87 protein-coding genes (2 of these 87 running past the window's edge) are annotated in these 115343 nt (G+C 42.1%); 54 read left to right on the top strand and 33 right to left on the bottom strand.

Annotated elements, in window-relative coordinates:
- Together gntK and gntU are read left to right on the top strand one after the other, a co-directional pair.
- Window positions 1-80, top strand: partial view of a gluconokinase gene (gene gntK, locus M1F14_RS00945; protein ID WP_042848493.1) — the final stretch only. The gene continues 463 nt to the left of window position 1, outside the view; 80 of the gene's 543 nt are visible here — the last part of the coding sequence; the start codon falls outside the window, past its left edge; its stop codon occupies window positions 78-80.
- Window positions 77-1432, top strand: coding sequence for a gluconate transporter (gene gntU, locus M1F14_RS00940; RefSeq protein WP_042848492.1), 1356 nt, complete (start codon window positions 77-79; stop codon window positions 1430-1432). The genes gntK and gntU overlap by 4 nt, the downstream gene beginning before the upstream one ends.
- Before the next feature lie 56 nt (window positions 1433-1488).
- On the opposite strand, the gene M1F14_RS00935 is transcribed toward gntU, so the two are convergent.
- From M1F14_RS00935 to M1F14_RS00900, 8 genes are all read right to left on the bottom strand, one after another.
- Entirely contained in the window at window positions 1489-2715 is a 1227-nt protein-coding gene (locus M1F14_RS00935) for an SGNH/GDSL hydrolase family protein (RefSeq protein WP_181469040.1), read from the bottom strand.
- Window positions 2687-3856 carry an SGNH family hydrolase gene (locus M1F14_RS00930; protein WP_071547652.1) on the bottom strand — a complete coding sequence of 390 codons (1170 nt, stop codon included), beginning with the start codon at window positions 3854-3856 and terminating at the stop codon, window positions 2687-2689. Before M1F14_RS00930 ends, M1F14_RS00935 begins: the two co-directional genes overlap by 29 nt.
- Complete coding sequence (locus M1F14_RS00925) at window positions 3843-5261, bottom strand: MBOAT family protein (protein ID WP_181469042.1); 1419 nt, start codon at window positions 5259-5261, stop codon at window positions 3843-3845. The genes M1F14_RS00930 and M1F14_RS00925 overlap by 14 nt, the downstream gene beginning before the upstream one ends.
- A gap of 229 nt (window positions 5262-5490) precedes the next feature.
- Window positions 5491-6297, bottom strand: coding sequence for a protein bax (locus M1F14_RS00920; RefSeq protein WP_042848487.1), 807 nt, complete (start codon window positions 6295-6297; stop codon window positions 5491-5493).
- Between the two features lie 481 nt (window positions 6298-6778).
- Entirely contained in the window at window positions 6779-7924 is a 1146-nt protein-coding gene (locus tag M1F14_RS00915; RefSeq protein WP_181469044.1) for a DUF4056 domain-containing protein, read from the bottom strand.
- Window positions 7924-9069 (bottom strand): BamA/TamA family outer membrane protein, encoded by a 1146-nt coding sequence (locus tag M1F14_RS00910; RefSeq protein WP_042848485.1) that lies wholly within the window; start codon window positions 9067-9069, stop codon window positions 7924-7926. The genes M1F14_RS00915 and M1F14_RS00910 overlap by 1 nt, the downstream gene beginning before the upstream one ends.
- Window positions 9069-10070: a hypothetical protein gene (locus M1F14_RS00905; protein WP_042848483.1), complete on the bottom strand. Its 1002-nt coding sequence runs from the start codon at window positions 10068-10070 to the stop codon at window positions 9069-9071. Before M1F14_RS00905 ends, M1F14_RS00910 begins: the two co-directional genes overlap by 1 nt.
- Before the next feature lie 236 nt (window positions 10071-10306).
- On the bottom strand, window positions 10307-10489 hold the full coding sequence (locus tag M1F14_RS00900; protein ID WP_042848482.1) for a hypothetical protein: 183 nt from the start codon (window positions 10487-10489) through the stop codon (window positions 10307-10309).
- Between the two features lie 256 nt (window positions 10490-10745).
- Between M1F14_RS00900 and M1F14_RS00895 the strand changes: the two genes are divergently transcribed.
- The 6 genes from M1F14_RS00895 to arnT all read left to right on the top strand — a co-directional run bounded on the left by M1F14_RS00895 (window position 10746) and on the right by arnT (window position 19614).
- Window positions 10746-12203, top strand: coding sequence for a DUF4026 domain-containing protein (locus M1F14_RS00895; protein WP_042848481.1), 1458 nt, complete (start codon window positions 10746-10748; stop codon window positions 12201-12203).
- A gap of 127 nt (window positions 12204-12330) precedes the next feature.
- Window positions 12331-12786, top strand: a complete 456-nt coding sequence (locus M1F14_RS00890) for a regulatory protein RecX (RefSeq protein WP_042848480.1) — start codon at window positions 12331-12333, stop codon at window positions 12784-12786.
- A 319-nt stretch (window positions 12787-13105) separates the two neighbouring features.
- Window positions 13106-14464 carry an anaerobic C4-dicarboxylate transporter DcuC gene (gene dcuC / locus M1F14_RS00885; protein ID WP_042848478.1) on the top strand — a complete coding sequence of 453 codons (1359 nt, stop codon included), beginning with the start codon at window positions 13106-13108 and terminating at the stop codon, window positions 14462-14464.
- A gap of 278 nt (window positions 14465-14742) precedes the next feature.
- On the top strand, window positions 14743-16002 hold the full coding sequence (locus tag M1F14_RS00880) for an aromatic amino acid transport family protein (RefSeq protein WP_042848477.1): 1260 nt from the start codon (window positions 14743-14745) through the stop codon (window positions 16000-16002).
- A gap of 296 nt (window positions 16003-16298) precedes the next feature.
- Window positions 16299-17573: a bifunctional O-acetylhomoserine aminocarboxypropyltransferase/cysteine synthase gene (locus M1F14_RS00875; protein ID WP_042848476.1), complete on the top strand. Its 1275-nt coding sequence runs from the start codon at window positions 16299-16301 to the stop codon at window positions 17571-17573.
- A gap of 397 nt (window positions 17574-17970) precedes the next feature.
- The gene (arnT, locus tag M1F14_RS00870) at window positions 17971-19614 is read left to right on the top strand and encodes a lipid IV(A) 4-amino-4-deoxy-L-arabinosyltransferase (protein WP_181469046.1); all 1644 of its coding nucleotides are present in this window, start codon (window positions 17971-17973) and stop codon (window positions 19612-19614) included.
- Between the two features lie 52 nt (window positions 19615-19666).
- Here arnT and M1F14_RS00865 read toward each other — a convergent pair whose 3' ends face one another.
- Genes M1F14_RS00865 through M1F14_RS00850 form a run of 4 tightly spaced genes read right to left on the bottom strand, consistent with a single transcriptional unit; the run spans window position 19667 to window position 24511 of the window.
- Entirely contained in the window at window positions 19667-19849 is a 183-nt protein-coding gene (locus M1F14_RS00865) for a hypothetical protein (protein ID WP_042848473.1), read from the bottom strand.
- The gene (locus M1F14_RS00860; RefSeq protein WP_042848472.1) at window positions 19846-22950 is read right to left on the bottom strand and encodes a MexW/MexI family multidrug efflux RND transporter permease subunit; all 3105 of its coding nucleotides are present in this window, start codon (window positions 22948-22950) and stop codon (window positions 19846-19848) included. The genes M1F14_RS00865 and M1F14_RS00860 overlap by 4 nt, the downstream gene beginning before the upstream one ends.
- 10 nt (window positions 22951-22960) lie before the next feature.
- The gene (locus tag M1F14_RS00855) at window positions 22961-24070 is read right to left on the bottom strand and encodes an efflux RND transporter periplasmic adaptor subunit (RefSeq protein WP_042848470.1); all 1110 of its coding nucleotides are present in this window, start codon (window positions 24068-24070) and stop codon (window positions 22961-22963) included.
- Window positions 24071-24082: 12 nt separating this feature from the next.
- Window positions 24083-24511 carry a DoxX family protein gene (locus M1F14_RS00850; protein WP_042848469.1) on the bottom strand — a complete coding sequence of 143 codons (429 nt, stop codon included), beginning with the start codon at window positions 24509-24511 and terminating at the stop codon, window positions 24083-24085.
- 99 nt (window positions 24512-24610) lie between these two features.
- On the opposite strand from M1F14_RS00850, the gene soxR reads away from it, so the two are divergent.
- The 7 genes from soxR (at window position 24611) to M1F14_RS00815 (ending at window position 31341) form a co-directional block, all read left to right on the top strand.
- Complete coding sequence (soxR, locus tag M1F14_RS00845) at window positions 24611-25108, top strand: redox-sensitive transcriptional activator SoxR (RefSeq protein WP_048608778.1); 498 nt, start codon at window positions 24611-24613, stop codon at window positions 25106-25108.
- A gap of 233 nt (window positions 25109-25341) precedes the next feature.
- Window positions 25342-26127, top strand: coding sequence for an SDR family oxidoreductase (locus M1F14_RS00840; protein WP_042848466.1), 786 nt, complete (start codon window positions 25342-25344; stop codon window positions 26125-26127).
- 35 nt (window positions 26128-26162) lie between these two features.
- Window positions 26163-27407 (top strand): styrene monooxygenase/indole monooxygenase family protein, encoded by a 1245-nt coding sequence (locus tag M1F14_RS00835; protein WP_048608776.1) that lies wholly within the window; start codon window positions 26163-26165, stop codon window positions 27405-27407.
- Between the two features lie 14 nt (window positions 27408-27421).
- Window positions 27422-27958, top strand: a complete 537-nt coding sequence (locus tag M1F14_RS00830) for a flavin reductase family protein (RefSeq protein WP_225833164.1) — start codon at window positions 27422-27424, stop codon at window positions 27956-27958.
- Between the two features lie 14 nt (window positions 27959-27972).
- A complete protein-coding gene (locus tag M1F14_RS00825; protein ID WP_042848463.1) occupies window positions 27973-28755 on the top strand; it encodes a cyclase family protein in 783 nt (260 codons plus the stop codon).
- Between the two features lie 3 nt (window positions 28756-28758).
- Window positions 28759-30372: an NAD(P)/FAD-dependent oxidoreductase gene (locus tag M1F14_RS00820; protein ID WP_042848461.1), complete on the top strand. Its 1614-nt coding sequence runs from the start codon at window positions 28759-28761 to the stop codon at window positions 30370-30372.
- A 72-nt stretch (window positions 30373-30444) separates the two neighbouring features.
- Window positions 30445-31341, top strand: coding sequence for a transporter (locus M1F14_RS00815; RefSeq protein ID WP_048608771.1), 897 nt, complete (start codon window positions 30445-30447; stop codon window positions 31339-31341).
- Window positions 31342-31409: 68 nt separating this feature from the next.
- Here the strand turns inward: M1F14_RS00815 and M1F14_RS00810 are convergent, their stop codons facing one another.
- Window positions 31410-32417, bottom strand: a complete 1008-nt coding sequence (locus M1F14_RS00810) for an AraC family transcriptional regulator (RefSeq protein ID WP_042848460.1) — start codon at window positions 32415-32417, stop codon at window positions 31410-31412.
- 756 nt (window positions 32418-33173) lie between these two features.
- Here M1F14_RS00810 and M1F14_RS00805 point away from each other — a divergent pair.
- The 12 genes from M1F14_RS00805 to M1F14_RS00750 all read left to right on the top strand — a co-directional run bounded on the left by M1F14_RS00805 (window position 33174) and on the right by M1F14_RS00750 (window position 47529).
- Window positions 33174-35372, top strand: a complete 2199-nt coding sequence (locus M1F14_RS00805) for an indolepyruvate ferredoxin oxidoreductase subunit alpha (protein ID WP_042848459.1) — start codon at window positions 33174-33176, stop codon at window positions 35370-35372.
- 10 nt (window positions 35373-35382) lie between these two features.
- Window positions 35383-36891 carry an indolepyruvate oxidoreductase subunit beta family protein gene (locus M1F14_RS00800; RefSeq protein ID WP_166685584.1) on the top strand — a complete coding sequence of 503 codons (1509 nt, stop codon included), beginning with the start codon at window positions 35383-35385 and terminating at the stop codon, window positions 36889-36891.
- 9 nt (window positions 36892-36900) lie between these two features.
- Window positions 36901-37341 carry a thioesterase family protein gene (locus M1F14_RS00795; protein ID WP_042848455.1) on the top strand — a complete coding sequence of 147 codons (441 nt, stop codon included), beginning with the start codon at window positions 36901-36903 and terminating at the stop codon, window positions 37339-37341.
- On the top strand, window positions 37338-39638 hold the full coding sequence (locus M1F14_RS00790) for a bifunctional salicylyl-CoA 5-hydroxylase/oxidoreductase (RefSeq protein WP_232370512.1): 2301 nt from the start codon (window positions 37338-37340) through the stop codon (window positions 39636-39638). Before M1F14_RS00795 ends, M1F14_RS00790 begins: the two co-directional genes overlap by 4 nt.
- A gap of 29 nt (window positions 39639-39667) precedes the next feature.
- A complete protein-coding gene (locus M1F14_RS00785) occupies window positions 39668-40795 on the top strand; it encodes a cupin domain-containing protein (RefSeq protein ID WP_042848452.1) in 1128 nt (375 codons plus the stop codon).
- Between the two features lie 96 nt (window positions 40796-40891).
- Window positions 40892-41803 carry a fumarylacetoacetate hydrolase family protein gene (locus M1F14_RS00780; protein WP_042848451.1) on the top strand — a complete coding sequence of 304 codons (912 nt, stop codon included), beginning with the start codon at window positions 40892-40894 and terminating at the stop codon, window positions 41801-41803.
- 9 nt (window positions 41804-41812) lie between these two features.
- Window positions 41813-42844, top strand: coding sequence for a carbon-nitrogen hydrolase family protein (locus tag M1F14_RS00775; protein WP_042848449.1), 1032 nt, complete (start codon window positions 41813-41815; stop codon window positions 42842-42844).
- Window positions 42841-43596: an Asp/Glu racemase gene (locus M1F14_RS00770; protein ID WP_042848448.1), complete on the top strand. Its 756-nt coding sequence runs from the start codon at window positions 42841-42843 to the stop codon at window positions 43594-43596. Before M1F14_RS00775 ends, M1F14_RS00770 begins: the two co-directional genes overlap by 4 nt.
- Window positions 43597-43669: 73 nt before the next feature.
- Window positions 43670-44158 carry a MarR family winged helix-turn-helix transcriptional regulator gene (locus M1F14_RS00765; protein WP_048608822.1) on the top strand — a complete coding sequence of 163 codons (489 nt, stop codon included), beginning with the start codon at window positions 43670-43672 and terminating at the stop codon, window positions 44156-44158.
- 295 nt (window positions 44159-44453) lie between these two features.
- A complete protein-coding gene (locus tag M1F14_RS00760) occupies window positions 44454-46100 on the top strand; it encodes a Na+/H+ antiporter (RefSeq protein ID WP_131680239.1) in 1647 nt (548 codons plus the stop codon).
- A 52-nt stretch (window positions 46101-46152) separates the two neighbouring features.
- Entirely contained in the window at window positions 46153-46818 is a 666-nt protein-coding gene (locus tag M1F14_RS00755; RefSeq protein ID WP_181469048.1) for a hypothetical protein, read from the top strand.
- A gap of 198 nt (window positions 46819-47016) precedes the next feature.
- The gene (locus M1F14_RS00750; RefSeq protein ID WP_226693419.1) at window positions 47017-47529 is read left to right on the top strand and encodes an ATP-binding protein; all 513 of its coding nucleotides are present in this window, start codon (window positions 47017-47019) and stop codon (window positions 47527-47529) included.
- Window positions 47530-47588: 59 nt separating this feature from the next.
- On the opposite strand, the gene M1F14_RS00745 is transcribed toward M1F14_RS00750, so the two are convergent.
- Together M1F14_RS00745 and M1F14_RS00740 are read right to left on the bottom strand one after the other, a co-directional pair.
- Window positions 47589-48209, bottom strand: a complete 621-nt coding sequence (locus tag M1F14_RS00745) for a flavin reductase family protein (protein ID WP_042848445.1) — start codon at window positions 48207-48209, stop codon at window positions 47589-47591.
- Window positions 48210-48343: 134 nt separating this feature from the next.
- Window positions 48344-49117, bottom strand: a complete 774-nt coding sequence (locus tag M1F14_RS00740; RefSeq protein ID WP_042848444.1) for a helix-turn-helix domain-containing protein — start codon at window positions 49115-49117, stop codon at window positions 48344-48346.
- Between the two features lie 192 nt (window positions 49118-49309).
- On the opposite strand from M1F14_RS00740, the gene M1F14_RS00735 reads away from it, so the two are divergent.
- The 5 genes from M1F14_RS00735 to M1F14_RS00715 all read left to right on the top strand — a co-directional run bounded on the left by M1F14_RS00735 (window position 49310) and on the right by M1F14_RS00715 (window position 54513).
- Window positions 49310-51730: a DMSO/selenate family reductase complex A subunit gene (locus tag M1F14_RS00735; protein WP_181469050.1), complete on the top strand. Its 2421-nt coding sequence runs from the start codon at window positions 49310-49312 to the stop codon at window positions 51728-51730.
- Window positions 51727-52365 (top strand): DMSO/selenate family reductase complex B subunit, encoded by a 639-nt coding sequence (locus tag M1F14_RS00730; protein ID WP_042848441.1) that lies wholly within the window; start codon window positions 51727-51729, stop codon window positions 52363-52365. Before M1F14_RS00735 ends, M1F14_RS00730 begins: the two co-directional genes overlap by 4 nt.
- Window positions 52362-53261 (top strand): DmsC/YnfH family molybdoenzyme membrane anchor subunit, encoded by a 900-nt coding sequence (locus M1F14_RS00725; RefSeq protein ID WP_181469051.1) that lies wholly within the window; start codon window positions 52362-52364, stop codon window positions 53259-53261. Before M1F14_RS00730 ends, M1F14_RS00725 begins: the two co-directional genes overlap by 4 nt.
- A gap of 37 nt (window positions 53262-53298) precedes the next feature.
- Window positions 53299-53865 carry a molecular chaperone TorD family protein gene (locus M1F14_RS00720; protein WP_042848437.1) on the top strand — a complete coding sequence of 189 codons (567 nt, stop codon included), beginning with the start codon at window positions 53299-53301 and terminating at the stop codon, window positions 53863-53865.
- A gap of 192 nt (window positions 53866-54057) precedes the next feature.
- A complete protein-coding gene (locus M1F14_RS00715; RefSeq protein WP_071547663.1) occupies window positions 54058-54513 on the top strand; it encodes a DoxX family protein in 456 nt (151 codons plus the stop codon).
- 87 nt (window positions 54514-54600) lie between these two features.
- On the opposite strand, the gene M1F14_RS00710 is transcribed toward M1F14_RS00715, so the two are convergent.
- The 3 genes from M1F14_RS00710 to M1F14_RS00700 are packed head-to-tail and all read right to left on the bottom strand — an operon-like array spanning window position 54601 to window position 57754.
- The gene (locus M1F14_RS00710; RefSeq protein WP_042848434.1) at window positions 54601-55395 is read right to left on the bottom strand and encodes a nucleotidyltransferase domain-containing protein; all 795 of its coding nucleotides are present in this window, start codon (window positions 55393-55395) and stop codon (window positions 54601-54603) included.
- Between the two features lie 11 nt (window positions 55396-55406).
- Window positions 55407-56633, bottom strand: a complete 1227-nt coding sequence (locus M1F14_RS00705) for an RtcB family protein (protein ID WP_042848433.1) — start codon at window positions 56631-56633, stop codon at window positions 55407-55409.
- 2 nt (window positions 56634-56635) lie between these two features.
- Window positions 56636-57754 (bottom strand): slipin family protein, encoded by a 1119-nt coding sequence (locus M1F14_RS00700; RefSeq protein ID WP_042848432.1) that lies wholly within the window; start codon window positions 57752-57754, stop codon window positions 56636-56638.
- 486 nt (window positions 57755-58240) lie between these two features.
- Between M1F14_RS00700 and rtcR the strand changes: the two genes are divergently transcribed.
- Entirely contained in the window at window positions 58241-59821 is a 1581-nt protein-coding gene (gene rtcR / locus M1F14_RS00695) for an RNA repair transcriptional activator RtcR (protein WP_181469053.1), read from the top strand.
- A 36-nt stretch (window positions 59822-59857) separates the two neighbouring features.
- On the opposite strand, the gene M1F14_RS00690 is transcribed toward rtcR, so the two are convergent.
- From M1F14_RS00690 to M1F14_RS00675, 4 genes are all read right to left on the bottom strand, one after another.
- Window positions 59858-69526, bottom strand: a complete 9669-nt coding sequence (locus M1F14_RS00690) for a hypothetical protein (protein ID WP_181469055.1) — start codon at window positions 69524-69526, stop codon at window positions 59858-59860.
- Window positions 69438-76619: an invasin domain 3-containing protein gene (locus tag M1F14_RS00685; RefSeq protein WP_181469057.1), complete on the bottom strand. Its 7182-nt coding sequence runs from the start codon at window positions 76617-76619 to the stop codon at window positions 69438-69440. The genes M1F14_RS00690 and M1F14_RS00685 overlap by 89 nt, the downstream gene beginning before the upstream one ends.
- A 447-nt stretch (window positions 76620-77066) precedes the next feature.
- Window positions 77067-79241, bottom strand: coding sequence for an inverse autotransporter beta domain-containing protein (locus M1F14_RS00680; protein WP_181469059.1), 2175 nt, complete (start codon window positions 79239-79241; stop codon window positions 77067-77069).
- Window positions 79242-79427: 186 nt separating this feature from the next.
- The gene (locus M1F14_RS00675) at window positions 79428-81716 is read right to left on the bottom strand and encodes an inverse autotransporter beta domain-containing protein (RefSeq protein WP_181469061.1); all 2289 of its coding nucleotides are present in this window, start codon (window positions 81714-81716) and stop codon (window positions 79428-79430) included.
- A 235-nt stretch (window positions 81717-81951) separates the two neighbouring features.
- Here M1F14_RS00675 and rnz point away from each other — a divergent pair, with 235 nt between their 5' ends.
- Entirely contained in the window at window positions 81952-82866 is a 915-nt protein-coding gene (rnz, locus tag M1F14_RS00670) for a ribonuclease Z (RefSeq protein ID WP_042848875.1), read from the top strand.
- Window positions 82867-82906: 40 nt separating this feature from the next.
- Here rnz and deoR read toward each other — a convergent pair whose 3' ends face one another.
- Together deoR and deoC are read right to left on the bottom strand one after the other, a co-directional pair.
- Window positions 82907-83686, bottom strand: a complete 780-nt coding sequence (gene deoR / locus M1F14_RS00665; RefSeq protein ID WP_042848874.1) for a DNA-binding transcriptional repressor DeoR — start codon at window positions 83684-83686, stop codon at window positions 82907-82909.
- A gap of 55 nt (window positions 83687-83741) precedes the next feature.
- On the bottom strand, window positions 83742-84410 hold the full coding sequence (gene deoC / locus M1F14_RS00660) for a deoxyribose-phosphate aldolase (RefSeq protein WP_042848873.1): 669 nt from the start codon (window positions 84408-84410) through the stop codon (window positions 83742-83744).
- 168 nt (window positions 84411-84578) lie between these two features.
- Here deoC and rbsK point away from each other — a divergent pair, with 168 nt between their 5' ends.
- From rbsK to M1F14_RS00645, 3 genes are all read left to right on the top strand, one after another.
- A complete protein-coding gene (gene rbsK, locus M1F14_RS00655; protein ID WP_042848872.1) occupies window positions 84579-85508 on the top strand; it encodes a ribokinase in 930 nt (309 codons plus the stop codon).
- Between the two features lie 107 nt (window positions 85509-85615).
- Window positions 85616-86923 (top strand): L-fucose:H+ symporter permease, encoded by a 1308-nt coding sequence (gene fucP, locus M1F14_RS00650; protein WP_042848871.1) that lies wholly within the window; start codon window positions 85616-85618, stop codon window positions 86921-86923.
- 69 nt (window positions 86924-86992) lie between these two features.
- Window positions 86993-88009 (top strand): aldose 1-epimerase family protein, encoded by a 1017-nt coding sequence (locus M1F14_RS00645; protein WP_071548814.1) that lies wholly within the window; start codon window positions 86993-86995, stop codon window positions 88007-88009.
- A gap of 51 nt (window positions 88010-88060) precedes the next feature.
- Here the strand turns inward: M1F14_RS00645 and M1F14_RS00640 are convergent, their stop codons facing one another.
- The gene (locus M1F14_RS00640) at window positions 88061-88468 is read right to left on the bottom strand and encodes a DUF2750 domain-containing protein (protein WP_048608818.1); all 408 of its coding nucleotides are present in this window, start codon (window positions 88466-88468) and stop codon (window positions 88061-88063) included.
- Between the two features lie 153 nt (window positions 88469-88621).
- On the opposite strand from M1F14_RS00640, the gene M1F14_RS00635 reads away from it, so the two are divergent.
- The 5 genes from M1F14_RS00635 to M1F14_RS00615 all read left to right on the top strand — a co-directional run bounded on the left by M1F14_RS00635 (window position 88622) and on the right by M1F14_RS00615 (window position 94482).
- A complete protein-coding gene (locus tag M1F14_RS00635; protein WP_042848870.1) occupies window positions 88622-89635 on the top strand; it encodes a mechanosensitive ion channel family protein in 1014 nt (337 codons plus the stop codon).
- 272 nt (window positions 89636-89907) lie between these two features.
- Window positions 89908-92067, top strand: a complete 2160-nt coding sequence (locus M1F14_RS00630; RefSeq protein ID WP_181469062.1) for an ornithine decarboxylase — start codon at window positions 89908-89910, stop codon at window positions 92065-92067.
- Between the two features lie 104 nt (window positions 92068-92171).
- Window positions 92172-93107 carry a nucleoside hydrolase gene (locus M1F14_RS00625; RefSeq protein WP_131680246.1) on the top strand — a complete coding sequence of 312 codons (936 nt, stop codon included), beginning with the start codon at window positions 92172-92174 and terminating at the stop codon, window positions 93105-93107.
- 3 nt (window positions 93108-93110) lie between these two features.
- Window positions 93111-93584 (top strand): DUF6882 domain-containing protein, encoded by a 474-nt coding sequence (locus M1F14_RS00620; protein WP_048608753.1) that lies wholly within the window; start codon window positions 93111-93113, stop codon window positions 93582-93584.
- Between the two features lie 103 nt (window positions 93585-93687).
- A complete protein-coding gene (locus M1F14_RS00615; RefSeq protein WP_042848865.1) occupies window positions 93688-94482 on the top strand; it encodes an inositol monophosphatase family protein in 795 nt (264 codons plus the stop codon).
- Window positions 94483-94528: 46 nt separating this feature from the next.
- On the opposite strand, the gene cbrC is transcribed toward M1F14_RS00615, so the two are convergent.
- The gene (gene cbrC / locus M1F14_RS00610) at window positions 94529-95116 is read right to left on the bottom strand and encodes a PF03691 family colicin E2 tolerance protein CbrC (RefSeq protein ID WP_181469064.1); all 588 of its coding nucleotides are present in this window, start codon (window positions 95114-95116) and stop codon (window positions 94529-94531) included.
- Between the two features lie 245 nt (window positions 95117-95361).
- Here cbrC and M1F14_RS00605 point away from each other — a divergent pair, with 245 nt between their 5' ends.
- Window positions 95362-95571, top strand: a complete 210-nt coding sequence (locus M1F14_RS00605) for a YdgH/BhsA/McbA-like domain containing protein (RefSeq protein WP_042848863.1) — start codon at window positions 95362-95364, stop codon at window positions 95569-95571.
- 266 nt (window positions 95572-95837) lie between these two features.
- Window positions 95838-96839, top strand: coding sequence for a tRNA dihydrouridine(20/20a) synthase DusA (dusA, locus tag M1F14_RS00600; RefSeq protein ID WP_042848861.1), 1002 nt, complete (start codon window positions 95838-95840; stop codon window positions 96837-96839).
- Window positions 96840-96905: 66 nt separating this feature from the next.
- Here the strand turns inward: dusA and M1F14_RS00595 are convergent, their stop codons facing one another.
- A complete protein-coding gene (locus M1F14_RS00595; protein ID WP_042848860.1) occupies window positions 96906-97889 on the bottom strand; it encodes a quinone oxidoreductase in 984 nt (327 codons plus the stop codon).
- Window positions 97890-98102: 213 nt separating this feature from the next.
- Here M1F14_RS00595 and dnaB point away from each other — a divergent pair, with 213 nt between their 5' ends.
- From dnaB to M1F14_RS00580, 3 genes are all read left to right on the top strand, one after another.
- Complete coding sequence (dnaB, locus tag M1F14_RS00590; protein WP_042848859.1) at window positions 98103-99515, top strand: replicative DNA helicase; 1413 nt, start codon at window positions 98103-98105, stop codon at window positions 99513-99515.
- Window positions 99516-100091: 576 nt separating this feature from the next.
- The gene (gene alr / locus M1F14_RS00585) at window positions 100092-101174 is read left to right on the top strand and encodes an alanine racemase (protein WP_042848858.1); all 1083 of its coding nucleotides are present in this window, start codon (window positions 100092-100094) and stop codon (window positions 101172-101174) included.
- Window positions 101175-101239: 65 nt separating this feature from the next.
- A complete protein-coding gene (locus M1F14_RS00580; RefSeq protein ID WP_042848857.1) occupies window positions 101240-102436 on the top strand; it encodes an amino acid aminotransferase in 1197 nt (398 codons plus the stop codon).
- Window positions 102437-102492: 56 nt separating this feature from the next.
- Here M1F14_RS00580 and M1F14_RS00575 read toward each other — a convergent pair whose 3' ends face one another.
- Both M1F14_RS00575 and uvrA read right to left on the bottom strand, forming a co-directional pair.
- On the bottom strand, window positions 102493-102738 hold the full coding sequence (locus M1F14_RS00575; RefSeq protein ID WP_181469065.1) for a hypothetical protein: 246 nt from the start codon (window positions 102736-102738) through the stop codon (window positions 102493-102495).
- 214 nt (window positions 102739-102952) lie between these two features.
- Window positions 102953-105787, bottom strand: a complete 2835-nt coding sequence (uvrA, locus tag M1F14_RS00570; protein WP_042848856.1) for an excinuclease ABC subunit UvrA — start codon at window positions 105785-105787, stop codon at window positions 102953-102955.
- A 460-nt stretch (window positions 105788-106247) separates the two neighbouring features.
- Here uvrA and M1F14_RS00565 point away from each other — a divergent pair, with 460 nt between their 5' ends.
- On the top strand, window positions 106248-106772 hold the full coding sequence (locus tag M1F14_RS00565) for a single-stranded DNA-binding protein (RefSeq protein ID WP_042848855.1): 525 nt from the start codon (window positions 106248-106250) through the stop codon (window positions 106770-106772).
- Between the two features lie 245 nt (window positions 106773-107017).
- Here the strand turns inward: M1F14_RS00565 and M1F14_RS00560 are convergent, their stop codons facing one another.
- Window positions 107018-107425 (bottom strand): helix-turn-helix domain-containing protein, encoded by a 408-nt coding sequence (locus M1F14_RS00560; RefSeq protein WP_042848854.1) that lies wholly within the window; start codon window positions 107423-107425, stop codon window positions 107018-107020.
- 236 nt (window positions 107426-107661) lie between these two features.
- A complete protein-coding gene (locus tag M1F14_RS00555; protein ID WP_042848852.1) occupies window positions 107662-108834 on the bottom strand; it encodes an MFS transporter in 1173 nt (390 codons plus the stop codon).
- 346 nt (window positions 108835-109180) lie between these two features.
- Between M1F14_RS00555 and ivbL the strand changes: the two genes are divergently transcribed.
- From ivbL to M1F14_RS00535, 4 genes are all read left to right on the top strand, one after another.
- On the top strand, window positions 109181-109270 hold the full coding sequence (ivbL, locus tag M1F14_RS00550) for an ilvB operon leader peptide IvbL (RefSeq protein WP_105880933.1): 90 nt from the start codon (window positions 109181-109183) through the stop codon (window positions 109268-109270).
- 103 nt (window positions 109271-109373) lie between these two features.
- Complete coding sequence (gene ilvB, locus M1F14_RS00545; RefSeq protein ID WP_042848851.1) at window positions 109374-111071, top strand: acetolactate synthase large subunit; 1698 nt, start codon at window positions 109374-109376, stop codon at window positions 111069-111071.
- A gap of 2 nt (window positions 111072-111073) precedes the next feature.
- Window positions 111074-111358 carry an acetolactate synthase small subunit gene (gene ilvN, locus M1F14_RS00540; protein ID WP_042848850.1) on the top strand — a complete coding sequence of 95 codons (285 nt, stop codon included), beginning with the start codon at window positions 111074-111076 and terminating at the stop codon, window positions 111356-111358.
- A gap of 199 nt (window positions 111359-111557) precedes the next feature.
- Window positions 111558-112220, top strand: a complete 663-nt coding sequence (locus tag M1F14_RS00535) for an alanyl-tRNA synthetase (protein WP_042848849.1) — start codon at window positions 111558-111560, stop codon at window positions 112218-112220.
- On the opposite strand, the gene M1F14_RS00530 is transcribed toward M1F14_RS00535, so the two are convergent.
- Window positions 112217-112774 (bottom strand): helix-turn-helix transcriptional regulator, encoded by a 558-nt coding sequence (locus M1F14_RS00530; protein ID WP_042848848.1) that lies wholly within the window; start codon window positions 112772-112774, stop codon window positions 112217-112219. The two genes, M1F14_RS00535 and M1F14_RS00530, sit on opposite strands and share 4 nt — an antisense overlap.
- Before the next feature lie 210 nt (window positions 112775-112984).
- Here M1F14_RS00530 and M1F14_RS00525 point away from each other — a divergent pair, with 210 nt between their 5' ends.
- Complete coding sequence (locus M1F14_RS00525; protein ID WP_042848847.1) at window positions 112985-113737, top strand: sulfite exporter TauE/SafE family protein; 753 nt, start codon at window positions 112985-112987, stop codon at window positions 113735-113737.
- A 193-nt stretch (window positions 113738-113930) separates the two neighbouring features.
- The gene (locus M1F14_RS00520) at window positions 113931-115127 is read left to right on the top strand and encodes an MFS transporter (RefSeq protein ID WP_048608645.1); all 1197 of its coding nucleotides are present in this window, start codon (window positions 113931-113933) and stop codon (window positions 115125-115127) included.
- 45 nt (window positions 115128-115172) lie between these two features.
- On the opposite strand, the gene M1F14_RS00515 is transcribed toward M1F14_RS00520, so the two are convergent.
- Window positions 115173-115343, bottom strand: partial view of a glycosyltransferase family 39 protein gene (locus M1F14_RS00515; RefSeq protein ID WP_166685919.1) — the final stretch only. Its footprint extends 1518 nt past the window's final position; 171 of the gene's 1689 nt are visible here — the last part of the coding sequence; its start codon lies beyond the right edge, outside the window; the stop codon is at window positions 115173-115175.

The raw sequence follows: 115343 nt of genomic DNA, 5'->3' as shown, positions 1-115343 counted from the left end.
ATATTCGCCAAACTCTTGAAGATGTCATCGGTAATACCTGCTTAACGATTAAACAAATTGTCGCGGGAGAAAAATCATGAGCACGGTTGAGACGCTTAGCACATTAACATTGGTACTCACAGCGGTTGGCTCGGTAGTTTTATTACTGTTTTTAGTCATGTATGCACGCCTACATGCTTTTGTTGCACTGATGATAGTGTCAATTGGTGCAGGGTTGTTTTCAGGAATGCCAGTTCAACAAATAACCGAGACGATGCAAAAAGGAATGGCTGGGACTCTAGGTTTCCTTGCTATTGTTGTGGCATTAGGGGCAATGTTTGGCAAAATCCTGCATGAAACAGGGGCATTAGATCAGGTTGCGAATAAGTTACTTAACCTTTTCGGTGAGAAACATGCGCACTATGCGGTAGGTATCGCAGGGTTAATTTGTGCACTGCCATTATTTTTTGATGTCGCCATAGTGCTGTTAATCGGTGTGGTATTTGCAGTGGCAAATCGAACTGGGCATAACGTTGTCCGTTTAGCTATCCCATTATTTGCTGGGGTTGCTGCCGCTGCGGCATTCTTGTTGCCTGGGCCGACACCGATGCTGGTTGCTTCACAAATGGGCGCAGATTATGGCTGGATGATTCTCATTGGTCTATGTGCTGCAATTCCTAGTATGATCCTAGCGGGTCCTCTATATGGGCGATTTATTAGCCAGTTTGTACACATTGATATTCCTGCGGATTATAAAGCACCAAATACAGAACATGGCAAAATGCCAAGTTTTGGGTTCAGCTTATGTTTAGTGTTATTTCCATTAGTTTTGGTGGGTTTAAAAACAATTGGGACTCATTTTGTTGAGAAAGGCTCAACTCTGGAACATTGGCTCGAATTTATTGGTCATCCTTTCACTGCTTTATTACTTGCATGCTTGCTTGCCATATATGGTTTAGGTTTCCGTTATGGCATGAATAAAGAAAAATTGATGGAAGTTTGTTCTGCGGCGATCCAGCCTGCGGGGATTATCCTGTTGGTGACTGGGGCTGGTGGTGTTTTCAAACAAATTCTTGTGGATTCAGGTGTTGGTCCAGCGCTAGGGGATTCGCTAATCGGCGCGGGTTTACCTATTGCGGTAGCCTGTTTTGTTTTAGCGGGTGCTGTACGTGTTATCCAAGGTTCTGCAACGGTTGCGTGCTTAACAGCGGTAGGTTTAGTTCTACCCGTTATCAGTGAATTAGGGTATTCAGGTGCGCAGCTTGCTGCTTTATCAATCTGTATTTCCGGTGGTTCATTGATTTTAAGTCATGTTAATGACTCAGGTTTCTGGTTGTTTGGTAAATTTACTGGTGCAACTGAAGCGCAGACTCTAAAAACGTGGACGGTAATGGAAACTATCTTAGGGACGACGGGCGCCATTGTCGGTATGATTTTCTTCGTTTTCTTGTAATTTTTTAGGTATAAAGACAAAGGTCAGCTTTAATCGGCTGACCTTTTTGCTTTTCGTTACTGTAAAAGCTGGCTCAACTGGCTATATAAACCTCGAGCACTCTTTTTGTAACCATCAACAGACAAGTGTACATTGTCTGGTCGTGCTAAGTCTTGTGCTGCCCATGTACGGATTGAACAAGGGCCACCCATAAAGGCTTGCCAGTCCCAAAACAGCGTATGTTCCTGAGCTGAAACAGATTTCTGAATTTGAATAACATTCATTAAGTTTACAGGCATTTGAGCTTGGCAATTCATGGCATCATTAAATTTAATCGAATCATTCGGCCCGACTAATAAAATAACGCTATTTGGCATTTGCTGGCGGATTAAGCGGATTTTAGCGCGTAAATTTTGCTCATAAGCGGCAAGGTCTAACGTATCATTAAAGGCTTCATTAGTACCATAAGCTAAAATCACCATATCAGGTGACAGCTGAGCTAAAGTCTCACTCCATTGTGGTTGCCATTTATCTACCATACTAAGTGTTGCACCATTGATCCCTAGCGCGGAAAGCATAACCCCTGGCTTTTGTGAACGTACGAGCCAGCCACCAATCTTTAACCCAGCACTTTTATTGACCGTAACCTCTGCGGGTAACTGGGTGTTAACCGGGGTTGAAAAATACCACTGATAGCCTGTTGCCGGGAGTGCAATATTAGGTGAAACAGCTGGAGCCACACTCATTTGAGAGTCATTCGCGCTCTGGTATAGCGTTTGAAGCTGATAGGCCCCTAGAGCCGGTTGTAACGGCTTGAGTAGCACTTTACTCTTTGCGGCTTGTGGTTCAGCAATCATTCCCCCTAAGGGGTAATCAAAACGCTCATCTTTACGGCTAGAAGAAAGTGACCATTCTTTTTTCTCGCTCATGCGGTTAATGGTTGCAGTACGTTGCCCCGGAATAGAAATAGGAGGAATAAAGCCAGGACCTGCATCACCATAACGTTGCTGAAATAAACTCCTTAAATTGCCGCTGAAAAAATCAGCCGCAGTGTGGGAATCACCAATTTGAATAATATGAACTTGCTGGTTACCTTGACGTAATTTATTTGCTAATTGCGTTAAATTAGGCTCAGCATTGTTGATTAATTGCCCTTGAGATATAACAGTTTGTCCTTGTTTCGAACTTGGTATGCGCGTTTTGTCTGATGTATTTTGACAAGACAATAAGCCCAACGATAGCAGTGCAATGATGCTACCCGCTAAAATTTTGAGCTTAGCTTGACGCAGATTGTTCAGTTTCATGAGGTTCCTTTTCTTCCTCTGCTTCGAAATGGATCAATGAGAAAACTTTTTCTGCAATAAGTTGTTGCCCTTTACTGCTGAAATGAATCCCATCGCCACTTCTCAATTTAATTGTACTGCTTTCATCGCCGATATAGTCAGAGTAGTTATCGCCTTTATATTTAAAGACATCATTGACAGAAAAATAAATTTCGCCGTTACTTTCAACTTCAGACTGGTAGAGGCTTCTTAAGAATTTCATACCATCGGATAGCGTATTTTTACGCATATTAGGAGGACCAACCCAAATAACATCTACATTGTGCTGGCGTGCGGTCGATATTATATCATTAATACGCTCTCGGTAAACTTTTTCCCAGTCTTCACTTTTAAATTTGACGTATTTATAACCTGTTTTTGGTGGCATATCCCAAGGGTCATTAGGCCCTAAGAAAACAACAAGAACTTTAATATTAGGGTTATCATTCAATGCCTTAGCAATGGTTTGGGGCCAGTTGAAAAAGCGTGGATAGGCAAGGCCAGTGCTTTGTTTGCTTAAATTAATGCTATCGATATTATATTTTTTCAATAGCTTGTTCTTAACATGTGGAGCAATGCCTTGCATCATTGAGTCTCCTGCAAATAGAACTTGCTGGCCTTTTTCAATGTTGGCTATATGCTTCTCTACAATAGGTTGGTTTTGCTTGATAGCTAAGTGACTTAAATTGCCCTTGAGGCTTTTTGCTCTCGCTTGTGGGCGCTTAAGCAACTCAGGGAAAGTTATTGATAAGCTGTCTGCTGGGTAGATATAACCATTCATAAAATGCAGGCCCACTTGAAAACCGTCTGGGAAACTCAGCTTCTTGTTTTTATTTGCTAATGCTAATTCAGCGGCTTGCTGGTCGTCTTGTGCTTTTTGCCCTGAAGCATGATAAGTAAATACACTTCCCGCCTCGAGAGCACCGTCATGTAAATAAGCACCGTAATCCCAAATAGGGTTTCCTGCCATTTTCGCCCATGGTGTATCTTGATGATATTTTTGTTGCCAGAATCGCTCCAAAGAACCTTGGTTTAACCAAATCAACAACAGTCCTGCTAGTAACACAATAACTAAAACTTGGCCGGTTTTAATTAGGTTTTTTTTAAACTCAGAAGTTAGCATAAATAAACCCCGGCATACCTGAAGGTGAAAGCATAAACATAATTGTTAAAACAAGAGCAAGTGGAATAGGGTAGTAATACCAAGGGATATCTTGGTATTTTTTCGCCACATAATGGTAACCTTGTACAAAGTAAGGATAGGTAATGAGTAAGACCCAAAATGCAATAAGCAGACCTAGGCTTGCATTAATTGATGCAATAAAGCCTGGGGCAATAATTTGATTAATCATTAATATCGCATCATCAAAAGAAGCACTACGGAAAAAGATCCAAGCAAAACAGACAAAATGGAAAGTGATAATTCGTGAGACCCAAGTTGATAATGTTTTATTAGGGAGTGCCTTTGTCCAACCCAATTTTTCCATACACAAACTCTTTAAATTGAGTAAAACAATCCCTAAGCCATGTATTGCTCCCCACACCACGAACGTCATTGCGGCACCATGCCAGAGTCCGGAGATCACCATAGCAAGGAATACATTAGCATTCATACGGCTAAAGCCTTTGCGGTTACCTCCTAGTGGGATATAAATATAATCACGAATAAAAGTCGATAGGCTAATATGCCAACGTGCCCAAAATTCTTTTAGGTTTGCGGCTAAATAAGGGGCATTAAAGTTAACGGGTACTCTGAAACCTAATAATAAGGCGATGCCCGTAACAAGGTTGGTGTAACCGGAAAAGTTAAAGTAGATATTCCATGCATAGGCATAAGTGGCTACTAAGATCTCTCCTGCGCTATATCCGATAGGGGCATCAAAAACAGGGTTAACAAAATTTTCGGATAAGTAAGAACTAAATAAAAAGAGCTTAATTAGCGCCAGTGAAATCAACAGGATTGCCTTGCGACTATTGAGAATGGTTCGGCTTTCTGCTTGGATTTGAGGCATGAAATTTTTTGCGCGGTTAATCGGCCCCGCCACAATACTTGGAAAAAATGCAAGGTATAAAGCGACATCGAAAAAATCAGCTTTAGGAATTTCTTTACGGCATACTGAAACTGTATAACTAACAGAGTGGAATGCATAAAAAGAAAGACCGAGTGGAGCCAGTATTTCAAGAATAGGGAGCCCAACACTAAAACCAAATTTATCTAAAGTTTGCTGAATACTTTCTTGAAAGAAAGAATAATATTTAAAGTAGGTGAAGTAACCGATAATAACTGTGGCTAGGATGAGATAGACCCATCGATTTGATAGCCAATTTGTCACCCAGTTTGTGAGAAAATAAATGAATAGGGTATAACCAAATAAAATATAGGCAAAATCAGGGTTAAACGAATAAACAAAAAAATAGCTTGCGGTAATTAGTAGACCATTTTGTAGTTTTGCACTGGGCTGACAAGCCCAATAAATAAGAAAAAATATCAAGAAAGAGCCAAGAAACTCAAAAGAGAAGAAATTCATATTAGACTCAAAGATGTTAATTATTTTGGTAGAAGATGAGCATATGATATTTGATCTCTTCTTCTATGCAATCAGAATATTGCTCGTCATATTTTGAGTAATGATTTTGTTGGCGGCATTCAATTCCCCCGCAGGGTATCTGCCTGCTATAACATGAGCAATTTATAGCGATAAAAAAATCCACTTTGTTAAGTGGATTTTTTATATCTTGTACCTGGTGATACAATAATTAGATGCGAGTGGCTGCTCTTTTTTGAGCTTGTGTAATCAGTTCTTCATTACTCGCGTACATTTCTTGTAAATAACGGTTATAGGATGAACCTAACTCGGAGTACCCTTTCATATCATTGATAAGTTTTGTGGTATCTAACTCATCTTTTGATAGGCGTTGTTTTGCTCGTGAACTACGTAGTGATTCATAAGCATTATGGGTATTCATATTCTTCATATACGCTGTCACGGTATCTTCAACTGAAGAGTATGCTGAATAGCCTTTAACTTTACCTTTGTTAGTTCGGCACCCACTTCCGCAGCGCATACCAAATAAGTTACCGTTCTGTAATGCAAGTTGTGATGTACCCCAACCTGATTCTGTTGCTGCTTGTGTGGCCACTAAATGCGTTGGCATGATATCTACGCGACTTAATAGCTTATCCCAATTGATGCGTTTTGGGTTGCTACATTTCATACCATAGCTATCACAGATTTGGCTAAGACGGCGCAGTTCTTGAGCGCTCCATTTTTTATTTGCGCGAACGGATAATAACCAATTGCGCTCTTCCATAATCTGCTTATTAACTTTTTCAATAACAGGGACAACCGTTTTCAAAAATGCTTTCTTTCGTGGTGTACCAGAAGGGTATTTACGTAAATCAGGGAGTGATGTTTTGGCCTGACTTACATTTTGCACAGTTTTATTAGAGTACTCTTTATTGAGCATTGTGCTGGTACTGGTGGAGCCCATACTGAGGCTCGAAAATAAAAGTAAAAATAAGAAAGCGAAGACGGCGTTTGTCCTCATCGTTCGAGAGGGCATTTGCTTCTCCTAAGTATCTCTGAACAAAATTCGAGCGAATATTAGCAGATTAAATTTTTACGAGCTACTTTTATCCGGCTAATATTAGGTAAATTTCTGTATTGGATTGTAGGTTTTTTTGTTTATTTTTAACTGTATTGATTTTGATGTAAAAATAATATTTTCACATCTAGTTTTTATGGTTATATATTAAAATGTCTTACTTGTTTTTGCTTTGAATGGCTGCACTTAAGTTAAATTCGATTATTTATCACACAGTTCACTTAGTTATTATAAGGCTATTTTGCTCAATAAATAGCCACTTAGTCGCTTATTTTATAATCAAAATGGGAAAGACCTCTTTTTCCTAACGATAAAAGAGGGAACAAAAGTGAAATACAAATAGGCGGTATGAAAGGTAAAAAAAGCGAGTTAAGCTTCATTTTTACTCGTCACCTTGACCGTGATAATTTCGTTTAAGTGAGCAATTTTTAGGGGAAATTTAGGGTTGTAAAATCTGTTGCTGTATATCTTGTTGTTTAGCTTCTTCTGCAAGGGCCGGGAAGTCCGCAACAGTCCAATAATGGTTTGGTACAGGAAGTTGTCTCATATTTTCAGTGGGTTGCAAACGTAACTGAGCAAGTAGTGGTAAATTGTATTGTAGGTAGTTATCTGGCAGCGTTAATCGCAACCCTCCCCGAGGTATGATTTGAGTCGGTATTAAAGGTAGCCTGTCATCGCTGGTATTATAGTCCCTTGTTAATACAAGGAATTTTTCAGGTACTCTCCGGTAGCTATTCCACCATAGGCCATCAATGTTATCGAACATTTTACTTGTTTCGGCTCTATTTGATGCGCCCAATTGGTGCAGGGCTAAAGGTAAGATATTTTCTATGGATTGAGAAAAAACCGGCAAAGAGTTCGCTCGACCCTGCAAAATAACGGTCATTGCAAGGCGTGCTCCGAGCAAATTAGAGTAAAGATCTTCAGGGGAAAAAGCCGAGATCCCTTCTGAAAAGCCTGGAACCGATTGATAACCATACCATTGTGCAATTTCGTGCCATACGGCAAGTTGGAAAGCAAGTTTAGCCGCAAGATAGGCACTGAGCGTATAACGTTGGTGTGCAGATGGCGGTGGCGTAAAGGGGCTGAAATGAATTTGTCTACTGGCCAGTTCTTCACTTAGTGAAAGTGTCCATTCTTGGCCAAGGCGTGGATAAATTTGGCTGAATAAGTAAAAAGTATAATCTGCAGTATCTCTGACATGCGAGATATCAATAAACCCACCTTTATCTGTATATAATAAGCCAATTTTTTCATTACTAAGCCCCATTAAAGCTGCACTTGCCCCTAAAAAGCTATCATTATAATGATGCTCACCAAGGCTATCGGCTTCTACAATATTATCGATAGTATAAAAAGGAACGGGGAGCCCCCATAATTGTGCTTGGAGGTTGTACCCGAAGGCACAGCATGCACGTAAGCCTTGAGGAGGAACTAATGAAGGAATAACGGACCAATCTTGTGTAGCTTCTTCAAAGGTATGCGAAGTTAATACGGGGGAAATAGCGGGCAATTCAAGCTTGCTATGATTTTGGCATGCAGTTAATAGCAAGGCTAAACAAGACGCTTGAACCCACTTAAACATTAAAACGCCTCCCCGACCTGAAAATAGACACCAGTGCTATTACGGCCAATGCCGAAATCCAAACGTACATTCATTCTTGGCTTAAATTCAAAGCGATATCCGACACCAACAGTAGGGAGCCAGTGGCTTTGACCTAGTTCGGACGGTGTATCGCTCATCGTCCCTGTGCCTAACCAACCGACAATACCATGACGCCAATCTAGCTTATGCCTAATTTCTATTTGGCTAGTGAATATATTATTGTCGCGATAGCGACCTTCGTAATAGCCTCGCATTCGATTACCATTACCTAATAACGATAATTGATTCCATGGCACATTACCTGTTGAAAACCGCGCATAATTATCAAGTGCAACCACGGTATCTTCGGCAATCTGATGGTAGTAAGCGTATTGTAATTGCGTGGTTTGAAAACGGGTGTCGCTACCAAGATTTGGCGCAAAATAAGTGTAAGTCACTTCAAAGGTTTGCCCTTGGTATGCGTTAGGCAAAAAATCGCGGGTATCATAACTATAATAGGCGCTGACCCCTGAGTTGATAACAGAACGCCCACCGACGGAATTAGCGAAGTACTTTTTTGCACCATCATCTGGGTCGCTGGCATTAATTGATGAAAAGTTCCAACCGAGTCCAATATAAGTGGCATCCGTTAGTTTATACAATGCTCTTGGCGTTATTTGGAATTCTTGGGAATGGTACTTTTCTTTATTATGGTCGTTTTTACCTGCAGAATAGCCCTTTCCCCAATAATAAGTAGGAATGTTATTGATGGTACCCGAAATAAATAATCGCCACTGGTCGTTATCAATAAAATTATAATTAGTGAAATTCAAACCAAATGCGCCTGTAGATGAAGCGAAGCCACTTAACCCAATTGAAGAAGGTTGCGTTTGTTTATCTTCTTTATCTATCCGGTATAAACCAACCAGCGCAGTACCGATGCCTATCCCCATTTCAGGGGTATAAAAAGGCCCCGGCAAAACGCCCCAATCAATGGGTTTGCTGTCATCAAAGCTGTTTTCCCCCCCGAGGTTGTTTAACCAGCCATCAATTTGTTGGCGGTCGGGGAGAATATCTGCTTTAGCAGGGAAAAGAATAAAAAGGCTGACCAATGCCAGCCTTTGGATAATAGCCGAATACCACATTAAAAACGGAATTCTCCAGAGACAAAGAAAGTATTACGGTTATTAAAACCAAACTCAGTGAGTACATTAAAATTGCGAGTAAACTCGACGCGAGCACCGACAGTATTATTCCATTTATGGGCAAGGTGCTGTTTGACGTCGAATTTCATACCAGGTTCATCCATTGAGTTAATTATATCTTGGAATTTCCCAGGTAAATTGAGCTTATTGATATCACCTTTAAAACGTTGGGTAATATCTTGGTACATTGCACCAGTCCAAACTTGAACTTTGGTATTCCCTTGCCCATCAATCAATGGGTCAAAAGTAAATGTATAGCCAATTCGAGGTGAAATTATTAAAGCTTTAATATCACCATCAAGAATATCAAGGTCAGTTTTTGTATAATTTAAATCTAATGTTGTGAAAAAATCGTTATATCCCCCGGCTAAAGTAAACCCAGCACCATAGGTTTTACCTTTAAAATCTAAATCAAAAGGTTGGCCTTTCAATAAAGGATCTAGTGGTATAACGAATCCCGGAGCTAACTCGAAACTTCCACCTTTTAGTGTGGTATGGGACTTACCCTTAGTGTGACCATATAACCCATAAATATTTAAGAATGGAAATACCCATGAATCTAATTTAAGTGTATGGGTTTCACTTTTTTGCCGTGTATGTCCCGCTTCAATGTGTATCGCATTTGAAAACTCAGGGCTTTCAGGAGAAATAAACCCAATTCTGTCGACTACAATATCTTGGCGCATATTCATATAACCATAGCTTGCACCAAATGGCTCCGGCAAATCATAACCGCGGGCGCGTGCTTCATCACCCCAAATCGGCAGTACTCGTGACTCTGTAGCAGAAGAACGAGTAATACCGCCTTCGTTATTGTTTTGTGGCGCCCCTGACTCACTAACTGATACTGAAAATAATGGACGGTCGCTATCGGCAAAGCTTACGGGAATACATAAAAAAGAAGAAAGGATTAGCACATGACTGAATTGGATGCGTTTCATAACATTGGCTCAATTTTAGGAAGTAAAGGGGGTGTAAAAGCAGATTATTATTCGTCTTACAGCGATAATCGGAATTTTATCATTAATCTTTTTTTTAGGGATAGCGCTTAATGCTTTTTTATTAACTCTTTGGGTAAAATGAGTGTAGGTTGATAGTTTGTTTAAGATTGTGCTTTCCAAAACCGAAAAATAGGTGCCGATAGACAAAAGGTTACCGGCACGAAGAGCGTAAAAGATTATTTTTTATTCTGTTGGTGAAACTTAACACGTTCATGAAAATAGGCTTTTAAGTGATCTTCCATTTGATGGATTTTTTGTTCTAAAGCATGTACGAATACTTCGTCGCTATTCATATTGTAAACACGCTGCATTGCGAGTTCGTCAATGTATTCTTTTTGTGCTTCTGTCAGGTCAATCATATTCTCACACCTATATAGATAGAAATTAGTTCTTTTGCCTCATCAATACGAAGCAAGTCAGAGAAAGGAGGTCATTGTGCCTCAGCCAATAGCGTATGAAAAGTAGAATAAATTATTATCGAATAATGATTATTGGTTTACTTAGTTACAATATAAAGGATCAAATCACAATCTGAATTTGTTAAGAATATTCACAATATTCTTAATGAATATAAGCTGATATCCTCGCTAAAGTCACTTATTAATAGGTCTTAAAATGAACAATAAACAATATTACCTTGATACTGCAGCAGGTGAAGGCGAAAAAGAAGCATCTATGATGGTCGCTATTCCAGGTTCTGAATTGACATCTTCGTTACTTGAGCAGCGTTTAGAAGAACAAACCTATTTTACGGATGGAGAAGTAGACTATATTCCAGATGAAGACGGTTTCTTTTTTAGCTGTAAAAAAGGTGAAGAGGAATTGCGTTTCTATATTTCATTGGTAGATAGCGACCCTGAATATACGATCAACCCATATTTTGCGACAGACCCTATTAGTCCAGAATTATACGCGGAGGCGAGTTCGGCTCCTCAAGCGGTGATTGTGGAATGTTTATTCAAAGAGCAGCCGTTAGTCAGCTACCTTCAACAACTGAAAATCATTCAAATCTTAGTGCCTGATTTACTCTTAGGGCTGGATATTTCGGCAGCAGGGAAAGTGTTTACTCGTGAGTGGCTTAATTTTCAATTAATAGATGATTTAATGCCAAGCATTGATTCTTTATATGTTGTGCACGCTATTTATGACCAAGAAGATAATGAAAATAAACCGGAAGAAGAGCGCGCACCAACCATGTATTGGTTCCATACCCATGGTTTAGCCCGTTGTGGGTTGTCTGAAGCTGAAATTATTATTCCACACCCAATCGCATCTTATTATGGTATCCCAGAATTATTCTGGAGCTTTGTGAACAACAGTATTACACACGGTAAAATCGTCTTTAACGAGCCAATTTTTATTGGGCAAACACAATCAGGTTACGAATACCTGGTGGCATTGCCATTTGAGGAAGGGTTGCTTCATGTCGGTAAATCAACGCCTATTGATAACTTAAAGCCATTAGAAGAAATGAATTTTGAGTTTGGTGATGCAACTTCTGAGCGTTTTATGGGGGATTGGCACGACAGGGATGAGTCTCATCAGCACCCGTCAGTCATGCTGTTCCGTGTTACACAAGAAAACCCAGTATTAGAGAGTTTCTTTGAAGGGTTTGAAGATCAAAATGCGATGATGTTTATGCGCACAGACGAAGAAACGGCGGATATGTCCCGTAAAGCGAAGCTGCGCTGGGAGTATTTCACCCACATGTTAGATAATTATGGTCCAAAACCTGTCACTCAAAAGAAAGGTTTTTTTGCGAAGTTTTTAGGCAAAAACGATGATGAAGCTGATACTGAATGGCGTTTCTTAGTGAAATGTGGCATTGGTTATCATGATGCGGAAGAGGATTATGATGGGCACGAACATATGTGGTTTGAGCCAATTTCTTGGAATGGTGACCAGTTTGAAGGCCGATTAATTAACCATCCTTTTTATGTGAAAGATATGCAAGAAGGGGAAACTTATCCATTAACCCGTGATGATATTACGGATTGGACAATTTATTTCCAAGATGGAAGTTACACGCCGGATACGATATACAAGCTACTGAGTGGCGCGCAAGTTCACTAATTCGTTAGACTGCAAGTCACATGGGCGAAGCTTGTTGCCTATATATGCCTTGGATTATTTAGAGTACAAAGGTTTGTGTTAGACTGGGCGCGTAAAGTGCCCAATTTAATGATGATAGTTTGACACTATGAATGAATCTGACCTGTACCAATATGCCCTGTTTATGCTTTCTCGCCGTGACTACGGTAAAGCTGAGTTATTTAGCCGTATGAAACGACGGATGTATGAGAAAAATGAAGGTATTATTGATGAATCGTTGATTGAAAAAGCCCTTGAACGACTCAGTGAGCAACACTTTCTTGATGATGATCGGGTGGTGGCACTATTAATGCAGGGCTATATTCGCAAAGGTTATGGTCCGTTGCGAATTAAGCAAGAAATGCGTCAAAAAGGCTTTTCTGAAGCTTTAGTTGAAAAACATTTTGCTGATGTTGATGTGGATTGGTTTGAGAAAGCGGCATTGGTACGCAGCAAAAAATTTGGTGATGACCTACCCCAAGATTTTAAAGAAAAGAGTAAACAGATCCGTTATTTACAATATCGAGGTTTTTTTGGCGATATGATTTACGAACTGTTTAGTTGATTGTTTCCTGATTTTAATATCAATGCAGGTTTTCTGTATTTGATTAGCTATCTTGATGACGAACCCATTGGTATCCGCATATACATCAATTTCTTTTTTTTAACCTAATCTAGTCTGTTCTACCTATCTGAAGAGGGTAATTGGTAAAATCCGCTAGAAAATCTCTTCTATAAAAGATTTATTATTTCTTTATCTTGTGTTTTTATTCATATCTATATTAAAAAATATCGTCTGGCATGATCATTGTCAGTGAATTTTGCTTAACTATTAGGCAGAGTGATTTTTTATAATTACAAAATGAGACAGGCAGGAGAAACAAATGATTGAGCTCTTAATCGGCGTTATTGTCGCCATTGGAGTTGGGCGCTATATCATAAAAGGGTATTCGGCAACGGGCGTGCTAATGACAGGGGGGATTTTACTTCTGATCATTACCGCTATTATGGGCAAAAGTATTTTACCAAGTTCTGTTCCTACGACGGGGTGGCGTACAACAGACATTTTGGAATACATAAAATTCCTATTAATGAGCCGAGGTGGTGACCTTGGTATGATGATTATGGTGCTATGTGGGTTTGCATCTTACATGACCCATATTGGTGCCAATGATGTGGTTGTTAAAATTGCATCAAAACCGCTAAAAATGATCAACTCGCCATATTTATTAATGGTAGCGGCTTATATTGTTGCTTGCTTGATGTCGCTGGCGGTTTCCTCTGCGACTGGTCTTGGGGTGTTATTGATGGCAACCTTGTTCCCCGTGATGGTGAATGTCGGGATTAGCCGTGGTGCAGCGGCGGCAATTTGTGCTTCACCAGCGGCAATTATTCTGGCACCGACTTCAGGTGACGTTATTTTAGCGGCGCAAGCTGCTGAAATGCCATTAGTTGATTTTGCATTTAAAGTGACTTTGCCGATTTCTATTGCTGCAATTGTTGCTATGTCTATCGCACATTTCTTCTGGCAGCGTTATCTAGATAGAAAAGAAAACGTCAAAATGGAAATGCTTGACGTCAATGAAATCAAAACTCATGCGCCTTCTTTTTATGCCATTTTACCATTCACTCCGATTATTGGTGTATTAGTATTTGATGGTAAGTGGGCGCCTGAACTGCACATAGTTACAATCATTGTTGGTTGTATTATTTTAGCTGCTGTTATTGAATTCATTCGTAGTTTCAGTGCAAAACACGTCTATGGTGGCTTAGAGGTTTGTTATAAAGGGATGGCTGAAGCCTTTGCTACAGTGGTTATGTTATTAGTTGCGGCGGGTGTATTCGCACAAGGTTTAAGTACTATTGGTTTTATCAAAGGGCTTATTGACCTAGCACAATCATTTGGTTCGGGCGCGATTGTCATGATGATTGCATTGGTAATTATTACAATGCTAGCTGCAATGACGACAGGGTCTGGTAATGCACCGTTTTATGCCTTTGTCGAATTAATTCCACATCTAGCAAAACAGATGGGCGTCAACCCAGCTTATTTGGTGATCCCAATGTTACAAGCTTCTAACTTGGGGCGCACATTATCACCTGTTTCAGGTGTCGTCGTTGCGGTGTCTGGGATGGCTAAAATTTCACCGTTTGAAGTGGTAAAAAGAACGTCAATTCCAGTGCTAGTTGGCTTAATTGTTGTGGTCATTGCAACTGAAATTTTAGTTCCTGTCTATCTATAAACCCAACCTATTTTTTATGTAAATGGCTGAGCTGGTAGTTCAGCCATTTTTTTATCACATTTAAAATTAAATTCTTTAGATGCAAAATTTATTATTTTAATCACAAGCTAAAAAGGATTTTTACAGAGGAATTACATTGAGTTTTTTTATTTGACGTTATTAACGAGATCTACGCCAAAAAGTTGAACAAAATAGGTAAATTAAATTAGGCGGTCTTACTAACTTCATGCAAAATCGGCGCATCTGATTTTAATAACGTTAATGATGAAGAATACAAGATGAGCACAATAGAAAAAACAGTGGTTACAACGGATAAGCCAGTAAGTAAATGGACGTATAAGGATTTTACATGGGTACTTTCTTTATTTGGAACAGCCGTAGGGGCAGGGGTTTTATTCTTACCTATTAAAGCAGGTGCTGGGGGTTTTTGGCCATTAGTTGTGTTGGCATTAATTGCTACCCCAATGATTTGGCTAGCACATAAAGGGTTAGCGCGTTTTGTTTTGTCTGCAAAAAATCCGAATGCGGATATTACTGATACTGTAGAAGAGCACTTTGGTAAAGTTGGGGCAAATATCATTACCTTTGCTTATTTCTTTGCTATTTACCCAATTGTATTAATTTATGGCGTGGGTATCACCAATACCGTTGATTCTTTTATTGTCAATCAGCTTGGCATGGCGCAACCTCCGCGTTGGTTACTGTCAGGTGTGTTGATTTCGGCAATGACAGCAGGGGTGGTGTTTGGTCGTGACCTCATGTTAAAACTCACTTCTTTGATGGTTTACCCATTAGTTTTCATCTTATTAGCATTGTCTTTATATTTAATCCCTGAGTGGAATATGTCGATGCTAGAAGTGTCGCCTGATTGGAGTGCAATGCCAGTTATAGTTTGGATGGCTATCCCACTGATCGTATTTTCATTTAACCATAGCCCGATTATCAGCCAATTTACCAAAGACCAACGTCAACAATTTGGTGACAAGGCAATCGTCAAAACTGATATGATCACAGGTGGTGCAGCCTTAATGTTAACAGGCTTTGTGATGTTCTTTGTTTTTTCTGTGGTGTTATCTTTAAGCCCAGCAGAACTGGAAATTGCCAAGCAAGAGAACATTAGCGTGTTATCGCATATTGCTAATATCAATCCATCACCAATTTTGTCTTACTTAGGGCCGATTGTTGCTTTTGCGGCGATTGTTTCTAGCTATTTTGGTCACTTCTTAGGTGCCCACGAAGGTTTAGTTGGGTTAATTAAATCCCGCTCTTCTTTCTCAGTTAGGAAAATTGAGACAGCATCTATGTTATTTATTGTGATAACAACATGGATCGTCACTATTCGTAACCCAAGCATTTTAGGTATGATTGAAACGATGGGGGCGCCAATGATCGCGGCTATCCTGTTCATTCTACCGGTGGTATCGATGAATATTGTTCCTGCAATGAAAAAATTTAGTACGTCAAAGCCAGCACAAATATTCACTTTTGTCTGCGGATTAGCGTCCATTACTTCTGTTATTTATGGTGCATTTCAATAATCGCGGGTAATTCGATTCGTTTTAAAAAGCCACAATCTCAATGGGTTGTGGCTTTTTTTTATATGAATAAGAAATAGATTATAAGAATAATACCTTATGTGATTAATTATCGGCGTTGAGCGGTGCAAAGCGTTCTAAGGCATGGAGTGTAGACTAATCTATATGAAATAATTTCAAGTTCAAATAGTTGCCTAGTATATAGTCTTAGGTAATATCTATTGATATCACAGCATAGAACCCACTTATAATTATCTCTTCTGGCCGTGTTTTCCAGTGCGTCATAACAAGGATAACAAATGAAATTAGAAACATTATCGATTCACGCGGGCTACTCTCCAGACCCAACAACCAAGTCTGTTGCGGTTCCAATTTACCAAACTACATCGTATGCATTTGATGACACTCAGCACGGCGCTGACCTTTTCGACTTAAAAGTCGGGGGGAATATTTATACACGCATCATGAACCCAACAAATGATGTTTTAGAACAGCGTGTCGCAGCATTAGAAGGCGGTGTAGCTGGGCTGGCTGTTGCTTCCGGTATGGCAGCTATTACTTATGCCATCCAAACTATTGCGCAGGCAGGTGATAACATTGTTTCCGTCGCAAAATTGTACGGTGGCACATATAACTTATTGGCCCACGCGTTACCACGTTTAGGGATTGAAACTCGTTTTGCGGAGCATGATGATTTAGCCGCACTTGAAGCGCTGATTGATGATAAAACCCGCGCAGTTTTTTGTGAGTCAATTTCCAATCCGGCAGGGTTTATTGTTGATATCGCCGCATTAGCCGAAGTTGCTCACCGCCATGGTGTTCCACTGATTGTCGATAACACAGTGGCAACCCCATACTTATGCCGTCCCTTTGAACATGGTGCGGATATTGTGGTTCATTCATTGACTAAATATATTGGTGGTCATGGGACATCACTTGGCGGGATGGTTATCGATTCAGGGAAATTCCCTTGGGCAGAGCATCCAAATCGCTTTTCTTTATTGATAGAGCCTGATGTGGCTTATCATGGTGTAAGCTATACAGAGCACTTTGGTGCTGCCGCCTTTATTGCTCGCTGCCGTGTTGCGCCTTTACGTGGAACTGGGGCGGCGTTGTCGCCATTTAATTCATTTTTAATCTTACAAGGCTTAGAAACACTAGCATTAAGAATGGATAGGCATACAGAAAATGCATTAAAAGTGGCTAATTTCCTTGAAAAGCACCCACAAGTTGAATGGGTGAAATATGCAGGTTTACCAAGCAATCCAGAGCACGGTTTAGCGCAGAAATATATGAACGGAAAGCCGGCAAGTATAATGTCTTTCGGTATTAAAGGTGGCCAAGAAGCAGGAGCACGTTTTATTGATGCACTGCAACTGATTGTACGATTAGTGAACATTGGTGATGCTAAATCATTAGCTTGCCATCCGGCGTCCACAACGCATCGCCAATTAAATGATGCTGAACTCGCACAGGCAGGCGTATCGCGGGATATGATCCGTTTATCTATCGGTATAGAACATATTGATGATATTTTAGCTGACCTTGAACAGGCATTAGTTGCGGCAAGATAATTGGTGTAAAACTTGATAAAAACTGGTTATGGTAAAGTAAAATCATAACCAGTTTTTTCTTTTTTATTATCCAAAAAAGATGACACTCGTTTTGTTTGTTGTATTAGTTCTTATTTTTATATTAATAATTAGTTTTATATAGTATTTTGAAAAACTGAACGGCCCTGTAAGGTTTTAACCTTAATGTTCAATTCTTATCTATTTATTATTGATGAAATATAATTTCTATTTATGGATTGTTTACCAAGAATCAGCCTGATACAAATTAACTTTTGATTTGTTTAAACGGGGTTTAATTGCCATAACGATAATAACTAAATAGTCAGTAAAAAGTGTTTATTTAAAGCGAATAAGCTAAAAGATATTAAATATCAATAACAAGAATGGTTGAGAAAAAATGATTATGGCAAACAATAAAGTTGCCTACCTTAAGTGGTGCTTACTATTTGGGTTTATCTTAGTGACCTATTTTTTACCGTTAAACGGTAGGTTGCTATGGCAGCCTGACGAGTTACGTTATGCCGAAATTAGCCGGGAACTGATTATTAGCTATAACTGGAGTGTGCCTGAACTTCTTGATATTCGTTACTTCGAAAAACCGATTTTTGGCTATTGGGTTGGGGCACTGTTTCAAATGTTATTTGGTGAAAATAATGTGTCCGTGCGCCTTGGCGCTGTCTTTAGCACTTTGGTCAGTGGGTTATTTGTTTATCTCAGCGCTAAAATGTCATGGAAAAATGCACGTATCGCATTTAACGCTGCCTTTATTTACCTTTCGATGCTTATGGTGTTTACGATAGGCACCTACAATATTCTAGACCCGATAGTCACCGCTTTTATTACGATGGTGATTTTCTTTTTCCAATGGGGTCTAACCACACAACGTTTTTCTCATCGATTATGCGCTTTTATTATGATGGGGGTGGCTTGTGGACTAGGGGTTCTGACGAAAGGCTTTTTAGTGCTTGTATTACCTGTTTTAGTTTGTTCTCTTGCCGCGGTGTACTTTAAGCAATTCAAAGAAGTCTTTGTTTTTTCTTTTGTGTCAATCTTTACGGCATTTGTTATCTGTTTACCTTGGGCATTTGTGATTGCTAGCCGTGAGCCTGACTACTGGAATTACTTCTTCTGGGTTGAGCATATTCAACGCTTTATGGCGGACAACGCACAGAACAAATCACCATTTTGGTTTTATATTCCTATATTACTTGCTGCTGTTTTACCATGGTTGGGTTATCTTTTTGGGGCTATACATTATGCTTGGCGGCAAAAAGGGATTTACCTTTACTTTTTATTGTGGTTTATCGCCCCATTTGTATTTTTTAGCATCACAAAAGGCAAGCTACTAACCTATATTTTACCTTGCATTGCACCGGTTGCCATTTTAATGGCGGCTTACATTGAAAAAGTACGGGCTGAGAAAAAAACAACCGCTATCCGCTTAAATGCCATTATTAACCTATTGGTCGGTGGGGCTGCCGCGGCATTAATTATTGCTTCTCCTTATATACCTAAAATTAACATTTATCAGGCAGATGAAAGTAACAAATTATGGTTGGCCGCCGTCGCTTTTATCTGCTGGTTATTAGTGGCATTGGTTTCTTTTAAGCAACGGTTTTGGTACTTCGCTGCGGCTTGCACCGTGGCAATCAGTTTGAGTGTCGGCCATGTGATCCCTTATCGCGTTGAAAGTAATAACACGCCTCAAAATGTAATTGAAAAATACCATAAACAGTTAGAAAACAAATCGATATTACTGACAAATAATGTTGGGTTAGGGACAGCTTTAGCATGGGTACTAAAGCGTAGTGATATTACGATGCTTCACCAAACTGGTGAATTAAGCTATGGGTTAAAATACCCTGATGCTATTAATCGGTTTTATAGCTTAGGGCAGTTACCCGGTTTATTAAAAAATAATCACTATAAGAATGTCGCGGTGGTGGTAGATGGTTCACAAAAAGAGATCATTGATGCTCTTCCTGGTAACCCAATTATAATTCGTGAGGGGAACTTAGTTTTCGCTTTCTACGAGGGTTAATAGAAAAATGGTATTACATGGAATGTAATACCATTTATATTTAATCGCCTGATTAGCGAGTTGGCTTATTCCCGTGAGGGTTGTTGCCTGTCGGGTGGTTTTTCCCTATTACAGGGGGTAGCCCATGGTAAATTAATAACATTGTCATACTATTACTCATTGTATTTGCATCGACTTCCACTGTATCCGCAGTTCGACTATTTCTTTGGTAACGACCAGATAACGTATTGCTCATTGAGAAGCCTCCTCTGTTTCTTTTATCAGGCGGTTAGCTTCAGCAAGCTCATAACGCCTTGGTGTCAGTGCAGTCGCACTATGATTACGGGCAAGTAATGAATATATGGTGGGCAGAACAAATAAAGTAAATAACGTGCCAACTAGCATCCCTGTTACGATCACCAAACCTAATCCAAAGCGGCTATTGGCGCCTGCCCCTGTCGCGAATAACAAAGGTACTAAACCAATGACCATCGCTGCTGTTGTCATTAGGATTGGGCGTAAGCGAATTTGTGCTGCTTTGAGGATAGCATGGCGTTTGTCCAAACCTTCATTGGCCTGTAACTCATTCGCAAATTCCACCATTAATATGCCGTGTTTACTGATTAAACCGATTAATGTCACTAAGCCAATTTGGGTATAAATATTCAACGTTGCATAACCCAGCGCGAGTGGGATCAAGGCTCCACAAATAGATAAAGGAACAGTGATCAAAATAATCAGTGGGTCGACTAAACTTTCATATTGGGCAGCTAAAACTAAATAAATGATGATGAGCGCCGCCATAAAGGCAAAGGCGAGGGTGTTACCTTCTTGTTTATATTGGCGCGAATCGGATTGCCAGTCATGGCTGAAGCCGGCAGGTAGTTCACTTGCAATGCCATCTAAATAAGCAACTGCTTGGCCGAGTGTGACTCCCGGAGCCGGAATTGCTTGGAAAATAGCCGCATTTTGTTGATTAAATTGCGTGAGCTTATTGGGTTCAACTTGCGTATTGATATCTACGACAGTTGACAGTGGGATCATCGTTCCCGCTTCTGATTTTACATAGTGCCGTGACAGTGCGTCAGGGGTTAGTCGTTGGCTGCGAATACTCTGTGGGATCACATCATAGGAGCGCCCATCCATTCCAAAGCGGTTGATATAGTTTTCACCCACTAATAAAGTCAGGGATTCACCAATATCTTGCATCCTGATCCCCAAACTATTTGCTTTTGAACGATTAATGCGGACTTCAACCACTGGGTTGTTATAGTCAAGGTCGCTATCCACCACCATAAATAACCCACTTTCACGCGCTTGCTGTTTGATCTCTTCCATGGTTTTGTAAAGCACGGAATAATCTTGTGAGCTTCGTAGTACCATTTGCACCGGTAGTCCCCCTGTTGAGCCCGGCAATGCAGGTAACTGGAAGACAAAGATACTATTTCCTTCAACATCTCCAACACGTCCTTGTAAGTCAGCTTGGATAGCCGACGCAGGGCGCTCGCGTTGTTCCCATGAGGAGAGGTTTGTTCCCCCAAAACTAGCGGAAGGGCCATCAGTGCCGTTAATAATCCATGTGCTTTCTGTTTCCGGTAACTCCATGAAAACATCATGTAATTTACGTGAGAAACGTTCAACATACTCTAGGTTAGCGTGTTGTGGCGATTTAATAGCGGTTAATACGCTAGATTGGTCTTCAACAGGGGCTAATTCACGCGGGGCAGATTGGTAAAGTAGGGGCAAACTGATAAAGACCGCAACTGCAATAACACCTGTTAACCAACGGTTTTTCAAAGAAAAATTCAATACAATAGTATAGTAATGAGCTAACGTACTGAAGAACGTTTCAGCCATTCGCGCCATGCGCCCTTCGTTTTGTTTTGAATTGAGCATGAAAGAGCTCATCACAGGGGAAAGGGTTAACGCCACAATACCTGAGACAATCACTGCGCCTGCTAGCGTTAGAGCAAACTCTTTAAATAACGCGCCAGTTAAACCTGACATCAAGCCGATTGGGGCGTATACCGCGGCTAAGGTAATGGTCATCGCGATCACAGGGCCTGCAACTTCACGAGCCCCAATTAATGCAGCTAAAACAGGGGATTTCCCTTCCTCAATGTGGCGATGAACGTTTTCGACAACAACGATAGCGTCATCCACAACGAGCCCAATAGCGAGTACCATTGCTAGCAAGGTGAGTAAGTTAACACTAAAGCCGAAAGCCATCATCAGTGCGGCTGCGCCTAACATTGATAACGGAATGGCTAAGATTGGAATGATGACACTGCGAATTGAGCCTAAACACAGGTAAATAACCACAATGACAATAAGCAAGGCTTCAATTAAGGTGCTGATCACTTGGTCAATAGAGGCTTTAATAAAGCGTGAAGTTTCAAATGCCATTTCCACTTTAACACCCGGAGGTAAGGTTTTAGTGATATCAGGCATTAATTGATTCATGCCATCAACAATCACTAACGGGTTCCCCGTTGGTGTCGCAAACAAACCAAGGTAAATAGCCGGCTCCCCATTCATCAAACCACTTGTTTCAGTGGATGAAGCGCCCAGTTCAATGGTTCCTACATCTTTCAGGCGGACTAATCCATTACCATCATTTCGGATCACCAGATCACGGAATTCATCAACATTAGTGAGGTCGCTATTGACATAAACGTTAGAAATAACGAATTCACCTTTAATTTTTCCGGGAGCTGCTTGGTAGTTATTTTGGCGCACAGCTTGCGCGACGTCGGCGGCTGTTAGCCCTCGCCCTGCAAGCTTATCGGCATCAAGCCATAAACGCATAGCAAGTTGTTGCCCACCAAAAACTTGGACTTTGGCGACGCCGTCAATAGAGGAATACATCGGCTCAATAACGCGGGAGATATAATCCGTTAGCGCCGGTATCGATAAATTAGTACTGGAAAAGCCAATATAGGCAACTGCGGTGGATTCCCCAGAAGAAAGCTCAATAACAGGGTCATAAGCTTCTTTCGGTAACTTATAACGAACTTGGTTTACTTTAGCCATTACTTGAGCAAGGGCTTGGGTAGAGTCTCGATTAAGTTCCATTCGTACAGTGACAAGGCTGCTACCTTGTACTGAGGATGAGGATAGATAATCGACCCCCTCGACTGAGGAAACCGCTTGGGCAATAGGTTGCGTCACAAAACCTTGCATCAGCTTTGCTGATGCCCCGGGGTATTGTGTCGTAATGGTAATAGTTGCACTTTCAAGTTGTGGATATTGGCGAATAGGTAGCTTGCTTAGTGCAAATAAGCCAATTAACACGATAAGTGCGCTGACGACCAGAGCTAAGACAGGCCGGCGAACAAAAATATCAGTAAATTTCATTGCGCCTTCCTTAAGAACCTTGAACGGTCGGAGTCATTGGTTCAGACAAGGTGTCTTGTGCGACAGGTGTCACCGCAGAACCATCGTTTAAGCGTAATTGCCCTGAAGTCACGACTTTATCGTCGGCAGTTAACCCTTGCTCTATTTCTATTTTTCCATCCCAACGTTGCCCCGTTTTCACCGAAACGCGTTTAACTGTCATGGCGCTGCCTTCGCCTTGCGTAATGAATACGGTATCGCCATAGGCAGTATAAGTAACCGCAGTTTCTGGGATGGTGAGGACTTGATTGCTGACTTGGCGCACCACATTGACATTGGCGTACATGCCAGCTTTCAGTGTCCCATCGCTATTGTCTAATGTTGCTTGTAAGGCAATAGTGCGAGATTTGCCGATTAATGGGTCAATGGCAGTGATCCGAGCTGGGAATGTTTTATTTGGGTAGGCATCGACAGTAATATCGACAATCTGCCCCAGATGGAGTTCGGGGGATGCCTGCTCATCTAATGAAAAATTGAGCTTTAATGTTTTCGTATTGACAAGGCTAGCGACAGTTTCTCCGGGGCTCAAATATTGCCCTTCGTGTACTTGGCGAATACCTATTGTGCCATCGAAAGGTGCGACGATGGTTTTTTGCGCAATCAGAGCTTGGGTTTGACGGATCAAACCTTGAGCGATATCGCGTTCCGCCCGTGTACTATCAACTTGAGCTTCTGCGACTAAATGCTGTGTTGCGAGGGAACGGGTTCTTTCGTATAAACGAGCAGCATTACGCAACTGTGCTTGATAACGCGATAAATCGGCTTGCTCAACCGCATCATTGAGTTGCACTAATAGCTGGCCTTTTTTGACTTGCTGACCAGATCCAAAAGCAATTTTAGTTATGCGGCCACTGGTTTCAGCTGCCACTAGCACTTGGCTTCCTGCTTCAAGTTCACCTACTCCGTAGAAAGTTCGTGGAGCCGTGTTTAAACTGACTGGGGCTAACGCGACTTTAACGGGAGGGTACTGGTAAGCAGCTTGTTTATTATCTTCATTTTGTGCATAGGTAGAATAGATAGCACTACCGCCCCCTGCAGCAATTAAAATTGAACACAGTATGATTATTGTTTTTTTATTCATTAGATTTTCCTTCTATTTCTGCGTTTTTAACGCGAAATAAAGACCTCGAAAATGCCCTGCAATAGCGACAGCGATTAAGCCACCGATGACTGAAATATGCTCAATCGCCCAAAACATAGCGATTTTGGCTTCTTCCCCTGTATAGCTCCAAAAGGTATGAACAATCACAATAGTGAGAAACAAAAATACGGCTAGAGCACCAGTTCCAAGCCATAAAAGGCGGTTGAAAAGCACCAGAACGGAAGCGGCTAACATGACAAAAGCAGATGCGATATTGAAAAACCAATCCGGGTGCAGACCGGCAGCACGCATTTCGGCAAGGCTATTCTCATAATCAAAAACTTTGGCTAAACCAGATGAAATAAATAAAACCAAGATCAGCAAACGAGCAATAATCCATAAGCTGTTGCTTTCTAACAATTTGGTGATCACCGATGGCATAAACCTATCCCCTTTAAAAAAATAATGTCAATTGACAAACTTGCAGGGTGGTACTATAAAACCTTAAGTTAAGTTGAGGTCAAGCTAAGGGACGCAAAAATGACAGAGAAAGACACGAAAGCGATAAAACCACGCAAAGAAAGTGGAAAAAAAATAGATTTTACAAGGGCATTAACCGTTGGTGAGGTAGCTAAACGTGCTGGTGTGGCGGTGTCGACAGTTCATTTTTACGAGTCAAAAGGGTTGATCCAAAGTACACGCACGCAAGGAAATCAACGACGTTTTCACTCTGTGGTTCTGCGTTATATTGCCATCATTAAAGTTGCGCAAAGTACGGGGATACCACTACATGAAATTCAAGAAGCTTTGGGGCGTTTTCCTGCGAATAGTTCACTCACATCGGAACAATGGAAAGAAATGTCCACCCAGTGGCGCTCTTCTTTAGATAAGCGGATCAGGCAGTTAACTCGTTTGCGCAATGAATTAGATAATTGTATTGGCTGTGGTTGTTTATCACTGAGTGATTGCCCGCTTCGCAACCCTGATGATGTATTGGGAAAAAGAGGCCCCGGCGCACGAATTTTGGAACGCCCATAAGTCATTTCCCCTTACTTGCATCCCATCACATTTCTCACCATTTGGATAGCCACTGCAAAAAGTGGCTATTTGTTTAGGTATATCAACACATTATTATTTAAATTGCCGCACTGAATGGATAATTTTTGCGTCCATCGGCTACAGCTTTTGGCTATTTTTGCGTAATTATTCGTCATGTTAATTTTTTGTGAAATCATTGTAATTAAATGAGAGTAAAAAAGAGGATGCCGAAGATGAGAGGTTTAAATAGTAAAATTGCCATCGTTACCGGAGGTGCGACCAAAATTGGTGCAACCGTGGCGAAAATATTGAGCGATTACGGCGTGACGGTCACTATTTTTGATATTGATGCAGTGAATGGTGAAAAAGTTGTTCAAAATGAGCCGAATATTGATTTTCTTCCAGTAGATATTACCGATGATCAGCAGCTTAAGCAGGGAATTGACCGTGTTGCGCAAAAATATGGTCAACTCGATTTTTTAGTTAATCTGGCCGCCACTTATCTTGATGAAGGCCAGTCATCCACAAGGCAAGATTGGCTAACTGCCTTAAATATTAATGTTGTCAGTGCCGTCATGGCGGCTCAGTTTGCCAAACCTCATTTAGCGAAGTCGGGTAAAGGGGCGATAGTTAATTTCACCAGTATCTCTTCTAGCGTTGCGCAAACTGGTCGTTGGTTATATCCCGCATCTAAAGCCACTATGTTAGAGGTCACTCGTAGCCAAGCGATGGATTATGCGCAGGACGGGGTCCGTGTGAACTCTGTGTCACCGGGTTGGACTTGGTCTCGTGTCATGGATGAAATAACGGGGGGCAACCGGCAAAAAACAGACCGCGTAGCTGCGGATTACCACTTATTAAAACGCGTTGGCGACCCTGAAGAAGTTGCTCAAGTTGTCGCGTTCCTTCTTTCTGACCTAGCGAGCTTTGTCACTGGCGCAGATTACGCCGTTGATGGCGGTTACTCGGCTATGGGACCCGAACAGGCTAAACCCGCAATTCCCCGTCTTGCTGAATAAGACACCATATTAAAGACTTTGCAGAGGAAAATACTATGCGTCGTATTGCTATCGTAGGTGGTGGTCAAGCGGGTATGCCATTAGCTTTAGGCTTGCTCGATAAAGGCTATGAAGTCACAGTTGCAACAAACCGTACGCCAGATGATGTGAAAAAAGGCCGTGTGATGTCGAGCCAGTGCATGTTCGATATTTCACTACAATTTGAGCGTGATTTAGGGCTAAATTTTTGGGAAGAAGATTGCCCACCCGTTGAAGGTATTGGTTTTACGGTTCCACATCCAGAAAAAGCGGGTGAAAAAGCCATCACATGGCGGTCTCGCTTAGATAACTATGCGCAAGCCGTTGATCAGCGTATCAAAATGCCATATTGGATGGAGCTATTTGCGGCTCGTGGCGGTAATTTACGTATTGAAGATGTGGGTATTGCAGAGCTCGAACGCCTAGCGGAAACCCATGATTTAGTAATATTAGCAGGGGGCAAAGGTGAAATAGTCAAGCTCCTTGAGCGTGATGAAACCCGTTCGCCGTATGATAAACCTCAGCGAGCTTTGGCATTGACCTATGTCCACGGCATGTTACCAACCCCTGAATATTCACAAGTTTCATTTAACTTGATCCCTGGAGTTGGTGAATATTTCGTATTCCCTTCTCTGACGAACAGCGGTGATTGCCACATTATGGTCTTTGAAGGGGTCCCCGGTGGGCCAATGGACCAATGGAACGAGGCGCGTACTCCCCAAGAACATTTGGCTTACAGTAAAAAGATCCTTAACACCTATTTACCATGGGAAGGGGAGCGCTGCCATAACATTGAGCTAACAGATGATAACGGTATTCTAGCGGGACGATTTGCGCCGACAGTGCGTAAGCCCGTGTTAACGCTGCCATCAGGTAAAATTGTGTTCGGCTTAGGTGATGCGCTAGTCACCAATGACCCGTTGACAGGGCAAGGTTCAAACAATGCGACGAAAGCCAGCAAAGTTTACTATGACGCTATCTTAGCGCATGGAGATAAACCTTATACCGCCCAGTGGATGAACGACACTTTCGAACAATTCTGGAAATATGGTCGCTATGTTGTTGAGTGGACAAACTCTTTATTGGCTCCTCCTGAACCGCATATTTTACATCTCTTGGATGCCGCTCAACAGTTGCCATCTCTCTCACATACTATCGCTAATGCATTCAACTACCCACCAGTCTTATTTCCTTGGTGGAAAGATGGGGCAGCTTGCGAGGCTTACATCCAATCACAAATGATGGAAGAAGCTCGAGCCTAAAAGGGGAGTCCAATATGTCTATGATTGCAGAGGATACATTCATGTGTGATAGGGAATGGGGCCATACCGAATTTGAACCTAAAGCCTTGCGCAATTTACTCGGTTGTTATCCAACAGGGGTCGCGGTTGTGATCACACGTGCAGCGGATGGCCGTGACGTTGGGTTAACAATTAACTCATTTGCATCGTTATCACTCGACCCACCATTGGTGTTATGGAGCCTAGTTAACCATTCACCAAATTTATCTGTGTTTCGTGATTGCCGTCATTTCACTATCAATATTTTAGGTAAAGAGCACCAAGAACTGGCCATGCGTTTTGCTAACCCACGCATCGAAAATAAATTTGCAGATGTGGCGACCCATGTAACGCCAGAAGGTGTCCCCGCGCTACATGGCGCGATAGCCACCTTAGTTTGCGAAAATCATAAACAAGACCATATCGGTGATCACCTATTAATGGTGGGACATGTTCGGCGGATTAGCAGTGAAACAGGTAAGCCGCTGGTTTTCCATGGTGGCACGTTTACCGCTTTACATGAAGCCCTTTAGGTGTAGGAGAGATTATGAACCAGCCAGCATTGATGACATTCGTAAAAGAATTGCAACAGGGCAATATTCGCGTTGTTGACTTGACGCAGACATTATCCCCATCGTTTCCTGCCTTGCAGTTACCCGAACAATTTGGGCAAGTATGGTCATTTAGTATGGAACAAATTTCCCGCTACGATGATAACGGCCCTGGGTGGTATTGGAATAATTTTAGTTGTGGGGAACATACAGGAACCCATTTTGATGCACCAATTCATTGGATAAGCGGCAAGGACCAAGCCAATAATACCGTAGATACGATCCCTGTCGAAAATTTTGTGGCACCAGCGGTTGTGGTCGATGCCAGCCAAGAAGTGGCTAACAATGCAGATTGGGTACTGACGGTAGAGTTTCTACAACAATGGGAACACAAACACGGCAAAATCCCAAAAGGGGCATGGGTATTATTTCGGACGGATTGGTCAAAAAAGGCCGATAACCCTGTGGAATATGTAAATATGCACGAAGATGGTGCACACACACCCGGACCATCGCAAGAAGCGGTTGAGTGGTTGATTCATGAGCGTGATGTGAAAGGGTTTGGTGTTGAGACTATTAATACTGATGCAGGGCAATCTTATCGCTGGCCAATTGCATATCCCTGTCACACATTGATGCATGGCAGCAATAAATATGGCCTGCAATGTTTAAAAAACCTCGATAAATTACCTGCAACTGGCGTCGTCATTGTTGCCGCTCCTTTAAAAATTGAAGGGGGCTCAGGTAGCCCATTACGTGTACTAGCGCTGGTGGGGTGATTTATGACAACACACTCTCACCCTCAAGTCATTGTTGTTGGCAGCGGGATGAACTCATTAATGTGTGCCGCCTTATTGGCGGTACGCGGTAAATCAGTACTGGTTCTAGAGCGTAATGACCGCTTAGGGGGCTGCATTCGTACTGAAAATTTATTTGAGGGGTATACCCACGACTTACTGTCTTGCTGGTATTCGTTATTCGTAGGCAGTCCCGGTTATCAGGAACTCGAACCTTATTTAAAAAAATATGGTTTAGAGTTTTGCCAATGTGATTATTCGACAGGGTTAGTTCAGCCAGATGGTCAGTCTGTTGCATTAAAGCGCGATATTGCTGAAGCAGCAAAGCAACTTGATAGTTTAGCACCGGGAGACGGTACGGCATTTCGTAAAATGGCAGAGACGCTATTTAACCAAGACGCAGCACTGACATTTGGTTTATTAGGTCAAAACCCATACAGTGCGGGCATGTTGAAATTATTATTTTCGCAATGGCGCAAACGAGGTGTAGATGGGTTATTGGATTTTGCTAAGTCTGGAATAGAAAGCTTTCGCCGTTGGTCTGAGCGTGAGCTACAACATGATTTTAGCCGAGCTTTAATGGCGCCTTGGGTATTACATACAGGGTTAGGGCCTGATGAAGCGAGTTCTGCGCTAATTGGGAAACTCACATTTGCAGCGGTAGTTGCTGGTGGTATGCCTGTTGTAAAAGGTGGGAGCGAGCGCATTGTTGAGGCGTTTTCGAAGGTCATCGAAGCCCATGGTGGGCAGCTCAAAACAGGGATGCACGTTGAAAAAATTATTACTCAAGGCCTCGGGAAGAATAGCCGAGCAACAGGGGTTAGGGCTAATGGGCAGGACATTAGCGCTTCAGAGAGCGTGATATGCAATGTTACCCCGACTCAGTTATATGGCGTATTGCTTGATAATGTTTCCCCACAAATAAAGCAAAGGTCAAACGGTTATCGTTATGGGCGTGCGGGGATGCAAATCCATTTTGCACTGAGTGCTCCTCCTCCTTGGTGTAACCCTGAGCTTCTTCATGTTCCTTTGGTTCATTTTACGGAAAGTATGGAACAGGTTTGTTTGTCTGTGGCCCAAGCGAATAACGGTTACTTACCTGATAAACCGACGTTTGGTATTGGTCAGCCGACAGCGCTTGACCCAAGCAGAGCCCCCGATGGAGGGTGGATTTTATGGGTTCAAATGCAGGAGCTTCCTCGCACCTTAAAAGGTGATAGTGCTGGTGAAATTTCAATTCCAGAAGATGGAAAGTGGAATGAGCAAGTGCGTGAAGCAGTAGCTGATCGGATACAGCAGCGTTTAGAACAAGTTATGCCGGGGTTCTCTTCACTGATTGTCGGCCGTAAAGCGATTTCTCCAGCTGATCTTGAACGCTATAACTGCAATCTCGTCGGCGGTGATCCTTACTCAGGGACTTGCTCACCAGACCAATTCTTTTGGTTACGCCCTTTTGCGGCGACGGGGCAAACAAAAGCACATCAAACAGCAGTAAAAAATCTCTTTCATATTGGCGCATCAACACATCCCGGCCCCGGGCTTGGTGGTGGCTCTGGTTACCTTGTTGCACAAAAATTGGCAGTCAAACGTAGGACATAAATAAATCAGCAATGGATTTGTACTATCGCAGGCAAAGCACACACAGTAAGACAACCCACTATGGCAGGAAATATGATGAAAACAAAAATAATCAGTAGGCTTGTTGCAGGTTCGTGTCTCAGTATTCTTTCATTTGGTGCGGTCGCTACCGAAGGTGGTGGATTAGGTGTTTATCCCGATGGTCTCGAAAACTTTATGTCAGGGGCGCTACCACCACAAGGTGTCCATGTACTGATGTATGGTGGAAATGCGCATTATGACAGTATTCGCGATAACAAAGGGGATAAAATCCCTGTGCCTGGTTTTAGTGTAAATGTGAATGTATTAGCGCCAAGGCTGATTTGGGTGACAGACCAAAAAGTGTTTGGTGGTGACTTAGCTTTCCATACGATTGTGCCATTATTGGATGTTACCGCAAAGGCAGCAGGTCAGAAAGACAACAGCCGTGGCCTTGGCGATGTGACATTTGGACCAGCCTTAGGTTTTCATCCATCGGCAGATTTACACTATGTGGTGGGGTTAGATGCCTACGCCCCAACAGGGAAATACAGTAAAACTGACCCATCAAGTCTGGGGAAAAATTACTGGGCATTACAGCCTGTCTGGGCAATAAGTTATATTCCCCCAATTGGTGTGAATGCCGATTTAAAAATGATGTATGATTTTAACTTCCGTAATAACGATACAAAAACACGTTCAGGCCAAGCATTTCATGCTGATTATGGCTTAGGCTGGGGCTTTGGAAATGGTTGGGTTGCAGGGATTGGCGGGTATGCTTTTATGCAAACAACAAATGATAGTGGGCCAAATTCAGCACAAGGAAAAGCCCGAGCCTATTCGATAGGGCCATCCATTCGTTATGCCAACCCTCAAGGCTGGTTATTTACGGCTAAATGGGAAAAAGATTTTGAAGTGAGAAACCGCCCAGAAGGATCGCAAATTTATTTAAAAGCGGCCATTCCATTCTAACGAGTATAATAAATTAAAGCCCTACACCGTGTTAAAATAGCGATGTAGGGCTTTGTGTAAGACATCATTTAGGCTTTTTTCAGACTTTGGCTCGGCGTTTCACCATATCGTTGTTTATATTCCGCACTAAAACGTCCCATATGAGCAAATCCCCAACGTAATGCGACTCCCGTGACACTGGTCGCTTCCCCAGAAAGCAGTTCGGCTCTTACCCGTTCCATTCGTAAATCGCGTAGATATTGCATTGGGCTAATATCTAAAAACTCTTTAAAGCCGGCATATAAGCTACGTAAACTGACTCCCGCAATGTGGGCTAGTTGCTCAACTGTAATAGGTTCATGGGCATGAGCTTCTAAGTATTCCTGCACACGCCTGACATGGCGAGGACGGATTGTGGCTCTGCGCATTCCAGAATCTTCAGTATAGTTATGGCCTTGGGTGGAGAGAAGAGTGACAGAAACCAATTGCTCAACTTGTGTGGTGATCAACTTATGTTGTAGTAGATCCGGTGTACGTGTAGCACATTCAATTAAGTAATTCATTAAGGTGCGCCATGCAATACAGGATTGCCATGCAAAACCCAACTGAAAAACTAATGGTTTATCTAAAGTGTGTCCTAGCTGGCCAACTAAAGACCGTTCTAGTAAGGAGCGAGAAATACGCAACATAAACTGATCGTTATCGCTATTCCAACGCATGGTTGTTGATTCTTCTGGGCTAAGTAACGATGCCATTTGTGGTGTGGACTCTATACATTTTCCGCCACTTTCAATGGTCGCACTGCCAGACAACGGCATTTGTACTAGGAAAAAGTCCTGCAGTTGCCCTGGAGCAATAGTAACATCAGCGCCATATCGTAGACGGCTCAGCGAAATATCCCCCATGGGAATATAATGCATACGGGCATCAAGGCGTTGATGTGGGTTGAGTAAATGAAACTGATGGGGCTTCATCACCCGACCAACCATGGACTTGATCTCCTCGGGATCTGCGGATGTAAACAATAAGCGCTCGGAAGAACAGAGCTGATTTTCAATCTGAGGTGCAGGTGAATGGGGCCACGAGTTGCTCAACATCGGAGGTACCTCCAAAATTATTTTTCAGCTTTATTTCATATTTGGTCAATCTTTAGCTGCATTGTTATCATTTTTTATATTTTTTATAAATTAATTCAAATGGTTATTGTATACGATTAATGATGTGACACTTCTTTTTAAGAGAAGAGTGATCCACTATTCAGGATAAAAGCAGTTATATTCCGTTTTTAATTAACATCTCATTAATTATTTTTTAACCAAATGTGAATTGAACATAGCATAAACAGTTTTCCTTACCTAGCTAAAAACGTGCAGAAACTATCCAAAAAATGCAAAAAAATAGAAACTATGTGGTTATTGTGATGGTGCTAACAATATAAAATATAACGTTATTTTAATAATTTAATTAGCTAATTATTCATGATTTATCATGTTGTTGTTTCTATTTATCTATCGGTTAGTGAATTTATCAATTTAATTATCTAGTTAGTTTTGTTATGTTGAATTAAATAGCTAATACCTTTATTTTTATAGGGGTTATTTACTGCAATTATATTATTTGTTGCATCATTAATTTATTTTTTGAGGTTAATTCTTTTCAGTTATTTTGCTGAAAAAGAGTATTTTCTAGTTGTTTTCATTGGCGATTTGTCCCCTATCTGCAAGCCTTATCCACTCTCTGCATAAATCTAATATCCATGATTAATCATGGATTGACCTTTCATTAACAAAAAGGATACAAGAAAGAAACACAAAAAAGATAAAAACGTTCTGACGTTTACGGGTGAGGTAAAAATGGCTGAGCGATCGTTTATACAAGAAGTTGAAAAATTACGACAAGGGCAAGGGGAAACGTTTAGTGGTGAAGGCATTCTTGCTGTCACAAAAGCACTATTGGAATCAGGTGTTTCTTATGTTGCTGGCTACCAAGGTGCGCCTATTTCACACTTAATGGATGTACTTGCTGACGCACAAGATATTTTATCTGAGTATGGAATACGTTTTGAAAACAGTGCCAGTGAAGCAACGGCGGCCGCAACCCTCGCGGCTTCCGTGAACTATCCTCTTCGCGGAGCAGTAACTTTTAAAGCAACTGTGGGTACTAACGTCGCTTCTGATGCTCTAGCAAACCTAGCCTCTGGCGGGGTACTGGGTGGGGCACTGATCATTGTTGGGGAAGATTACGGCGAAGGTTCGTCTATTATGCAAGAGCGTAGCCATGCTTTCGCGATGAAGTCTCAAATGTGGCTACTTGACCCTCGTCCTAATTTGCCATCTATTGTTCAAGCGGTAAAAGATGGGTTTGATCTTTCTGAAGCGAGTAATACGCCTGTCATGTTACAGATGCGTATTCGCTCTTGCCATGTTCATGGGCAATTCATTTGCTCTGATAATCAACACCCTAAATTTACCGTAAAAGATGCCCTCGAAAACCCGACAAGAGACGTTAGCCGTATTGTTTTGCCGCCAGCAAGTTTCTTGCACGAAAAAGAAAAAATTGAAGCACGTTGGCCTGCTGCAATTAAATTTATCCAACAGCGTGAGCTGAATGAATTTTTTGCTGAAGACGCAGAAGATGTGGGCATTGCATTACAAGGGGGGTGCTATAACACGTTGATCCGCGCTTTAAACCAAATTGGATTAGCGGATGTTTTTGGTAACAGCCAAATACCGTTATACGTGATGAATGTGGCCTATCCTCTAATTGATGATGAATTTGAGCGTTTTTGCCGCAATAAAAAGGCCATTCTTATTCTAGAGGAAGGGCAACCGAACTTTGTAGAGCAAAACGTAGCAAATATCCTACGCCAACGAAATATTGATATTGAATTACATGGCAAGGATATGTTGCCGATGGCAGGTGAATACAATACAGCGACTGTGCTTGCTGGCTTGCGTTCTTTCCTTGAACATTACGGAAAAATTGAGCCTCAAGTTAAAGCCGCTGCAAAGCAAATCCGTATTCCAACCATTAACATTGCCACTCAACAGCTTGATGACCCTCTACCTGAATATGTGAATGCAGCAGAGCCAACATTAGATAGCTCGGTACATGCACGCCCACCCGGTTTTTGTACTGGCTGCCCAGAAAGGCCTATTTTTACTGCGATGAAACTGGTTGAACGTGAATTGGGTGAACACCATGTCAGTGCAGATATTGGTTGCCATTTATTTTCCATACTGCCTCCTTTTAATTTAGGTAATACCACCATGGGATATGGGCTGGGAGGTGCGGGTGCTGCGGCCTTGAATGCAAAAGCAGGGAAGCGCGCTATTTCAGTTATGGGTGATGGCGGCTTTTGGCATAACGGCTTAACCAGTGGTATTGCGAATAGCGTGTTTAATCGTAGTGATAATTTAACCATTGTTGTTGATAACAGCTATACATCAGCAACGGGTGGACAAGATATTCTTTCATCAACCGCTTTAAACCCAACGCGTAGCACGGGCCATGAAATCGAAAAGGCCGTGAAAGGGGTCGGTGTGAATTGGGTTAAAACCATTAAACACACTTATGACCTGAAAACCATGACTAACACATTACGTGAAGCTTTAACTACTGATGAGAAAGGGCCAAAAGTTCTCATTGCACAAAGCGAATGTATGTTGAATAAACAGCGACGTGAAAAGAAAAAGGTTCGTACTGATGTTGCTGCGGGTAAACGAGTCGTGCGTGAACGTTTCGGTATCGACCCTGATACATGTACGGGAGATCACTCCTGTATTCGTTTATCAGGGTGCCCATCTTTATCCATCAAGCCCAACCAAGACCCATTGAGAACTGACCCAGTTGCAACAGTAATGGATAGCTGTGTGGGCTGCGGCTTATGCGGTGAGGTTTCTCATGCCGCTGTTTTATGCCCTTCATTTTTTAAAGCCCAGATTATCACTAATCCAACTGGCTGGGACAAGCTATGCCACCGTATTCGTGGTTGGTTTATTGGTTATTTACAACGTCGTGATTCGCGTCGTCGTGAACAATTCAGTTTTTAAGGGGGAATAAATGCTTTCATCCTCAATAGCATTGCAGCCCATCAAAATAGCGATTTTAGCGATGGGTGGTGAAGGTGGCGGAGTTCTTGCGGATTGGATAGTCAATCTAGGCGAAGAAAATGGTTATTTTGCGCAAACAACTTCAGTACCTGGTGTTGCCCAGCGTACGGGAGCGACGATTTATTATGTCGAGTTATTTCCTGGCGCAGATAACTTACAAACGCCACGCCCAGTTTTAGCCCTGATGCCTATGCCGGGTGATGTTGATGTAGTACTGGCTTCTGAGTTAATGGAAGCGGGCAGAGCAGTTCAACGGGGTTTTGTTACACCAGAACGGACGACCTTAATCAGCTCGACACACCGTGTTTACTCAATTGCTGAAAAGTCAGCGATGGGAGATGGGCGCGTTGATAGCCAAGCACTTATTCGTCACGCAAGTTCATCTGCCCGCCAGTTTATTCATTTTGATATGTCACAAGCGGCACAGGATACAGGCAGTGTCATCAGCGCGGTTCTATTTGGTGCGTTGTTTGGTTCAGGGGTCTTACCCTTTAGCCGCACGCAATTTGAGGAAACGATTGTTCGTGGTGGCGTCGGTGTAAAACCAAGCTTGCGTGCTTTCGCATTAGGTGCTGAAAAGTCAGTACACCCGGAAGAGCCTTACCAAGCGCCATCAGCACAAAACGTGATGCATACACCTAAAAACAAGCAAGTTTCAGCGTTACTAGCGCGTGTCAAAAATGAATTTTCTCCTCATGTGCATTATCTGGTCATCGAAGGCATCCGTCGGCTTATTGATTACCAAGACCCTGCTTATGCCACGTTGTACTTGAATCGCCTTAATAACCTGTTTGCGCAAAATGGTGGCCAAGATGAGCGGTTACAGCGGGCACTTGCACGCCATTTGGCCCTTTGGATGTCTTATGAGGACACCATCCGTGTGGCTGACCTGAAAATCCGTGATAGCCGATTTGCGCGAGTACGCGATGAAGTACAGGCAAAAGATAACCAATTATTGAATATCAATGAATTTATGCATCCACGCATTGAAGAAATCTGCGAAACGCTTCCCAAAAATTTAGGTCGCTGGTTAATGCGTCCACATTGGTTACACAAAGCGCTTCGCAAAGTGACAGAAAAAGGGCGCACCATCACTACCAGTTCTTTCTTTGGCTTTTTACAGTTGTATCTATTAGCTGCTTGGCGAAAAGGACGGCGTTCGACGTTACGTTATCAACTTGAAACACAACGGATTGAAAAGTGGCTAGAGCTAGTGGCTCAGGCTGCACAAACCAACCCTGCACTAGCTGCAGAAATTACGCAGTGCCAGCGTGTGGTTAAGGGGTATAGCGATACACATGCTCGAGGGTTGCGTAATTTCCAAATATTAATGGATATCGTTGCCCAGCAGGGTAGCAAGTTAGCGCCAATTAATTTGCGGGAACTGCGTGAAGCTGCATTGGCTGATGAACATGGAAAAGAATTAGAAAAATGTCGCCAACGGCTGGCTATAAATTAAGGGTAAATCATGAGCTTACTGAAATTTTCTAGACCACATAAAATTCATTTTTCGCAGTGTGACCCTGCTGGGATCGTTTTTTATCCCCAGTATTTTGTGATGTTTAACAACCTACTTGAACACTGGTTTGATGAACTCATTCCTCAAGGGTTTGCCGGTTATATCCTTGAACAACGGTTTGGGTTGCCGACCGTGCACTTAGACGCTGAGTTTACCGCGATTAGCCGTATGGGGGATGAAGTGATGCTAGAGCTTCATGTCGAACGTATTGGTAGCAAATCTTTGACCTTACGTCAGCGCTGCATAGGGCGAGAGGGGGAATTACGCATGCAAGTGACACAAACTTATGTCACCACCTCGCTAGTGACACATCAAGCTATTCCTATACCCGACATTCTTTATCAGGCGTTAACTGCTCAACAACCCGTAAGCGCAAAAGGGGAAATATGATGAATATTGTATGTATTGGTGGTGGGCCTGCAGGCTTGTACTTTGGGTTACTGATGAAACGGCAAAATCCTCAAAATCGGGTTGTGGTAGTGGAACGCAATCGGCCATATGACACTTTTGGGTGGGGGGTCGTATTTTCAGATGCAACACTGCATAACTTACGCCGTGCAGACCCTGAGTCGGCAGAGACCATTGCTGCGGAATTCAGTCACTGGGATGACATTGATGTGCATTTCAAAGGGACTTGCCACCGCAGTGGGGGGCATGGCTTTATTGGTATAGGGCGTAAAAAATTACTCAATATCTTGCAAGACCGCTGCCTTGAACTAGGTGTCGAGCTAGTATTCGAAACTCAAGTCACGGACGATCAAGACATCGCCCGTCAGTACCAAGCCGATTTAGTCATTGCGTCCGATGGTATTAACAGCGCGGTACGTACGCGTTATGAAGAGGTATTTAAACCAGATATTGACCCGCGTCGTTGCCGTTTTGTTTGGTTAGGTACTAAAAAGATTTTCGATGCATTTACCTTCCTATTCGCCGAAAATGAACACGGTTGGTTCCAAGTTCATGCCTATCAATTTCAAGAGGGGTTATCAACCTTTATCGTTGAAACGACAGAAGAAACTTGGCTAAAAGCAGGTATTGACCAGATGTCGCAAGAAGATGGGATTACCTACTGTGAAAACTTGTTTGCTCCATGGCTTGAAGGGGAAAAATTGATGGCTAATGCTGCGCATTTACGTGGCGCAGCAATTTGGATCCGTTTCCCGCGGGTCATTTGTGATAACTGGGTACACTGGACTCAACCAACATCAGGGAAAGATGTACCTATCGTGTTAATGGGGGATGCGGCTCACACTGCGCACTTTTCTATCGGTTCAGGCACCAAATTAGCCTTAGAAGATGCGATTGAGCTGTGTGAAAGCCTGAAAACTGCAAAAGGTGATTTACGCAATGGGCTAGCACATTATCAGCAAGTACGTAGCGTGGAAGTCCTGAAAATTCAGAATGCGGCGCGTAATTCCACCGAGTGGTTCGAAAATGTTAGCCGCTATGAAAACCTTGCTCCCGAGCAGTTTGCTTATTCTTTGTTAACGCGCTCTCAACGTATTTCCCATGAAAATCTGCGTGTTCGTGATACTCCTTGGCTGGAAAAATACGAACAGTGGTTCGCCGCGCAAGCGGGTGTCACACCGCCAATCAATATACCGCCAATGCTGACACCTTATCAGTTACGTGGGGTTACCTTGAGTAACCGTGTGGTGGCTTCACCGACCTTATTATACAGCGCCAATCAAGGCGTGGTTGAAGACTTCCATTTGGTACACCTAGGGAGCCGTGCGTTAGGAGGAATAGGGTTAGTCATGGCAGAAATGACGGCTATCGCCCCAGATGCACGTGTCACTGAGGGGTGTGCTGGGTTATGGAATGACGAGCAAGTCTCGGCTTGGCTGCGCATAACGACTTTTATACATCAAAATACCAGTGCCAAAATTGGTATTCAATTGGGTCATGCTGGGCGTCGAGGGTCAACTCAGCGTGGTTGGGAAAATGAAAACCACCCGCTGAAAGAAGGGAACTGGTCACTAGTTTCTGCTTCTGCTCTACCGTATTTACCCAATATTTCACAAACACCGGCAGAACTTACTGAAGCACAAATGGCAATAATAACTAACCAATTTGTCGCTGCTGCCAAGCGTGCTGAGGCAGCAGGGTTTGATTGGCTTGAATTACAAGCTGGTCATGGTTATTTACTGTCGAGCTTTATTTCTCCATTAACCAACCAACGTACCGATGCGTATGGCGGGGTGTTAGAAAATCGCCTGCGTTTTCCATTGGTAGTGATCAGCGCAGTACGCCAAGTGTGGTCAAAACCATTGTCAGTACGTCTTTCCAGTACCGACTGGGTAGACGGAGGGACCACTGTAGATGATGCGGTGCAAATTGCTCGTGCGATGAAACAAGTGGGAGTCGACATGGTGGATTGTTCTTCAGGGGAGGTTTCGCCGCAACAGCAGCCGGTGTATGGCCGGATGTACCAGACACCAATGGCTGACCGCATTCGTAACGAAGCCGGGGTCCCGGTGATCGCCGTTGGGGCGATCACCGACGCTGACCAAGTTAACAGCATTATCGCAGCAGGGCGGGCAGATTTATGTGCATTGTCGCGTCCATTGTTATCTGACCCAGTATGGTTATTACATGAATGTGCTCGCTATGGCTGGGAAACACAGTGGCCAGCAGCGTATGAATACGGGCGCCAACAGCTTACCCAATCGTTGAGGTCACGCTAAGAGCGTTGGCAAATGAAGAGGAAAATAGCATGAGAACACAGTCCCATGACCAATATCGTGAAAATGTGGCGGGTCGAGCTGATGTAGCTGACACCCCTGAACTTGTCGCGTATTACCAACAACTGGATGCACTAAAAACTGGCGCTTTATGGACAGTCGCAAACAAAATAGAGCCGTGGCAACCTCAGTCTAGTTCTGTGCCAGTTTTGTGGCGTTACCGTGACCTACGTGAGCATGTGTTGCGTTCGGTGGAATTAGTGACCCCAGAAAAAGCAGGGCGTCGAGTGATTTACCTGAATAACCCCGGTCGTCAAGATGTGGCGGCCGCCGTGGGGTGGTTGTATTCCGGTCTGCAAGTCATGCATCCCGGAGAAGCCGCTTCTGCTCATGCTCATTCCTCTTCGGCGTTGCGTTTTATTATGGAAGGTCGTGGTGCTTATACCATCGTAGAAGGGCAGAAAATGATGCTAGAAGCTAACGACTTTGTACTCACACCTAACGGCACATGGCATGAGCATGGGGTAGCGGAAGATGGTTTACCGTGTATTTGGCAAGATGGCCTTGATATTCCATTGGTTAATGCCATGGAGGCCGGTTTCTATAAAGTTCACCCTGATTTACACCAAGTACAGACACGCCCACTTGATTACCCTGTTGGCATGTGGGGCGGCACTGCGTTAAGGCCACATGATATCGGCTGGGATAAACCGTATTCCCCATTATTTAAATACCAATGGGGGCCAACTTACGATGCATTACGTCGTGCGGCAAAAGTCGCGGATGGCTCGGTATTTGATGACATTTTGATGCACTACACCAACCCATTAACGGGAGGGGCAGTGATGCCGACAATTGGGGCTAGTATGCAATTGCTACGACCGGGGTTTGTGGGCAAAGCCCATCGCCATACGGGGAGCTTTATTTATCAAGTTGCGAAAGGCCAAGGTTATTCAGTGATTAATGGCCAGCGCTTTGATTGGCAAGAGCGTGACATTTTCTGCGTACCGTCGTGGATGTTCCATGAACACGTCAATATTTCACAAACGGATGACGCATGTCTGTTTTGTTTTAATGATTTACCCGTGATGCAGTCTTTAGGCCTGTATTACGAAGAAGCCTTAGTAGATAACGATGGGCACCAAAAGGTGGCCTCTTAACAGGCTGAGTTATTGATAACAATTTTGTCTGGTTTTAATTAACTAATTTTACGTGAAACTGAGTGCAATTCTAAGTGGCACTCAAGGAGAAATCATATGCGCTTAATAACTTACCGTTCTGATGTAACTGCCGCTGCTCGTTTAGGGGCTATTGTTGACCAGCAAGTCGTGGATTTAGCTCGTCTAGCTGAAGAACAGGGGCAATATCTACCAGATAATATGTTGGATTTTATTGATTTAGGCCCTCAAGGCGTACGCGTGGGTACTGAGTTGCTTAATATCTACCAAGGGTTATTTCCTGCGGGTACGGCATGGCCAGTGCAAAATGTGAAAATTTTAGCGCCTATTCCTCGTCCGCGTAAAAATATTTTTGGCATAGGTTTAAATTATGTAGAGCATGTTGCTGAGTCCAGTCGTACTTTAGATACTTCGAAAGAATTGCCTAAACAACCGGTTATTTTTTCTAAACCGCCAACGACCGTAATTGGCCCTGGAGATGCTATCGAACATAACGGGCAGATCACCCAACAATTAGATTGGGAGGTCGAACTTGCTGTGGTCATTGGGACTCGTGCGAAAAGGGTTGCAGCTAAAGATGCCCTCAATTATGTATTTGGTTATAGCTTGATGATAGATATGAGTGCGCGTGATTGCCGCCGTGCTGGGCAATGGATTTACTCTAAAGGGCAAGACACTTATGCACCGTTTGGCCCATGTATTGTAACTGCTGATGAAATCCCTGATCCCCATAATTTAAACCTGAACTTAAAAGTGAATGGTGTGACCAAACAGGATTCAAACACCCGTCATATGTTATTCAATGTGAATACATTGATTGAAGATATCAGCCAAGGTATTACGTTAGAGCCAGGGGATATTATTGCTACTGGGACGCCTGAGGGGGTTGGTGCAGGGCGTTCTCCTCAAGAGTGGGTTTGGCCGGGGGATGTGATAGAGGCCTATGTTGAACACATTGGTGAATTGCGTCATCCGGTTGTGTCAGTGTAAGGGGGAAGCATGTTAGAACTTCAATGTTTTAAAGCAGCAGCAGTACAGGCGGCTCCTGTCTTTTTAGACACTGACGCAACTGTGGATAAAGTGTGTCGGTTAATTGAGGAAGCCGCAGATAACGGTGCAAAATTAGTGGCTTTTCCAGAGGTTTTTATTGCAGGCTATCCGTATTGGAGTTGGGTAATGAACCCAATTGACGGCAGTCCGTGGTTTGAAAAACTGTGTAAATCGGCAATCGAAGTTCCGGGGCCGGAAATTCAAAAAGTCGCGCAAGCTGCGGCACGCCATCACATTAACGTTGTTATTGGGGTCAATGAGCGCAGCCCTACAGGCATCGCGACTTTGTACAATACATTAGTCACCATTTCGGATGAGGGGCAAATTTTAGGCCGTCATCGCAAACTGGTACCGACATGGGCGGAAAAACTGACGTGGGCCAATGGGGATGCCTCTTCATTAAAAGTGCACCAAACGAGTATTGGGCCATTGGGGGCCCTAGCGTGCGGGGAAAATACCAATACCTTAGCGAGGTTTGCTTTATTAGCCCAAGGGGAATTAGTGCATATCGCCAGCTATATTGCTTTACCCGTTGCGCCAAAAGATTACGATATGGCGGATGCTATTCGTCTGCGCGCTTCTGCACACTGTTTTGAAGGCAAAGTATTCACCATTATTGCTTGCTCAACAGTATCAGAGGAAATTATTGAGGCGATGTCTACCTCTCATCCAGAAGCCCGTGACTTACTAGCGCGGCCTAATAGTGCTTTTTCTGGCATTATCGGCCCTGATGGGCGGGTGATTGGTGAACCATTGGTTGACAAAGAAGGCATTGTGTATGGTGAGATTGATTTGAATCGTTGTATTCAGCCACGGCAAATGCATGATATTACTGGGCACTATAATCGGTTTGATATTTTTGATTTACAGGTAAATCGTCGCCCGCTGACTGCTGCACGCTTTAATCACCAAGGGCAAGATATCGATGAATTAAATGTTTTTCCCAGCTCAGAAGAACCGTTTGGGGGGGTAGGGCAATGAATTTAGTGCGAACATATCGGATCGGGCAAATTGTACCTTCATCCAACACCACGATGGAAACGGAGATCCCGGCTATATTACGGGCTAGGGAAGCTCTATTTGCTGAGCGTTTTACTTTCCACTCAAGCCGTATGAGGATGCAAAAAGTCACCAAAGACGAATTGGCAAAAATGGATTCAGATAGCGACCGCTGCGCACTTGAATTGTCAGATGCTGCTGTAGATGTGCTGGGATATGCTTGCCTAGTGGCGATCATGAGCATGGGGAACGGTTACCATCGGGTCTCTGAAAAACGCTTATTTCAACGTACCATGGATAATGGCCATCCAGCTCCAGTTGTAACTAGTGCAGGGGCATTAGTGGAAGGGTTACAAGCTATTGGGGCAAAAAAAGTGTCTATCTTAACGCCCTATATGAAACCTCTCACACAGTTAGTGATTGATTACATAGAAAATGAAGGTATTGAAGTGGTGGATAGCATTTCACTAGAAATCCCTGATAACTTGGATGTGGGGCGGCAAAACCCGCTAGCTCCCGTTGAAATCACCAAAAAATTGAATACGCAAGTGGATGCTATTGTGGCTTCCGCTTGCGTACAGATGCCTTCGTTACCGTCAATACAGCTTATTGAAGACCGCGTAGGGCTACCCGTATTATCGTCTTCGGTGGCTACCACGTATATGATGTTGAAAAAGTTGGGTTTAGAGACTGGTATTGGTGGGTTTGGTTCATTGCTAAATGGTAAGTTTTAGCTGAATTATTGCTCTTTTCTGTTACTCTTTGAGGGGCGGTGATTTAATGCATAGTGCTTATCAAGGGGAGCAAATGCCAGATTCAAAAATTTTTGTTGATCATTATTTGCCTGCCCTGCTTGGGCAGGCTTGGATGCTGGTCTCTTCAGAGTTTCACGCGACCGTGGAAACCAAAGGGCTTTCTGTATTGGAATGGCGGGTGTTATCCACATTAGCAGGTAATGGGTCTATGGGGATCACTGAGCTTTCGCAAAAAACAGTGAGTAAGCAGCCAACAATTACACGTGTGCTACAACGACTTGAACAGCAAGGGCATGTGATCCGCCATAATAACCATAATGGTAGTGATAAACGAATAACATTAGTTAGCGTGACATCGAGCGGGATGTCATTAGTTGATGATCTCCTTATCGCAGCACAGCAGCATGAAGAAGCTGTTTTAGCACCGCTAGGTGTTCGTAAAAGTAAAATGCTTAAGCAAATATTGCGGGAGCTGATTGAGCGCCATAGTTTTGAGGGGAACAATATAGATAAACGTCATACAGATAAAACTAGTGAATAAACAAAGTATCTTTAAAAGAACAGTTAATAGTCTAATAATGATGGTTTAGGTATATTTTCTATATTAATACTTAACTTATTATGGTGTGCATTTTTTATTTTTATCTATCAAATAGATAATTAGCGATATTAAGAGGTGGTATAAAAAATAATAAAATTGTAACGTAATGATTGTTAGGCGATTTCCCAATTTTATTTTTTTTGTATCTGATAATTAATAGTTACTTTACATTGATTCAATTTATCTATTTACTGCATTACTGATAATTAATGATTAGCTAAACATGGAGCAATTAATGTCAGTAGTGACACTTGTACTCGTTTTTTTATTAGCCGTTGTTGTGAGCGTTTTTGTTTCACGACTGCTCAAAGATATTATTCCATTACCCTTGATCCAGATAGCACTAGGGGCTGGCTTGTCTTTATATGGTTTTACCGTTGAATTTGAACCTCATCTATTTCTATTTTTATTTATTCCTCCTTTATTATTCCTTGATGGATGGCGTATCCCTAAAGAAGCCTTATTTCAAGAAATTAAACCGATAATGTCGCTAGCCATAGGTTTAGTTGTTGTCACCGTTATTGGTATGGGCTTTTTTATTCATTGGTTAATCCCTGCCATTTCATTAGCCGTCGCATTCGCGTTAGCTGCTATTTTGTCCCCTACGGACCCAGTTTCAGTGTCAGCAATGACAGTGAACTCCCCATTGCCTTCACGTATGGCGCATATCCTTGAGGGGGAATCATTACTGAATGATGCTACTGGATTAGTCTGTTTTAGCTTTGCGGTTGTAGCGGCGTTAACTGGGACATTCTCACTAGCTTCTGCGGCTGGGCAGTTTGTACTTGTGGCATTTGGTGGGATTTTAATAGGCCTGCTAGTTGCGTGGGCGATTGGTTGGCTAAATCAATTCTTAGTTAAACGCACAGGGGAAGAGCCGGCAATTCAGATAATGATTAGCTTGCTAATGCCATTTACTGCTTACTTACTGGCAGAGCATCTGCATGTTTCCGGTATTTTAGCTGCGGTTGTTGCCGGTATTGCGATGCACTATGAGAAAATAGCAGGCCGAATGCAAGCAGCGACTCGTATGCAAAGTAAAGCGGTGTGGGATACTGTTCAAACTGCATTAAACGGGATGATTTTCATTTTACTTGGCGAACAGTTGCCTGGTATGTGGACCAATATGCCTGAAGTTGCAGAAGCCGCAGGTGCTAGCCACCCTTGGATGTTGTTTGTGTATGTTGCTGTGATCACAATTGCATTGGCGATTCTGCGTTTTACTTGGGTGTGGATCTCGATGACTTTAACAGTCTTCCATAAACGCCGTCGCGGTAAAGAAGCAGATGTTATGCATATTCGTATGATGGCAGTAATGGCGACAGCGGGTGTGCGCGGAGCGATTACGTTAGCCGGTATTTTAACGTTACCTTTATTGATGCCAGATGGTTCCTTATTTCCAAATCGTGATGTGGCTATTTTCTTAGCAATGGGGGTGATTTTATGTTCACTATTAATTGCCAGCATTGCCTTGCCAATTTTGACCAAAGGCTTAGTACAGGATTTACCGTACGATAACGACGAAATTCGTGCTCGTTTAGCATTAAACGAAGCCGCAATGGCACATTTACGTGACCTAATGAACCACCCTTCAGAAGATGTAGATGAAATCGCGATGCGAACTGAAGTTGGTGCTCAACTACTCGAAATCTACGGTAGGCGACTTGATAATTCAGATGAAAGTGAATCGGATGTTTATGATTTACATAGAATGATTGAAATGGAGCGCGATATGTCTAAATCGGCGCTCAAAGCCAAACGTGAAGCGCTTTACCTAATGCGCAAAAATAAAAATATCAATGAACGTGTTTACCATCGTTTACGTGATGAACTTGATTTAAAAGAAGAAACTCTTAATCATCATAAAAAAGGAAAGCATTAATTTAAATGGCCCAAGTAAAAACTTGGGCCATTTTTAGCTCAAAAGGAATAGCGTGATAAAAAAATATCAACTGACGGAAAGAGAACTGAACTTACTATGGGATGAAGCTATTTTTATTTCCCATGTGAATGACAATAAGGGCTTTCGCCAAGATGAGCATGGTCAATGGATTCGTCGTAGTGAATTTGGTAACCCTAATAGTGAATATGGTTGGTCATTATTGAGGGGTAAAAACAGTACTGAACAGTTTGATATTAGTGATTATATTCCGTGCCACTGGCGCCTTGTAAAGAAACAAGAACTAGACTCTGAAAAGAAAAAACTAAAACTGAAGATGTTACCTCTTGAAGATATCGCTCCTGAAAAACGTGATAGCTTATGGCTATGCGGTCAAATAGACTCGAAGGCGAATGAAGAAAAAGGGTATCGGGTTGATATTTTTGGTCAGTGGATTGGTCGTCACCAATACGGCGATTTGACAAGCCCATTTGGCTGGTGTGTGGTATTGGTTGATATTTCTGAGGATTTAACTAACTCACCGCAATGGGAAATGCTACCTATCAATTTAGGCCACATGCAGGAACTTGTTTTGCTAGGTCAAACAGATGACGAGGGTTGGACTGCATGGGATACAGTTGGTTGTGTGGCTGACGCTGTGGAGAGCGGGTTTGGTATTTTAGCTTCCGCAGTCACATTACCTTTTTCGTTTTTAGAATAAATCACCTTGTTGATTTATTTAAGGGGGTTGATACTATGCCTGTCCCTCTTTCTAGGTTAGTAAAAAATATGTATTCGGTTGTAGCAGGCTTAAGCATTATTATTACCATCACATAGTGGTGGGGGTAAGCTACATCCTAAACCCGCCAGACAAGGCGGGTTTTTTGTTCTTGTCTGGTTAGTGACCAACAAGGAATTTATGATGAACTCAGTACAAGCACCTCAACAGCCTAATAGTGAACCCCAGTTGCATTTTCTTTGTGGGAAAATCGCATCAGGCAAATCCACCTTAGCGAAAACACTATCGCAACAGCCTCGTACTATTTTATTGTGCGAAGACGAATGGCTTTCTGCACTATATCCTAATGAAATTAAAGAACTATCTGATTATATTGAAAAAAGTGCTTTAGTGAAAAAAGTGCTAGAAAAGCATATTCAGCACCTTGTTGCTGCGGGTAATACCGTCGTGATGGATTTCCCTGCAAACACGCCCACCCAGCGCCAATGGTTGAAATCTTTAGCGCAATCATCTGGTGCATCTTATGTTTTTCATGTATTAAACGTTGATAATCAAAAGTGCAAAGCAAGGTTAGCAGCGCGTAATTTAACAGGGGAAAACCCATTTCAAACCTCTGAAGCACAGTTTGACTTAATTACGGCGCACTTTTCCTATCCAGATAGCAGTGAGCAACTAGTGTGTAAGTTCTACTGATAAAGGGAAGGGACTAACGTGGTTAATAGCCAGACAATATTGACCACTCTAATTTTAAGTTATTTAGGGCGATACATTTTTAGGTTCTGCTGTTGTTCTATCCAATAATAATCTGCTGGGCCACCCGCTCGTAGCAGAGGTTTTTGCCCTGCACAGTCATATAGTCCATCTCGTAGGGCTGATTCATCAATATGCACCATCACGACCTCACCCATTACCATCCAAGTATCTAACAGTTGGCCATCAGCCCGTTTAAGTTGTTGATATTGAGTGACAATGCATTCCATTGATACGGGTGTTTGTGCAATACGTGGAGGAGAAACTAATGTGGATGGTAATGTTGATAGTTGGGTTAAGGCAAATTCGCTTTCACCACGTGCCAGAGTCGCGCTACTCATATTCACTTGTTCACCAAGCGCCAGTGTTGCGAGGTTATAAACAAATTCTCCCGTTTCAATCGCATTGGTGACGGAATCTTTTTTACCAACACTTGAAAATGCCAATATTGGAGGGGAGTAGTTGAAAATATTGAAAAAACTGTAAGGTGCGAGGTTTGTTCTTCCTTGGCTATCACAAGTTGAAATCCAACCAATTGGTCGGGGGCCAATGAGCGATGGGATAGGGTCATGAGGAAGCCCGTGGCCTTTTGTGGGTTGATAACTATAAAACTGAGTGGTCATTGCACGCTCCTTTTTTGTTTTATCCTAACGGATAATATTAGGAGGCGTAAGAGTAAAAAATGAAAAAGGCAATCAATGTATAAAGTTAGCAGTCAGTGGATAGTGCTCAGGATTGAGCACTATCTGAGGCAAGCTTACCCAGAAATTCGTTGAATAAAACTTGATGGGCTTTGCCCTAACCACCTTTTAAACATGGTTGAAAATGACCCCACATTGCTATAGCCCAAATCAAATGCCACTTCAGTAATCGACTTCCCAGCAGAAATATGGGTGATTGCACTTAACAAACAAGCTTGTTGCCGCCAATCAGAGAAAGACAACCCTGTTTGAGTTCCAAAAAAACGACTAAACGAGCGCTCACTCTTATGGAGTTTTGCTGCCCATTCTTGGGGAAGAGAGGTAATTTGTGGTGATTTCAAAAACTCACGACACAGTGTTGCTAAATGCTCATCTCGGGGGATGGGGGCATAGAAAGGAAGCGGCTCCGCTTGTGCTATTTCATGTAAAATAAGTTGGAACATTGCGCCATCACGACCATTTAAGTCATATTCGAGCGGGGTATCGACGGCTTCAAGCAATAGCTGACGAAGTAATGGAGATACCCGTAATACCTCACATCGATTCCCCCTACGCGGCGCTGCTTTTGGCTCGATATATAAACTACGAGTGCTGACATTCAGCATACGTGTTTCATGGGGAGTATTACAGGGGATCCAAACTCCGCTATCTGGTGGGATCACCCATTCGCCATCTGCGGTGCTGACTTCAATTAGCCCGGTAGCACCATAGAGAAACTGAGCTCGACGGTGAACATGAGAGCTCAAGAGTACATTCGGTAAGTAATCGGTTCCAATGGCGAGAACATCACGAGGCGTCGCATCAATTGTTTTCAGTGGAATATTTCGCATAGGCAATTTTGTTGGCTGAGATTCAAATATTGTTGTTGGTTTTATGAATATAGGCAATTTTTATTGATATAACCACATGTTTTATATGGTTGGCTGAAATTCCGATGTGTTTGGCAATTTTTCGAAAGTTGGCTAAGAGGGAAATGTTTACTCTATCGCGGCAACCTAATGTACGCCAGAGGTAGAGTTACTATGAAAAATTACCTAGATCGGAATGATAGCCAAACACATCTGATCGAACCACTAACCCGCCGTCGGTTTATTCAAGGCAGCTCTGCACTCATGGCTGTCCCCTTTATTGCTGCTAAAACCATTGCCTCAACACCAGAAGACCCAGAGATCATCCCTACTAAGCTCATTCAAAACTCAGCGGAACGCATCGTATCAACCTGTAGTAGTTTTGACTGTGGTGGAAAATGTGATATTCGAGCACATGTCAAAGAGGGGGTCGTTACACGCATAAGTACACGCCCTGATGCCGACCTTGATGAAGAGATGCCGATCATGCGTGCATGTGTACGTGGTCGTAGCTATCGAAAATTTGTTTATCATCCAAATCGCTTGAAATACCCAATGAAAAGGGTTGGTAAACGTGGTGAAGGGCGTTTTGAACGTATTAGCTGGGAAGAAGCGACGACGTTAATTGCAGATAATATGCAGCGTATTAATACGCAATATGGCCCAGCATCGCGTTTTGTCAGTTTGAGTACGGGGGTAACCGGCGGTATTTTTTCTGGTGCCAACATGCTACGCCGTTTATTTAACTTAACGGGGGGCTTTCTGGAAAATTACCATTCAGTGAGTAATGGCAATACCATGGCAGTCACGCCATATACTTATGGCACCTCAGCGAGTGGTAGTACCTTAGATACCTTAGAAGATACGCCTTTAGTGATCCTATGGGGGCACAACCCTAACGAAACGATTTTTGGTCATTCAAATCATTATTTCCAAAAGATGAAAAAGAATGGCACTAAATTTATCGTTGTCGACCCGCGTTACTCGGACACCGCATCATCCTTAGCTGATCAATGGGTCCCTATCTTACCCACCACAGACAACGCGATGATGGATGCGATGATGTATGTGATCATCAGCGAAGGCCTGCATGATCAAGCCTTTATTGATAAATACACCATCGGGTTTGATGAACATCAGATGCCTGAAGGTGTCCCCGAGAACGAGTCATTAATAGCTTATTTAATGGGGAAAAAAGATGGAATTGTGAAAACCCCTGAATGGGCAGAGCCGATTACAAAGGTCCCTGCACAGACTATTCGCCAACTCGCTCGTGAATATGCCAATACCAAACCTGCCGCCTTAATGCAGGGCTGGGGGCCTCAACGTCATATTTGTGGTGAGCGCTCAGCGAGAGGGGCGACTTTGTTGGCGACTATTACCGGTAATGTGGGGCGTAAAGGCGGTTGGGCTGCTGGCTACGGTATGGCAGTCACTCCTGATTTACGTAAAACCTTAGCGGGCCCAAGTTTATTTGAGAACCCAGTGAAAGCAAAAATCAATATCACTAATTGGGTTCAAGCCTGTGAAAATAAAGATTTAGTGACCCCTGATAACGGTTTGAAAAATGCAGAAAAACTCGATACCGAAATCAAAATGATTTTTTCATTAGCGGGTAATTATATGACTAATCAGAATCCGGATATTTTGCATGCCGCTAAAGTGCTGGAAGATGAAAGCAAAGTCGAATTTATCGTTTACAGCGATTTATATATGACACCGAGTGCTAAATATGCCGATATTTTGCTTCCTGAAACCAGTTTCTTAGAACGCTGGAACGTCGGGGGCACATGGGGGACGGGTAATTACATCATTTTATCTGAAAAAGTCATCGAGCCTGAATTTGAACGCCGTAGTGACTATGAATGGTTATGTGAAGTCGCAGAAAAGTTAGGAGTAGGTGACGTATTCAGTGAAGGTAGAACAGAAAAGCAATGGATAGAACATCTGGTGAATGATGCGCACAAAAAACGCCCAGAAGATAATATTCCTAGCTTTGATGAACTCTTGGTAAAACGCCGTCATCTATTAAAGCATCAGCCGCATGTGGGGCATGTTGCTTTTGAGAAAAATATCCAAGATATACAAAACCACCCGTTTGAAACGCCATCAGGGAAAATCGAAATTTTCTCTAAACGCCTTTATGAGCGTCAGGATGCGGATATTCCAGCACTATCACATTACGTGCCTGCCATTGAAGGGCCTGAAGATACCCTCACGACTCGTTATCCATTGCAACTAATTACATGGAAAGGCCGTAATCGTGCCAATTCAACGCAATTTGCTAACCCGTGGTTACAAGAAGTACAGCGACAAGAACTGTGGATCAACCCGATTGATGCTAAACGACGAAACATTACAGATGGAGAACGCGTCAAGGTGAATAACGACCGTGGTGTCACCATGGTGCCTGCCAAAATAACTCAGCGCATTATGCCGGGTGTTGTTGCCTTGCAGGCCGGAGCATGGTGGCAGCCCGATGAGAACGGGGTTGACCAAGGTGGTTGTGCTAACGTTTTAACCTCGGCACGTAGTACAGCAATGGCACATGGTAATGCCCATCAAACTTTATTGGTGGAGGTAACTAAAGCATGAGTAAATTCCACGTTTATCCCGCTGTCAGTAACAAACAGTTAGGGTTCTATATTGATTCGGCGCGCTGTTCAGGCTGCAAAGCGTGTCAGGTGGCTTGTAAAGATAAAAATAACCTTGATGTGGGGCGTAAGTATCGCCGTGTTTACGAAGTAACGGGGGGAGAATTTATTGAAAACGGCACAGGAGGGCTGGTGAATAATGTGTTTGCTTATACGTTATCCATTTCATGTAACCATTGTGCTGACCCGATGTGTGTAAAGAATTGCCCAACGACGGCTATGCATAAACGTGAAGGGGACGGCATCGTCATGGTTAACACTGACAAATGCGTTGGTTGTGGAACCTGCGCTTGGTCTTGCCCCTATGGTGCTCCTCAAATGAACCCTGAAACTAAGCAAATGTCGAAATGTGATTTTTGTATCGACTTGCAATTAAAAGGGGAGCAACCCGTCTGCGTCGCGACTTGCCCGTTAGGGGCTATTCAGTTTGGCCCCATTGATGAACTAAGAAAACAGTATGGGGACCAAGCGGATGTCCGTGGGTTACCAGATTCCTCAATTACCCATCCCAATTTAGTGATCCACCCACATCAAGGGGCGGGTCGTACTCAAGACTTACAAGGAGATGCCAAATGAATGAATGGCCATTATTGTTATTCACATTTTTAATGCAAACATCCATTGGGCTGAGTGTGATGTTGGGGGTCTTTGCGAAAAAATTATCCACGGCGTTAGCGGGGAAAATTAACTCACAGTTTTTCTTATGGTATTTATTGGTTGCTTGTGTGCTTGCTGGTGTTGGATTGTTATCTTCGATTACGCACCTAGGCGTGCCACTTAATGCCCCTAATTCACTGTTAAATATTTTCTCGTCTTGGTTAAGTCGTGAAGTGGTACTCACTGCAAGCTACTTTGCTTTTCTTGGGCTGACTTTTTTATGGTTATGGTTCAAAAAGGAATTGTCATATCTGTTGTTAGGGTTAGCCATTATTGTTGGGCTCTGTGATGTGTATGCTATGGCGTCAATTTATCGGTATACATCAATGTTAACTTGGATGAATGATAACACCTATTTGATGTTTTACGGCACGATGCTTACCGCGGGAGCAGCGGGGTATTATTTACTCATCAATATGTTATTGCGTTTTAATGTTGGTTCACTTGATGTGCAAATTCCAGTCCGAGGGTTGTGGATATTATGGGCAGTTATTGCTCTTAGCTTATTAGCGCGTTTAGTTTATCAGCCTGCATACGAAAGCTATTTATTACACACTGGCTATCATAATGAATCTATTACCTTTCCTATTGATTCTATCCGTGCTTATCAAGGAATTTGGTCATTACGCATAGGGAGTTGGTTAATTGGCATATTGGCTATCGTGGTTTTAGGGTATGGGGTTTATCGCCAAGTTCGGCAAACAACGCTGGGTATTCATGCATCAGCGAGTCAGGTTTATTTTGCTGTAGGCTGTGTTGCCGCTATTGTTGCTGAATTTCTGTTACGTTACTGTTTTTATACTATTCATCTTTAAATGAATAACCGCTATTACCTAGGAAATAACCCGTTGTATGATCCATTTTTCACACTATGCAGCAGCATTTAATATATTGGGTACTTGTTATTTATTTTCACCAGAGGACGACGCAGCTGATTATGCTATTCATTTTTTCAAGCTCGATGATTTTGCCTCTCAGTGGCCCTGTAAAATAAGTTCTCAACTTAGTCGTCGTATTACGGAGTCACTTAAAATAGATATCGCGACGTTAAATACTCAGTGGACAGCGCTATTTATTGGGCCAAATGCATTACCAGCCCCACCATGGGGCTCGGTATATTTAGACCCTGAAGGGGTATTGCAAGGCTCATCAACAGCGGCGCTAAGTGATTTTTTAAAACGTGAGCGTTTGACGGTACAAACACCTTATCCAGAACCGTCAGACCATGTTGGTTTAATGTTATTTCAAGCGGCGGTTTTAGCTTCACAAGTGAGAGAAGAGGCATTAAAAGAATTATTGCATGAACATTTAGAAAGTTGGTTACCACAGTTTTCTGAGCAATTAAATCGAACAAACCAGAGCCTTTTTTATAATGCGTTGACTGAGCTTGCTCTGGTCACGGTAAAAAATTGTTCATAAAGTTTTTAATGTTAGGCTTAATTGATCAATATTTTTGATGTTTAAATCGTTAATTAAACGTAATATTTGAACGAGTTAAAGGTTAATAAATTATAATTAAATGAAAATTGATTTAGTTATAAGAAATGCAAATTAAAATGATTCTTACTTTATATTTCTAAGCCATAATACGTTTTTAAGTCATACTACTTAATGATGTGCTTAAATATTCTAAGGGGGTATAAAGTGGTCAATCTATGTAATCGTTTATTGTCTCATGAAGATTTAGGAAGGTTGCTATTACGCCTTTCGGTTGGTGGGCTAATGCTGTTCCATGGTATGAGTAAATTATTAACAGGGGCTAGTGGTATTAAGGCATTGCTGGCTTCTTACGGTTTACCTGAATTTATTGCCTATGGGACTATTTTAGGTGAAGTGGTTGCCCCAATTTTTATTATTTTAGGTTTTTTAACGCGTCCATCAGCTTTATTAGTGGCGTTTACCATGGTTGTTGCATGGCTAATGATTGGTTTGGATAAAACTTTTTTACTCGATAAAACCGGCGCTTGGGCTATCGAAAGTATTGTTTATTTCTTCTTAAGCTCGATTGCATTGGCATTTATGGGCGCAGGGAAATTCTCAATTATGAAGAACCCATGCTGGCGGTAATATTATTTTTCTTAAGTGTTTGACATTGCCTTTAAAGAAAGACCATCAAAAATATTCTGATGGTCTATTTTTTTGAATAACCAATAGCTAGTTATTTTCTAATACAACTGTACGGAAAAAACTATCTAGTAAACGGCTATCACGGCAAGCGGGTTCAGGGAATTGCATTCGCTCTGCATTAGTCATAGTCTCTGATACGAGTTGGTCTATAGCTGGCCGTCTCGCACCATAATGACTTTCGTCAGATTGGCTTTTTATCGCCAACAACTCATTAATTTCTAATCGTACTGATTTATCTGAGACTGTTGCAGTCACCAATTCTGAAAATGCCATTGGAGGCATGTTTTTACTTTTTTCTATCCAGTGTAATGCTAATACAGCACGCAATAGGTAAAAGTATTTTTTCAGTTTAACTTGTTTGCCTTTAAAATCAGTATGTAAATTGCGCTTACTTATTGATAAATAATGATAACGTGATTTTAGTGGCGAATAAAATTGTGCAGCCAGTTGCTCTAGTTGAGTAAAAAATGCCTCATCCTTAAAATACACAATGGGTGAGTGTAGCCACTCGATTAATGCGGGGTTTGAGTTTCGCATTAATTTCAATGCTTTAGAAAGCTCCCAACCCGACACATCTAACTCATCATCAATTGGTTTCTCTATCACATCGCGTTTTTTATCCAATGTTAGGTACCAATCAAGTTTGTGAACATAGATAAACCGGACGTCATAGTCGCTATCGCGGGAGGCAAAGCCCCAACCGCGACTACCCGACTCACACGCAAAGAGTATTTTAACGTGGTGAGTTTCTTCTATTTCTTTAAGTGTTTTACCTATCCGTTCTTTCATCAGCACGGATATACTTTCATGGCTAGTTTCCATGCTTTCTCCTTTTATCCCTTTACACACACTACTTGGCGTAGGGTATGAACAATTTCTACCAGTGAGGACTGCGCAGCCATCACCGCATCAATGTCTTTATAAGCCATCGGTATTTCATCAATCACATCACTGTCTTTTCGGCACTCAACATGGGCTGTCGCTATTTTTTGGTCACTTACAGAGAAACGTTTTTTAGCCTCTGTCCGGCTCATGACCCGTCCTGCACCATGGCTGCATGAACAAAAACTTTCTTCGTCACCTAAACCGCGCACAATAAAACTTTTCGCCCCCATTGACCCTGGAATGATCCCCATTTGGCCTTTTCGTGCAGATACCGCGCCTTTTCGGGTTACCAGTACTTCTTCACCAAAGTGCTGTTCTTTTTGCACATAGTTATGATGGCAATTTACGGCTTCTTGTTCTGTGATAAACGGCTTTGGAATTTCACGTGATAGTGCTTCCAATACGCGGTGCATCATTACTTCACGGTTATGGCGAGCAAAGTCTTGCGCCCAACCCACTGCTTCCATATAGTCATTAAAGTGCACACTACCTTCTTCAAAGTAAGCAAGGTCTCTATCCGGCAAATTGGCGATATGCTGTTGCATATCTTTTTGTGCCAGCGTGATAAACAAGTTACCTATCGCATTTCCCACCCCGCGTGACCCGCTATGTAGCATTACCCATACACGGTCTTGTTCATCTAAACACAGTTCAATAAAGTGGTTCCCCGTTCCTAATGTCCCTAAATGTTTGTAATGATTAGTGTTACGTAGTTTTGGGTATTTATCACAGATACGTTTAAACTCTTCATCCAAGTGCGCCCAGTGGGTATCGACAATATCCGGTGTACGATACCAAGCCCCTTTATCACGTCCATGGCGGTGGGTTGTTCGACCATGTGGTACCGCCGCTTCGATAGCGAAACGAATATTTTGCAGGCTATCTGGTAAATCAGCCGCTGTTAATGATGTACGCACGGCAATCATCCCACAGCCAATATCCACGCCAACTGCCGCAGGGATAATCGCCCCTTTGGTTGGTATAACACTTCCTATCGTCGAACCTTTTCCAACGTGTACATCCGGCATTACCGCAAGGTGCTTAAAAATAAACGGCATTTTAGCGGTGTTTTGTAGTTGTGTTACCGCTTTCGGGTCTACAGGCACGCCGTTGGTCCACATTTTTACAGGCACGCCATTTTCTTGAATTAATTGATTAAAGTTATTGTTATTCATTGTTATTCCTTAATTTTTACCAATCCGTTTAATACTTGATCTAACCCACCATAAACGGAAATTTGGTCGATTCGATGTGCGATACTTTCTAAGGTTTCAAGTTCTTTTAAACGCAGCGCAACTGGGTTGTTTTCCATCACTTTTGCGGTATTTAACAGTGAACGAGTCGCGGCGGTTTCTTCACGGCGGCGGATCACGTTAGCTTGTGCCGATTTTTCGGCTTCAACGACTTGAGATAAAATAGTGCGCATATCCCCCGGCAAAATGATGTCTTTTACACCGATACTATCGATTTCTAAGCCAAACTCAACGACGCACTGCGCGACTTGAATCAACATCAACTCATCAATTAACTGCTTGTTTTCTAAAAGTTCATCTAAGGTTCGGGTACCCACGATTTCTCGTATTGAAAACTGCAATTCACGATATAAATGCTCTACAGGCTGGCTCAGTTTTGAGAATGCCAGCAAAACATCGTGATAGCGCCAGTTGGCACACAGGTTGATGCGTAATGTGACTTTGTCTTTGGTTAAAATCTCTTGTCCGCTAACTTCTAATGATTGTAAGCGAGTGTCTATTATCTCAACTTCCGGTTTGTGGTTGATTTTCCAATAACCGTAAGTTCCCGGTTGTAATAAATCTTGTATCTCACCATCAATTTTTAGCATACCGACATGCCATGCAGGTACTTGGCTAATTAAGGCCAACTCATTGCCTTTAATGCGTTTTTTACCCATCAGACGTGCAACGAATACAGAGTCAATAACGCTATTTTCTAGCGACTGCGGCTCCACTTTTAAATTATTGCCATTTTTCCAATACAACCGACGGCTCGCAGGTGGCAGTATTTCTGTCAAACTATTGTGCAAGTATATAAAACCAATCTCGTCATCAGTCAAAGCGATGTCAATACAGTGATCATCAACCCAATCAGGGTGAAATTGGCGTAAGTGGTCTGCCAGTTTTTCATCAATAGGTTCGTTATCAAGTGTGAACAATGACACCGTCAATTGATTAAACCAATCGTTTAAACGGTGCTCACCCGCAGTCAGTAATTGTTTAAAATCCCCATTTTTAGCGGTCAATGCGATTTGTCCTTGAGCGATATTTATTTTTTTCATTATTTTTCCTTTTTCAATATTTATCCGGCACTGAAGAAAAAAGCGAAGTGGTGAGGGGAAAAGTAGAGTGCCAAAATTGGCTGTCTAAATTTCTGCTCATCACTCGGCAAAGCTCTCGAGTGGCGGTTTCAAGCTTAACTTCTGCTTAGTTTTATACAGTTGGATTTGTATTTTTTTCAGGAGTCGAACCTGATAGCTAGGCTATTACCAAGGTATCTTACTGACGGCGGCATACAGACCATGTAGTGACTGAGTCACCATGTCTGCACCGGTTGAACTCGAAGTTCAGACAATTTCCGGCAGTGGATGAAGATATAATTGCCAGAAGCGTGCCAACTTTTATTAAAGTAAGTTAAAAAATTTTATATTATTGAAAAATAACAAATAAATATATCTGGTTAAATTTTACTAACATTACCAAGAGAAATGAATTAGGCTATTTATTATCTTTTTATATCGCATTTTATAAATTTATATAAACTCATCATGAATAAGAAACGCAAAGTGGTCATTGGTGTATTGGGCACAGTACTCGATAGAAGAGGCAAAAAAGCCAATCGCTGGACAAAATGGCGGCCAACGGTTGGCCTTTGCCAACAGCCTAATTTGGATATTGGTCGTTTTGAATTACTGCATCAGGTGAATGACTATGGCATGGCGCGCCGGGTGAAAGAGGACATTGAACAAGCTTCTCCCAATACGGAAGTGGTACTGCATGAGGTGGATATTGCTGACCCGTGGGATTTTGAAGAGGTTTATACCTCATTACTGGATTTTTCTTCGCATTATCAATTTGATACTGATAATGAAGAGTATCTGGTACATATCACTACGGGTACCCATGTGGTGCAAATTTGCTGGTTCTTATTAACCGAGGCTCATTACCTGCCTGCGAAGTTAATTCAAACCTCCCCAAGCCAAAAGGGGCGGGAGAAAGACCCTGCCGGTATTCATGCGGTGATAGACCTTGATCTTAGCCGTTACGCCCATATCACCAGCCGTTTCCAAACAGAGCAGCAACAGCAGGTTTCGTTTTTAAAATCGGGTATTGCCACCCGCAACGCGGCATTTAATACCATGATTGAGCAAATCGAACGCGTCGCATTACGCTCTAAAGCCCCGATTTTACTCAATGGGCCAACGGGGGCGGGGAAGTCTTTCTTAGCTCGGCGAATTTATCAACTGCGTGAAAGCCGCCATCAAGTTAAAGGGCGATTTGTGGAAGTAAACTGTGCAACGCTTCGTGGTGATAACGCTATGTCGACGCTGTTTGGTCATGTAAAAGGGGCGTTCACAGGGGCAATCAACCCAAGGCGTGGGTTACTGAAAGAAGCGGATGGCGGTATTTTATTTCTCGATGAAATTGCGGAACTTGGGCTAGATGAACAAGCAATGCTATTGAAAGCCATTGAGGAGAAAAGCTTTTTTCCTTATGGTTCAGATGAAGAAATTCACAGTGACTTTCAATTAATTGCAGGGACTCACCGTAATTTGGCGCAGCAAGTGGAAGAGGGCAAATTTCGTGAAGACTTATTTGCCCGTATCAATATGTGGACATTTGCCTTACCGGGCTTGCGTGACCGCCGTGAAGACATCGAACCGAATATTGATTATGAATTAGCCAAATTTTGCCAAGACCAACAAAGCCAAATTCGTTTTGATAGCGAAGCTCGAAACGTTTATGTGAAGTTTGCCTGTTCCCCTCAAGCCCATTGGCGTGGAAATTTCCGTGAGTTGGGTGCCTCCATTAACCGAATGGCAACGTTTGCTGAACGCGGGCGTATTACCAAAGCGGTAGCCGAAGAGGAAATTGGCCGTTTGCAAGCTCAATGGCAGTCAAAATCAACCAATACATTACCAAAGCAAATTGGCGAAATTGATTTATTCGACCAGCAACAGTTAGCAACCGTGCTGGAAGTTTGCCGGCGTTCATCTTCTTTGTCAGAAGCGGGGCGTGAGCTGTTTGCCATTTCACGGCAACATAAAAAACAGCCAAATGATGCAGATAGGCTGCGAAAATATTTGGCAAAGTTTGGGTTAGATTGGGATGGGGTGAGAAAGGGATAAAAAGAAAAACCCCCGCCGAGGCGGGGGGAGGGTGAGTTAAGGTTTAAAGGCGCAGACAGCGCTATTGTCCCAAATTTTTACACCGGAGTTGCTGTTAAAAGGTAGTAGGCCACCATCTACAATAGATAGCAAAGTACGATCATGGGTAGAACTTTGGTCATGCTTAACTACGATATACGGAATTGCGAAGATGCTGGATTGATATCTTTGTAGGTTCCCCCATTCAGGGATGATTGAACCTGTTTGTCTTGCGAAGTTTGAAGCAAAATCAGTAACAGTGGAAAGAGTTCCTCCGTTGATTTTACAGTGCTCTTCAGGCGTACTCGCTTTAGATGAGCGGAGATCCAACCAAATGTGGGGGGTAATACTAAATTTGACAACCCCATCATGGCCAACACCTGATTTTGCACGACCTGTGATTTCTGCCGTCCAAGAAGAACTTGGTTTTTTGTTGAAAGTGACTACGCCATTGTTATTGACTGTGAGCCAATTTTTAGATACCTGCCAGTTATAATCCGATGGCCTTCCAACAGGTACCTTAATGGTAAAGGTTGCATCTTTGAATCCGAATTTAGGGAAACCACTGTTGAATTCAAAAGTATGTGGGTTAATATGAGTCTCCAGCTGTACTTTTCCATAAGCGGTAAAAGTGAATGTCGGTGGTCTGTTTGTTGCACCGATGGAGTCTTTATCTATTTCAACAATCGCTGTGCCTTGTTTGTCACTGGATATATCAATGATATAAGTCCCTTTGGAATTAGAGAGTTCCTTCATGTTATCATTATACAAAGCCGCACCTTTTACCTTAATTGTAGGGAATTGGTCGGTAATCAGGCTACCAGCAGCATCTTTTAGCACTAATTGGATAGTGGCTATAGAGTGACCGCGTTTATCAATATCGCGGTTAACAACGGAGAACTCACTGCGACCAGTTCTAAATACCGGGACACCAACGGCTACCTCTACATCTTGGGTGTGTGAGAGTGAATTGACACTGACTTTAATTTTCTTTGTCACTAGGGTATTAAATACAATGTTTGCTGTGTAGCTACCATCCTTATTATCTGTCCAAGATGAAGGGGAGGTATTATTTTGCGTATCTGAAATAGTGACATCGGCCATTTGGACGCCAATAACGCCATTCCCATACATATCAGCTAAGGTTACTGTCATTGATGTATTTTCACCCATTTTAACCTTCTTGGGTACAGTTGACTTGACTGTTTTGACATGGCTAGGGCCACTTAATGGCTTAACTGCTACTGTATGGCTAGATGGTACATTATTAACTTCTGCTATTAACGAGTGGTTTCCTAGCTTATTTAATTGGACATCAGTCGTATAAACGCCATCTTGTGTGCTATTCCACATTAAGGTTTGTGTAGGCAAGGTCACTAATACATCAGTTAAGGTGATATCCTTTGCATCTACCTTGGTAACAGGATTGCCATATGTATCTTTTAGGGTTAAGGACAGTGTTACCTTAGTGCCCGGTGTGATTGATTTTGCTGGTGTTGAAAGTGTCGCAGAGATCACATTTGCAGCACCTTTAAGTGGGTTCACCGTAATTTCGTTGGTTGGAGCGGATACCGTATTCACGGTGGCGGTTAACGTATGCTTACCGACTAATGTCAGTGGAACCTTGGCTTTATAAACGCCATCTGATGCCATGCCCCATGCAATACGGCTACTATCAATTTTTTGTTTATGGCTATCTATTAAAGCAATATCCGAGCCATTGACGCCAATCACAAAGTTATCGTGCTTATCTTTTAACACTAAGGTTAATTCAACGTCTTGCCCAGCCTTGAGTGACGTTGTTTTTACCGTTAAGTTAGCTTTTGCTACTTTATCTTGGCCACTTGGATGAGCGACTGTCAGGGTTTGAGCAAGGCTATCGTATTTATTCACCCTTGCCTGCAATGACCCAGTGCCGACGTTGTTAAATGGCAGCGATGCAGTATAGGTTCCATTCGTAGAAGATGACCAGTTTGGACTGAGTGTCGTATTACCATAAGTTATGGTGATGTCACCGTCCGGCACCTGACTAACGTTGTTACCATACATATCGATAAGTGATAGGGTTAATGTGACTGAATTACCAACGGTTATTGTTGAATTGTCCAGAGCCAATGTTGCATTATTCACATGGCGAGTGCCACTGAATGATTCAACTTTCACGGTATCATTAGACAGCACATTCTTAACTGAGGTCGTTAATGTGTGGCTTCCTACCTTATTTAACTGGACGTTAGTCGTATAAACGCCATCTTGCGAGCTACTCCACGTTACGCTTGCTGTAGGCAAGGTCGCGAACGCATCAGTTAAGGAAATATCCTTTGTGTCGACCTTGGTGACCGGGTTGTCATATTTATCTTTTAGGGTTAAGGATAGTGCTACATTAGTACCCGGCATGATTGATTTTGCTGATGTTGAAAGTGTTGCAGATTTCACATTCGCAGCACCTGTTAGGGAGTTCACCGTAATTTCGTTGGTTGGAGCGGATACCGTATTCACGGTGGCTGTTAACGTATGCTTACCGACTAATGTCAGTGGAACTTTGGCTTTATAAACCCCCGCTGATTCCATGTTCCAAGCAATGCTACTGCTATCAATTTTTTGTTTGCTATGGTTATCGACTAAAGTAATATCCAAGCCATTGACGCCAGTCACCAAGTTTTGGTATTGGTCTTTCAGTGTTAAGGTTAACTCAACATTTTCACCTGCACTAACCATGCTGGTATTTGCTGATATGTCCGCTGTTTTTACCACATCCTTTCCGCTTGGATAGGTGGCTTCCACGGTCTGTATACGACTTGGCTGGTTGTTTACAATCGCTTTGAACTGGTAATTACCCATGGTTTCTAACCGTTGTTTGGTGGTATACACGCCATCTTGTATGTTAGCCCATGTCGTCTTGACGGCTTTTTGGTTGTTGGTGAATTGAATATCGTTAGTATCGACCTTGATAACCCCATTATCAACGCTATCGGTTAGGGTTAATGTTAAGGTGACTTCTTTACCTGCTTCAATGGTGCCTTCTTTGGTTTCAAGTCGGGTTTTATGGACATGACTTACCCCTTCGGCAGGTGAAATGGTTAGCTCAAGCTTATCGCTGAGCATTTTATTTGCCACGACTTGAATTGATTGCTTGTGTAGCTTGTTCATAATGACTTCTTGAGTATATAGCCCATCGCTGACTTCTATCCATGCGGTAGTTGGTTGTAGATTAGTCAGTAAATTCAATGCGTTTTTTGCACCAGTGAGTTTGTTATTGAACTTATCTCTTAGCGCAACAGTTAGAGTGACTTTATCACCTGAATTTATTGTGGTGCTTTGAGCGTTGTGAGTAACAAAAATCGTCTCTAATGAGCGCCTTAACCCATCTTTATCATAAGAAGTGATTGGGACCGCTATAGGGGGATTAACGACCCATTCGGCAGTTTTTGATAGCCCGTTAACTTCCACCATTATCTGATAACTGTTAGCTTTAGTGGCAGGAAGGTGAGCTGTATACCCGTTCAATATATTTTTTTCCGTAAATATAATGTTCTGTTTTTGCCCATTAATTTTCACGGTGATATCACTACTTAGGACATTGTTAACAGGGTTTCGATATTGGTCAGTTAAGTGAATTAAGAACGATGATGCTTCCCCTGCTTCACTTCTGGCTATCGGTGAAATGGCGATTGCCGTCACCGCATCTTTACCCGATGGTGAGTTGACCATGACATTTGTTATATCTGTAAACTGGCCAATTTCAGCCTTTAGCTTATGTGTTTTAACCTTAGTGAGCTTGATGCTGGTGGAGTAGATACCTAAGCCGTGGAGATCTTCATCCCAGACAGTGGGTATGGTGTTGTTACTTTCAGTCAGCGTGATCTTATGATTATCGAGTTTAATAACTGGATTGTCATTTATATCAGTTATTTTTAGCGATAACGTGACTTTACTGCCTGCGGTAATGGTGCTTAAGTTTGTTGTTAGTTTAACTTTACTTATATGACTTTGGTTGGTTGACGGCTGCGCATCAACCAATACATTATGACTTTCTATTAGATTAACGGTTGCTTTCAGCGAGTGGACCCCTACGGTAGAAACCGTTGTTGGTGCAGTATAGATACCATTTCCTTGTGGCGTCCAGATTAAACCCGTTAGGTTTTTCTTAATATGCGCATCATTAATGGTGATATCTTTAGCGGTGATCCCGCCAACACCATTATTCCATTGGTCTAATAATGTCAGAGTCAGTTCTGTTTTACTTCCCACTGTCAGTTGGTTAGTGCTGGCGTTAAGCTGAACGGTTTTTACCTGTGTTGGGCCGGTTAGTGCGTTGACGCTAACGGCAAGTGGTGTGCTTGCTTGGTTGTTAACTCGACTTACAAAAGTGTTTCTCCCTTGTTTATGTAACGGGAGTGTGGTGGTGTAAACCCCTGTGCCTAGTTTTTGCCAAGAGAGTGCAGAGATAAGCGTATTATTATGCTCTAATCGAATATCGCTAGCCTGTACCTTTTCAACACCGTTACCATGGCTATCTGTCAATGTTAATTGTAATTTGACGGAATCGCCGACCATAAACATCTTGCCAGTCTCCTTTAACTCCACACTGTGAACGGCAGATTTACCTTCTGGGGCATTAACTTGAATGGTTTGTGATTGGGAAATGTTATTGACGGTTACTTGTAACGTATCTGTCCCTACTTTACTCAACAACAACTCCGTGGAATAGCTGCCATCTGCGTTATCCTGCCATTTTACAGAGCTGGCTTGTTTTGTCTTGGTCATAATGCCGTGACTAACACCGATTAGCTTATGATCAAAATGGTCAGTTAAGGTGACTGTGAGTTTTAGTTTATTACCGGCTTGCTGATGAGTTATCTGTATAGGGTCAAATTGTACGTTCTTCACCACGCCGCGTGAGTTTGTAGCCCCCGAGCCATCAGGTTTATCTGCGAGAATAGCTTTTGGTTTTTCCACTGTGAGGCTTATAGTGTCGGATATTTTGTTAATTCTAATCCTAAAGGTGTATCCCCCTGCCTGTAGGGTTGGTAATGTGAGAATATAGTTACCATTAGCCAATTGAGAGACGTTGAAGGTAGTCCCCAAATTATTTATGATGCCAAATGACACTTGATTAATATTGGCGACTGGGTGACCGTTTTTGTCTGTCATGGAAAGCACCAGTGTACCGCCTACGCCCGCTAACATAGGTACAGGCATGGACGACAGAATTTTAATCTGGGAAACCTTGCTATCCCCTTCAGCATGCCCGACAGCAATCTTAACCGGATCACTTCGCATATTGTTAACCTTGGCGACTAAGAGGTCTTCACCCAATGCTGTTAACATTAAGTCCGCAGTGTAGGTCCCATCTTTGTTATCAACCCAAAGCACATTACTAGTTTGGTTGTGGGTTAATTCAATATTTTTAACGTCAATACCACTTAGAGGGTTATCAAACGCATCTTTCAAGGTCAGCGTTAGTTTTATCGTATCCATTGATTTGAGGTTGGCGGTGGTTTTTATGGCCAGTTCAGCGGTATTAACCACACCTATCTGACCCTGAACCCCAGAGCCATCGTGATGGGTTGCTTTGGTGACCGTTGCAGCGTTTACCACCCAGATTTGTGTTGCTGTGTGTGTATTCGCACGAACTTCAACTGTATAGCTACCGGCTTTTTTAGGCGGTAAGGTGGCGGTATAAGTCCCTAGTTGTTGGCTATCTTCAGTGAAAGTTAGGTGCTGTGATGTATTATCAAGTGAAACTTTAAGGTTATCAGCAATACCCGTGATGCCATGGTTATAGATATTAACGGCTTTCACCGTCAGTGTTGGCGAGTTACCTGCTGCTGTTGGGGCAATAGGGCTAAGCTCCAGTGTGCTAATTTGCGTCACTTGGTTGGTATTTTGTACGTGAACAGTGATAGCTTGGCTTGCTATTGAGTTTACTGTGGCTTTCAGTGTATCAGGCCCCAGTTTATTTAACGGCAATGTTGCTGTGTAGTTGCCGTTATTGTGATCTACCCATGCCACACTGCCCATTTGGCTATGTTGTAGCGCAATATGTTTACTGCTAACTCCTTTGAGTGGGTTGTGGAAGGTATCTTTTAAGCTGACGGTCAGTTGCACATTCGCGCCAGATGTTAACATTGTTTTTGGTGCACTTAGTACCACGCTGCTAACAACACCTTGCTTGTCTTTTATGCCACTGCCATCTGCCATTGCGGTAACGGTATCGGCTTGCGCTACGTTTAGCGTTTTTTGGTTGGATTTTAGCCCATTGGCAGAAATAACCACCTCATGAGCACCACTGAGTTGCCCCGCTAATGTTCCTGTGTAGCTGCCATCCGCTTGTTGATTGACGTTAATTTTTTTCGGTTTAAGCTGATCGATTGCGACCTCAACCTGTTGGATGCCGTCAACCGGGTTCCCTTGAACATCGGCTAAGGTAAACGTTAAGGTACTTTCTGCCCCTGCGCCTACAGAAGGGGTTATATGGGTGATAACAACCTTGTTGATGTGTTTATCTCCTTGTGTTTTTTTCACGTCAATCTTAACCGGATCACTTTGCGAACTGTTAACTTTGGCGACTAAGAGGTCTTCACCCAATGCCGTTAACATTAAGTCCGCAATGTAGGTCCCATCTTTGTTATCAACCCAAAGCCCATTACCGGTTTGGTTGTGGGTTAATTTGATGTTTTTAACATCAATACCACTTAGAGGGTTATCAAACGCATCTTTTAAGGTCAGCGTCAGTCTTACACTATCCCCTGATTTCAGGTTTTGAGTTGATACCGCTGTGAGCTCGGCGGTTTTGACCACGCCGCGTGCACCCTGCGTACCCGTTCCCGAGGTGTTGGTTGCCGTGATGACAGAAGCCACATTAACTTCCCACGTTTGCTGTGCGGTTTGTTTATAGGCAGTCACTTTAACCGTATATTTACCGACTTTTTGCGGTGGCAAGGTCACGGTGTAAGCCCCTTTTGAAGTTAAGGATTCAGTGAAAATGGCGTCTATCAGTGCACCATTGAGCGTGACCTTAAAGTCATCAGCAATTTGCGTGACACCATGTTGATTGATATCAAGGGCTTTCACCGTCAGTGTTGGCGAGTTACCTGCTGCTGTTGGGGCAATAGGGCTAAGCTCCAGTGTGCTAATTTGCGTCACTTGGTTGGTATTTTGTACGTCAACAGTGACAGCTTGGCTTGCTATTGAGTTTACTGTGGCTTTCAGTGTATCAGGCCCCAGTTTATTTAACGGCAATGTTGCTGTGTAGTTGCCGTTATTGTGATCTACCCATGCCACACTGCCCGTTTGGCTATGTTGTAGCGCAATATGTTTACTGCTAACTCCTTTGAGTGGGTTGTGGAAGGTATCTTTTAAGCTGACGGTCAGTTGCACATTCGCGCCAGATGTTAACGCTGTTTTTGATGCACTTAGTACCACGCTGCTAACAACACCTTGATTGCCTTTTGTGCCACTGCCATCTGTCGTTGCGGTAACGGTATCGGCTTGTGCCACGTTTAGCGTTTTTGGCTTGGATGTTAGCCCATTGGTAGAAATAACCACCTCATGAGCACCACTGAGTTGCCCCGCTAATGTTCCTGTGTAGCTGCCATCCGCTTGTTGATTGACGTTAATTTTTTTCGGTTTAAGCTGATCGATTGCGACCTCAACCTGTTGGATGCCGTCAACCGGGTTCCCTTGAACATCGGCTAAGGTAAACGTTAAGGTACTTTCTGCCCCTGCGCCTACAGAAGGGGTTATATGGGTGATAACAACCTTGTTGATGTGTTTATCTCCTTGTGTTTTTTTCACGTCAATCTTAACCGGATCACTTTGCGTGCTGTTAACTTTGGCGACTAAGAGGTCTTCACCCAATGCCGTTAACATTAAGTCCGCAGTGTAGGTGCCATTTTTGCTATCTGTCCAAACTGGAGCCAGTCGTTGGTTATGGGTAAGCTTAATTGCTGAGGTATCAACCCCTACCAGTGTGTTATCAAACGCATCTTTTAACGTCAGCGTTAGTTTTATCGTATCCATTGATTTGAGGTTGGCGGTGGTTTTTATGGCCAGTTCAGCGGTATTAACCACACCTATCTGACCCTGAACCCCAGAGCCATCGTGATGGGTTGCTTTGGTGACCGTTGCAGCGTTTACCACCCAGGTTTGTGTTGCTGTGTGTGTATTCGCACGAACTTCAACTGTATAGCTACCGGCTTTTTTAGGCGGTAAGGTGGCGGTATAAGTCCCTAGTTGTTGGCTATCTTCAGTGAAAGTTAGGTGCTGTGACGTATTATCAAGTGAAACTTTAAAGTTATCAGCAATACCCGTGATGCCATGGTTATAGATATTAACGGCTTTCACTGTCAGTGTTGGCGAGTTACCTGCTGCTGTTGGGGTAATAGGGCTAAGCTCCAGTGTGCTAATTTGCGTCACTTGGTTGGTATTTTGTACGTGAACAGTGATAGCTTGGCTTGCTACTGAGTTTACTGTGGCTTTCAGTGTATCAGGCCCCAGTTTATTTAACGGCAATGTTGCTGTGTAGTTGCCGTTATTGTGATCTACCCATGCCACACTGCCCATTTGGCTATGTTGTAGCGCAATATGTTTACTGCTAACTCCTTTGAGTGGGTTGTGGAAGGTATCTTTTAAGCTGACGGTCAGTTGCACATTCGCGCCAGATGTTAACGCTGTTTTTGATGCACTTAGTACCACGCTGCTAACAACACCTTGCTTGTCTTTTATGCCACTGCCATCTGCCGTTGCGGTAACGGTATCGGCTTGTGCCACGTTTAGCGTTTTTGGCTTGGATGTTAGCCCATTGGTAGAAATAACCACCTCATGAGCACCACTGAGTTGCCCCGGTAATGTTCCTGTGTAACTGCCATCCGTTTGTTGAGTGACTGAAACAGAGATTGGTGGGTGCTTATCGATTTTCACCGTTACGTCATCGATGCCATTGACAGGGTTACCCTGATCATCGATTAATGCAACCACAAAGGCGCTGTTTGCTCCTGCTGCAACTTGGGTAACATCAGTAATGTTGATTTGTTGGATAGCCTTGTTGTCTGCTTGCGCGGAGACATAAATGGAAACGCTCTGGCTTTGTTCGTTATTCACGGCGATAAAGAGCTGGTCTTGACCTAATTTTGTCAGCTTTAATGCCGCGGTATAGGTGCCATTTTTTCTATCTGTCCAAACTGGAGTCAGTCGTTGGTTATGGGTAAGCTTAATTGCTGAGGTATCAACCCCTACCAGTGTGTTATCAAACGCATCTTTTAACGTCAGTGTCAGTGTTACATTATCCCCTGATTTAAAGCCTTGAGCCGGTGCGATTGTGAGCTCAGCGGTTTTTACCACGCCATGTTCACCCTCTGCGCCATGCTTATTGTTGGTGATGGCGTTTGGTGCGCTGACGTGTAAGGTTGATTCTGTTGAATGAATACCACCAACCGTAACCTTTATTTTATGATCGCCGGATTTTTGACCTGAAAGCGATGAGGTGTAGATCCCCGTGTTTTTGGTTTTTTCAGTGATATTAATTAACGTTTCTACACCATCAATAGAAAGGATTGCACTACCGTTCACTCCTGTGACAGGCAGGGAGTTTGCATCAGTTAATACAATCGTGATGGTGCTGTTTTTTACCTGCTGCTGGGCTAGGTAGCTTGTTAATTTCGACCTTATGAATTTGAGTTGCACCCGTCGCATTATCGACGTTAATTTTCAGCGGTGAACTGTCTTTCTTGTTTACGGTAACCATTAATTGATCTTCACCAATAGCGGTTAACGGTAAAATAATGGTATAGCTTCCATTGCGGTTGTCTGACCAACTGACAGTGCTTGCTTGCTTGTTCCGCAATTGAATAGCTGAGCTATCAACACCTTCAAGGGTGTTACCAAAGGCATCTTTTAGTATTACGGTTAATTGTAACGAATGCCCTGATTTGAGACCGTTGGGCGACGAAGAGGTTAATTTAACAGTTTTAACTACACCACGTTGATTTTCTGCGCCACTCCCATTTTTTGCTGTCGCTTTAATGGTCGTAGGCTGTTTTACTTGCCACGTTTTTGTTGATGTGTGACGGTTAGCACTCACCTCAATAGTATAATCTCCTGTTTTTTCTACAGGTAATGCGGCGGTGTAAATGCCTTTGTGGGTTGAGGATTCAGTAAAAGGTATTGATCGAGACTGTTTGTTGATCTTAACAGTGATATGGTTAGCAATTGCAGTAACCGGGTGCTTATTATTATCAGTAACTTTTACTGTAATAGTTTGAGTTTCACCTGCTTCACTTGCATAGATAGGCTCAAGTACAACATGGGTGATTTTTGTGCTTTCTATCGCATTATTCACCACAATATTGACGTTTTGGGCATGCCCATTGATGCTCACTTTTACTGTGTCGCTAGCGAGTTGGGTTAGCAATAAATCAGTGGTATAAGTGCCATCTTGGTTGTCTTTCCACGTCACGTTGGTTTTTTGGTTGTGCGTTAGCGTAATGCTGTTCAGGTCAATCCCTTTAAGGGGGTTGTTAAATGCATCTTTTGCGGTGACCGTTAGCTTTAGAGAGTCACCAGATTTGAGTGCGGTAATTGACGACGTATTGAGTGTTATATTGTTAACGACACCACGGTCACCAGTATGGCCTTTGGGATTGACTGTAATAGTGGTTGCGTCATTGACAGTCCACTCTTTTGATTGTGTTTGGTTACCAGCTTTGATTTCGACAGTGTATTTCCCTGCCGTCATTGCTGGCAAGGTGCCAATGTAAGAGCCTTTATTTTGTGTAGATTCAGTCAAGGTGACAGCCACTTTTTGACCGTTTACCGCTACAGTGATGGCATTTGCAATATTTGTAATTGCATGACCTTGATTATCAATAGCTTTCACCGTAATAGTGGGTTGATTACCTGCTTCGCTATTGGAAATAGGCTCTAAACTTAATGCGGTGATATGGCTGACTTGCTCGCTATAGGCCACATCAATAGCCACTTCATTACTTTGGATGCCATTGGCCTCAACCTTTAATGACGCTTTTCCAAACTGAATTAACTGTAGGCTTGAACGGTAAGAACCATCTTGATTATCTTGCCATGGCGCATTTTTATTCTTGCTTTTAAGTAAGTTAATTAATTTTGTATCAACACCTGTTAAGGTATTACCAAACGCATCTTTCATGGTCGCGGTTAGGGTTAGGGTGTCGCCAACTTTTAGACCATTATGGGGTGATATTTGAAACTCAATGGTGTTGAGGGTGCCGCGTTCATTTAATTGGCCCTGCGGGGAGGCGGTAATAGTGTTTGCTGCTCCTACCACCCAGATCCTTGTCTCGGTTTTCGTGTTAACTTTGGCATTAATTATGTAAGTGCCAGGCATTTGCGCCGGCAAAACAGCCATGTAGGTGCCTTTGTTTGTTGTTGATTCTGCTAATTGTAAAGTGTTTGTCTTCCCTTCAATGGTGACTTGTATTTCATTTGCTATTTGGGTCACAGGATGCTGATTAGCATCAGTCACTTTTAGTGTAATAACTCTATTGTCACCTGTTGCACTAGAGGGGATAGCGTCAAAGATGATATTGCTCACTTTGGCACTATTTGTCGTATTAGCGACGTTAATTGGTGTGTGAGGTGTTTTATGACCACTAATTGAAGCGGTTAATTTATAGTCTCCTATTTGAGTTAATGGCAAGGTGGTTGAGTAAGTTCCGTTAGCGTTATCAATCCATTGTAGTGTTCCAGCATTATAGCCATCAAGAATAATATTACTGGTGTCGATCCCTGTTAATGTATTACCAAAGATATCGGTTAGCGTTACCATCACACGGAGTGCGTCGCCTGATTGCAGATTGGCTACACTACCGGTGGTCATGGTAATTTTATCGATAACACCTTTTGCCCCTTGCAGACCACTGCCAGTTGGGTTTATTGATTTAATGGGTTTTGATTTCTCAACTACCAGTGTTTTTACGCCTGACAGCTTATTATTCACTTCCGCGATAATACTATGCTTACCTTCGTGTTGCCCTGGAAGAATAACCTCATAGGTTTGAGGGGCGATTTCTTTGATGGGTAGTGTGTGTTTTTTGCCATCAATTTCAATAATTATTTCCTGTTCACCAACCACAGGGTTACCATTTTTATCGGTTAATTTAACAGTCAGTGTGCTATTAGAACCTGCATCTGCTTTTTCTATTTTGGTAATTTCAACTTTACTGACGTTATTTTTACCCGAAGCGTTGCTGACTTGAATGGCCGTCGCAGGGGTTTTTTGACCGTTAATTGAGGCGGTTAAATCTTTTGAGCCAATCTCTGTTAATGTGATGGTGGTGGTGTAAGAACCATCGCCTTCATCCTTCCAGACTGGTTTGCCGTTAAACCCGTCAAGGTTGATAGTATGGGTATTGATCTCGGTTAAACCGTTATGAAAGGCATCAGTGATAGTCACTGTGATCCCAAGCTGATCGCCAGATTGTAAGTTGCTGGTATCGCCCATTGTCATGGCAATGTTGTTGACAACACCTTTTTCCCCAAGTTTTCCGGTATTATTCGATTTTATTGGTGTTGGTTTCGCGACCACGATTGTATTTTCAGTTGAGACCTTACTATTCACATTCGCGCTAATGCTATGATTACCCGCTTGCAGTGCTGGTAGCGTGACCTCATAAATACCCGGTTTCCTTTCTCTCGCTGGCAGTTTATGGGCTTGACCATCAATATTGATAGTTATTTCTTTTTCACCGGCCACTAGGTTGCCATGTTTATCGGTTAACTCGATAGTCACAATACTATTTGAGCCTGCCGCTGGTTTTTCTGTTTTGGTGATTTTCACCTGGTCGACATGGGACGCCCCTGTGGCGTTATTAACCTGTACTTCTGTGAGTGGGCTGCGGGTACCATTGACTGAGGCGGTTAAATCATTGCTGCCAACCTCGGTTAAGGTCAAGGTAGTGGTATAAGAGCCATCGCCATTGTCTCCCCATTTTAAGGTATTCCCTTTGTGTTTACCGACATCGATATTATCGGTATTTAAACCAGCTAAACCGTTACCAAAGGCATCTGACACCGTTACGGTGACATCAAGAGGATTACCGGATTCAAAACGGTGAGTGTGATCAACCGTGATAGCCACTTTGTCAATAACACCTTTCTCGCCTAGTTGGCCCGTTCCGTTTGGGTTGTTCGGGGAAATTGATTTTGGCTGCTCAACCAGCAACTTTTCTTTAATTGATGTGGTGCCATTCAAACTAACATGAATATCATGTTTGCCTGCTTGTAGCGCTGGCAATGTGACCTCATAAATACCCGGTTTTCCTTCTTTTGCAGGTAAAGTATAGGGTTTGCCATCAATTTTAATCACCATTTCCTGTTCACCAACCACAGGGTTACCATTTTTGTCGGTTAATTTGACAGTCAGTGTGCTTTGCGCGCCCGCTGCTGGGGTAGGGGGATTGGTAATGACGATTTTGCTAACTTTGTCTTTTCCTTTGGCATGGCTAACTTGGGTTTGTTTCTGTGGGCTGGTAGAGCCATTAATAGAAACAGTGAGGTCATTATTGCCAATTTCTGTTAATTCAATATTGGTAGAGTATGAGCCATCTTGGTTATCGACCCATTTCAACGTATCGCCTTTGTGTTTACCAATGTTGATATTATTAGTGTCTAGCCCTGACAAACCATTGTTAAAGGCATCTGTGATGGTTACGGTGATTTCGAGCTTATCGCCAGATTGTAGATGGCTGGTATCACCTGTGGTGATGGCGATATTATCGACGACGCCTTGCTCACCTTTTTGCCCTATACCACTCGGGTCTTTAGGCTTGATAGGTTGTGGCTTATCAACAATTAGCAATTCTTTGGGGGACTCTTTCCCGTTAACGACCACTGAAATATAATGGTTGCCTGCAATTTGCCCCTGAATAATAGCTTCATAAGTACCTGGGGAGGTTTCTGTTACTGGCAAAGTGTGTGGCTGACCATCAATATTAACGGTAATTTCTTTTTCGCCGACTATGGGGTTGTTGTGTTTATCACTTAACTGGAAAGTCACGGTACCATTTTCACCTGCTGCGGGTTTACTGATGTTGGTGACTTTCACGTTATCGACATTTTTAGTGCCTGTGGCGTTGCCCACTTCGACTTTAGTGGCTGGGCTCATTGTTCCATTAACAGAAACAGTTAAATCATTGGTACCGACTTCGGTTAATGGTAAAGAGGTGGTGTATGAACCATCACCGTTATCAATCCATTTCAATGTATCGCCTTGGTATTTGCCAATATTGATATTATTGCTGTTTAAATCTGTTAAGCCGTTACCAAAGGCATCTTTAATGGTGACGGTAACATCAAGCGTATCCCCAGATTGCAAAGAGTAGGGAGAACTAGGCGTTATAGTTATATTATCAACAACACCTTTTTCCCCTTTTTTTCCTGTCCCATCTGGCGTGAGAGGAGTAATTGGCTTCGGAGACTCAACGATTAGAACTTCTGGGGAAGATGTGTGTGTACCAATAGTCACCGTTACGTTTGGTGTACCGCTTTGTTGTCCCGGTAATGTGCCGATATAAACGCCACTACCTGCAAAAGTTTCACTTATTGTAATGGGGGTTGGTTGACCATCGATGTTGGCTATTACGCTACCATCAGCCCCAGAAATTGGGTTGTTATATTGGTCAGTTAAAGAAATCATGATGATACTATCTGTACCCGCGGCTGTTTTCTCAAGGTCTAAAATGGAGACATTGGCTAGCTGACCAAATACAAAATTCACTTTTACTTCAACGCGTTGTTCATTGAGTGTTGCGGACAGTTTAGTTGTTCCCGCTATTTTGCTGTCCACTTCAACATCAGTGTTACCCTGCTCATCGGTTGGGCTTAGCTGTGTGGCATTGGCATTTTCAGCATCAAGTTGCAGCATGGCACCCTGAATTGGGTGTGCATGGTTATCAGTGATATGGAATTGAATTTTATTTGTAGATTTTCCATCTGCAACCGCATTATCACTGAGGATATTAAAATGATTAATATGCGCTTGGCGGGTATCTGCAATAAAGGAAAAAGCCGCTTCAACCGGTACGCCGCCGTTTGCAGTCGCTTGAATTCGGTGCTTACCTGTGACGAGAGAGGTAAATTGAATCGATGCTTCTCCTTTCATATTGGTGATAACGCGATATTTGCTTTGGGTGGTTGATTTTGCCGCCTGCATTTTTTTAAATAGATTAGAAAAAGCCATTTGTGACGAGGTGGCTTTTGGCGTAGCCAGTTTGAGCTCAGCAGGCAAGGTGAAGGTCACGACGGAGTCCGGTGCGATATTTCCTAAAGCATCCCGGGCAATTATGGTTAATGTATTGATATCTTGGCCATTAGCTATCGCGTTACCTTGTTTGATGACCTCGTTTGGGTTAATTGATAATACGCCGTAGTCGGTAACTTCAACCCATGTCGTTCCTTGTGGAGAGTGATTTCCATTGTGGTCAGATGCGGTTATTGTGAATCGATAGCGGTTATTTTTCTTGCTTTCTTCTTTGGTCATTGCCACTTTGTAGGTGGGCAATTTAACTTTTGTTTTTGCACCATCAAGTAAGATCTCTCCGCCAGCAGCTAAAAACTCCGGGGCTTGGACTGTGATGTCTTTTAAAGGGTACTTGGTACTAAGGGAATTGATGATAGGGAGTATATCCCCTGTTTTTCCTTGGACCATGTCAGGAAGAGAAAGCGATATCAAGGTTTTCTTTTGATATTCCAATACGATATTATTATTACGGTTAACGAAATCATATCGGCTACCTAATAGACGGCGCGACTCAACGACTTTAGTCGGGTCAAGGTGTTCAGCTAAGCTTTTACCCAATGTCCAAGTGAATTCCATTTTGGCATTGGTTTCACTCAATCCTCCACTTATTTTCTGTTCTGCGCTTAAGGTTACCAGTGAGAAAGGGGTCCAACTCATACCAATTGTGGTTGCCAGTGGGTTTTTTTGGCGCTTATCTTTGCCAAATAAAGCAACATCATCCCCAAAATATTGCTCAAACTTCAGGTTTCCACCAAGGTGCGGATATGATGGTAAAAAGCCCTCAGCTTGCAAATCCCAACCGTTAGCTGGGCGAGCATTGTAGTCATTTTTTAATTCAGACGCCCCCCGCCATGACGAGGTACGCAGGTAAGTATTGGCACTCAATTTTAAGAAATCTTGTGCGTATTCAACCCCAAAACCGACACGAGAGTGATAACGAGATAAGTCATGGTCAAAAAAGGCATTCGTGCCTACCATACTATCCGGGGTAAAGTGACGGACGCCAACACCATTATTGGTTTGTAAGCGGCCATCAGTACGATGAACGTTATGTTGGGTAAACAGTAATAAATCAGGTTGTTCATACCAAGGGATTAACCAATCTAACTGGGTATTTTTAATTTTTAATTTTTTATCTACGTCAACACTAAATTTGGCGTTCCCCGTTTGGGATAACCAATGGTTGATTTCATTTGTTGCTGCGTTGGTAACTTTATTACGCGTGTAATCCTGTGCTAGCTCAGCGAGGTCTGCAGCTTTTTTCTTATCCGAAATAAAACGAGCGGCACTTTGGCTATACTCAGCAATAAGCTGTTCGGTTTTATTGTCATCAAGAGGGAGTGAATCACCACCTAGTGTTGGCAACTCATCAGGGCTTAACATTTTTGCGTAGCTTGGCATAACAGGCATAACAGCCGAAGACCAAATAGCAGTAAATATCACAAAACCATTTGAGAGTCTGTGTCTCAATGTTGGCTTTGCTGTTGATGTAGTGGGGCTCATTTAATTCATTCCTAGTTTTAATTTTAACTTTGCTATTGTGGAATGCTTATAAAGGTAAGAGCTTGTGAATTAGTTTGACTTAAACAGAAGCGGAATTTGCAAGGCGAAAAAATGGGGGATGAGTGGCTTTTATTGCTAATAAAAAGCGACCGTTTATAACGCGAGTAAATGCTATTTATGTTGCTTGAGAATTAATCTTACCTGAACAAAATCAGTTATCTAAAGGGTGAAATAATGGGTTGGAAATTATGCATTTCAAATTAATCAATAGATGGTATAAACGCTATTCTTATTGGAATAATATTAAATTTAGTCGCGGTTTGTGACCGTCATCAGTTCGTTACTAAAAAATAAAAAAAAGCCCCATTTAAGGGGTAATAATGAGCTAAGAGTTAAACCACTATTTTTATTTTATGGCGTGGTCTCAAGTGAGGGGTATCCATATAATTAAAATAATTGACCGAATAAATGCCACAATGAGTCTGTTTGGGGGGCAGGTTTATGAGTGGGCTGCCTAAATAAGGCCCCCTTATAAACGATACGGTTTTCTTGACTGTGATACGTGGCATTTTTGTCTATAAAATTAACCGGTATGACCCTGCTATCACCATTAAGAGTGGCAATGATTTCTGTTGTTCCAGCAGTTAAGCTACTGATTTCTAATTCGGTATTTCCCTGCTCATCGGTAGGTATCGTCGGTGAAATAGCGACATTTTTACCACTAAAATGCACTTGTGCACCTGCGATACTTTGTCGGCTATTATTCACAATATGAAATTTAATTTTATTTTTACTGTTCCCATCTGCCAACGCATTGTTTTGCATAATCTCTATACTGCCGATAAACGACTGATCAATATCGGGTTTAAAGTTAAACTGTTCGTTAATTTCTGCACCATATTGCGTACTGGCTTTTAAGGCGTAGCTCCCTGATACCGAAGCTGTAAATTGAATAGAAGCTTCTCCTTTGCTATTAGCGATAATGGCGAACTCTTGTTCTGAAGCGGATTTTGCGACCTGTGCTTTCCACATAAAATGGTTAAATAACGAATAATAACTTGTATTTTTTTGATTGAACGAGGTAAGCCCAGCGGGTAGGGTAAAATTCACTTTTGCATTTGGGACGGTATGTCCAAGCGAATCCTTAATAACTACAGTGAATACATTTGGGTCTCGACCATTTGCTATAACATTACTCTTTTTTGTACCATTTTTATGGATGATAGCGAGCAAGCCAGTATTGGACACTTCAACTAAGGTTTCAGCTTGTGGTGACATGTTCCCCTTAATGTCATAAGCGGTTACTGTTAGGCGATATTGGTTGAGTTGTTGGTTTTTAACGTCATTTTCCGCTATTTTGTAAGAGGGCAACTTCACTGAACTCTTGAGACCATTTAGCGTAATGCTACCACCTGCCGCTACCAACTCAGGGGCTTCAACAATAATTTTTTCGAGAGGATACTCTGAGATTAAGTTGCGAATAATAGACACTTCTTCGCCGGTCACGCCTTGAATAACCTGAGGTAATGACAGCAAAATTAAGTTTTTATTTTGATATTCCAAAATAATATTATTGTTGCGATTAACAAAATCATGACGGTTACTGGAAATACGGTGAGTTGCATCGACTGCTGAAGCGTCAAGGTGCTGCGCTAGATTTTTGCCTAATAGCCAGGTTAAACCGAGGTTTACACGAGTTTCGTTGGTATTGCCATTTCCTATTTTATGCTCTGCATTAATACCCAGTAATGGGAAAGGGGTCCAATGCACACCAACAGTGGTGGCCATAGGGTTTTTCTGACGTTTATTTTTACCAAATAAAGCGACGTCATCACCGTAATATTGCTCTAGTTTTAAGTTAGCGCCTAAGTTTGAATAAGTAGGAAGCCACCCTTCGACTTGAATATCCCACCCATTGGCAGGGCGCGCATCATAATCATCTTTTAATTCTGATGTGCTGCGCCAAGAAGATAGCCTTAAGTAGCTATTAGCGCTGATTTTGGCGTAATCCTGTGCGTATTCTAGGCCAAATCCTAAGCGGGAATGATGATAGGATAAATCATGGTCAAAAAAGGTATTCAGACCCATCATGCTGTTTTGGTTAAAGTGGCGTAACCCTATACCGTGATTAGTTTGCAGCCTGCCATCAGTTCGGTGAATGCTGTGTTGGGAAAACAGTAACAAATCGGGTTGGTCATACCAAGGTATCAACCAGTCCAATTGGGTATTTTTAATCGACAGTTGTTTATCAAGGTTAATATTGAGCCTAGCATTACCAGCTTTTGACAGCCAGTGAGATATTTCATCGGTGGCAACATCAGCTGCTTTTTGACGAGCATAGTCCTGTGCCATTTCCGAGAGGTTTTTTGTCTTGTTTTCCTCAGAGGTCAAGTTTGCCGCATTCTGCCCATATTTAGCCAGAAAGCGTTCAGTACCATCAGAGGAGGGAAGTGGGTCAAATTGAAAGGCATCGCTACCCAATCCCAATGTAGGTAAGTTGTCCGTACTGAGTATTTGGGCGTAACTGGGTATGGCCGGCATAATGGCGATAGACCCAATGGTAGCGGCGAGCGCCAAGCGATTCGAGAACGTTGGTTTCAATTTTGACGAAAGGGGAGCCATCGAACTTATTCCTGATATCAATATTAACGTTGCTATTGTCAGGGGGGAGTGGTGTATATGCTTGTGAATTTATTGGACTTAAACGGAAATTAAGTTAGCGTTGTGGAAAAGTTTGGAATGGTATGGTTACCAATTGATTGGTAAGGTTTTTTCATTCCCCCCTATATACGGGGGGAAATAGGGTGTTTAAGGTGTTACTTGGCTCACTGAGACCGTTGTTTGTGTTGAGTGGCCATTGATTGAGGCTGCAATATCAAGGTTACCGGCTGCTGTTAATGTTAAGTCGGTAGAATAATCCCCATCGCGCTCTTCATACCAACCGACAAGATTAGCGTTATGGTTTCCAAGGTCGATATTACGAGGGTCTATACCTTCAAGTGTATTACCAAATGCATCACTGAGGGTAACGGTAAGTAGTAAATCATCACCGACGTTCAAATTACTGGTTGCTCTTGTGGTGATTTCTACATGCGCAACAACACCTAACTGACCTTGAGGGCCGCTGCCGTCAGGGTTGATCGCATCGACGGTGAGTGGTGAGCTTACAGTTAAAGTGTACTCTGGTGACGTTTTTCCCTGTAAAGAAGCAGTTATGGTGTAATCACCTTCCATTTGCCCTGCAAGTATTCCACTATATTCACCTAGGTTGGTGGAGTTTTCTTCGATTTCTACTGGGATTTGTTTATTACCCATATTGATCATAATGATCCCATCGGCACCAGAAATAGGGTTGTCATTTTCATCAATGAGTCTGAGTGAAATGGTCGTCTCTGCGCCAGCATAGGTTGTACTGGTGTTAAGAATTTTAATTTTGTTTAAATGACCGTTAATAAAATAGACGGCAACGGTTTCAGTATGACCATCGACAGATGCGGTAACTTCGCTGATACCACTCATCATACTGGTCAGGGGCATGTCAATCATTCCCTGTTGGTTTGTCACACCATGAGCGTCAATTTTACCTAGCGTGGCGCTAAAATTGACGGTTTTCCCTGCGATAGGCTTACCTTTAGCATCGGTAATATAAACGGAAACTATATTTGCTTCTTTGCCATCCGCCAATGATGCTGTTTTACTGATATTAATACCCTGTATTTGTGCTGGGCTGGTTGCTGTGGCGATGGTATCCGTGACTTCAATCAGTGTTTCACTTGTTGATGATGTATTCCCATTAATATCATAAGCAACGGCACTTAAATGATAACGGTTCAATTTTTTACTTTCTGAAGGGGTTGAGGCCATTTTATATGCTGGCAATTTTAACCTAGCATTTTGACCTGATGAACTAATAACACCCCCAGCAGCGAATAATTCAGGGGAGTTCCAGACAATTTTTTTAAGGGGGTATTGAGTTGTAACTGATTGTACAAGTTGTAATTCTTGGCCTGCTTCACCTTGTATTTTTTCTGGGAGCTTTAACTGAATAACGGTTTTCTTTTGGTAATCTAGAACAATATTGTTATTTCGATTAACGAAATCATGGCGGTTACTAGACACTCGACGGGAGTCGCCTACTTTCGATGGGGCCATTTGCTCAGCGAATGCTTTATCAAATGCCCAAGTAAACTGCATTTTGGCACTGGTATCATGTAATCCACTACTGACTTTATGCTGAGTACTCAAGGTGACTAGGGGAATTGGGGTCCAATTGACACCAACTGAGGCTGCTGTTGGGTCTTTTTGGCGTTTATTTTTCCCCATAAGAGCAACATCCTGACCGAAATATTGTTCAAATTTAAGATGACCGCCGAGGTGAGGGTAAGCAGGTAACCACCCCTCTGCTTGTACATCCCAACCGCGGGCAGGGCGTGCATTATAGGCTTGAGATAATGCCGATGTACTACGCCATCCAGAAACAGGTAAATAGCTATTCGCCGTGAGTTTTAAATAATCTTGCCAATATTCGGCACCGATGCCTAAACGGGAATGATAATGGGAAAGGTCATGGTCAAAGAAAGCATTGATACCAACTGTGTTGTGGTCGTTGAACTGGCGTAACCCAATACCATTATTGCTTTGTAACCTTCCATCGGTATTATGAATGCTATGTTGGGTAAATAACAGCATATCAGCCTGTTCATACCAAGGGATCAGCCAGTCAAATTGGCTACTTTTAAGGGATAATTTTTTATCAACATTTAGGCTTAATTTGACATTACCGGCTTTTGATAACCAACGGGTAATTTCGTCTATTGCAACATTAGCGGCTTGGTTAAACGCGTAACTTTGTGCCATCTCAGCGATATCATTGCTATTTTTTTGTTGAGATAGCAGTGTTGCAGTTGTTTTACTGTATTGTGCTAAGTCACGTTCCATGGTGCTATTTTCAGGGTTTTCTACCGTGCTGCCTAAAAGCGGTAATTCTTTCGGTTCGAGCATTTTTGCATAGCTAGGCAACATTGGCATAATGGTCAATGACCAAGCTGCCATAAATAAGGCTAAAGGATGAGAGCGTTTGTCTTTAGGGCAATTCATTAAATACATTCCTAGATTGGATATTCATTTCCGTTATTTTGGAACAAGTATTGAGAAAAACGCTTGGGAATTACTTGGAATAATATGGAAAAGCGGTTTTTATATTGGAATTATTTGGAATGACCGCGTTTATTGATAATTGAAAAATATCGAATAAGTGACTGGGTAAAATCAATAAAATTGTCATTGGAAAAAATCTTACTATAATAAAAACAATGGATTAGATGAGGGTAGTATGGAGCTTACATTTTTAGGAACCAGTGCTGGTGTGCCAACGAAAGAGCGTAATGTCACCAGTATGATATTAAATTTGGTCGGTATTCGAAAAAGCTATTGGTTATTTGATTGCGGGGAAGGCACACAACACCGTATTTTAAATAGCCCATTTAAAACGCCAAAAATTGACAAGATCTTTATTACACATTTACATGGCGATCATATTTTTGGGCTACCGGGTTTGTTATGCAGCCGCTCAATGGGGGGCGCAACAGAACCTTTGACGCTATATGGTCCGAAAGGGTTGAAACAATATGTTGAAACCGTTTTGAGTGTGAGTGAGTCTTATATGACTTATCCACTCAACATCATTGAAATTCAAGCTGGGCAGTTATTTGATGATGGCGAATTGATTGTGACGGCTTACCCCCTTGACCACCGAGTGGAATGCTACGGCTACCGTATTGAAGAGCATGCAAAGAGCGGGGCTTTAGATGCAGAGCGACTCGCGCAAGATAACATCCCTCGGGGGCCGTGGATGCAAGACCTAAAAGCGGGTAAAACAATCACTTTGGAAGATGGTCGAACTGTGAATGGCGCGGAGTATTTAGGCGAACCTATCTCTGGTAAAGTGATTGCAATTTTTGGTGACACTCAGCCAACCGACCAGGGGCTAGCACTCGCTAAAAATGCAGATGTTATGGTGCATGAAACCACTTTAGAAGCAGCATTTGCGGAAAAAGCCAATGAACGCGGGCACTCAACTACGGAACAAGCGGCTCGATTAGCTCGTGCTGCTGGGGTAAAACGCTTTATTGCAACCCATTTGAGTGGGCGTTATATGACTCATGATATCCCAAGGTTACTTGCTGAGTGCCAAGCAATATTCCCAGCCACAATAATGGCAGAGGATTATTTAACCGTGAAAATTTAATTTAAGCGGGTAATAAACGGCCCGCTTAATGATAATTTTTTTAAAAAATCACTTTCACAAAACCATTGCGGCAGTAAGTTTCGTATTCATCGGAAAGTTGGCGATTGGTGACTATCACATCGAATTGTGACAATTCCCCCATATTGGCGGTAGCAACTTCATCAAATAGGTTATAGGGCGCTAATAAAATCTTACGAATGGACTTTTCCATGGCTTTTTTCTTCATGGGTAAATCATCCAAGTTATAGCAAGTCACACCATAGTTCCCGTGTACGCCAGCCGCAGAGATAAAGGCTTTTTTGGGGTTAATTGAATCGAGTAGTGAAGGTAATGAAGGGTTGTAAAAGGAATCGCTTTTTGGCCGATATTCACCACCACATAACAAGGCGGTGGCATTTTTCTTCTGGCTTAACGCTAAAAAAACGTTATGTGAGTAACAAATTCCAGTGAAACTGATCTCCTCTGGGATAAGAGAAATCAATGTTGCCATTTCAATACCATTATCAAAGAAAATCACATCATCTTCAGTAACCATACTCGCGGCAAGGTTTGGAATATACAGTGCTTCGGTTTGGTCTGGGGTAAAAATATCCGCTTGTTGTTCTTGAGCGATTAAATTGGCGGGTTGGGTAACAGAAACAATATAGCCACCGAGTAGTGACATTGGGATAGGGCCTTCGGTATCTGCGCTAAGGTCTCGTCGAATGGTCATTTCTGATACTTCGAGTATTCTAGCGGCTTCTTTTAAATGAATGCGTCCTGAACGTTTTAAACATTCACTTAAGCGGCGAAGGCGTTCTTTTTGTTTAGTTTCTATCACCCTACAGTCCTTTTGTAATACATAAAATTGGCGCGGTTAGACCGCGCCCCAGCATTTAGTAGTCACTTGGCTGGTCATTATTCCCCGTGACTATTGCAACACTTGCACTAGCGCCAACACGGTTAGCACCAGCTTCAATCATTTTAATGGCAGTTTCACGATCGCGAACGCCGCCAGACGCTTTTACACCAACTTCGTTGCCGACTACTTTACGCATTAGAGCAACATGGTGTTCAGTCGCCCCCATTGTACTGAAACCTGTTGAAGTTTTCACAAAACCAACTTTAATTGTGCGGCAAATTTCACAAACTTGTGTAATTTCTTCATCTGTTAGTAGGCAGTTTTCTAAGATAACCTTGAGTGTTGCGTTACCGCAAGCGGCAAAAACAGCTTCAATATCTTGACGAACAAAGTCTAAATCACCACTTTTTAGCATCCCGACGTTGATGACCATATCAACTTCATCAGCTCCACGGCGCACGGCTTCAGCCGCTTCAAAAGCTTTAGCTTCAGTTAAACATGCACCTAAAGGGAAGCCTACCACACAGCAAACCTTAACGTCGCTGTTTTTTAACAGCTCACTGGCTAAAGGCACATATCCTGTATTGACACATACTGAGGCAAAATGGTGCTCTGCCGCTTCTGCACATAATTTTGTGATATCACTAACAGTTGCATTAGCAGCGAGTAAAGTGTGATCAATATATTTTGCTAAGTCTTGCATTTTCAACTTTCCTATATAAATGTGGATAAGACAACAAAGAATGAGGAAATGTGGTAGATGTAACACTTGATCATTCGTTATTCGAGATCCTAATCACAAATGATATTTTTGCAACATGATAATGTTAGTATCATATCATTATGTGATTTATTTAACACGAGGGACATTATGGATATAGCAGTTATTGGTTCAAACATGGTTGATTTGATCACTTATATCGATCAAATGCCAAAAGAAGGCGAAACGCTAGAAGCGCCAGCTTTCAAAATTGGTTGCGGCGGTAAAGGTGCGAACCAAGCTGTTGCTGCGGCTAAATTGAATTCTAAAGTGATTATGTTAACTAAAGTCGGCGATGATATCTTTGCAGATAACACCATCCGTAATCTTGAATCTTACGGGATTAACACGCGCTATGTGGAAAAAGTTCCGTGTACTTCAAGTGGTGTCGCGCCAATTTTTGTTAATCAAAATTCGTCTAATAGTATTTTGATCGTTAAAGGAGCGAATAAGTTTTTATCACCAGAGGATATCGATCGGGCTGCTGAAGATCTAAAAAAATGCAAACTGATCGTCCTACAATTAGAAGTCCAACTCGAAACGGTGTATCACGCGATCGCTTTTGGTAACAAGCATGGGATACCCGTATTACTTAACCCGGCCCCCGCTCAACGAACGCTCGATCTAGATTTTGCCTGCCGTTGTGATTTCTTTGTACCCAATGAAACGGAATTAGAAATTCTAACCAATATGCCAGTCGACACGATGGACAACATCCGCCGAGCTTCACAATCACTATTGGATAAAGGCCTAAAAAACCTGATTGTCACACTTGGTGATAAAGGGGCTTTGTGGATGACGCGCGATAGTGAGTTGTATATACCTGCTATCAAAGTAAATGCCATTGATACCAGTGGCGCTGGAGATGCCTTTATTGGCTGTTTTTCTCATTATTATGTACACACCGGGAATATTGAAGAAGCACTGAAAAAAGCAGTGATGTTTTCTGCATTTAGTGTGACAGGGAAAGGGACTCAATCTTCTTATCCAAGTGTTGAGCAATTTACGGAATTTGTGCAAATCAACACAGTTAACAAATAGCTAAATAATAATAGTCAACGTAGCTGTATACCCTTTGATGTATTAATCAGTCACTAGAACTGAATAGCAAGTCATCGGGTATAAATTATAAAATTATAAGGGTTACTATGAACATTAAGAACATCACTCAGTTACCGGATGGCTACCTGAGTAAGACTCCTCTATTTCAATTTATCCTACTGTCCTGCCTTTTTCCTCTTTGGGGTTGTGCAGCGGCATTAAATGACATTTTGATCACACAGTTTAAAAGTGTTTTTGAACTTAGTAACTTTGCATCAGCTTTGGTGCAAAGTGCGTTTTATGGTGGGTACTTTTTGATTGCGATCCCTGCATCTTTGGTGATCAAAAAAACCAGCTATAAATACACTATTATGGTGGGGCTAATCCTCTACATCGCAGGGTGTAGTTTGTTCTTCCCAGCTTCACATATGGCAACCTATACGATGTTTTTGGCGGCAATTTTCGCGATTGCTATTGGTTTAAGTTTCCTTGAAACCGCAGCAAATACCTATAGTTCGATGATTGGTCCAAAACAGTACGCTACACTTCGTTTGAATATTAGCCAGACCTTTTACCCTATCGGTGCGGCTGGGGGGATTTTACTGGGTAAATATCTCGTTTTCTCCGAAGGAGATAGCCTGCAAAGCCAAATGGCGGGAATGAATGCGGAACAAATTCATGAATTCCGCCTAGCGATGTTAGAAAATACACTCGAACCCTATCGTTATATGATCATGGTATTGGTCGTGGTGATGATCTTATTCCTTATTACTAAGTTTCCTAAATGTAAAGTTGCAGAAACTCAGGATCACAAACGCCCCTCTGCGATCGATACGTTAAAGTATTTAGCCAAAAATAGCCGTTTTAGAAAAGGGATTATTGCTCAGTTCTTATATGTTGGGATGCAAGTTGCTGTTTGGTCATTCACTATTCGTTTAGCGTTAGAAATGGGCGATATTAACGAACGTGATGCATCGAACTTCATGGTATATAGCTTTGCGTGTTTCTTTATTGGTAAATTTATCGCCAATATCTTAATGACTCGTTTTAACGCAGAAAAAGTATTAATTATCTATTCTGTGATTGGTGCTCTGTTCCTTATTTATGTTGCATTTATTCCAAGTTTTACCGCGGTGTACGCCGCTGTAATGGTGAGCATTTTATTTGGACCTTGCTGGGCGACTATTTATGCGGGCACTTTGGATACAGTCGATAATGAACATACTGAAATGGCGGGTGCGGTCATTGTGATGGCGATTGTTGGGGCTGCAGTTGTCCCTGCGGTACAAGGTTATGTCGCTGATATGTTGCACTCTTTACAGCTTTCATTCTTGGTTTCTATGTTGTGCTTTGTTTATGTTGGTATTTACTTTGTTGGTGAACGCCGTTTTAAAGCAAAACAAGAAGCAAAATAATTCAGCGAATCAATTTGGGTAGTGTGAGCTACCCAATTCCATCCATTTAATCAAACCGTGAGTATGAAAATGAATACACTAATACCACTTCACAGAAGCTTATTTACGGAAAAACCGACCCTTATTTTACAAAATGACCAATTTGCTGCGACAGCTTTCCGTTATCAAACGGGCGTAGAAGGTTTACGTATTGAAAATCAGCAAGGTTATTTAACTATTTTACCTTTTTTAGGGCAAATGATTTGGGATGCTGAATTTTGTGGCCAAAATCTGAAAATGGAAAATATGTTTTCAGCCCCGAAACGTGTCCCAACAGTCGTAGAAACGTATGGTTGCTTTGCTTTTCACTCAGGTTTAATCAGTAATGGCTGCCCTTCACCAGAGGATACTCACCCATTGCATGGAGAAATGCCTTGTGCATCAATGGATAGCAGTTGGCTTGAGCTGACAGAAGATAGCTTAAAAATTGTCGGTGAATATGAGTATGTGATGGGTTTTGGTCATCATTATCGCGCTACCCCATCAGTTTTATTAAAGGAAAACAGTACGTTATTTGATATACAAATGTCAGTGACAAACTTGGCGTCTGTTCCTATGCCACTCCAGTATATGTGCCATATGAATTATGCTTATGTAGATAAGGCAACATTGACGCAAAATATCCCAGAACATGCGATTAAGCTGCGTGAATCAATACCGGGTCATGTACATCCAACCGAGCAGTGGCTTGAGTTTAATGAGTCCTTAAAATCAGGCAAAGTGACGTTAAATCAACTTGACCAACCAGATATGTGTGACCCTGAAATTGTTTTCTTTATGGATAACTTGAGCCAATATACTACCGAGCCAGAGTTCAGGATGACATCGCCAGATGGGAATACGTTCATCACACGTTTTAACTCGAATGAACTTAATTATGCCACCCGCTGGATTTTATATAATGGAGACCAAAAGGTTGGCGCGTTTGTACTCCCTGCAACTTGCCGGCCAGAAGGCTTTATGGCGGCAAAAAATAACCAAACATTAATTTGGTTACAAGCGGGTGAAACACGTCAATTTACCGTAACAACGGGGGTTGAAAAATAGTCATTGACGATTTTTCAGGGGATCTTTGATGAAAGGCAGCGATTCGCTGCCTTATTCATATTGTTGACATTCTTCTTGTAAATCAGAAAGTAGCCTCGCTGCATCATAAAGTAGTATGTTTTTTCTTTCAGGTTGCATCATTATTGCAACTTTAATATTTGCTTCATGCATATCTGGTAATACTTCCGTCATCAAATGCTCAAGGGAAAATAATATGGGTGAAAAATGAGCCCATTCGCCGGTTAAGCACTGCTCTACGTATGCTTTAGCTGGCCATAAAGGGAGGGAAAGGTCATGCATACCGTTTCTTACTGTAATAAGGCTATTTCCATCACTGATTGCCCAAACTTGCTCCCAATCGGCTATTTTGCCTACAAAATACGTGTATTTTTGTTGTGGTCGCAGCTTCTGGACGTTGCAGATTTCTTTTTCGTTAGGGGAAAATAGTGTGTTATTCATTATTGGATTATCGAAAAAGTAATTGATAATTATTGGGAAAATTATATTTATTATTGTTATCTTAATAACAAAATGAATTGATAACAACATGCAGCAAAAATGAACTAACTCACAATAATAATACCTGTCGGTTAAATTTTAGGGCGGTTAGAGATGATAGAAGCGTTACTTGAAAAATATGCGATTGGAATGACATTGATTGCAGCATGCCTTGCACTGTATGTCGTTTTTGAAGTGCTCCATAAAAGGCATAAGCACAAAAATAAAAGCATTCTTATCCATATTATTCAAACAGTTGTACTCTGTGGCATTGTGATTGTATTGGCCCAGTATGTGGATATGGCAGCAACAGACTTTGATTTAAGTTTTATTTCAACGTCTTTAGTTAATTTTTTAACAATTTCAGCTATCGCCTTAATTTTAATGCGAAAATTGTTTCAATTAGCGAATCGATTAGAAAAGAAACAAATTCAAAAAGGGAGTGACCCTACATCAGCACGTATTGTGGCTAGGGTATTTAAAACGACAGTTTTTGTTATCATTGTACTGCTTTTTGGTGAACATTTTGGCATGAGCTTATCAGGGCTGATGGCATTTGGTGGTATTGGTGGTATCGCCATTGGTATGGCAGGTAAAGACATTCTCAGTAACTTTTTCTCGGGGTTAATGCTTTACTTTGATCGTCCTTTTAATATTGGTGATTGGGTCAGTTCACCAGATAGAAATATTGAAGGTACCGTGGTCGAAATTGGTTGGCGGATCACAAAAATTATTACTTTTGACCATCGACCTCTCTACATACCGAACTCAGTTTTTTCTTCAATTAGTGTGGAAAACCCTGGGCGTATGACTAATCGACGTATTAAAACAGAAATTGGTTTGCGTTATGAAGACGCTGACAAAATTGGTGCGATTGTTGATGAGATACGCACGATGCTAAAACAAGATGAAAATATCGATACAGGGCAAACATTATTAGTATATTTTGATGCCTTTGCCGATTCTTCGTTAAATATTATGGTGTATTGTTTTACGAAAACAACCGTATGGGCAGAGTGGTTAGCTGCGCAGCAAGCGGTATATTTAAAGATAATCGATATCGTAAAACGTCATAATGCTGACTTCGCATTCCCATCTCAAACATTGTATGTGGAAAAAAACAACTAACGTTCCGCACATGATAAATTAGCCGACTAATTGATTGTTAATTATTAATTAATTAGTCGGTTTATCTTTATATCCTTGAAATGTAAAAATAAAATTTCGGTAATTGAGCTGCTAGCTGTTAGCATTTTTATGCTATTAACCAGAGGCTTATAAAAAATAATCGACTTTTTGTTTTGCTGATTTTTTTGCCAAGGCGCAGGTCATTCCAATTCCCCTACCTATCAAGTATATTGACCGCCTCTTTTCCTCAGCTAACTAAGAGCCAGACTGTTATGAATAAAATCAATGTGGCATGTAGCCAGGGGGTCGCTATCTATTTTACTGGTGAATTTCAGTGGGTAGATATTCGCGATGCACAGTTAAACAATATTGCTGCTGTTGTGCTATCTGAACAAGATGCCAACCAAGGGCTGTGGAAAAGGGTTGCTGAGAGTCAGCTCAGTATTCCGCTGTTTATCATTAGTGATAAACAGCTACCAACGGATGAAAAATTACCTCCTTATTTAACGGCCATTTTGCCGCCAGCACCTGCTGAGCGTGAAGAAAATAGCCGCCAATTACTTGATGCTGCTAATCAGTATCTTGAGCAATTATTACCCCCATTTTTTGCTCGAATGATGGATTATGCTGCGGGTCATAATGTGACTTTTGCGTGCCCTGGGCACCAAGGGGGGCAATTTTTCCGTCGTCACCCTACGGGGGAGCAGTTTTACCAATTTTATGGTGAAAACCTTTTTCGTACCGACCTCTGCAATGCAGATGTTGCGATGGGGGATTTGCTGATCCACGAAGGTGCTGCGAAAGAAGCCCAAAAATTTGCGGCTAAAGTGTTCAATGCAGATAAAACCTATTTTGTCCTAAATGGCACTTCATCGTCGAATAAAGTGGTATTAAATGCCTTATTAACACCGGGCGACCTCGTATTATTTGACCGTAATAACCACAAATCAAATCATCATGGCGCATTGATCCAAGCGGGGGCGACACCGGTTTATCTTGAAACGGCGCGTAACCCATTTGGCTTTATCGGTGGTATTGATGCACATTGCTTTGAAGAAACTTATTTACGTGAATTAATTACAGATGTTATGCCAGAACGGTCGCAAGCTGTACGGCCGTTTCGATTGGCGGTGATCCAATTAGGCACCTATGACGGAACAGTGTATAACGCACGACAAGTGGTCGATAAAATTGGGCATTTATGTGATTATATTTTATTCGATTCTGCATGGGTTGGTTATGAGCAATTTATACCAATGATGCGTCAGTGCTCGCCATTACTGCTCGAATTAACTGAAAATGACCCTGGTATTATGGTCACTCAGTCCGTCCATAAGCAGTTAGCCGGGTTTTCTCAAGCCTCACAGATCCATAAAAAAGATAATCACATCAAAGGTCAAGAGCGTTTTGTTTCTCATAAAAAACTCAATAATGCCTTTATGATGCATGCCTCTACGAGCCCATTTTATCCACTATTTGCTTCTCTGGATGTCAATGCACGTATACATCAAGGCGCTGCCGGCAATATGATGTGGATGGATTGCGTAAAAGTGGGCATTGAAGTCAGAAAATCCATAATTCAGCACTGCCGTTACTTTAAGCCCTTTATTCCTGAAATGGTTGATGGCAAGTTATGGCAGGATTATCCTACTGAGCAAATTGCGAGTGAGCAGCGCTTTTTTAATTTTATCCCTAAGCAACGTTGGCATGCATTTGATGGTTATGCACAGGATCAATACTTCGTTGACCCATGCAAATTAATGTTAACGACACCGGGTATCGACGTCGAAAGTGGTGAATATGAGGCTTTCGGTGTACCTGCGACTATTTTGGCGCATTTTTTACGTGAACATGGTGTGATCCCTGAAAAATGCGACTTAAACTCCATTCTATTTCTATTAACACCAGCGGAAACGTGCGAAAAGCTGGAATTGCTGGTGTCTCATTTAGTTCGCTTTGAGCAATTACTCGATGAAGATGCATTATTAGTTGACGTATTACCGTCGGTTTATCAGCGTTATGAAAGCCATTACCATGGTTATACGTTACGCCGTCTGTGCCAAGAAATGCACCAACTCAGCGTTGACGATAATATTAAGCAATTGCAAAAAGAAATGTTCCGTAAGCAACATTTCCCTAAGGTAAAAATGAACCCTCAGCAAGCCCATATTGAATTTATTCGGGGTAACTGTGAGTTACTACCCTTGGATGAATTAGAAGGGCGTATTGCCGTTGAAGGAGCCTTGCCTTACCCTCCTGGGGTATTGTGTGTTGTGCCAGGGGAAGTTTGGTCAGGCCCTGTATTGCGTTACTTCAAAGCTCTTGAAGCTGGGATCAACGCTCTACCGGGTTTTGCTCCTGAATTACAAGGCGTTTATATTTCCAAGAATGAAGGTGAGAAAAAACGTGTCTATGCACATGTTTTAAAGTAATTTTGTAGTTATTCAGATAGTAAGCATAGATTTTACCTTATTAGCTCGTTACATTGGGGTCAGACTAGTCATAGCTGACTCCTCATTTATTGATAAGGTAAGGTATGAGCAAAAAAATAATTCTTGATTGCGACCCTGGTCATGATGATGCAATTGCATTATTACTGGCTTACGGCAACCCAGACATTGATTTATTGGCTGTAACAACCGTTGCAGGTAACCAAACCCTCGAAAAAGTCACTTATAATGCTCTAGCGATTGCTGAAATGGCTAAGATCACGGGGGTTCCTTTTGCCGCGGGCTCTGTTCGCCCATTAGTGCGTAATAGCGAAGTTGCACCAGACATACATGGGGAATCAGGGTTAGACGGCCCTATTTTACCAACGCCCACCCTTAAATTAGATGAAAGACATGCTGTTTCATTGATTATTGATACCATTATGTCACACCCCCCTAAAACGGTAACGTTAGTACCAACAGGGGCATTAACCAATATTGCGCTTGCTGCTCGTCTAGAGCCCCGCATTGTGGAGCGGGTGAAGGAAGTGGTGCTGATGGGCGGTGGCTACCATGTGGGGAATTGGAGCGCAGTCGCGGAATTTAATATCAAAATTGACCCAGAGGCTGCCCATATTGTTTTTAATGAAAAATGGCCACTGACCATGGTGGGGTTAGATTTGACGCACCAAGCCCTCGCGACCCCGGATGTTGTAAATGAAATTGCAGCGATAGGTAGTGATTGTTCGCAATTTGTTGTGGAACTTCTGGATTTTTTCGGGAAAATGTACAAACAAGCTCAAGGCTTTGATGCTCCTCCGGTTCATGACCCTTGCGCTGTAGCTTATGTGATTGATCCTTCAGTTATTACTACACAAAAAGTTCCTATTGATATCGAATTAACAGGGTCATTGACATTAGGTATGACGGTAGCTGATTTCCGTCACCCAGCACCAGCTGACTGCCATACACAGGTCGCAGTTAAGTTAGACCACCATAAATTTTGGCAGTTGGTCATCAATGCGTTAAAAAATATTAGGTAACTCATGAATAACGAATTAGAACAAATGCCTTACGAGGCGCTTATTGAACGCAGTATGAATGCCTTACAAGCTAAAAATCAGTTTCATTGTGACACGTGGAAATTGGACCAAGCCGATTGGTCGGTAGACCAAGACGAAGGGACGATTATTTTTCACGCTCCAGACAATGTAATGGCGACTGCACCGGTACAAATCGTTGGAACATATGACCAAAACCAAGGCAGTTGGATGTGGAGTTGGGCAAATAGTTCGATCCAACCCGCGCTTACACATGATGCCATTGCAGTTAAAGCCTATGGTGAGCGCAGTGATAACCCGTTGTTGACCGCACGAGTGAGCGACATTGAAGAATATGACGCTTGGCAGCTCACCGCGTTAGCTTGCGAATTAAACAACCAGCAAGGTGTTTACCGAGGTGTCGCGGGTCACACGTTGGTTTTTATGACTTTTGGTGATGTTTCACTACAACAAATTTAGCTCGGGAATGGCTTATTCAGCAGTGAACAAGGCATTTAAACCCTCTTTGGTTTAGTGACCTGTCAGTTATACTGGTTTTCTTTTTTCAATCAGGAGCATACTCATGTTAGATATCGCACTTGAAGCCGCTAAACTAGTCAAAACAATGACGGTAGAAGCTTTCTATAGCGCGGGGAAATTTGACTATAAAGCCGATCGCTCGGTAGTGACTGAAACGGATATCCGAGTTGAAGAAGAAATCAGGGAACTGTTTGCGAAGCGTACACCTAATACCTTAGTTTTAGGTGAAGAATTTGGTTTTGAAGGTGAACAAAAGTTTAGTTCGGGTTGGGTTATCGACCCAATTGATGGAACGCGTGCATTTATTTATGGTGTGCCGCTTTTTAGTACGTTAATTGCTTATGTTGAAAATGGGGAGCCACTCCTAAGTGTCATTAGTTTCCCTGCTATATCAACGATGTTCTATGCATCTCAAGGGGAAGGTTGCTGGTTGGAAAGCTCAGGGCAATCGTTACGGCAACTGAAATTGGGCGAACAATCCCCTAAATCATTATCAGAAGCTGTAATCAGTGCATCTGGGATCCACAGCAGTCATTATAATTCTTCTGAAGGCTCGCAAATTTATCATCTTGATGCCATCGTGGGCGAAGCGCGTGATTTTATTTTTGCAAATGATGCATACCAACATGCTATGGTTGCATCTGGTCGTATTCATGGTGCGATTGATACCATAATGAAACCATGGGACAGCGCTGCCCTCATTCCCTGTATTCGAGAGGCAGGAGGTGAGGTTTGTGGGCTGAATGGTGAACGCACACAAGCCATGTTTGCAGGAAGCTTGCTCTCTACTGCAACCCCAGAGCTTGCAGAGCAAATCGTAGAATTGATGGCTCCTTAAAGGTCAATGCGAGGTCAATATGGCCTCGTGCAGCCCTTTTTATTGATTAGCTGAAATCAAAATGCAAACGTAATTTTTGGCAGTGTAAACAACGGAATAAATAGCCCTGTGCGGCTCCATCTTCATCTAAAATAGTGGCTAGCTCTTCCACTGAAAAACCATAATCAGCCACATCGTCAGCAAGGGAAACAAACTCGTCGAGCCTATCTTTGATGTCTTTCCAACTAACGTAACCTATAAATTCACAGGGTTCATTACAATGAGCCAGCCAAGTCTCTTGCTGCCAACCATGATAACCAGGGGTGCGTTTGATTAGCTCATCAAACATTTCGTTTGGATAGGGGTTGATAGTCTGTAAAAACTCGCCGTTATTATCATATTCACAATCGATCCCTTCCACACATTCTGGGTCTTGAAATTCCCCATCGAATTTTGCACTAGCAGAGCCATTTGCGATACACCAAGGGCAAAATGCGTTGATATCCTCAACGGAGTAAAAAGGGCTTTCATAATAAATATCTGTAAGTTGCTGGCAACAATCACAGGTGACAGTTTTGTCAGTGAGAAACGCTTTGGTTTCAATAGGGTTTGGGTGGTATTTAAAATGAGGAAGTTTTCGATTACCAAGTGACATATAAAAATCCTATGGAATAGGGGGTTATTACCCTGAATGACGATTTAATCAGGCTATCACAAAACGTGATAGGTCACTTTAATTCTCTTTCAACGAGTTTATTTAATTGCGTTTTTATTATTCAAATAATTTGAACATGAACAGCGATATTATTAGCTTTAACTTAAATATGGTTTGGCGATATGATACCTCCATCGAAGGCAACACGGGTTGCCTCCCCCTATAACGAACGAAGGAATTATATTATGAACATGTTTAAAACTTTAATGGCAGCTTCTGTATTATCGGTAATGGCTTTTGGTGCTTCCGCTGCAACCTTAACAGCAACTAGCGATACCTTAGACTCAGCAGAAGCGATTATTGCGGCAAAAGCAAAAGCTGCGGGTGCAGATAGCTACACCATTACCAGTGCACGTATGGGTAATTTTGTCACAATGAGCGCAGAAACTAAATAATATGTTGGGTTGTTAATCTTAATTAAATATTTTGTCCAAAATTTCGGATTTTACTTAAAGATTGCAACTGAAAAATGACATGCTCCCTGATAGCGGAGAAATCCCTATCGGGGTATTGTTATATCATCCACGCCTTAATTGATATCTGTGCGAATACATCGCATCCCAAACGGTCTATGTTATAATACTCTCCTTTATTTATTATTGGCCCTTTATCATTGTTAGGGGCTATTCAATGGCTTTCAACATCAACACAAAAGAGCAGCATGCATCAAAATACCCCAAAACAAGGCTACCATAACCTAAACCGCTTTTCCGTTGCGCCAATGCTCGATTGGACCGATCGTCATTGCCGTTATTTTCACCGCTTATTAAGCAAAAATACCTTGTTGTATACTGAAATGGTGACAACAGGGGCGATTATTTACGGAAAAGGGGATTACCTCGCATTTAGTGAAGAGGAACACCCTGTTGCTCTACAACTTGGGGGAAGCGACCCTGCTGCATTAGCTCAATGCGCAAAATTAGCCGAAGAGCGTGGCTACGATGAGGTTAACTTAAATGTGGGTTGCCCTTCAGATCGCGTTCAAAATGGACGTTTTGGTGCCTGTTTAATGGGGGATGCGCAGTTGGTGGCTGATTGTGTGAAAGCAATGCAAGATGCGGCAACTATTCCGATCACAGTTAAAACACGTATTGGCATTGATGAGCAAGATAGCTACCAATTTTTATGTGATTTTATTGAAACAGTTTCGACTCAAGGCGGCTGTGAAATGTTTATTATCCATGCTCGTAAAGCATGGCTATCCGGTTTGAGCCCAAAAGAAAACCGTGAAATACCACCATTAGATTACCCGCGTGTTTATCAATTAAAGCGCGATTTTCCGCATTTAACTATGGCGATTAACGGCGGTATCAAAACGTTGGAAGAGGCGAAAGAGCATCTTCAACATTTAGATGGCGTAATGGTCGGGCGTGAAGCGTATCAAAACCCATCGATTTTAACTGCTGTAGATAACCAATTGTTTGGTGAGCATTTTCCTATTACGAATGGGGTAGATGCAGTACGAGAAATGTATCCATATATTGAAAATGAACTCACTAAAGGCGCTTATTTAGGTCATATGACGCGCCATATGTTAGGGATTTTTCAAGGTATTCCTGGTGCTCGCCAATGGCGCCGCCATTTAAGTGAGAATGCCCATAAAAAAGGCGCGGATTTAGCGGTCGTTGAGCAAGCGTTGGCGTTTGTTACCCGGGGTGAGTAACATATTTTACCTATAAAAAAAGCACCGTAAGGTGCTTTTCAGCTCTATTCGGCGTTACTTATTATGTTATGGAATAAGCAAGCTCGAGCCTTGGGTTTTTCTTGATTCAATTGTTTCATGGGCTTTTTGCGCATCTTTCAGAGCAAAAATTTGCGATTGCGGCACATCTACCTTCACATTGCCGCTTAAAATCATGTCAAACAATGCGTTGCTGGCTTGGTCCAACTCAGCACGGTTTGTGACATATACCCCAAGTGATGGACGAGTGACGTATAACCCACCTTTTTGGTTTAAAATCCCTAAATTCACACCCGAAACCGGGCCTGATGCGTTACCAAAACTTACCATCAACCCGCGGCGTTTTAGTGAATCTAAAGAAGCCAGCCATGTGGATTGCCCTACAGAATCATAAACCACATTGACTTTTTCGCCATGAGTGATGTCTTTAACACGAGCTGCGATATCTTCAGATTGGTAATTAATTACGTCCCATGCACCAGCTTCTTTAGCACGCAGCGCTTTATCTGCGGAGCCTACAGTACCGATCATTTTTGCACCTAATGCTTTTGCCCATTGGCATGCGATTAAGCCCACCCCCCCCGCTGCGGCATGGAACAAAAATACTTCATTTTGCTTAAGTTGGTAGGTTTGATGGAATAAATAATAGACGGTCATCCCCTTTAATGAACTTGCTGCGGCTTGCTCAAAGGTTATCCCATCGGGGAGATGCGCAACCGCACTCTCTGGGACATTATGTACATCGCTATAAGCGCCCAAAGGGCCTTGAGCATAAACGACACGGTCGCCCGGTTTGAAACCGGTAACGTGAGCTCCGGTTTTAACGACAACACCAGCAGCCTCGGTACCTAGGCCACTGGGAAGTTTAGCGACAGGATATAAACCACTGCGGACATAGGTATCGATAAAGTTAATACCAATAGCACGGTTTTCGATTTGAATTTCGTTATCTGCCGGATTTACTGGGGAATAATCTACTAAGTTAAGTACATCAGCGCCGCCATGTTGTGCGAACTCAATACGTTTTGCCATGACAATCTCCAATAAGGACTATTCATTTTATTTACAATATCAATAGGTTTACTATAACGCCATCTTTCAATCAGAAGAATTATTGGTTTGTGCTTTTTGTTGAAAGCGTTATCAGGCAATTCTCTCGCGTGAAGGTGCAAAGAATGCCACAACAAAAATCAGATTGGCGTATACTAGAAGCTGTTCGTTAATTATAGACTTGGATGCAAATGTATGGCTAAAAAACCCTCATCGAATTTTAAAACAGATGCCCCCCGGGATCACCAAATGGAAGGTTTGAAGCTTCCACCGCATTCCCTTGAGGCGGAGCAATCTGTTTTAGGGGGGTTAATGTTAGATAATGAGCGTTGGGATACCGTCTCTGAACGAGTCACTCATGCCGACTTTTTTAGCCGTCCCCACCGTACTATTTTCGCACAAATGCAGATCCTGCTTGAGCAGGGCAAGCCCATTGACTTAATCACCTTATCAGAATCCCTTGAACAACAAGGTGAACTGGATAGTGTTGGGGGCTTTGCTTACTTAGCAGAGTTATCGAAAAATACCCCAAGTGCGGCGAATATTAATGCTTATGCTGACATCGTCCGCGAACGTGCGATTGTGCGTGATATGATCTCTGTTGCTAATGATATTGCGGATGCGGGTTATGATCCTCAAGGGCGTAGTAGTGAAGATCTCCTCGATTTTGCGGAAACTAAAGTTTTCCAAATCGCAGAATCACGGGCTAATAAAGACGAAGGGCCAAAAGGCATCGAAGCCATTTTATCTGAAACCGTTGAAAAGATTGAACAACTCTATCAGCAACCGCACGATGGGGTGACAGGGGTTTCTACTGGCTATCAAGATCTCGATAAAAAAACAGCTGGGTTGCAAGGCTCTGACTTAATTATTGTTGCCGCACGTCCATCAATGGGGAAAACTACTTTTGCGATGAACTTGTGCGAAAATGCGGCAATGACCGAGGAAAAACCGGTGCTTATTTTCAGTTTGGAGATGCCAGGTAACCAAATCATGATGCGTATGTTGGCATCATTATCCCGTGTTGACCAAACTCGTATTCGTACTGGGCAGTTAGATGATGAGGATTGGGCGCGAATTTCAAGCACCATGGGCATCTTGATGGAAAAGCGCAATATGTATATCGATGACTCCTCAGGCCTGACGCCGACGGAGGTGCGATCCCGTGCGCGGCGTATTTACCGTGAGCACGGTGGTTTAAGTTTGATCATGATTGACTACCTTCAATTGATGCGTGTTCCTGCTCTTTCCGATAACCGTACTCTTGAAATTGCCGAAATCTCTCGTTCCCTTAAGGCACTAGCCAAAGAGTTAAATGTCCCTGTTGTTGCGCTATCCCAGTTAAACCGTAGCCTTGAGCAACGCGCCGATAAACGCCCTGTTAACTCTGACTTACGTGAATCGGGGTCTATTGAGCAGGATGCCGACTTGATTATGTTTATCTACCGTGATGAGGTTTATCACGATAACAGCGAACTCAAGGGTGTCGCTGAAATTATCCTTGGTAAGCAACGTAATGGTCCCATTGGTACGGTACGTTTGACCTTTAATGGTCAATGGTCGCGCTTTGATAATTACGCGGGGCCTGCGTATAACGACGAAGACTAAATACTCGTCATATTTTGCGCTGTCGCGGTGTTGGCTTCATTCCCTAATCCTAGTCACATACTTATGTATGCTCCTAGGCTTAGCTCAATCGCCGCCTAGCGACAACCCAAACTATTTAGAGTATTGGCTAGAGTATTAAGATTAAATAGTTCTACTCGTCATATTTTTGCGCTGTCGCGGTGCTTGCTACACTCAGCTACGCAAGTCACATACTTATGTATGCTCCTAGGCTTAGCTCAATCGCCGCTTAGCGACAACCCAAACTATTTAGAGTATTGGCTAGAGTATTAAGATTAAATAGTTCTACTCGTCATATTTTTGCGCTGTCGCGGTGCTGGCTACACTCAGCTACGCAAGTCACATACTTATGTATGCTCCTAGGCTTAGCTCAATCGCCGCCTAGCGACAACCCAAACTATTTAGGCATTAGAGTTAGAGTATTAAAATTAAATGATCCATAAAAATAATATCGAATGGAAATTGATATTTTTTAGCGTATAACAAATAGAGAATATATTGAGCTGCCAACGTGCAGCTTAATTTTTGGCCAAATTAGAGAGAAACAACGAGGAAATAATGAAAGCGGCAACCGCATTGATAAACCGCCGCGCTCTGCGACACAACTTGCAACGGGTGAAAAGCATCGCTCCAAATAGCCAATTGATTGCAGTTGTTAAAGCAAACGCTTATGGTCATGGATTAGCTGGAGTCGGTATCGCAGTTCAAGAGCTGGTGGATGGCTTTGGCGTAGCGAGGCTCAATGAAGCTTTATTGCTCAGGCAGCATGGTATTACTAAACCTATTGTTTTATTAGAAGGTTTCTTCGAGCAATCTGACTTGCTTGTGATGGCTGCACAGCGTATCGATACTGTTATCCACTGTGTAGAGCAACTGGCAATGTTGGAAGCGGCCGACCTCCCACACCCACTGAAAGTTTGGATGAAGCTAGATACGGGGATGCATCGTCTTGGCGTGCTACCAAAAGATGCAGAAGGTTTTTACCAACGGCTGCAACGTTGTAAAAACGTTAAGCTTCCTATCAATATCGTCAGTCATTTTTGCCAAGCTGATGCTCCACTCCTTTCTACAACCGCAAATCAGATAGCTTGCTTTAAACAGTTTATAGCAGGCAAAGACGGTGAAAAATCCATCGCTGCATCCGCAGGGATCTTACTCTGGCCAGAAGCGCATTATGATTGGGTAAGACCGGGGATCATGATGTACGGGGCATCCCCACAAGAGGGGAAAAGTGCAGATAGTTTCGGTTTATTACCAGTGATGACATTAAAGTCATCTTTAATTGCGGTTAGGGAGCATTTTGCTGGTCAGTGCGTCGGTTATGGTGAAACATGGTGTAGCGATAGGGATACACGGTTGGGGGTTGTCGCAATCGGCTACGGTGATGGTTATCCGCGTAATGTCCCTTCTGGCACGCCAGTGTTAATTAATGGGCGAAAAGTGCCAATTATTGGGCGTATTTCTATGGATATGACTGTCGTGGATTTAGGGCCAAATGCCGAAGATAAAGTGGGGGATGACGTTATTTTGTGGGGCAATGGTCTACCAGTTGAAGAAATTGCCGCACAAACAGGCATCATTAACTATGAGTTACTCACAAAATTAACCTCACGAGTTGCGATGGAATATGTAGACGAATAGTTAGCAAAGGGTTATTTTCAAATAACAAAACGAAATAATGCTAAATAATGATTAGGAGATGTCCTGTGTTCCAACATGTTGATGCGTATCCGGGCGACCCAATTTTGTCGTTGATGGATGAATTTAATAAAGACACTCGTGAAAATAAAATTAACTTGAGTATCGGTCTTTACTACGATGGTGAAGGTAAAACGCCTGAACTGGGTACTGTTGGTACTGCGAAAGCTACATTAAACAAACTCCCTGCCAGTGCGTCGTTGTATTTGCCGATGGAAGGCTTGAAAGATTACCGCCTTGAACTGCAAAAACTAGTATTTGGCGAAGATTGCCCACTGATCGCTCAAGAGCGTATTGCAACCGTGCAAACTATTGGTGGTTCTGGCGCATTAAAAATTGGTGCGGATTTCCTACACCAGTACTATCCTGATTCAGAGGTTTGGTGCAGCGACCCAACTTGGGAAAATCACGCGTCTATTTTCTCCGGTGCTGGCACAAAAGTTCACTATTACCCGTATTTCGATGAAAAAACCAAAGGTGTTAAATTCGATGAAATGTTGGCAACGTTCAAAAAATTGCCTGCAAATAGCATCATTTTAATGCACCCATGCTGCCATAACCCAACGGGTTCTGACTTAACGCCAGCCCAATGGGATGAAGTTACTAAAGTGGCGATTGAACATAAACTAATCCCATTTTTGGATATCGCTTACCAAGGTTTTGCCGAAGGTATCAACGAAGACGCCTACGCGATTAGAACTATGGTCAAAGCAGGGTTACCTGTATTTGTTAGCAACTCATTTTCTAAAATCTTTGGTATTTACGGTGAGCGTGCGGGTGGGTTATCAGTTATTTGCGAAAACCCAGATGAGCGTGACCGTGTATTAGGTCAGCTTAAAGCAGGCGTGCGCCGTCTATATTCAAGTCCTCCATCAAATGGTGCCAAAATTGTGGCTGCCGTATTGACCAACAGCGCAGAAAAAGCGAAATGGTTAGCGGAAGTGGAAGAAATGCGTTTACGTATTTTAGATATGCGTACAGTGCTGGTTGATGAACTGAAGAAAGCTTTACCTGAGCAAAACTTTGACCATTTGTTAAAACAACGCGGTATGTTTAGCTATACGGGTTTTTCACAACAACAGGTTACTCGCCTAAAAGACGAATTTGCAGTTTATCTAGTGGGAACTGGCCGTGTTTGTATGGCTGGGGTCAATCGTCATAATGTGAAACGCATTGTCGAAGCATTTGCTGCGGTTAGCCAATAGTTATTTACCCATAAAGGAAGTTATTCAATAAACGCAGGCTGAGCCCTGCGTTTTTTTTATCTTTTATCTGTAATAACAGCCATTACCTGATCACTGAGACGAAAAATAGTGTCCCATATATGAGTAATTTTTAAGTATTTCTGAATGTTATCATTAATGGGTTCAACATTTAAGACAGTATCCCCAGTTAAGGTCCCTTGACGTTCTTGTGCGACCCGATTCGATGATGTGAGATCGATAACACCATGTAACTTTAGCGTTGCGGTATCAATAACGGCAGCCTCACATGAAATAGATGTCAAAAAATAAAATAAGTATGAGCTACCTCGTCAGAAACCGGTTCTAATAGCTATCCACTGAAAGCCATATGCGATTTAGGCTCATTGTTGAGGGCGGATGAACAATAAACTGATTTAATTGATATTATTGTATTAATAACTAGTTATTCGTTAGGTTAGAAAGAATACAGATGATATGAAGGGAAAGCCATGGCGGCTTTCCCTGTGCCTTTAGTTTTTAATAACCGCGCTCTAAAATAGGCTTTAAAAACCTTGCAGTATGTGATTTTTCACACTCAGCAACTTCTTCAGGAGTGCCGGAAATTAAAATTTCACCACCACCACTACCACCTTCAGGGCCTAAGTCGACAATCCAATCTGCCGTTTTAATCACATCAAGGTTATGTTCAATGACAACGATGGTGTTTCCTTGGTCACGTAACTGATGTAAAACAGCTAATAACTGTTGAATATCAGCAAAATGCAGACCCGTTGTTGGTTCATCTAAAATATAAATAGTTTGCCCAGTACCCCGTTTAGATAGCTCTTTGGCGAGTTTTACTCGTTGGGCTTCACCACCGGATAATGTGGTCGCGGATTGGCCAAGACGAATATAGGATAAACCTACGTCCATCAGGGTTTGTAGCTTACGAGCGAGTGCTGGGACGGCATCAAAAAATTCACGAGACTCTTCGATTGTCATATCGAGGACTTCATGAATACTTTTCCCTTTGTATTTGATTTCTAACGTTTCACGGTTATAGCGTTTGCCTTTACATTGGTCGCAAGGGACATACACATCTGGCAGAAAGTGCATTTCTACTTTAATGACCCCATCACCTTGGCATGCCTCACAGCGCCCACCTTTGACGTTGAAACTAAAGCGCCCCGGGTTGTAACCACGTGTTCTTGACTCAGGAACACCGGCAAATAGCTCACGAATTGGTGTAAACACCCCCGTATAGGTGGCAGGGTTTGAACGAGGCGTACGGCCAATAGGGCTTTGGTCAATATCGATAACTTTATCGAAATGTTCTATACCTTCTACATCCAAATAAGGGGCTGGAGTAATGGTTGTTGCACCATTTAGTTGGCGTTGAGCTATAGGGAATAAAGTATCGTTAATTAGTGTTGATTTACCAGAGCCTGATACCCCTGTGATACAAGTAAATAGACCAACAGGGATTTTTAGCGTCACATTTTTTAGGTTGTTACCCTTAGCACCAAATACAGTGAGTATTTTGTCTTTGTTAATAGGGACACGTTGCTGAGGGATTTCTATTTTACGCTCACCGCTTAAATACTTACCGGTTAAAGAGTCTGGGTTCGTGACAATATCATTTAATGTGCCTTGAGCGACAACTTGCCCACCATGTACACCGGCCCCAGGCCCAATATCAATCACATGATCAGCGGCGCGAATGGCATCTTCGTCATGCTCTACGACGATAACAGTATTACCAAGATTACGCAGGTGGATTAACGTTTCGAGTAAGCGGTCGTTATCACGCTGGTGTAAGCCGATTGAAGGTTCATCAAGAACATACATCACCCCGACTAAACCAGCCCCAATCTGGCTTGCCAAACGAATACGCTGAGCTTCCCCACCAGACAAGGTATCCGCAGAACGTGAAAGACTAAGGTAATTAAGCCCCACATTAACTAAGAATTTCAGCCGCTCGCCAATTTCTTTTAATACTTTTTCTGCGATCTGCGCACGTTGACCCGTGAGTTTTAGATTTTGGAAAAACGCCATTGCGTGGCCAATGCTGTAATCAGCAATTTCAGGTAATGTTGTATTCTCAACAAAAACAAAGCGCGCTTCTTTACGCAAACGGGTTCCGTGACAAGAAACACAAGGGCGATTGCTTATGTATTTGGCGAGTTCTTCACGTACCGCGGTGGATTCTGTTTCTTTATAACGGCGCTCCATATTATTGAGCACCCCTTCAAATGGGTGACGACGAACAGTGACATCACCACGGTCGTTACGATATTTAAATTCGATCGTTTCTTTGCCTGAACCGTATAAAATAATTTTTTGGATAGCAGGACTTAATGAACTGTATGGCGCTTCTGCGTCAAATTTATAATGTTCTGCTAATGACATTATCATTTGAAAATAATAAAAATTACGGCGATCCCAGCCACGAATAGCCCCGCCAGACAGGGATATTTCTGTATTTTGGATAACCCGTTCAGGGTCAAAGAACTGCTGAACACCTAAGCCATCACAACTTGGGCAAGCCCCCGCTGGGTTGTTAAAGGAAAACAGCCGTGGCTCAAGTTCCATCATGCTGTAACCACACACCGAACAGGCAAAATTAGCAGAAAAAACCAATTCTTCTGCACTTGGGTCATCCATATCGGCAACAATAGCACTACCACCGGAAAGCTCGAGTGCGGTCTCAAAGGATTCGGCTAAACGTTGGGCGATATCATCACGAATTTTAAAGCGGTCGACAACAACCTCAATCGTGTGTTTTTTTTGTAATTCGAGCTTTGGAGGATCAGAAAGATCGCAGACTTCGCCATCAATTCTTGCTCGGATATAACCCTGTGTTGCTAAGTTATCAAGTAACTTAACGTGCTCGCCTTTGCGTTCTTTAACGACAGGAGCCAATAGCATCATCCGGCGGTCGGTAGGCTGCGCTAGTACATTGTCAACCATTTGGCTAACTGTTTGTGCTGCTAGTGGTATGTCATGATCAGGGCAACGAGGTTCACCGACACGAGCAAATAATAAACGTAGATAATCATGAATTTCAGTGATTGTCCCGACAGTTGACCGTGGGTTATGTGAAGTCGATTTTTGTTCAATCGAAATGGCTGGAGATAGCCCCTCAATATGGTCGACATCCGGTTTTTCCATTAAAGAAAGAAACTGGCGTGCATAGGCGGATAGGGACTCAACATAGCGGCGCTGACCCTCGGCATATAGGGTATCAAAAGCTAAAGATGACTTCCCAGAGCCAGACAAACCCGTAATAACAATCAGTTTGTCACGAGGGATAACGAGATTGATGTTTTTCAGATTATGCGTGCGTGCGCCGCGTACTTCGATATTATCCATTTACCACTTCCCGGATGATTTGATATTGAACAATCGCAAGCGATCATTATCACATAATTATGGCTGAATGGATATACAGTACTTGCCATATTTTTCTACTACTCCTATTTAAATTCTTAGTGCTGTTGGTTGTGCTTGGCTAGGTAGTTACATACTTATATATACCTTTGTAATGCTTTCGCTTGCCGTCTAGCTATGAATTAAACAGTCTAGAGTGGGGAGTTTTAGTCTTAAAAATGTACAATTATACATAAGCTCAAGGGAAGAACGAATTTGTCGAAGGGGAAACGGTGAATTATTTTGTGTCTATACTGAAATTGCACTCAGAAATTACACTAAAATTTGGAAAGTGTTTCGCAAGTTCGAGGGGGAGTTTCAATTTCGTGGTGCAAATCAGCGAGGTCGTGGTAAACTTCTCGGCTAATCCAGAGATTAAAATTCAATGCATCAGGAGTAATAAATGGCCAGCAGAGGCGTAAATAAAGTAATTCTTATCGGTAACCTAGGACAAGATCCAGAAATCCGTTATATGCCTAACGGTGGGGCTGTGGCAAACCTGACTCTGGCAACTTCTGAAAGTTGGCGCGATAAGCAAACCGGCGAGATGCGTGAAAAAACAGAATGGCACCGCGTGGTTATTTTCGGCAAATTAGCTGAGGTTGCGGGTGAATATTTAAAAAAAGGTTCACAAGTCTACATCGAAGGTTCTTTGCAAACCCGTAAATGGCAAGATCAAAGCGGTCAAGACCGTTACACCACTGAAGTTGTTGTTAATATCGGTGGTTCAATGCAAATGCTAGGTGGTCGTGGTGGTGATTCGTCATCACAAGGGCAAGGCGGTCAGGGGGGTTGGGGTCAGCCTCAGCAGCCACAAGCTCAAGCTGCTCAACAATTTAGTGGCGGTGGTGCGCCAGCTCGTTCACAAGCACCAGCACCACAAACTAATGAGCCACCAATGGATTTCGATGATGATATTCCATTCTAATTATCAATATAATTAGAAGAATATATTAAATATAATGAAGGCTTCCTTGTGAGGCCTTTATTTTTATCTTAATAAATTAAATAATAACTTTAAACCTTAAGAGATTATTAATTTTAAATTAAGAGTTTCTTAAATTAATATTTTCTTAAGGTAATAATAGAAAAAGCTCCAGTAATTAACTTACATGGAGCTTTGTATTGAAGGTTGAATAAAAGAATATACAAATTTTATTTTCATATTGCGTATCAGGCAACTTTGGGTTCCAGTAGTAAAGGGTCATTTTGGCTTTCACCGGAAATTCGGTAAATTGACGGTGATGTACCTAAATATGCTCTGAACCGCTTTGCAAATGATTGCTGGGAGTCGAATTGGTATTTTAGTGCTATATCAATAACTTGAAGATCAGTCGTGCAGAGGTCCTTTGCTGCTTCACATATCCGCCTTCGGCGAATATATTCACCTAAAGGTATCCCAACAACTTTGCGAAATACCCTCTGTAAATGCCACTTCGTATATCCCGATTTTAGTGCAATATCGTCGAGTAATAGACGATTGGTTAAGTTCATTTCAATCCAAACTAATATCTCATTGACAACTGTAGATTGAAATTCCGTGTATTTCCCTTGGTAGGGAACAGTAATTTCTTTATACATAATATTTTCCTACTAGTTACTTTTTAATCATATCTCTGATTATGTAAATTACCAATAAATAAAAGATAAACAGATATAAATACAGGCTGTTAATTTGTGAAATAACAATAATGCAAAATTTTAATTAGTACTCAACCAGTGTTGTTTGACTTATGGTGATATATTTATGGAGCAACAAACTATCATGAACTTGTTTTTACACCATAAGCACAGAATTAATGTGAGTATTAAATGGTTTATTGGTGCGTTGGAATATATCTTTTTAACTGCCAAAAACCGACCAAAATTGCGATGGATATAACAACGGATAAGATATTCATCACTTGCCACCCTAGAGTGAAAAACAACATACCCGCAGCTAAGCTGCCAATTCCCCCAAAAAAATAAATAAGAAAATCCGTCATTCCTTGTACTTTGGCACGTTCATGTATTTCATAGGTGTGTGGTAGCAGGTTGGTCGTGCTGATAAGAATTAAATTCCATGCTACACCGACAAAAATACCCGCGAAAAGATAGTTATAAAAATGGTTAGCGAGTAAGTTCATAACAGCAGATAAAATTAATAAAACAATACCGCAGAAAATAATGCGTTTTGCGCCTAAATGATGAATTAATGTGCCCGTAAAGAATGATGGAGCGAACATGCCAAGTACATGAAACTGAAATACAATTGCAATTGAAGAAAAGGGGAAATCATGTTGCTTCATAGATAAAGGAATTGAGGCAAAAGTAAAGACAACAATGGCGTAACCTGCAGCACTAACAATTGCAATCAGCATTAAAATTGGCTGTAAATACAAATCCTTATAGCTACGTTTAACTAAGGTTTTGTCTGTTGTGGACTTAACAGCCTTCTTCAAGGGGACAATTAATAATAAAAGAAAAGCGATAAGATAAATGATGCCTAATGTGATAAATGGGCCAGCAAAAGGGTATTCTGCAAAAAATCCTTGGGTGGTAACCGCTAGGGTTGGGCCAATTAACGCAGCAGCAATGCCCCCACTCATAACAAGCCCAATAGCTTTAGCTCGCAAAGAAACAGGAGCTTCCTCGATTGCCGCAAAACGAAATTGTTGTGCAGTGCCTATTGCAATACCAGTGAAAAATAGCCCGATAGAAAAATAAATTAAGCTACTTTCTAAAACGCCAAGTATAGATAACCCAGCACCAATTAACCCGCCAATGTTGCCAATAATAAATCCTATTTTTCTTGAGTATCTTTGCATTACATAGGCAATTGGGATGGTTGCGAGGATCAAACCAATATACTGGCTTAATAATGGGAGCGTTGCGTAAGTGGGGTTTGTTGCCAATTTTTCTCCAACCACGACAGCAACAGAAAGTACAATGGCATTTCCGGTTATAAACAATGCAAGCGTCGTTGTTAACCACCAAACGGATTTTGGCATAAGCCCTCTCTCAACTAAAAGTTATTAAAATCAAGTAATAAGATATTTTTAATAGGGTAATTCTGTAGAATATTACATAAGGTACTACTTCAAGTTGACTTTAAGTCAAGTCTTAATACAGGGTAAAAAAGGAAAATTTAATCAAAATTTAATTCTGAGTTTATTGATATACCCAGTTTATTCGTTGGTTTAGGAGGAGTGTGATGTATATCTCATTTGAGATTAGTAGAAATTAAAACGCAAAAAAATGATTGTCATCATCAGAAATTTATGTTTTCTTAAAGAAAGCAAGAACAATAATCAAATAAGTTAAACCAAATAAACTAAACAGGAAAACCCCGTGAACATGACTTTTAATCACTCAAACCTACTACTAACCGCGCCATGTGCCGCGGTGGTCGTGCGTGTGGTGGTGGTCGTGGGCTTAGCGCCGTAACGGGTACAAATCAACGCAGATTTAGAAACCCCGCCGGCGCAAACCGAGCGGGGTTTTTTATTACCTTCCGCTTGGGGTCGCAGGCTAGCAAAGGATAATTATGATGAGCGGATCGGGCACTACATCACCACATAAAACCTGTTTTACAGGGGCAGAGTTAATCGTCTATTTATTAGAAAAACATGGTATTACTATTGTTTCGGGCATTCCTGGCGGGGCGGCTTTACCGTTCTATGATGCTTTAGGGAAAAGTAAGCAAATTCAGCATATTTTGGCTCGTCATGAGCAAGGTGCGGGGTTTATTGCGCAAGGGATCGCGCGTACTACAGGGAAAGCGGCCGTTTGCATTTCTTCAAGTGGTCCGGGCGCGACCAACTTAGTGACCGCCATTGCGGATGCAAAACTGGATTCTATCCCGCTAGTTTGTATTACAGCTCAAGTTTCCTCATCAATGATTGGGACCGATGCATTTCAGGAAGTTGATACCTATGGTATTTCTATTCCTGTCACTAAACATAATTATTTAGTTCGTTCTATCAATGAATTACCTCAAGTTATTTGTGATGCTTTTCGTATAGCAGAGTCAGGGCGTCCGGGACCTGTTTGGATTGATATTCCAAAGGATGTTCAAACTGCCACTATTGAACTGACTGAAATACCAGAAGTATTACCGAAAGATAAAGCGCCAGCATTTGATATGGAAAAAGTTCTGCAAGCAGCTGAAATGATTAATAATGCGAAGCGCCCAGTACTGTATTTTGGTGGTGGGGTTATTAGTTCTGATTCAACAGAAACAGCGATTGCGTTTGCGGAAAAAGCCTCATTACCGACGACGATGACCTTAATGGCGCTTGGCACTATCCCTATGCGACACCCATTATATTTAGGTATGTTAGGCATGCATGCTGCTGCTAGCACAAATATGGTCATGGAAGAGTCTGATTTATTAATTGTTATTGGCGCACGCTTTGACGATAGAGCAATCGGGAAGGCGGAGAAGTTTTGCCCTAACGCAAAAATCATTCATGTGGATATCGATAAAGCGGAAATTAGTAAAATTAAACGACCAGATATCGCCATTCACGCAGATGCAGGGCAGATCTTGGAACTATTATTACCTTTAGTTGAACGTAATGAACGTACTGAATGGGTTAATCAAGTTAGTGAATTGAAAAATAAATACCCATTGGATCTCCGCGAGGCAGACAACCCGTTAAATCATTATGGATTAGTTCTTTCTACTGCGCGGGCTGCGGGTGAAGATGCGATTATCACAACTGATGTTGGGCAACACCAAATGTGGGCAGCTCAGGCTTATCCATTATCGCGCCCTCGCCAATGGCTGACTTCTGGTGGTTTAGGCACCATGGGGTTTGGTTTACCAGCGGCGATTGGAGCCGCATTAGCCGAGCCAGACAAAACGGTTGTTTGTTTTTCGGGTGATGGCAGCTTGATGATGAATATTCAAGAGCTGGCGACAGCCGCCGAGCACCAATTAAATATAAAAATTGTTTTGATGAATAACCAAGCGTTGGGAATGGTACATCAACAACAGGATCTGTTCTTTGAGAATCGTATATTTGCGGCAGCTTATCCTTATCAAACTGATTTTATTAAGATAGCGGCAGGTTTTGGCTTACAAACGTGTGATTTAAATAATGAAGAAGATCCTGAAATGGCACTGGAAAGGGTGATGAATACCAAAGGCCCTTGTTTGATCCATGTTTTAATTGATGTTAACCAGAAGGTTTATCCAATGGTTCCACCAGGCGCAGCTAACATTGATATGATTGGAGCTTAATTATGGCATTTGAACATCACCCAATAGCTTTAGAGTTAATTGTTCGTAACCATCCCGGCGTGATGTCACATATATGTGGCTTATTCGCACGCAGAGCTTTTAACGTTGATGGCATTCTTTGTATGCCAATTAAAAATAAAGATGAAAGCCGGATATGGCTGTTGGTGCAAAAAGACGAGCGTCTATCACAAATGATTAATCAAGTTGAAAAGCTTGAAGATGTGAGAGAAGTTCGTTTCAGTGACGATTTACGTCTCTTCGAAACCATGCAGAATTATTTGCAGTAATGCTTATCAGCATCTTTTTTAATAGCCTACACAATGCGTGTGGGCTTTTTTTATCATGATTAATTTTCAACGTAGTATCATAAATAAGGGTTTCCTAAAGCGAACAAAGGTGGTATAAATTTAAGCGGTTATAGAAATAGTTTAGGGAATGAAAAGCGAATACATTCTGCTAAATTGAATAATAAAAGGTACGAAAGTTATGCAGAACAACATTTATCTCACCAATACTTACCAATATGAAGTAGAAACAGTTCTATTAAAACAAGGTAGTGACGAGGAAGGGCACTGGGTTGCACTACAAGATAACATTTTCCATCCACAAGGTGGTGGGCAACCCGCTGATACTGCTTGGGTTAATAATGAGCCCGTTCGTATTAAGAAACACCTGAACGGTTTGATTGTTGCTTATCTCCCTGATGGGATAAATTTAAATTTAGAGAGCACCGTTGTTGCAGCCATTGACGGAGAAAAACGTCAACGATATGCCGCACTGCATACCGCAGGGCATTTGTTAAACTGGGAATTACGGCGTTTTGGCTGGCTTGCACAAAAAGGGCATCATTTTCCTGATGAATCTCGAGTCGAGTTTTGTATGATGGATGGTGAGGTTGTGCCGTTTGAAAAACTGGATAGTCAATATATTGAAGATATTGTTAATCAAAGCATTAGCAGTGGCCGGAAAGTTGAAATAAAACAAAACGACGAGCTGAGGATCAGTTATATCGACCAAACTGAAGAAATGCCATGCGGAGGAACGCACGTTGGTTCATTGGATAGCATTACGCATTTTTCAATTAAGTCGATGAAATATAAAAAAGGGACGTTGCGCATTAGCTATGATGCACAACATGCCTCGGTTTAAACACCTTCGCTGATATGGGAGTAAGTCATGACTACAGTCGCTTGTAACTCTCCCTCTATGCATAAATAAGAATGTGGAAAATCACCGCTAAATGCATAAAAATCGCCTGCTTCTAGAATGATGTTTTGATCGTTATGCAAACGCAACATTAGTGAACCTGAATTCACCATAATGTGCTCATGGGTTCCACTCATATGCGCAGGGCTATTAATAATAGCCCCTCTTTTCATGGTTAATTGCCAGATTTCGGAGATATTCCCCATACTAATACGGAATTTAAATTGCTGTGAATATTCCTCTTCACTCGAGGACCCTTTGACAAAGTAGGGATAAGCTTCATGTTGGCGTGTAAATAAATCGCTAAGCGGAAAACGCAGCGCGATGGCAATCGATTCTAATGTATCAATACGTGGGTTTGAATCGCCGGATTCTAATTTGGATAATGCGGCTTTTGAGATCCCAGATAGGCGAGATAGTTCATTCAAAGAAAGGTTTCTAGCTTGCCTAAGTAAACGGATCTTTTGACCAATTTTTATATTAATTTTTTTATCCACAATATGGCTTTCCCTAAATTCCAATTCATTATGCTAATTCTACATGACTCAGTAGAACTAATCACATATTCTCCATCTTATATTGTATTTAAAGAGGTTATTTTATTTTTTGATATAGTTTTAAAATTTACCCACAAAAAAATAAGGCTATTTAATCTGTCCTAAAAAATTTATAGTGAGAGTATCAAAAATTTTAGGAGTTAAATCAGTATGCCGTTTGGGTTATTAACGCCAGAGATGGCGATTTGTTTTGTGACTTTACTTTTCGCTTATTTGGTTTTTGGTATGGCGGGGTTTGGCTCAGCTCTTATCGCAACTCCTGTGCTGGCTATGTATTTGCCCTTAAGTATGATTGTCCCAATATTAGCGCTAATTGATTTAACTGCGGCCATTTTAAATTTATTTAGAGATGGGAAAAAAGCCGATTATCAAGAGATAAAATGGATAATTCCACTAATGGTAATAGGAAGTTTAATTGGAGCCGCTATTTTATTAAAAACGCGACCGGATATTTTAGTATTATTACTGGGTTTGTTCGTGATCGGTTATGTATTAAACACTTTCTTCTCCAAGAAAGTGAAAACACCATTTTCCAAAGCACTTGTTGTTCCATTCAGTTTAATAGGCGGTATTTTCAGTGCCTTATTTGGTAGTGGTGGGTTTATCTATGCGATGTATTTATCGAGCCGAATTGAAGATAAACAACGTTTTCGTATCACCCAGATGACACTGATTGGCTTTAGTACTCTTACCAGAGTAATCATATTCTTGGTTATGGGTGTTTATCTAAATATTGATATTTTATTGATTGCTTTGGCATTTTCCCCGGCAATGTTAATCGGTATTTGGGCGGGTAGGCATATTACCTTAAAAATTTCCCGTGAAGCATTTTTGAAAATTATTAATATTGTTATTTTAGTCTCAGGAATCGCATTGTTATATCGATATTTTTTTGTTCTTTAGTTCATCTAAGGCATTAAAATAAATAATACAATCTGCTTTTGTAGAGATAAATAGCGGAATATATTAGTCATGCTACAATTGATGAGCTAACTATAGTTTTCATTAGTGGCTTATTGGTTTTTTATTTTAAATAGTTATTTATTCATGGAGTTAAAACCTGTTTCTTTTGAAGAGGAAACGAGTTAAGTTCAAAATGAGCTCTGATAATCAGTTTTTGCAAAATTGTCGTCGTTCCCCGTTTTTCGCTATTTTTACGATCACCATGAGTATTGCTGTTATTGGTATCGTGATCGGGTTAAGTATACCGATGGTCGCGCTTAGGTTACATAATTATGGTGTCAATGAATTGTATATTGGCATTATTTCCGCAGCACCTGCGTTAGGGATGTTTTTAATCGCGCCTGTAGTCCAACGTATTGTGTTATGGTCAGGTAAGCGAAAGGCCATGTTATTGGCAACCATCATTTCTGCTGTGAGTTTATTGCCATTACTCAGTACCTTACCGCTGTGGTTATTATTTCCTTTGCGGCTCGTTACTGGTTTGGCTAGTGGTGTGATGATTTGTTTAGGGGAAACGTGGATCAATGAACTATCCCCAGAAAATAAGCGGGGCCGCATATTGGCGATTTATACGACTGTCTTTACAGTGAGCCAATTACTCGGGCCATCATTTATTGCTTATTATGGCGTGGAAGACAAATCACCATTATTAATTTGTACATTGATCCATTTAATTTCGGTGGCGTTATTTCTTTTGATGGATCAAAAAGTTGGTGATCATTCCGCAGAGGCTGCCGCGAAGTCTAATTTCTCTATTATTCAGTTTGTAAAAATTGCCCCAGGTATTTGCGGTGGGATTTTATTTTTTGCTTTTTTTGATGGCACTATTCTATCTATGTTTCCAATCTATGGGATGGGGATGGGCCACACAGAGGCTGTTGCTGCATTAATGATTAGCGCAATTTTAGCCGGTGATGCGATTATGCAACTGCCGTTTGGCTGGCTAGCTGACCATATGAATAGAGAAAAACTGTATCGAATTTGTGGTGTTGTGACATTAGGTGCAAGTTTTTTACTCCCTTTTTTGATAGACCAACCTTATCTTATTTGGGGGTTGTTGTTTGTTTTAGGGGCAACAGCAGGGGCAATTTACACCATCGCATTAGTCCAGATAGGCCAGTATTTTAAAGGGAATGAATTAATTGTAGCGAATGCTGCCGCCGCTATGCTGTGGGGGATCGGTAATTTATCTGGGCCGCTGTTAGGGGGCATTGCTACATCTATTTCACCTTCAGGCCTACCAGTGTTACTGATTTTATCTGCGGCTATCTTTTTATGGTTTACTCGTGAGAAGTACAGTGCTCAATCTATTGAACAATTAACAAATTAATTAATTTAGCGGTGCACTACAGGTAGGGAGTACACCGCTTATCGATTACTCAATAGCTTTATATACCACTAAGTTTTCACGATCTTCATCTGGTCTATGATTGTGCCAAAATAACTTCATACCTTGTGGGGCCGGTTTAATTTCTTTTGATAGTACAATTAACCAACGGCATTGTGCGGGGCGCTCAAAACGATCTTGGCGTTGGTGTAAGATACC

The sequence above is a fragment of the Providencia sp. PROV003 genome (genome assembly GCF_045040775.1).
GTDB classification, from domain to species: domain Bacteria; phylum Pseudomonadota; class Gammaproteobacteria; order Enterobacterales; family Enterobacteriaceae; genus Providencia; species Providencia huashanensis.
Note: the sequence above shows the minus strand (reverse complement) of the source record. Positions and strands in the feature narration are given on the sequence as shown.

Coding starts and splice junctions, on each gene's coding strand:
- gntU (WP_042848492.1), top strand. CDS start 77: ATGAGCACGGTTGAGACGCTTAGCACATTAACATTGGTACTCACAGCG.
- M1F14_RS00935 (WP_181469040.1), bottom strand. CDS start 2,715: ATGAAACTGAACAATCTGCGTCAAGCTAAGCTCAAAATTTTAGCGGGT.
- M1F14_RS00930 (WP_071547652.1), bottom strand. CDS start 3,856: ATGCTAACTTCTGAGTTTAAAAAAAACCTAATTAAAACCGGCCAAGTT.
- M1F14_RS00925 (WP_181469042.1), bottom strand. CDS start 5,261: ATGAATTTCTTCTCTTTTGAGTTTCTTGGCTCTTTCTTGATATTTTTT.
- M1F14_RS00920 (WP_042848487.1), bottom strand. CDS start 6,297: ATGCCCTCTCGAACGATGAGGACAAACGCCGTCTTCGCTTTCTTATTT.
- M1F14_RS00915 (WP_181469044.1), bottom strand. CDS start 7,924: ATGTTTAAGTGGGTTCAAGCGTCTTGTTTAGCCTTGCTATTAACTGCA.
- M1F14_RS00910 (WP_042848485.1), bottom strand. CDS start 9,069: ATGTGGTATTCGGCTATTATCCAAAGGCTGGCATTGGTCAGCCTTTTT.
- M1F14_RS00905 (WP_042848483.1), bottom strand. CDS start 10,070: ATGAAACGCATCCAATTCAGTCATGTGCTAATCCTTTCTTCTTTTTTA.
- M1F14_RS00900 (WP_042848482.1), bottom strand. CDS start 10,489: ATGATTGACCTGACAGAAGCACAAAAAGAATACATTGACGAACTCGCA.
- M1F14_RS00895 (WP_042848481.1), top strand. CDS start 10,746: ATGAACAATAAACAATATTACCTTGATACTGCAGCAGGTGAAGGCGAA.
- M1F14_RS00890 (WP_042848480.1), top strand. CDS start 12,331: ATGAATGAATCTGACCTGTACCAATATGCCCTGTTTATGCTTTCTCGC.
- dcuC (WP_042848478.1), top strand. CDS start 13,106: ATGATTGAGCTCTTAATCGGCGTTATTGTCGCCATTGGAGTTGGGCGC.
- M1F14_RS00880 (WP_042848477.1), top strand. CDS start 14,743: ATGAGCACAATAGAAAAAACAGTGGTTACAACGGATAAGCCAGTAAGT.
- M1F14_RS00875 (WP_042848476.1), top strand. CDS start 16,299: ATGAAATTAGAAACATTATCGATTCACGCGGGCTACTCTCCAGACCCA.
- arnT (WP_181469046.1), top strand. CDS start 17,971: ATGATTATGGCAAACAATAAAGTTGCCTACCTTAAGTGGTGCTTACTA.
- M1F14_RS00865 (WP_042848473.1), bottom strand. CDS start 19,849: ATGAGCAATACGTTATCTGGTCGTTACCAAAGAAATAGTCGAACTGCG.
- M1F14_RS00860 (WP_042848472.1), bottom strand. CDS start 22,950: ATGAAATTTACTGATATTTTTGTTCGCCGGCCTGTCTTAGCTCTGGTC.
- M1F14_RS00855 (WP_042848470.1), bottom strand. CDS start 24,070: ATGAATAAAAAAACAATAATCATACTGTGTTCAATTTTAATTGCTGCA.
- M1F14_RS00850 (WP_042848469.1), bottom strand. CDS start 24,511: ATGCCATCGGTGATCACCAAATTGTTAGAAAGCAACAGCTTATGGATT.
- soxR (WP_048608778.1), top strand. CDS start 24,611: ATGACAGAGAAAGACACGAAAGCGATAAAACCACGCAAAGAAAGTGGA.
- M1F14_RS00840 (WP_042848466.1), top strand. CDS start 25,342: ATGAGAGGTTTAAATAGTAAAATTGCCATCGTTACCGGAGGTGCGACC.
- M1F14_RS00835 (WP_048608776.1), top strand. CDS start 26,163: ATGCGTCGTATTGCTATCGTAGGTGGTGGTCAAGCGGGTATGCCATTA.
- M1F14_RS00830 (WP_225833164.1), top strand. CDS start 27,422: ATGTCTATGATTGCAGAGGATACATTCATGTGTGATAGGGAATGGGGC.
- M1F14_RS00825 (WP_042848463.1), top strand. CDS start 27,973: ATGAACCAGCCAGCATTGATGACATTCGTAAAAGAATTGCAACAGGGC.
- M1F14_RS00820 (WP_042848461.1), top strand. CDS start 28,759: ATGACAACACACTCTCACCCTCAAGTCATTGTTGTTGGCAGCGGGATG.
- M1F14_RS00815 (WP_048608771.1), top strand. CDS start 30,445: ATGATGAAAACAAAAATAATCAGTAGGCTTGTTGCAGGTTCGTGTCTC.
- M1F14_RS00810 (WP_042848460.1), bottom strand. CDS start 32,417: ATGTTGAGCAACTCGTGGCCCCATTCACCTGCACCTCAGATTGAAAAT.
- M1F14_RS00805 (WP_042848459.1), top strand. CDS start 33,174: ATGGCTGAGCGATCGTTTATACAAGAAGTTGAAAAATTACGACAAGGG.
- M1F14_RS00800 (WP_166685584.1), top strand. CDS start 35,383: ATGCTTTCATCCTCAATAGCATTGCAGCCCATCAAAATAGCGATTTTA.
- M1F14_RS00795 (WP_042848455.1), top strand. CDS start 36,901: ATGAGCTTACTGAAATTTTCTAGACCACATAAAATTCATTTTTCGCAG.
- M1F14_RS00790 (WP_232370512.1), top strand. CDS start 37,338: ATGATGAATATTGTATGTATTGGTGGTGGGCCTGCAGGCTTGTACTTT.
- M1F14_RS00785 (WP_042848452.1), top strand. CDS start 39,668: ATGAGAACACAGTCCCATGACCAATATCGTGAAAATGTGGCGGGTCGA.
- M1F14_RS00780 (WP_042848451.1), top strand. CDS start 40,892: ATGCGCTTAATAACTTACCGTTCTGATGTAACTGCCGCTGCTCGTTTA.
- M1F14_RS00775 (WP_042848449.1), top strand. CDS start 41,813: ATGTTAGAACTTCAATGTTTTAAAGCAGCAGCAGTACAGGCGGCTCCT.
- M1F14_RS00770 (WP_042848448.1), top strand. CDS start 42,841: ATGAATTTAGTGCGAACATATCGGATCGGGCAAATTGTACCTTCATCC.
- M1F14_RS00765 (WP_048608822.1), top strand. CDS start 43,670: ATGCCAGATTCAAAAATTTTTGTTGATCATTATTTGCCTGCCCTGCTT.
- M1F14_RS00760 (WP_131680239.1), top strand. CDS start 44,454: ATGTCAGTAGTGACACTTGTACTCGTTTTTTTATTAGCCGTTGTTGTG.
- M1F14_RS00750 (WP_226693419.1), top strand. CDS start 47,017: ATGATGAACTCAGTACAAGCACCTCAACAGCCTAATAGTGAACCCCAG.
- M1F14_RS00745 (WP_042848445.1), bottom strand. CDS start 48,209: ATGACCACTCAGTTTTATAGTTATCAACCCACAAAAGGCCACGGGCTT.
- M1F14_RS00740 (WP_042848444.1), bottom strand. CDS start 49,117: ATGCGAAATATTCCACTGAAAACAATTGATGCGACGCCTCGTGATGTT.
- M1F14_RS00735 (WP_181469050.1), top strand. CDS start 49,310: ATGAAAAATTACCTAGATCGGAATGATAGCCAAACACATCTGATCGAA.
- M1F14_RS00730 (WP_042848441.1), top strand. CDS start 51,727: ATGAGTAAATTCCACGTTTATCCCGCTGTCAGTAACAAACAGTTAGGG.
- M1F14_RS00725 (WP_181469051.1), top strand. CDS start 52,362: ATGAATGAATGGCCATTATTGTTATTCACATTTTTAATGCAAACATCC.
- M1F14_RS00720 (WP_042848437.1), top strand. CDS start 53,299: ATGATCCATTTTTCACACTATGCAGCAGCATTTAATATATTGGGTACT.
- M1F14_RS00715 (WP_071547663.1), top strand. CDS start 54,058: ATGATGTGCTTAAATATTCTAAGGGGGTATAAAGTGGTCAATCTATGT.
- M1F14_RS00710 (WP_042848434.1), bottom strand. CDS start 55,395: ATGGAAACTAGCCATGAAAGTATATCCGTGCTGATGAAAGAACGGATA.
- M1F14_RS00705 (WP_042848433.1), bottom strand. CDS start 56,633: ATGAATAACAATAACTTTAATCAATTAATTCAAGAAAATGGCGTGCCT.
- M1F14_RS00700 (WP_042848432.1), bottom strand. CDS start 57,754: ATGAAAAAAATAAATATCGCTCAAGGACAAATCGCATTGACCGCTAAA.
- rtcR (WP_181469053.1), top strand. CDS start 58,241: ATGAATAAGAAACGCAAAGTGGTCATTGGTGTATTGGGCACAGTACTC.
- M1F14_RS00685 (WP_181469057.1), bottom strand. CDS start 76,619: ATGAGCCCCACTACATCAACAGCAAAGCCAACATTGAGACACAGACTC.
- M1F14_RS00680 (WP_181469059.1), bottom strand. CDS start 79,241: ATGGCTCCCCTTTCGTCAAAATTGAAACCAACGTTCTCGAATCGCTTG.
- M1F14_RS00675 (WP_181469061.1), bottom strand. CDS start 81,716: ATGAATTGCCCTAAAGACAAACGCTCTCATCCTTTAGCCTTATTTATG.
- rnz (WP_042848875.1), top strand. CDS start 81,952: ATGGAGCTTACATTTTTAGGAACCAGTGCTGGTGTGCCAACGAAAGAG.
- deoC (WP_042848873.1), bottom strand. CDS start 84,410: ATGCAAGACTTAGCAAAATATATTGATCACACTTTACTCGCTGCTAAT.
- rbsK (WP_042848872.1), top strand. CDS start 84,579: ATGGATATAGCAGTTATTGGTTCAAACATGGTTGATTTGATCACTTAT.
- fucP (WP_042848871.1), top strand. CDS start 85,616: ATGAACATTAAGAACATCACTCAGTTACCGGATGGCTACCTGAGTAAG.
- M1F14_RS00645 (WP_071548814.1), top strand. CDS start 86,993: ATGAATACACTAATACCACTTCACAGAAGCTTATTTACGGAAAAACCG.
- M1F14_RS00640 (WP_048608818.1), bottom strand. CDS start 88,468: ATGAATAACACACTATTTTCCCCTAACGAAAAAGAAATCTGCAACGTC.
- M1F14_RS00635 (WP_042848870.1), top strand. CDS start 88,622: ATGATAGAAGCGTTACTTGAAAAATATGCGATTGGAATGACATTGATT.
- M1F14_RS00630 (WP_181469062.1), top strand. CDS start 89,908: ATGAATAAAATCAATGTGGCATGTAGCCAGGGGGTCGCTATCTATTTT.
- M1F14_RS00625 (WP_131680246.1), top strand. CDS start 92,172: ATGAGCAAAAAAATAATTCTTGATTGCGACCCTGGTCATGATGATGCA.
- M1F14_RS00620 (WP_048608753.1), top strand. CDS start 93,111: ATGAATAACGAATTAGAACAAATGCCTTACGAGGCGCTTATTGAACGC.
- M1F14_RS00615 (WP_042848865.1), top strand. CDS start 93,688: ATGTTAGATATCGCACTTGAAGCCGCTAAACTAGTCAAAACAATGACG.
- cbrC (WP_181469064.1), bottom strand. CDS start 95,116: ATGTCACTTGGTAATCGAAAACTTCCTCATTTTAAATACCACCCAAAC.
- M1F14_RS00605 (WP_042848863.1), top strand. CDS start 95,362: ATGAACATGTTTAAAACTTTAATGGCAGCTTCTGTATTATCGGTAATG.
- dusA (WP_042848861.1), top strand. CDS start 95,838: ATGCATCAAAATACCCCAAAACAAGGCTACCATAACCTAAACCGCTTT.
- M1F14_RS00595 (WP_042848860.1), bottom strand. CDS start 97,889: ATGGCAAAACGTATTGAGTTCGCACAACATGGCGGCGCTGATGTACTT.
- dnaB (WP_042848859.1), top strand. CDS start 98,103: ATGGCTAAAAAACCCTCATCGAATTTTAAAACAGATGCCCCCCGGGAT.
- alr (WP_042848858.1), top strand. CDS start 100,092: ATGAAAGCGGCAACCGCATTGATAAACCGCCGCGCTCTGCGACACAAC.
- uvrA (WP_042848856.1), bottom strand. CDS start 105,787: ATGGATAATATCGAAGTACGCGGCGCACGCACGCATAATCTGAAAAAC.
- M1F14_RS00565 (WP_042848855.1), top strand. CDS start 106,248: ATGGCCAGCAGAGGCGTAAATAAAGTAATTCTTATCGGTAACCTAGGA.
- M1F14_RS00560 (WP_042848854.1), bottom strand. CDS start 107,425: ATGTATAAAGAAATTACTGTTCCCTACCAAGGGAAATACACGGAATTT.
- M1F14_RS00555 (WP_042848852.1), bottom strand. CDS start 108,834: ATGCCAAAATCCGTTTGGTGGTTAACAACGACGCTTGCATTGTTTATA.
- ivbL (WP_105880933.1), top strand. CDS start 109,181: ATGACTTTTAATCACTCAAACCTACTACTAACCGCGCCATGTGCCGCG.
- ilvB (WP_042848851.1), top strand. CDS start 109,374: ATGAGCGGATCGGGCACTACATCACCACATAAAACCTGTTTTACAGGG.
- ilvN (WP_042848850.1), top strand. CDS start 111,074: ATGGCATTTGAACATCACCCAATAGCTTTAGAGTTAATTGTTCGTAAC.
- M1F14_RS00535 (WP_042848849.1), top strand. CDS start 111,558: ATGCAGAACAACATTTATCTCACCAATACTTACCAATATGAAGTAGAA.
- M1F14_RS00525 (WP_042848847.1), top strand. CDS start 112,985: ATGCCGTTTGGGTTATTAACGCCAGAGATGGCGATTTGTTTTGTGACT.
- M1F14_RS00520 (WP_048608645.1), top strand. CDS start 113,931: ATGAGCTCTGATAATCAGTTTTTGCAAAATTGTCGTCGTTCCCCGTTT.